Annotated in this window: 108 protein-coding genes and 2 riboswitches (1 of these 110 running past the window's edge); of the genes, 50 read left to right on the top strand and 58 right to left on the bottom strand. The window is 71.0% G+C overall.

The features are described 5' to 3' along the window. The 6 genes from RCR19_RS27110 to RCR19_RS27085 all read right to left on the bottom strand — a co-directional run. Positions 1–157: the start of a hypothetical protein gene (locus RCR19_RS27110; RefSeq protein WP_331267500.1), read on the bottom strand. The gene continues 782 nt to the left of window position 1, outside the view; 157 of the gene's 939 nt are visible here — the first part of the coding sequence; its start codon is at positions 155–157; its stop codon lies beyond the left edge, outside the window. A gap of 56 nt (positions 158–213) precedes the next feature. Then, the gene (gene metF / locus RCR19_RS27105; RefSeq protein WP_331267499.1) at positions 214–1,137 is read right to left on the bottom strand and encodes a methylenetetrahydrofolate reductase [NAD(P)H]; all 924 of its coding nucleotides are present in this window, start codon (positions 1,135–1,137) and stop codon (positions 214–216) included. 99 nt (positions 1,138–1,236) lie between these two features. Continuing rightward, entirely contained in the window at positions 1,237–1,887 is a 651-nt protein-coding gene (gene thiE / locus RCR19_RS27100; protein ID WP_059133245.1) for a thiamine phosphate synthase, read from the bottom strand. A 110-nt stretch (positions 1,888–1,997) separates the two neighbouring features. After that, complete coding sequence (locus RCR19_RS27095; RefSeq protein WP_331267498.1) at positions 1,998–2,363, bottom strand: Rv2175c family DNA-binding protein; 366 nt, start codon at positions 2,361–2,363, stop codon at positions 1,998–2,000. A gap of 127 nt (positions 2,364–2,490) precedes the next feature. After that, entirely contained in the window at positions 2,491–3,717 is a 1,227-nt protein-coding gene (locus tag RCR19_RS27090; RefSeq protein WP_331267497.1) for an FAD-dependent oxidoreductase, read from the bottom strand. 32 nt (positions 3,718–3,749) lie between these two features. Then, positions 3,750–4,100, bottom strand: a complete 351-nt coding sequence (locus tag RCR19_RS27085; RefSeq protein ID WP_331267496.1) for a hypothetical protein — start codon at positions 4,098–4,100, stop codon at positions 3,750–3,752. A gap of 51 nt (positions 4,101–4,151) precedes the next feature. Further along, a riboswitch (TPP riboswitch) is annotated at positions 4,152–4,263 on the top strand. On the opposite strand from RCR19_RS27085, the gene thiO reads away from it, so the two are divergent. From thiO to RCR19_RS27055, 6 genes are all read left to right on the top strand, one after another. Continuing rightward, entirely contained in the window at positions 4,262–5,425 is a 1,164-nt protein-coding gene (gene thiO / locus RCR19_RS27080; RefSeq protein ID WP_331267495.1) for a glycine oxidase ThiO, read from the top strand. (Overlaps the previous riboswitch by 2 nt.) Then, positions 5,422–5,622, top strand: coding sequence for a sulfur carrier protein ThiS (thiS, locus tag RCR19_RS27075; protein WP_059133250.1), 201 nt, complete (start codon positions 5,422–5,424; stop codon positions 5,620–5,622). Before thiO ends, thiS begins: the two co-directional genes overlap by 4 nt. 2 nt (positions 5,623–5,624) lie before the next feature. Then, complete coding sequence (locus RCR19_RS27070) at positions 5,625–6,419, top strand: thiazole synthase (protein ID WP_331267494.1); 795 nt, start codon at positions 5,625–5,627, stop codon at positions 6,417–6,419. Between the two features lie 116 nt (positions 6,420–6,535). Continuing rightward, positions 6,536–8,449, top strand: coding sequence for a Stk1 family PASTA domain-containing Ser/Thr kinase (pknB, locus tag RCR19_RS27065; protein ID WP_331267493.1), 1,914 nt, complete (start codon positions 6,536–6,538; stop codon positions 8,447–8,449). A gap of 67 nt (positions 8,450–8,516) precedes the next feature. After that, complete coding sequence (locus RCR19_RS27060) at positions 8,517–9,383, top strand: deoxyribonuclease IV (protein WP_331269567.1); 867 nt, start codon at positions 8,517–8,519, stop codon at positions 9,381–9,383. Between the two features lie 82 nt (positions 9,384–9,465). Then, complete coding sequence (locus RCR19_RS27055) at positions 9,466–9,978, top strand: DUF4396 domain-containing protein (RefSeq protein ID WP_331267492.1); 513 nt, start codon at positions 9,466–9,468, stop codon at positions 9,976–9,978. Positions 9,979–9,994: 16 nt separating this feature from the next. Here the strand turns inward: RCR19_RS27055 and RCR19_RS27050 are convergent, their stop codons facing one another. Further along, a complete protein-coding gene (locus RCR19_RS27050; RefSeq protein WP_331267491.1) occupies positions 9,995–10,627 on the bottom strand; it encodes a sulfite oxidase-like oxidoreductase in 633 nt (210 codons plus the stop codon). A 153-nt stretch (positions 10,628–10,780) separates the two neighbouring features. Between RCR19_RS27050 and bfr the strand changes: the two genes are divergently transcribed. Further along, positions 10,781–11,260 (top strand): bacterioferritin, encoded by a 480-nt coding sequence (gene bfr, locus RCR19_RS27045; protein WP_059133256.1) that lies wholly within the window; start codon positions 10,781–10,783, stop codon positions 11,258–11,260. A 15-nt stretch (positions 11,261–11,275) separates the two neighbouring features. Here the strand turns inward: bfr and RCR19_RS27040 are convergent, their stop codons facing one another. Both RCR19_RS27040 and RCR19_RS27035 read right to left on the bottom strand, forming a co-directional pair. After that, complete coding sequence (locus tag RCR19_RS27040) at positions 11,276–11,527, bottom strand: (2Fe-2S)-binding protein (RefSeq protein ID WP_331267490.1); 252 nt, start codon at positions 11,525–11,527, stop codon at positions 11,276–11,278. Between the two features lie 160 nt (positions 11,528–11,687). Then, on the bottom strand, positions 11,688–13,040 hold the full coding sequence (locus tag RCR19_RS27035) for a 3-deoxy-7-phosphoheptulonate synthase class II (RefSeq protein ID WP_331267489.1): 1,353 nt from the start codon (positions 13,038–13,040) through the stop codon (positions 11,688–11,690). 366 nt (positions 13,041–13,406) lie between these two features. On the opposite strand from RCR19_RS27035, the gene RCR19_RS27030 reads away from it, so the two are divergent. After that, positions 13,407–15,392, top strand: coding sequence for an anthranilate synthase family protein (locus RCR19_RS27030; RefSeq protein WP_331267488.1), 1,986 nt, complete (start codon positions 13,407–13,409; stop codon positions 15,390–15,392). Here RCR19_RS27030 and RCR19_RS27025 read toward each other — a convergent pair. From RCR19_RS27025 to RCR19_RS27005, 5 genes are all read right to left on the bottom strand, one after another. Then, positions 15,338–16,339: a 2-hydroxyacid dehydrogenase gene (locus tag RCR19_RS27025; protein WP_331267487.1), complete on the bottom strand. Its 1,002-nt coding sequence runs from the start codon at positions 16,337–16,339 to the stop codon at positions 15,338–15,340. The genes RCR19_RS27030 and RCR19_RS27025 overlap by 55 nt on opposite strands. 139 nt (positions 16,340–16,478) lie before the next feature. Continuing rightward, positions 16,479–17,507 (bottom strand): 6-phosphofructokinase, encoded by a 1,029-nt coding sequence (locus RCR19_RS27020; RefSeq protein ID WP_059133261.1) that lies wholly within the window; start codon positions 17,505–17,507, stop codon positions 16,479–16,481. 150 nt (positions 17,508–17,657) lie between these two features. After that, positions 17,658–18,350, bottom strand: a complete 693-nt coding sequence (locus RCR19_RS27015) for a response regulator transcription factor (RefSeq protein WP_331267486.1) — start codon at positions 18,348–18,350, stop codon at positions 17,658–17,660. A gap of 187 nt (positions 18,351–18,537) precedes the next feature. Next, on the bottom strand, positions 18,538–19,800 hold the full coding sequence (locus RCR19_RS27010; RefSeq protein WP_331267485.1) for a DUF5931 domain-containing protein: 1,263 nt from the start codon (positions 19,798–19,800) through the stop codon (positions 18,538–18,540). A gap of 82 nt (positions 19,801–19,882) precedes the next feature. Then, a complete protein-coding gene (locus RCR19_RS27005; RefSeq protein WP_059133304.1) occupies positions 19,883–20,641 on the bottom strand; it encodes a lysophospholipid acyltransferase family protein in 759 nt (252 codons plus the stop codon). Between the two features lie 161 nt (positions 20,642–20,802). Between RCR19_RS27005 and RCR19_RS27000 the strand changes: the two genes are divergently transcribed. Beyond that, the gene (locus RCR19_RS27000; protein ID WP_331267484.1) at positions 20,803–21,582 is read left to right on the top strand and encodes an alpha/beta fold hydrolase; all 780 of its coding nucleotides are present in this window, start codon (positions 20,803–20,805) and stop codon (positions 21,580–21,582) included. Beyond that, positions 21,575–22,174: a hypothetical protein gene (locus tag RCR19_RS26995; protein WP_331267483.1), complete on the top strand. Its 600-nt coding sequence runs from the start codon at positions 21,575–21,577 to the stop codon at positions 22,172–22,174. Before RCR19_RS27000 ends, RCR19_RS26995 begins: the two co-directional genes overlap by 8 nt. Before the next feature lie 6 nt (positions 22,175–22,180). On the opposite strand, the gene RCR19_RS26990 is transcribed toward RCR19_RS26995, so the two are convergent. The 6 genes from RCR19_RS26990 to RCR19_RS26965 all read right to left on the bottom strand — a co-directional run bounded on the left by RCR19_RS26990 (position 22,181) and on the right by RCR19_RS26965 (position 27,424). Next, positions 22,181–22,939, bottom strand: a complete 759-nt coding sequence (locus RCR19_RS26990) for an endonuclease/exonuclease/phosphatase family protein (RefSeq protein WP_331267482.1) — start codon at positions 22,937–22,939, stop codon at positions 22,181–22,183. Positions 22,940–23,065: 126 nt separating this feature from the next. After that, entirely contained in the window at positions 23,066–24,019 is a 954-nt protein-coding gene (locus RCR19_RS26985) for an ROK family glucokinase (RefSeq protein WP_331267481.1), read from the bottom strand. Positions 24,020–24,119: 100 nt separating this feature from the next. Then, positions 24,120–24,632, bottom strand: coding sequence for a DUF5304 domain-containing protein (locus tag RCR19_RS26980; protein ID WP_331267480.1), 513 nt, complete (start codon positions 24,630–24,632; stop codon positions 24,120–24,122). Between the two features lie 114 nt (positions 24,633–24,746). After that, positions 24,747–25,916, bottom strand: a complete 1,170-nt coding sequence (locus tag RCR19_RS26975) for an ArsA-related P-loop ATPase (protein WP_331267479.1) — start codon at positions 25,914–25,916, stop codon at positions 24,747–24,749. Between the two features lie 133 nt (positions 25,917–26,049). Then, positions 26,050–26,496, bottom strand: a complete 447-nt coding sequence (locus tag RCR19_RS26970) for an SRPBCC family protein (RefSeq protein ID WP_059133269.1) — start codon at positions 26,494–26,496, stop codon at positions 26,050–26,052. 130 nt (positions 26,497–26,626) lie between these two features. Then, complete coding sequence (locus RCR19_RS26965) at positions 26,627–27,424, bottom strand: metallophosphoesterase (RefSeq protein ID WP_331267478.1); 798 nt, start codon at positions 27,422–27,424, stop codon at positions 26,627–26,629. A 307-nt stretch (positions 27,425–27,731) separates the two neighbouring features. Here RCR19_RS26965 and RCR19_RS26960 point away from each other — a divergent pair, with 307 nt between their 5' ends. Continuing rightward, positions 27,732–29,528: an AMP-binding protein gene (locus tag RCR19_RS26960; RefSeq protein ID WP_331267477.1), complete on the top strand. Its 1,797-nt coding sequence runs from the start codon at positions 27,732–27,734 to the stop codon at positions 29,526–29,528. Between the two features lie 20 nt (positions 29,529–29,548). Here RCR19_RS26960 and RCR19_RS26955 read toward each other — a convergent pair whose 3' ends face one another. The 3 genes from RCR19_RS26955 to RCR19_RS26945 form a co-directional block, all read right to left on the bottom strand. Next, positions 29,549–31,135: a GMC oxidoreductase gene (locus RCR19_RS26955; protein ID WP_331269566.1), complete on the bottom strand. Its 1,587-nt coding sequence runs from the start codon at positions 31,133–31,135 to the stop codon at positions 29,549–29,551. A 134-nt stretch (positions 31,136–31,269) separates the two neighbouring features. Further along, on the bottom strand, positions 31,270–31,818 hold the full coding sequence (locus RCR19_RS26950; protein WP_331267476.1) for a DUF1062 domain-containing protein: 549 nt from the start codon (positions 31,816–31,818) through the stop codon (positions 31,270–31,272). A gap of 306 nt (positions 31,819–32,124) precedes the next feature. Then, the gene (locus RCR19_RS26945) at positions 32,125–33,267 is read right to left on the bottom strand and encodes a glycosyltransferase family 4 protein (protein ID WP_331267475.1); all 1,143 of its coding nucleotides are present in this window, start codon (positions 33,265–33,267) and stop codon (positions 32,125–32,127) included. 145 nt (positions 33,268–33,412) lie between these two features. Between RCR19_RS26945 and RCR19_RS26940 the strand changes: the two genes are divergently transcribed. After that, a complete protein-coding gene (locus RCR19_RS26940; protein ID WP_331267474.1) occupies positions 33,413–34,639 on the top strand; it encodes a glycosyltransferase family 87 protein in 1,227 nt (408 codons plus the stop codon). 91 nt (positions 34,640–34,730) lie between these two features. On the opposite strand, the gene RCR19_RS26935 is transcribed toward RCR19_RS26940, so the two are convergent. The 5 genes from RCR19_RS26935 to RCR19_RS26915 all read right to left on the bottom strand — a co-directional run bounded on the left by RCR19_RS26935 (position 34,731) and on the right by RCR19_RS26915 (position 40,210). Then, positions 34,731–35,951, bottom strand: a complete 1,221-nt coding sequence (locus RCR19_RS26935) for a hypothetical protein (RefSeq protein ID WP_331267473.1) — start codon at positions 35,949–35,951, stop codon at positions 34,731–34,733. A 44-nt stretch (positions 35,952–35,995) separates the two neighbouring features. Beyond that, the gene (locus RCR19_RS26930) at positions 35,996–37,009 is read right to left on the bottom strand and encodes an NlpC/P60 family protein (protein ID WP_331267472.1); all 1,014 of its coding nucleotides are present in this window, start codon (positions 37,007–37,009) and stop codon (positions 35,996–35,998) included. A 213-nt stretch (positions 37,010–37,222) separates the two neighbouring features. Continuing rightward, positions 37,223–38,257 (bottom strand): C40 family peptidase, encoded by a 1,035-nt coding sequence (locus RCR19_RS26925; protein ID WP_115975165.1) that lies wholly within the window; start codon positions 38,255–38,257, stop codon positions 37,223–37,225. 329 nt (positions 38,258–38,586) lie between these two features. Then, positions 38,587–39,936 carry an NYN domain-containing protein gene (locus RCR19_RS26920; RefSeq protein WP_331267471.1) on the bottom strand — a complete coding sequence of 450 codons (1,350 nt, stop codon included), beginning with the start codon at positions 39,934–39,936 and terminating at the stop codon, positions 38,587–38,589. Between the two features lie 34 nt (positions 39,937–39,970). Continuing rightward, positions 39,971–40,210, bottom strand: coding sequence for a hypothetical protein (locus tag RCR19_RS26915; protein ID WP_220294388.1), 240 nt, complete (start codon positions 40,208–40,210; stop codon positions 39,971–39,973). Between the two features lie 155 nt (positions 40,211–40,365). Between RCR19_RS26915 and RCR19_RS26910 the strand changes: the two genes are divergently transcribed. Further along, positions 40,366–41,097, top strand: coding sequence for a rhomboid family intramembrane serine protease (locus RCR19_RS26910; RefSeq protein WP_331267470.1), 732 nt, complete (start codon positions 40,366–40,368; stop codon positions 41,095–41,097). Beyond that, on the top strand, positions 41,094–41,375 hold the full coding sequence (locus RCR19_RS26905; protein ID WP_059133819.1) for an Lrp/AsnC ligand binding domain-containing protein: 282 nt from the start codon (positions 41,094–41,096) through the stop codon (positions 41,373–41,375). The genes RCR19_RS26910 and RCR19_RS26905 overlap by 4 nt, the downstream gene beginning before the upstream one ends. A 524-nt stretch (positions 41,376–41,899) precedes the next feature. Here RCR19_RS26905 and RCR19_RS26900 read toward each other — a convergent pair. From RCR19_RS26900 to RCR19_RS26875, 6 genes are all read right to left on the bottom strand, one after another. Continuing rightward, a complete protein-coding gene (locus tag RCR19_RS26900) occupies positions 41,900–43,270 on the bottom strand; it encodes an aminotransferase class V-fold PLP-dependent enzyme (protein ID WP_331267469.1) in 1,371 nt (456 codons plus the stop codon). 184 nt (positions 43,271–43,454) lie between these two features. After that, positions 43,455–43,571, bottom strand: a riboswitch (SAM riboswitch). A 190-nt stretch (positions 43,572–43,761) separates the two neighbouring features. After that, positions 43,762–44,826, bottom strand: coding sequence for an anthranilate phosphoribosyltransferase (gene trpD / locus RCR19_RS26895; protein ID WP_331267468.1), 1,065 nt, complete (start codon positions 44,824–44,826; stop codon positions 43,762–43,764). A 137-nt stretch (positions 44,827–44,963) separates the two neighbouring features. Beyond that, positions 44,964–46,622 carry a cytochrome bc complex cytochrome b subunit gene (locus tag RCR19_RS26890; RefSeq protein ID WP_331267467.1) on the bottom strand — a complete coding sequence of 553 codons (1,659 nt, stop codon included), beginning with the start codon at positions 46,620–46,622 and terminating at the stop codon, positions 44,964–44,966. Further along, positions 46,619–47,677, bottom strand: coding sequence for a Rieske 2Fe-2S domain-containing protein (locus tag RCR19_RS26885; RefSeq protein WP_059133823.1), 1,059 nt, complete (start codon positions 47,675–47,677; stop codon positions 46,619–46,621). The genes RCR19_RS26890 and RCR19_RS26885 overlap by 4 nt, the downstream gene beginning before the upstream one ends. Further along, positions 47,674–48,486: a c-type cytochrome gene (locus tag RCR19_RS26880; RefSeq protein ID WP_331267466.1), complete on the bottom strand. Its 813-nt coding sequence runs from the start codon at positions 48,484–48,486 to the stop codon at positions 47,674–47,676. The genes RCR19_RS26885 and RCR19_RS26880 overlap by 4 nt, the downstream gene beginning before the upstream one ends. A 113-nt stretch (positions 48,487–48,599) precedes the next feature. After that, on the bottom strand, positions 48,600–49,220 hold the full coding sequence (locus RCR19_RS26875; RefSeq protein WP_331267465.1) for a heme-copper oxidase subunit III: 621 nt from the start codon (positions 49,218–49,220) through the stop codon (positions 48,600–48,602). Between the two features lie 186 nt (positions 49,221–49,406). Here RCR19_RS26875 and RCR19_RS26870 point away from each other — a divergent pair, with 186 nt between their 5' ends. Further along, a complete protein-coding gene (locus RCR19_RS26870; RefSeq protein WP_059133826.1) occupies positions 49,407–49,808 on the top strand; it encodes a response regulator transcription factor in 402 nt (133 codons plus the stop codon). A 118-nt stretch (positions 49,809–49,926) separates the two neighbouring features. Here the strand turns inward: RCR19_RS26870 and RCR19_RS26865 are convergent, their stop codons facing one another. The 4 genes from RCR19_RS26865 to coxB form a co-directional block, all read right to left on the bottom strand. Beyond that, entirely contained in the window at positions 49,927–51,228 is a 1,302-nt protein-coding gene (locus RCR19_RS26865) for an Ig-like domain-containing protein (protein ID WP_331267464.1), read from the bottom strand. A gap of 128 nt (positions 51,229–51,356) precedes the next feature. Continuing rightward, complete coding sequence (locus tag RCR19_RS26860; RefSeq protein ID WP_331267463.1) at positions 51,357–51,755, bottom strand: cytochrome c oxidase subunit 4; 399 nt, start codon at positions 51,753–51,755, stop codon at positions 51,357–51,359. Further along, a complete protein-coding gene (ctaD, locus tag RCR19_RS26855) occupies positions 51,752–53,488 on the bottom strand; it encodes a cytochrome c oxidase subunit I (RefSeq protein ID WP_115975169.1) in 1,737 nt (578 codons plus the stop codon). The genes RCR19_RS26860 and ctaD overlap by 4 nt, the downstream gene beginning before the upstream one ends. Continuing rightward, entirely contained in the window at positions 53,485–54,444 is a 960-nt protein-coding gene (gene coxB, locus RCR19_RS26850) for a cytochrome c oxidase subunit II (protein WP_331267462.1), read from the bottom strand. The genes ctaD and coxB overlap by 4 nt, the downstream gene beginning before the upstream one ends. A gap of 290 nt (positions 54,445–54,734) precedes the next feature. Between coxB and RCR19_RS26845 the strand changes: the two genes are divergently transcribed. Beyond that, the gene (locus RCR19_RS26845; protein WP_331267461.1) at positions 54,735–56,111 is read left to right on the top strand and encodes an aminotransferase class V-fold PLP-dependent enzyme; all 1,377 of its coding nucleotides are present in this window, start codon (positions 54,735–54,737) and stop codon (positions 56,109–56,111) included. A gap of 21 nt (positions 56,112–56,132) precedes the next feature. Here RCR19_RS26845 and RCR19_RS26840 read toward each other — a convergent pair whose 3' ends face one another. Next, complete coding sequence (locus RCR19_RS26840; protein ID WP_331267460.1) at positions 56,133–57,107, bottom strand: carbohydrate kinase family protein; 975 nt, start codon at positions 57,105–57,107, stop codon at positions 56,133–56,135. 132 nt (positions 57,108–57,239) lie between these two features. Here RCR19_RS26840 and RCR19_RS26835 point away from each other — a divergent pair, with 132 nt between their 5' ends. After that, positions 57,240–57,449: a hypothetical protein gene (locus tag RCR19_RS26835; protein ID WP_331267459.1), complete on the top strand. Its 210-nt coding sequence runs from the start codon at positions 57,240–57,242 to the stop codon at positions 57,447–57,449. Between the two features lie 181 nt (positions 57,450–57,630). Next, positions 57,631–59,154: a hypothetical protein gene (locus RCR19_RS26830; RefSeq protein ID WP_331267458.1), complete on the top strand. Its 1,524-nt coding sequence runs from the start codon at positions 57,631–57,633 to the stop codon at positions 59,152–59,154. Between the two features lie 111 nt (positions 59,155–59,265). Here RCR19_RS26830 and erpA read toward each other — a convergent pair whose 3' ends face one another. Then, on the bottom strand, positions 59,266–59,622 hold the full coding sequence (gene erpA, locus RCR19_RS26825) for an iron-sulfur cluster insertion protein ErpA (protein WP_331267457.1): 357 nt from the start codon (positions 59,620–59,622) through the stop codon (positions 59,266–59,268). A 372-nt stretch (positions 59,623–59,994) separates the two neighbouring features. Between erpA and nadA the strand changes: the two genes are divergently transcribed. Next, entirely contained in the window at positions 59,995–61,179 is a 1,185-nt protein-coding gene (nadA, locus tag RCR19_RS26820) for a quinolinate synthase NadA (protein WP_331267456.1), read from the top strand. 345 nt (positions 61,180–61,524) lie between these two features. Here the strand turns inward: nadA and RCR19_RS26815 are convergent, their stop codons facing one another. The 5 genes from RCR19_RS26815 to RCR19_RS26795 form a co-directional block, all read right to left on the bottom strand. Beyond that, positions 61,525–64,653: an efflux RND transporter permease subunit gene (locus RCR19_RS26815; RefSeq protein WP_331267455.1), complete on the bottom strand. Its 3,129-nt coding sequence runs from the start codon at positions 64,651–64,653 to the stop codon at positions 61,525–61,527. Positions 64,654–64,845: 192 nt separating this feature from the next. Further along, the gene (locus RCR19_RS26810) at positions 64,846–65,526 is read right to left on the bottom strand and encodes a response regulator transcription factor (protein WP_331267454.1); all 681 of its coding nucleotides are present in this window, start codon (positions 65,524–65,526) and stop codon (positions 64,846–64,848) included. A gap of 22 nt (positions 65,527–65,548) precedes the next feature. After that, positions 65,549–66,778, bottom strand: coding sequence for a histidine kinase (locus RCR19_RS26805; protein WP_331267453.1), 1,230 nt, complete (start codon positions 66,776–66,778; stop codon positions 65,549–65,551). Positions 66,779–66,911: 133 nt separating this feature from the next. Then, positions 66,912–67,190 (bottom strand): hypothetical protein, encoded by a 279-nt coding sequence (locus RCR19_RS26800; RefSeq protein ID WP_331267452.1) that lies wholly within the window; start codon positions 67,188–67,190, stop codon positions 66,912–66,914. A gap of 36 nt (positions 67,191–67,226) precedes the next feature. Beyond that, complete coding sequence (locus RCR19_RS26795; protein WP_331269565.1) at positions 67,227–68,021, bottom strand: PspA/IM30 family protein; 795 nt, start codon at positions 68,019–68,021, stop codon at positions 67,227–67,229. A gap of 299 nt (positions 68,022–68,320) precedes the next feature. Between RCR19_RS26795 and RCR19_RS26790 the strand changes: the two genes are divergently transcribed. From RCR19_RS26790 to RCR19_RS26780, 3 genes are all read left to right on the top strand, one after another. Continuing rightward, complete coding sequence (locus RCR19_RS26790) at positions 68,321–68,947, top strand: DUF3043 domain-containing protein (protein WP_331267451.1); 627 nt, start codon at positions 68,321–68,323, stop codon at positions 68,945–68,947. 83 nt (positions 68,948–69,030) lie between these two features. Continuing rightward, on the top strand, positions 69,031–69,732 hold the full coding sequence (locus RCR19_RS26785) for a methyltransferase domain-containing protein (RefSeq protein ID WP_331267450.1): 702 nt from the start codon (positions 69,031–69,033) through the stop codon (positions 69,730–69,732). A gap of 95 nt (positions 69,733–69,827) precedes the next feature. Continuing rightward, positions 69,828–70,895, top strand: a complete 1,068-nt coding sequence (locus RCR19_RS26780; protein WP_331267449.1) for a trypsin-like peptidase domain-containing protein — start codon at positions 69,828–69,830, stop codon at positions 70,893–70,895. A gap of 43 nt (positions 70,896–70,938) precedes the next feature. Here RCR19_RS26780 and RCR19_RS26775 read toward each other — a convergent pair whose 3' ends face one another. Then, positions 70,939–71,151 (bottom strand): hypothetical protein, encoded by a 213-nt coding sequence (locus tag RCR19_RS26775; protein WP_059132503.1) that lies wholly within the window; start codon positions 71,149–71,151, stop codon positions 70,939–70,941. A 113-nt stretch (positions 71,152–71,264) separates the two neighbouring features. Between RCR19_RS26775 and RCR19_RS26770 the strand changes: the two genes are divergently transcribed. Beyond that, on the top strand, positions 71,265–72,464 hold the full coding sequence (locus RCR19_RS26770; RefSeq protein ID WP_331267448.1) for a bifunctional adenosylcobinamide kinase/adenosylcobinamide-phosphate guanylyltransferase: 1,200 nt from the start codon (positions 71,265–71,267) through the stop codon (positions 72,462–72,464). Here RCR19_RS26770 and RCR19_RS26765 read toward each other — a convergent pair. Beyond that, on the bottom strand, positions 72,453–73,535 hold the full coding sequence (locus tag RCR19_RS26765) for a class I SAM-dependent methyltransferase (protein ID WP_331267447.1): 1,083 nt from the start codon (positions 73,533–73,535) through the stop codon (positions 72,453–72,455). The two genes, RCR19_RS26770 and RCR19_RS26765, sit on opposite strands and share 12 nt — an antisense overlap. A gap of 166 nt (positions 73,536–73,701) precedes the next feature. On the opposite strand from RCR19_RS26765, the gene cobT reads away from it, so the two are divergent. The 3 genes from cobT to RCR19_RS26750 all read left to right on the top strand — a co-directional run bounded on the left by cobT (position 73,702) and on the right by RCR19_RS26750 (position 77,416). Then, positions 73,702–74,787 carry a nicotinate-nucleotide--dimethylbenzimidazole phosphoribosyltransferase gene (gene cobT, locus RCR19_RS26760; RefSeq protein ID WP_331267446.1) on the top strand — a complete coding sequence of 362 codons (1,086 nt, stop codon included), beginning with the start codon at positions 73,702–73,704 and terminating at the stop codon, positions 74,785–74,787. Positions 74,788–74,877: 90 nt separating this feature from the next. After that, the gene (locus tag RCR19_RS26755; RefSeq protein ID WP_331267445.1) at positions 74,878–76,686 is read left to right on the top strand and encodes a phosphatidylglycerol lysyltransferase domain-containing protein; all 1,809 of its coding nucleotides are present in this window, start codon (positions 74,878–74,880) and stop codon (positions 76,684–76,686) included. Between the two features lie 28 nt (positions 76,687–76,714). Next, positions 76,715–77,416: a hypothetical protein gene (locus RCR19_RS26750; RefSeq protein ID WP_331267444.1), complete on the top strand. Its 702-nt coding sequence runs from the start codon at positions 76,715–76,717 to the stop codon at positions 77,414–77,416. Here the strand turns inward: RCR19_RS26750 and RCR19_RS26745 are convergent. After that, positions 77,353–78,117 carry a hypothetical protein gene (locus RCR19_RS26745; protein ID WP_331267443.1) on the bottom strand — a complete coding sequence of 255 codons (765 nt, stop codon included), beginning with the start codon at positions 78,115–78,117 and terminating at the stop codon, positions 77,353–77,355. The genes RCR19_RS26750 and RCR19_RS26745 overlap by 64 nt on opposite strands. Positions 78,118–78,203: 86 nt before the next feature. Here RCR19_RS26745 and RCR19_RS26740 point away from each other — a divergent pair, with 86 nt between their 5' ends. Further along, positions 78,204–78,986, top strand: coding sequence for an adenosylcobinamide-GDP ribazoletransferase (locus RCR19_RS26740; RefSeq protein WP_331267442.1), 783 nt, complete (start codon positions 78,204–78,206; stop codon positions 78,984–78,986). Positions 78,987–79,104: 118 nt separating this feature from the next. Here the strand turns inward: RCR19_RS26740 and RCR19_RS26735 are convergent, their stop codons facing one another. Continuing rightward, complete coding sequence (locus RCR19_RS26735; RefSeq protein ID WP_331267441.1) at positions 79,105–79,890, bottom strand: endo alpha-1,4 polygalactosaminidase; 786 nt, start codon at positions 79,888–79,890, stop codon at positions 79,105–79,107. Positions 79,891–80,225: 335 nt separating this feature from the next. Between RCR19_RS26735 and RCR19_RS26730 the strand changes: the two genes are divergently transcribed. The 7 genes from RCR19_RS26730 (at position 80,226) to RCR19_RS26700 (ending at position 90,936) form a co-directional block, all read left to right on the top strand. Beyond that, entirely contained in the window at positions 80,226–81,755 is a 1,530-nt protein-coding gene (locus RCR19_RS26730; RefSeq protein ID WP_331267440.1) for a leucyl aminopeptidase, read from the top strand. Between the two features lie 302 nt (positions 81,756–82,057). Then, positions 82,058–83,446 carry a dihydrolipoyl dehydrogenase gene (gene lpdA, locus RCR19_RS26725; protein WP_331267439.1) on the top strand — a complete coding sequence of 463 codons (1,389 nt, stop codon included), beginning with the start codon at positions 82,058–82,060 and terminating at the stop codon, positions 83,444–83,446. A gap of 62 nt (positions 83,447–83,508) precedes the next feature. Then, on the top strand, positions 83,509–85,320 hold the full coding sequence (sucB, locus tag RCR19_RS26720) for a 2-oxoglutarate dehydrogenase, E2 component, dihydrolipoamide succinyltransferase (RefSeq protein WP_331267438.1): 1,812 nt from the start codon (positions 83,509–83,511) through the stop codon (positions 85,318–85,320). Positions 85,321–85,658: 338 nt separating this feature from the next. Beyond that, the gene (locus RCR19_RS26715) at positions 85,659–86,282 is read left to right on the top strand and encodes a GntR family transcriptional regulator (protein WP_331267437.1); all 624 of its coding nucleotides are present in this window, start codon (positions 85,659–85,661) and stop codon (positions 86,280–86,282) included. Between the two features lie 278 nt (positions 86,283–86,560). Beyond that, the gene (aceE, locus tag RCR19_RS26710) at positions 86,561–89,263 is read left to right on the top strand and encodes a pyruvate dehydrogenase (acetyl-transferring), homodimeric type (RefSeq protein WP_331267436.1); all 2,703 of its coding nucleotides are present in this window, start codon (positions 86,561–86,563) and stop codon (positions 89,261–89,263) included. Positions 89,264–89,386: 123 nt separating this feature from the next. Next, a complete protein-coding gene (locus tag RCR19_RS26705) occupies positions 89,387–90,361 on the top strand; it encodes a WYL domain-containing protein (RefSeq protein WP_331267435.1) in 975 nt (324 codons plus the stop codon). 56 nt (positions 90,362–90,417) lie between these two features. Next, positions 90,418–90,936 (top strand): DUF4240 domain-containing protein, encoded by a 519-nt coding sequence (locus RCR19_RS26700; protein WP_059126040.1) that lies wholly within the window; start codon positions 90,418–90,420, stop codon positions 90,934–90,936. 67 nt (positions 90,937–91,003) lie between these two features. On the opposite strand, the gene RCR19_RS26695 is transcribed toward RCR19_RS26700, so the two are convergent. Together RCR19_RS26695 and RCR19_RS26690 are read right to left on the bottom strand one after the other, a co-directional pair. Next, positions 91,004–91,216: a hypothetical protein gene (locus RCR19_RS26695; RefSeq protein ID WP_331267434.1), complete on the bottom strand. Its 213-nt coding sequence runs from the start codon at positions 91,214–91,216 to the stop codon at positions 91,004–91,006. Between the two features lie 124 nt (positions 91,217–91,340). Beyond that, positions 91,341–92,147, bottom strand: coding sequence for a peptidoglycan recognition protein (locus RCR19_RS26690; protein WP_331267433.1), 807 nt, complete (start codon positions 92,145–92,147; stop codon positions 91,341–91,343). A 187-nt stretch (positions 92,148–92,334) separates the two neighbouring features. On the opposite strand from RCR19_RS26690, the gene RCR19_RS26685 reads away from it, so the two are divergent. Continuing rightward, positions 92,335–93,519: a MarP family serine protease gene (locus RCR19_RS26685; protein ID WP_331267432.1), complete on the top strand. Its 1,185-nt coding sequence runs from the start codon at positions 92,335–92,337 to the stop codon at positions 93,517–93,519. Here the strand turns inward: RCR19_RS26685 and RCR19_RS26680 are convergent. After that, the gene (locus RCR19_RS26680; protein WP_331267431.1) at positions 93,514–94,032 is read right to left on the bottom strand and encodes a GNAT family N-acetyltransferase; all 519 of its coding nucleotides are present in this window, start codon (positions 94,030–94,032) and stop codon (positions 93,514–93,516) included. The two genes, RCR19_RS26685 and RCR19_RS26680, sit on opposite strands and share 6 nt — an antisense overlap. A gap of 95 nt (positions 94,033–94,127) precedes the next feature. Here RCR19_RS26680 and RCR19_RS26675 point away from each other — a divergent pair, with 95 nt between their 5' ends. Further along, entirely contained in the window at positions 94,128–95,030 is a 903-nt protein-coding gene (locus RCR19_RS26675; protein WP_331267430.1) for a TIGR01777 family oxidoreductase, read from the top strand. 188 nt (positions 95,031–95,218) lie between these two features. Then, a complete protein-coding gene (locus tag RCR19_RS26670) occupies positions 95,219–96,637 on the top strand; it encodes an NAD(P)/FAD-dependent oxidoreductase (protein WP_331267429.1) in 1,419 nt (472 codons plus the stop codon). Between the two features lie 3 nt (positions 96,638–96,640). Here RCR19_RS26670 and RCR19_RS26665 read toward each other — a convergent pair whose 3' ends face one another. Beyond that, positions 96,641–98,077 (bottom strand): regulator, encoded by a 1,437-nt coding sequence (locus RCR19_RS26665; protein WP_331267428.1) that lies wholly within the window; start codon positions 98,075–98,077, stop codon positions 96,641–96,643. Positions 98,078–98,328: 251 nt separating this feature from the next. On the opposite strand from RCR19_RS26665, the gene lipB reads away from it, so the two are divergent. From lipB to RCR19_RS26645, 4 genes are all read left to right on the top strand, one after another. After that, on the top strand, positions 98,329–99,126 hold the full coding sequence (gene lipB, locus RCR19_RS26660; RefSeq protein ID WP_331267427.1) for a lipoyl(octanoyl) transferase LipB: 798 nt from the start codon (positions 98,329–98,331) through the stop codon (positions 99,124–99,126). Positions 99,127–99,231: 105 nt separating this feature from the next. Next, positions 99,232–100,197 (top strand): lipoyl synthase, encoded by a 966-nt coding sequence (gene lipA, locus RCR19_RS26655; protein ID WP_331267426.1) that lies wholly within the window; start codon positions 99,232–99,234, stop codon positions 100,195–100,197. A 279-nt stretch (positions 100,198–100,476) separates the two neighbouring features. Beyond that, entirely contained in the window at positions 100,477–100,674 is a 198-nt protein-coding gene (locus RCR19_RS26650; RefSeq protein ID WP_331267425.1) for a hypothetical protein, read from the top strand. Positions 100,675–100,761: 87 nt separating this feature from the next. Then, on the top strand, positions 100,762–101,460 hold the full coding sequence (locus RCR19_RS26645; protein WP_220294360.1) for a DUF4191 domain-containing protein: 699 nt from the start codon (positions 100,762–100,764) through the stop codon (positions 101,458–101,460). Between the two features lie 151 nt (positions 101,461–101,611). Here RCR19_RS26645 and RCR19_RS26640 read toward each other — a convergent pair whose 3' ends face one another. Then, complete coding sequence (locus tag RCR19_RS26640; RefSeq protein ID WP_331267424.1) at positions 101,612–102,079, bottom strand: RDD family protein; 468 nt, start codon at positions 102,077–102,079, stop codon at positions 101,612–101,614. Positions 102,080–102,277: 198 nt separating this feature from the next. Here RCR19_RS26640 and glnA point away from each other — a divergent pair, with 198 nt between their 5' ends. From glnA to RCR19_RS26625, 3 genes are all read left to right on the top strand, one after another. Then, complete coding sequence (gene glnA / locus RCR19_RS26635) at positions 102,278–103,687, top strand: type I glutamate--ammonia ligase (RefSeq protein WP_331267423.1); 1,410 nt, start codon at positions 102,278–102,280, stop codon at positions 103,685–103,687. Between the two features lie 254 nt (positions 103,688–103,941). Beyond that, on the top strand, positions 103,942–104,862 hold the full coding sequence (htpX, locus tag RCR19_RS26630) for a zinc metalloprotease HtpX (RefSeq protein WP_331267422.1): 921 nt from the start codon (positions 103,942–103,944) through the stop codon (positions 104,860–104,862). A 6-nt stretch (positions 104,863–104,868) separates the two neighbouring features. Further along, a complete protein-coding gene (locus RCR19_RS26625; protein ID WP_331267421.1) occupies positions 104,869–105,453 on the top strand; it encodes a hypothetical protein in 585 nt (194 codons plus the stop codon). Between the two features lie 22 nt (positions 105,454–105,475). Here RCR19_RS26625 and RCR19_RS26620 read toward each other — a convergent pair whose 3' ends face one another. Beyond that, positions 105,476–105,751 carry a hypothetical protein gene (locus tag RCR19_RS26620; RefSeq protein WP_331267420.1) on the bottom strand — a complete coding sequence of 92 codons (276 nt, stop codon included), beginning with the start codon at positions 105,749–105,751 and terminating at the stop codon, positions 105,476–105,478. Between the two features lie 260 nt (positions 105,752–106,011). On the opposite strand from RCR19_RS26620, the gene RCR19_RS26615 reads away from it, so the two are divergent. Beyond that, positions 106,012–106,815: an alpha/beta fold hydrolase gene (locus RCR19_RS26615; protein ID WP_331267419.1), complete on the top strand. Its 804-nt coding sequence runs from the start codon at positions 106,012–106,014 to the stop codon at positions 106,813–106,815. A 117-nt stretch (positions 106,816–106,932) separates the two neighbouring features. Here RCR19_RS26615 and RCR19_RS26610 read toward each other — a convergent pair whose 3' ends face one another. Next, the gene (locus RCR19_RS26610) at positions 106,933–107,436 is read right to left on the bottom strand and encodes a hypothetical protein (RefSeq protein WP_331267418.1); all 504 of its coding nucleotides are present in this window, start codon (positions 107,434–107,436) and stop codon (positions 106,933–106,935) included. A 153-nt stretch (positions 107,437–107,589) separates the two neighbouring features. Here RCR19_RS26610 and RCR19_RS26605 point away from each other — a divergent pair, with 153 nt between their 5' ends. Further along, positions 107,590–108,783, top strand: coding sequence for a winged helix DNA-binding domain-containing protein (locus tag RCR19_RS26605; RefSeq protein WP_331267417.1), 1,194 nt, complete (start codon positions 107,590–107,592; stop codon positions 108,781–108,783). A 67-nt stretch (positions 108,784–108,850) separates the two neighbouring features. On the opposite strand, the gene RCR19_RS26600 is transcribed toward RCR19_RS26605, so the two are convergent. Next, entirely contained in the window at positions 108,851–109,159 is a 309-nt protein-coding gene (locus tag RCR19_RS26600) for a hypothetical protein (protein WP_331267416.1), read from the bottom strand. A 164-nt stretch (positions 109,160–109,323) separates the two neighbouring features. Between RCR19_RS26600 and RCR19_RS26595 the strand changes: the two genes are divergently transcribed. Both RCR19_RS26595 and RCR19_RS26590 read left to right on the top strand, forming a co-directional pair. After that, a complete protein-coding gene (locus RCR19_RS26595; protein ID WP_331267415.1) occupies positions 109,324–109,683 on the top strand; it encodes an arsenate reductase family protein in 360 nt (119 codons plus the stop codon). Between the two features lie 135 nt (positions 109,684–109,818). Continuing rightward, positions 109,819–110,505, top strand: coding sequence for a hypothetical protein (locus RCR19_RS26590; RefSeq protein ID WP_331267414.1), 687 nt, complete (start codon positions 109,819–109,821; stop codon positions 110,503–110,505). Between the two features lie 2 nt (positions 110,506–110,507). On the opposite strand, the gene RCR19_RS26585 is transcribed toward RCR19_RS26590, so the two are convergent. Beyond that, on the bottom strand, positions 110,508–111,371 hold the full coding sequence (locus RCR19_RS26585) for an alpha/beta fold hydrolase (RefSeq protein ID WP_331267413.1): 864 nt from the start codon (positions 111,369–111,371) through the stop codon (positions 110,508–110,510). Positions 111,372–111,438: 67 nt separating this feature from the next. Here RCR19_RS26585 and RCR19_RS26580 point away from each other — a divergent pair, with 67 nt between their 5' ends. Together RCR19_RS26580 and glnII are read left to right on the top strand one after the other, a co-directional pair. Then, a complete protein-coding gene (locus RCR19_RS26580; protein ID WP_220294351.1) occupies positions 111,439–111,924 on the top strand; it encodes a MarR family transcriptional regulator in 486 nt (161 codons plus the stop codon). Between the two features lie 141 nt (positions 111,925–112,065). Then, complete coding sequence (gene glnII / locus RCR19_RS26575) at positions 112,066–113,094, top strand: glutamine synthetase (RefSeq protein ID WP_331267412.1); 1,029 nt, start codon at positions 112,066–112,068, stop codon at positions 113,092–113,094. The last annotated feature ends 275 nt before the right edge of the window (positions 113,095–113,369 follow it).

Raw genomic sequence — 113,369 nt, 5'->3', positions numbered from 1 at the left:
CGACCACGGAGGGGATCAGCACGCCGAAGACGACACCGAGGAAGCCCACGAAGGCGAGCAGACGCCAGCGCAGCCGCGCCTTGTACTGCAGCAGCACCTCACCCAGCAGCCACAACGCGACGATGCCGAACGCGATGTAGAGGACCGTCCAGCCCATGTACGCCCCTCTCCCAGTGGCCGCTACGCAGTGTGTCGTATGCCGGTGCGACGGGTCTAGGTCTGCTGCGGATGGTGCAGACCCAGATTTTCGTAGATTTCCAGCGTCGCCGTGGAGTTGTTGAGTGTAATGAAGTGCAGTCCGGGGACTCCCTCGGCCAGCAGCCTCGCGCAGAACCCCGTGGCGACCTCGATGCCGATCGAGCGTACAGCCGCGGGATCGTCCTTCGCTGTGAGGATCCGCTCTTTCAGCCCCGCGGGGATGGCGGCGTTGCTCAACTGCGGCAGCCGCTCCAGCATCCGCACACTGGTGACGGGCATGACCTCGGGAATGACCGGGGTCGCACAGCCCGCCTGCGCGACCCGGTCGCGCAGGCGCAGGTACGACTCCGGCTCGAAGAACATCTGTGTGATCGCGTAGTCGGCGCCGGCCCGGCACTTGGCGACGAAGTGGGCGACGTCCGTGTCCCAGTCCAGCGAGCGTGGGTGCATCTCGGGGAACGCCGCGACGCCGACGCAGAAGTCGCCCGACTCCTTGATGAGGTGGACGAGTTCGGCCGCGTAGGTCAGACCGCTCGGGTGCGCCACCCAGTCGCCCATCGGGTCGCCGGGCGGGTCGCCGCGGACGGCGAGCATGTTGCGGATCCCGGCGTCCGCGTACTGGCCGATGATGTTGCGCAGTTCCGCGACGGAGTGGTTGACCGCGGTGAGGTGGGCGACCGGGGTGAGCGTCGTGTCGGCGACGATCTGCTGGGTCTCCTTGACGGTGCCCGCACGCGTGGAACCGCCGGCACCGTACGTGACGGAGACGAAGTCCGGGGCGACCGCCTCGACCCTTCGCAGCGCGCTCCACAGGTTCCGTTCGCCCTTGGGGGTCTTCGGCGCCGAGAACTCGAAGGAGCACGTCGTCTTGCCGGTGGCGAGGATCTCGCGCACCGTCCGCGCGCGATCAGTCCTCGTGGACGGGGTTCCAAGGGCCATAGTCGCAGGTTAGCCAGGGAGCGGCGGTCCCCCAACGGAATGCTGGAAATTTGCCCGAATTGTCGACTTGTTGTCCATCCCTCGGACAGACCGGCCGAGTCAGACGGTACGCAGCCGCTTCGCGAACTGCGACGCCGCCGCGCCCGGGTCGTCCGCATCCGTGATGGCGCGCACCACGACCACCCGGCGGGCACCCGCGTCCAGGACCTCGTCCAGGTTGTCCAGGTCGATACCGCCGATGGCGAACCAGGGCCGCTCGGTGCCGAGGGCGGCCGTGTGCCGGACCAGGCCGAGTCCGGGGGCGGGACGGCCGGGCTTGGTGGGGGTCGGCCAGCAGGGTCCGGTGCAGAAGTAGTCCACACCGTCCTGGACCGCGGCGGCCTCGGCCTCCGCCTCGCTGTGCGTGGAGCGGCCCAGGAGGACGTCGTCGCCGAGGAGGGCGCGGGCCGCGGGTACGGGGAGGTCGCCCTGACCGAGGTGCAGGACGTCGGACGCGGCGGCGTGCGCGACGTCGGCGCGGTCGTTCACCGCGAGCAGTTTGCCGTGGCGGGAGCAGGCGTCGGCGAAGACCTGGAGGTGCTCCAGCTCCTCCGCGGCCTCCATGCCCTTGTCGCGCAGCTGCACGATGTCGACGCCGCCGGAGAGGACCGCGTCGAGAAACTCGACGAGGTCGCCCTGCCGCTTGCGGGCGTCCGTGCACAGGTAGACGCGGGCGTCGGCGAGCCGGGCGGTGCGGCCTGTGTCGGGCACGGTGGGTCCCCCCGTGGTCGGTGGCGTACGGGCCGCGGTGGGCACGCTCGCCCAGGGGCCGTGGCCCGGGGACCGCGGCCCGTACGCCGGACGGTTGTTCTCGGATCGGGTCAGACGGCGAGCGCCTGCGCGCGGCGCTTCACCTCCGTGCCGCGATTCTCGCTCAGAGCCTGCGCAGGGGTGCCGGGCAGGGTCGGGTCCGGGGTGAAGAGCCACTCGATCATCTCTTCGACCGTGAAGCCGTCGTCCCGCAGCAGCGTCAAGGTGCCAAACAGGCCCTTGACGACCTTGTCCCCGTCGATGAAGGCGGCGGGGACGTGCAGTGCACGGTTCTCACCACGGCGTACGGCGATGAGCTGGCCCTCCTTGACCAGCTGCCGTACCCGGGTCACCTCGACGCCGAGTGATTCGGCGATGTCGGGGAGGGTGAGCCAGGCAGGGACGAGAGCATCGATCTTTGCGTCAATCTCGGTCACGGGATCAAGCGTGCCATCCCGGACCGACAGTCGGAAAGCGGGGCGCCTCCACCGGGGGCGCGATTGCCCCCTGCGGTGGATACGGAAGCCCTCTCACCTGGGGCTTCGCACGGACCGCCGGACACGGTCACGCTGTGGCCTCCTTCAGCGGGCGCGACGGGTCGGACAGGAGTTCGGGATCCATCGGGGTGCCCGCCTCGATCAGACGGCGTCCCTGGGCCAGGTCACGGGGGCGGCCCACGGCCAGAAGACCGACCAGGCGCCCCCCGCGCAGCCAGCAGACGGCCCAGGCCGCGCCCTCGGGGTCGCCGCGCCACACCGTGGTGTCGGCGGCCGCGTGGTGACCCACATACTGGACGAAACGACCGAACTGCTCGGACCAGAAGTACGGCACCGGGTCGTACGCCATCGGCGTCTCACCGATGATGTTCGCGGCCACCGTGCGCGGGCCCTGGAGGGCGTTGTCCCAGTGATGGACCAGCAGACGCTCCTCGTAGCGGCCCGACGGGAAGGAGGCGCAGTCGCCGACCGCGTACACGTCGGGCAGCGAGGTGCGCAGATGGTCGTCGGCCAGCACCTCGCCGTGTACCCCGAGGGCGATGCCCGACTCGGCGAGCCATCGCGTCGCCGGACGGGCCCCGATGCCCACGACCACCGCACCCGCGGGCACCCGCGAACCGTCGTCGAGCACCACGGCCCCGGGCTCGATGCGCTCCACGCGCGCGTGGATGCGAAGATCGGCGCCGCTGTCCGCGTACCAGGCCGTCATCGGCGCGGCCACGTCCTCGGGCAGCGCCCCGGCGAGCGGCCGGTCGGCGGCCTCCACCACGGTGACCGCGCAGCCCGCCTCGCGCGCGGCGGTGGCGAACTCCGCGCCGATCCAGCCGGCACCCACGACCACGACGTCGTGCTGCTCGGCGAGGACCGGCCGCAGCCGCTCGGCGTCGTCCAGCGTGCGCAGCAGATGCACGCCGGGCACACCCTCGGTGCCGGGCAGCCGGATCGGCTCCGCTCCGGTCGCGAGGACCAGGACGTCGTACGGCACGGGACCCTCGGTGGTGTCCAGCTCGTGGTCGTCGGGGCGCACGCCGAGCACTTCGCAGCCCAGCCGCAACCCGATGTCCAGGGCCTCGAAGTCGACGTCGAAGGCGGAGCCGTCGGCCTTTCCGAGCAGCACGGCCTTGGACAACGGCGGTCTGTCGTACGGCGGGTGGGGTTCCGCGCCGATCAGCGTCACCCGGCCCCCGAAGCCCTGTTCCCGCAGGGCGACCGCGGTCTGCACCCCGGCCATGCCCGCGCCCACGACGACGACCCGCCGTGCCGAATCGCTCCGCGCCTGCGTCTGCTCGCTCACCTGATCACCATAGACAACTGACAAACCGTCAGTCAGCGTGCGTGCCGGGTGACCTCTTCCACAATGCTCGTCCCGTCGCCCGTTCGCGACTCCCATTGCCACGACTCCTCCAGCCTCAACCGCCCGTCGGGAAGCTCCACGATCCGGGACTCGCAGTGCCCGGACGACGTGATCCCGTCGTGCGTGAGCTGGACGTACCGGAAGTCGAGGCGGTCACCGCTTCGTGTACCCACCAAACGGCCGCGTACGACGTCGCCACCCGCGTATTCGGCCCAGATCCCGCCGTCCTGCTCGTGGTAGGTGAACCGGGTGCCGGTCCCGACCTGTCCGGGTGCCTGGTCCGCCACAGGGGCGAAGGTCAGTCCTTCGAGCGATGGGACCATGTACGGAGGCTCCCTTACTGAGGCAAACGGCACCGGATAGGGTGGCCAAGGTAAAGCACTCGCGGGAGCCCGGACGCACCGGGCTGAGAGGGAGGCTGGCGGCCTCCGACCGTACGAACCTGATCCGGGTCATGCCGGCGAAGGGAGGGGGCTCGACGCCCATGTCTCCTACACCCACATCCGACGTCCTCGTGGTCGGGGGCGGAATCATCGGGCTGGTGACCGCCTGGCGGGCGGCCCTGCACGGGCTCTCCACCGCCGTGGTGGATCCCGAGCCGGGCGGTGGTGCCGCCCAGGTGGCCGCCGGGATGCTCGCGGCCGTCACCGAACTGCACTACGGGGAGCAGACGCTGCTCGGCCTGAACCTCGAGTCCGCCCGTCGCTACCCCGACTTCGCCGACGAGCTCGCCGAGGCGTCCGGCCGGGACCTCGGCTACCGCCGGTGCGGCACGCTGGCGGTGGCGCTGGACGCCGACGACCGTGCCCACCTGCGGGAACTGCACGCGCTTCAGCAGCGGTCCGGCCTCGCGGCGGAGTGGCTGAACGGACGCGAGTGCCGTCGCCTGGAGCCGATGCTCGCGCCCGGTGTGCGCGGCGGTCTGAGGGTCGACGGAGACCACCAGATCGACCCGCGCCGGCTGGCCGCGGCCCTGGTCCTCGCCTGCGAGCGGGCCGGGGTCGTCTTCCACCGGACGTGGGCCGAACGGCTGACGGTGGCGCGCGACCGTGCCGCAGGCGTCCGGACCGCCGACGGCGACGACCTCGCCGCCGGGCAGGTGGTCCTGGCCGCCGGCAGCCTGAGCGGACGGCTCGCGGGCGTCCCGGACGAGGTCCTGCCTCCCGTGCGGCCGGTGAAGGGCCAGGTGCTGCGGCTGACCGTGCCCGAGCGGTACGCGCCGTTCCTGAGCCGTACCGTGCGTGCCGTCGTCCGCGGCAGCCATGTCTACCTGGTCCCGCGCGAGAACGGGGAGCTGGTCGTCGGCGCCACCAGCGAGGAGCTCGGCTGGAACACGGCGGTCACCGCGGGCGGTGTCTACGAGTTGCTGCGGGACGCGCACGAGCTGGTCCCCGGCATCACCGAACTGCCGCTCACCGAGACCCGTGCCGGTCTGCGCCCGGGCTCCCCGGACAACGCGCCGCTGCTCGGGCCCACGAAGCTGGACGGCCTGCTGCTGGCCACCGGGCACTACCGCAACGGCGTCCTGCTCACCCCCGTCACCGGCGACGTCATGGCCCACGTCCTGACCACGGGCGAGCTTCCCGACGAAGCCCGCCCCTTCACCCCCACGCGGTTCGCCGCGGCACTCACGGAGCAGCCCGCATGAACATCTCGGTCAACGGCGAGCCCCACCGCATCGCCCCCGACACCGCGCTCGACGCCGTGGTCCGGATCCTGACCACGGCCCCCTCGGGCGTGGCCGCCGCCCTCAACGAAACCGTCGTCCCGCGCACGCAGTGGCCCTCGACGCACCTCTGCGAGGGGGACCGTGTCGAGATCCTCACCGCCGTCCAAGGAGGCTGACCATGGCCGACGACCCCTTCGTCCTCGGTGGTACGACCTACTCGTCCCGGCTGATCATGGGCACCGGCGGTGCGCCGAGCCTGGATGTGCTCGAACGGGCACTGGTGGCGTCCGGCACGGAGCTGACGACGGTCGCCATGCGGCGCGTCGACGCCTCGGTGCACGGATCGGTCCTCTCCGTGCTCGAGAAGCTGGACATCCGGGTGCTGCCCAACACCGCGGGGTGCTTCACCGCGGGCGAGGCCGTGCTCACCGCCCGTCTCGCCCGTGAGGCGCTCGGCACGGACCTCGTCAAGCTGGAGGTCATCGCCGACGAGCGGACCCTGCTGCCCGACCCCATCGAGCTGCTGGACGCGGCGGAGACACTGGTCGACGACGGTTTCACGGTGCTGCCGTACACGAACGACGACCCCGTCCTCGCCCGGAAGCTGGAGGACGTCGGCTGCGCGGCGATCATGCCGCTGGGCTCGCCGATCGGCTCCGGGCTCGGCATCCGCAACCCGCACAACTTCCAGCTGATCGTGGAGCAGGCGCGTGTGCCGGTCGTCCTGGACGCGGGAGCGGGTACGGCGTCGGACGTGGCGTTCGCGATGGAGCTGGGGTGCGCGGGTGTGATGCTCGCCACGGCGGTCACCCGGGCCCAGGAACCGGTGCTGATGGCGGAAGCGATGCGGCACGCGGTGGACGCGGGGCGGCTCGCGCTCAGGGCGGGCCGCATCCCCCGTCGGCACTTCGCTCAGGCGTCGTCCCCCACGGAGGGCGTCGCCCGTCTGGACCCGGAGCGGCCTGCCTTCTGAGGACCGGCGCACACGGCCCCGTACAGGTGCGGCGAGCGTCACAGGTCGGCTGCAGTCGCACCCCGGCTCGGCCGTATCCGTCGGGCGGGTCGTTATGCCCTCGTAGACTCACCTGCGTGGATACGACCCTTCACGACCCTCTCGTCGGGCATGTGCTCGACGGCCGCTACCGCATCGACGCCCGTATCGCGGTCGGCGGGATGGCCACGGTCTACCGGGCCGTGGACACCCGCCTCGACCGCGTCCTGGCACTGAAGGTGATGCATCCGGCGCTGGCCGCCGACGGCTCGTTCGTCGAGCGCTTCATACGCGAGGCCAAGTCAGTCGCGCGCCTCGCGCACCCGAACGTGGTGCAGGTCTTCGACCAGGGCGCCGACGGCTCCTACGTCTATCTGGCCATGGAGTACGTCGCCGGCTGCACCCTGCGCGACGTGCTGCGCGAGCGCGGGGCGCTGCAACCGCGCGCCGCCCTGGACATCCTCGAGCCGGTGCTCGCCGCCCTGGGCGCCGCCCACCGCGCCGGATTCGTGCATCGCGACATGAAGCCGGAGAACGTCCTCATAGGGGACGACGGCCGGGTCAAGGTGGCCGACTTCGGGCTCGTACGGGCCGTGAACACCGTCACCAGCACGACGGGCGCCGTCCTCGGCACGGTCTCCTATCTGGCCCCGGAGCAGATCGAGCACGGCACGGCCGACCCCCGGGTCGACGTGTACGCATGCGGGGTCGTCCTCTACGAAATGCTCACCGGCGGCAAGCCCCACTACGGGGACTCCCCCGCCCAGGTGCTCTACCAGCACCTCAACGAGGACGTGCCGCCGCCGTCGGCCGCCGTTCCCGGTCTGTCCGTCGAACTCGACGATCTGGTCGCCTCGGCGACCGCGCGCGACCCCCGGCTGCGACCGGGCGACGCGGTGGCCCTGCTCGGACAGGCCCGCGAGGCGCGCGGCGCGCTCACCGCCGAGCAGCTGGAGGCGGTGCCCCCGCAGGCGATCACTCAGGAGCACGACAACGCCCAGGACCGCACGAGCGTCGTACCGCGCACTCCCGTCGCGCCGGACGCCGAGGCCCGGACGGCGGTGATCAACCGCACGAGCCGGCTCGAGATGCCTCCGCCCGGGCCACCCGCCGCCCGCCGCGGGCGCCCCAGGCGCGGGGTGTTCGCGGTTGTTCTCGCCGTGCTGGTGCTGTTCGGCGTGGGCACCGGCGTCTGGTACATCAACTCCGGTCAGTTCACCAAGGTCCCCCCGCTGCTGGCGAAGACCGAGGCAGAGGCCCGTGACCGGCTCGGGCAGGCGGGGCTCGAGGTCAAGCAGGTCAAGCACGCCTACAGCGACACGGTCACGCGTGGCACGGTGATCAGCAGCGACCCGGCGACGGGCGCCCGGATCCGCTCCCACGACTCCGTCACGCTGACCGTCTCGGACGGCCCGGAGACGGTCGGGGTACCGGATCTGAGGGGCGTCCGGCTGGAGAAGGCGCAGGAGCAGCTCACGCAGCACGGGCTCGTCGCGGGCATGGTCACGCGCGCCTTCAGCGAGGACGTGCCCAAGGGCTTCGTGATCGGCACGGATCCGGAGGCGGGCACCGAACGCCACGGCGGCTCGGCGATCGCGCTCACCGTGAGCAAGGGCAGCCCCGTGGAGGTTCCCGATGTCACGGGCAGCTCCATCGACGACGCCACCGCGCAACTGCGCGACGCGGGCCTGGAAGTGAAGATCGCGGACACCCGGATCATGTCGGCGTTCGAGGCCGGACAGGTCGCCGAGCAGTCGCCGGGCGCGGACAAGGAGGTCGGCGAGGGCGACACCGTCACGCTGACGATCTCCAAGGGCCGCGAGCAGGTGGAGGTCCCGGACGTGGTGGGCGACGGCGTCGACGACGCGAGGAGGGCCCTGGAGGAAGCGGGCTTCCAGGTCGAGGAGGACCGGGGGCTGCTGGGTCTGTTCGGCGAGACGGTCAAGAGCCAGTCCGTCGAAGGCGGCGACAAGGCGCCCAAGGGGTCGACGATCACGATCAAGATCCGCTGACGGCGCGCCACGGGACGCATGACACCCTTGAAGGGTGAGAACTCAGCCCTCCCATGGCCCGCTCGGCATGTCCGGTGCCGCCCGCAATCCCATCGGCGGCCATGTCCCCGTGGCCGGCGGTCTGAACTCGGTGGGACTGGCCTACGCGCGTGACCTCGGGGCGGAGACCGTGCAGGTCTTCGTCGCCAATCCGCGGGGCTGGGCGACGCCCGCCGGCAATCCGCGGCAGGACGAGGAGTTCCGTGCGGCGTGCGCCGCCGGGTCGATCCCGGCGTACGTCCACGCGCCGTACCTGATCAACTTCGGCTCGCACACCGAGGCGACGGCCGAGAGGTCCGTGGAGTCACTGCGGCACTCGCTGCGCCGGGGCCGGGAGATAGGGGCACTGGGCGTCGTCGTGCACACGGGCAGCGCGACGGGCGGCCGGGACCGGGCCGTCGCCCTCGCCCAGGTGCGCGAGCGCCTGCTCCCACTGCTGGACGAGCTCACACACGACGACGACCCCTTCCTTCTGCTGGAGTCGACCGCGGGCCAGGGTGCCTCCTTGTGCTCGCGGACCTGGGACTTCGGGCCGTACTTCGAGGCCCTCGACGCGCACCCCAAGCTGGGTGTGTGCCTCGACACCTGCCATGTCTTCGCGGCCGGGCACGACCTGACCGGGCCGCACGGGATGCACCGAACGCTGGACCTGCTGGTGGAGACGGTGGGCGAGGGACGGCTCCGGCTGATCCACGCGAACGACTCGATGGACCTGGTCGGCGCCCACAAGGACCGCCACGCGAACATCGGCGCCGGGCACATCGGCGAGGAACCGTTCCGCGCCCTGATGACCCATCCGGCGACCGAGGGCGTGCCTCTGATCATCGAGACGCCGGGCGGCAAGGAAGGGCACGCGGCGGACGTGGAGCACCTGAAGAAGCTGCGGGACGGCTGAGAGCGAACGGCTGCGGAATACCCCCATGGGGTATACGGTTCTGTGTGGCGACGGGAAACGCAGCCGGACATCGGGGGCCGCCATGCAGCACGAGGCACACACCGACCACGTAGCGCACTCCACTCGGGCCCATCACCGGCACGGCCACGGCACGGGGAGAGCGACCTGGCAGGCGGCCGCGCGGGCCACTCTGCACTGCCTCACCGGATGCGCCATCGGTGAGGTGCTCGGCATGGTGATCGGCACGGCTGCGGGCTGGGGCAACGGCCCGACCATGGCCCTCGCGATCGTGCTCGCCTTCGTCTTCGGCTACTCGCTCACCCTGCGCGGCGTCCTCGGGGCCGGCGTCGACCTCCGGACCGCCGTCCGCGTCGCCCTTGCCGCGGACACGCTCTCCATCGCCGTGATGGAGGTGATCGACAACGGTGTGATCGTCCTGTGGCCGTCCGCGATGGAGGCCCATCTCGGCGATCTGCTCTTCTGGGGCTCGCTGGCGGTCTCGCTCGCCCTCGCCTTCGTGCTCACCACGCCGGTCAACAAGTGGATGATCGGCCGCGGAAAGGGCCATGCGGTGGTGCACCGCTACCACGGCTGATCCGACAGCCGGCAGGTCAGAGTTCCGGGCCGTCCCCGGGCTCCTCCTGGTAGGAGTAGCGCTGTTCCTTCCAGGGGTCGCCGAGGTTGTGGTAGCCGCGCTCCTCCCAGAAGCCGCGCCGGTCGGCGGTCATGTACTCGACGCCGCGGACCCATTTGGGGCCCTTCCAGGCGTACAGATGCGGAACGATCAGACGCAGCGGGAAGCCGTGTTCCGCGGTGAGCAGCTCGCCGTCCTTGTGGGTGGCGAAGATCGCGCGGTCCGAGGCGAAGTCGGCGAGGCGCAGATTGGAGCTGAATCCGTATTCCGCCCAGACCATGACATGGGTGACCGCGGGCGCGGGCGGCGCGATCTCCAGAACCGTGCGCGCCGGCACACCGCCCCATTCCGCCCCGAGCATGCTGAACTTCGTGACGCAGTGCAGATCGGCCACGACGGTCGCATACGGGAGCGACGTGAACTCCTCGTGGTTCCAGCAGTGCTTCTCGCCGTCGGCGGTGGCTCCGAAGACCCTGAACTCCCAGCGCTCGGGGCGGAACTTGGGGACGGGGCCGTAGTGGGTGACCGGCCATCCCCGCTGCAGTCGCTGTCCCGGCGGAAGCTCGGATCCTGCCGCTTCTCGAGTTTCACGCTCCACCGGATGACCCATGACTCCATCCTGACAGACCGCGGAGGGTGCACATGACCAACCGGTACGCGAATCGGACAACTCCCACTAAGCGTGAACTTACTGGACGCGTTCGGACGCCAGTGCAATCATGCGGCGCAACCCGCCAGTTTCCGCTTGGAAGGAGCCCGCGCGATGCAGGGCGATCCGGAGGTCATCGAATTCCTCAACGAACAGCTCACCGGTGAGCTGACCGCGATCAACCAGTACTTCCTGCACGCGAAGCTGCAGGAGAACTACGGCTGGTACAAGCTCGCCAAGCACACGCGGGACGAGTCGTTCGACGAGATGCGGCACGCCGAGGTGCTCACGGACCGCATCATCTTCCTGGAGGGCCTGCCGAACTACCAGCGGCTCTTCCATGTCCGGGTCGGACAGAGCGTGAAGGAGATGTTCGAGGCGGACCGGCAGGTCGAGGTCGAGGCGATCGACCGGCTCAGGCGCGGGATCAAGATCATGCGGGAGAAGGGCGACATCACGTCCGCGAAGATCTTCGAGTCGATCCTCAAGGACGAGGAGGATCACATCGACTACCTGGACACCCAGCTGGACCTGGTGGAGAAGCTCGGTGAGGCGCTCTACATCGCACAGGTCATCGAACAGCCGGACAGCTAGCCGACGGCCGGAGGGTCAGGCGGCCTCTTCCAGACCGTCGGGACCGTCCTTGCCGTCCACGGCGGAGAGGACCGGCCCGCCCCGGTCGGCGAGCTCACGGCGCGGGCAGGCCCCGCGGCCGAGCAGCGACTGGATCCGCCGTACGCACGAACCGCAGTCCGTGCCCGCCTTGCACGCCGACGCGATCTGCCGGGGGGTGCAGGCGCCGTTCTCCGCGTGCTGCTTCACCTGCTGCTCGGTGATGCCGAAACAACTGCAGACGTACACGCGGTCCACCTCCCGACGGGATACCCGAGGTCGTGCCGTCCCGATCGATCGGTGAGGCAAACCTAACCTTACCCGTCGCGGAGTGACCGCAAAAGGCAGGTGGGGCGCCGATCGCATGTGATCCGCGCCCCACCTTCAGGGTTCATGGCAGTCCGAGCGGCTACTGGTCGCGGTACATCTCGGCGACGAGGAACGCCAGATCCAGCGACTGGCTGCGGTTCAGCCGCGGGTCGCACGCCGTCTCGTAGCGCTGGTGCAGATCGTCGACGAAGATCTCGTCGCCGCCGCCCACGCACTCGGTGACGTCGTCGCCGGTCAGCTCCACATGGATGCCGCCCGGGTGGGTGCCCAGCGACTTGTGGACCTCGAAGAAGCCCTTGACCTCGTCGAGCACGTCGTCGAAGCGGCGGGTCTTGTGCCCCGAGGCCGCCTCGAAGGTGTTGCCGTGCATCGGGTCGGTCACCCAGGCCACCACCGCGCCCGATGCCGTGACCTTCTCGACCAGCTCGGGAAGCCGGTCACGGATCTTGTCGGCGCCCATCCTGACGATGAAGGTCAGCCGGCCCGGCTCGCGCTCCGGGTCGAGACGCTCGATGTACTGCAGCGCCTCCTCGGCCGTCGTCGTCGGGCCGAGCTTGATGCCGATGGGGTTGCGGATCCGGGAGGCGAACTCGATGTGCGCACCGTCCATCTGCCGGGTGCGCTCGCCGATCCACACCATGTGGCCGGAGACGTCGTACAGCTGTCCGGTGCGCGAGTCGACCCTGGTCAGCGCCGACTCGTAGTCGAGCAGCAGCGCCTCGTGCGAGGAGTAGAACTCGACGGTCTTGAACTCCTCCGGGTCCGCCCCGCAGGCGTGCATGAAGTTCAGCGCGCTGTCGATCTCCCGCGCCAGCTGCTCGTAGCGCTGCCCGGAAGGCGACGACTTCACGAAGTCCTGGTTCCAGGCGTGCACCTGGCGCAGGTCGGCGTAGCCGCCGGTGGTGAAGGCGCGGACGAGGTTGAGCGTCGAGGCGGAGGCGTTGTACATCCGCTTCAGGCGCTCGGGGTCCGGGACGCGGGCCTGCTCGGTGAAGTCGAAGCCGTTCACGGAGTCGCCGCGGTAGGTCGGCAGCGTCACGCCGTCACGGGTCTCGGTGGGCTTCGAGCGCGGCTTGGAGTACTGGCCGGCGATCCGGCCGACCTTCACCACCGGCACCGAGGCGGCGTACGTGAGCACGGCGCCCATCTGGAGCAGGGTCTTGAGCTTGCTGCGGATGTGGTCGGCGGACACGGCGTCGAAGGCCTCGGCGCAGTCGCCGCCCTGGAGCAGGAACGCCTCGCCCCTGGCGACGGCTCCCATCCGGGCGCGCAGCTGGTCGCACTCGCCCGCGAAGACGAGCGGCGGATACGACTCGAGGTCCGCGATCACTGCGCGCAGAGCCTCGGGGTCGGAGTACTCGGGCTGCTGCGCCGCGGGCAGGTCTCGCCAGGTGTTGCCAGCGGTTGCGCTGGTCTTAGCGTTCACGGTCACCCCTCAACATTACGGGGTGACGTGATGGCTCCCGGCCCACGCCCAGAAAGTGAGACGACGGATACGCTCCGTGGACACCGGCGGCGGACCCCGGCGCCTTGCCCGAGCGGCCTCCCCACCCGCGCGCCCCTGGGTGCCACACCGCCGCGCGGCGACCGGGCCCGGCCCGCATCCCCCTCGGCGCGCCGTGCGATGGGGTAGGGTCGCCGCATGTTCGCGCACTCGAACCAGAACTGGTGGTGGACCGCTCGTCCGGCGGCCCACTGACTGCGCGTATCCCACGACTTCGCGAAGGCCGCCCGGGGGCGGCCTTCGGCGTTCGTGCGACCGGGGCCGTTCCTCCTCACGACAGACGGAAGAGGAACCATGGACCTCACACGACTCCTGCACGACGAGCGCCCGTTCGCCCTGCTGCGCCGCCGTACGCCCGGGCGCGACCACAACACCGTGGAGCTGCTGATCGGCCGCGTCGACGCCTACGAACGACTCGCCGATCTTCCCGACGAGGCGCTGGCCCTCGTCCCGTACCGCCAGATCCGCGAGCGCGGCTTCGACGTCCGTGACGACGGCACCCCGCTGCTGGCCCTGCGGCCCGAGGAGTCCTACGAGCTGCCACTCGACGAGGTCCTGGACCAGCTGCCCCGGCACGACGTCCGGGTGGAGGACGGCGGCTTCGACGTGCCCGACGAGGAGTACGCGCGGATCGTCGGGCGGGTGCTGGGCGAGGAGATCGCACGCGGCGAGGGGGCGAACTTCGTGATCCGGCGGACGTACGAGGGGACAGTGGCGGGATTCGGCCGCTCCGACGCCCTCGCGCTGTTCCGGCGGCTGCTGATCGGCGAGCGTGGCGCGTACTGGACCTTCGTGGTGCACACCGGGAACGGGGGGCCTTCGGCGGAAGGGCGGGGGCTGGGGACGAACGGGCGGACGCTGGTGGGCGCGAGCCCCGAGGTGCACGTGCGGATGTCGGGCGGACGGGGCGGGCAGCAGGCGCCGGCGGCCGAGGGCGCCGGCGGGGAACGGACCGGCGGAACCGTCGTGATGAACCCCATCAGCGGAACGTACCGCTATCCCGTGGACGGCCCGACGGCCGAGGATCTGCTCACCTTCCTCGCGGACGGCAAGGAGATCGAGGAGCTGTCGATGGTCGTCGACGAGGAGCTCAAGATGATGTGCACGGTCGGCGACATGGGCGGGGTCGTCGTCGGACCGCGCCTGAAGGAGATGGCCCACCTCGCTCACACGGAGTACGAGCTGCGCGGCAGGTCCACCCTCGACGTGCGCGAGGTGCTGAAGGAGACCATGTTCGCGGCGACCGTCACCGGCTCACCCGTGCAGAACGCCTGCCGCGTGATCGAGCGCCACGAGAAGGGCGGCCGTGGCTACTACGCGGGCGCGCTCGCGCTGCTCGGACGGGACGCGGGGGGCGCCCAGACCCTCGACTCCCCCATCCTCATCCGGACCGCCGACATCGACGCCGACGGACGGCTGCGGGTTCCGGTGGGCGCCACCCTCGTACGCGGCTCGGACCCCGCGAGCGAGGTGGCGGAGACCCATGCCAAGGCCGCCGGGGTGCTGGCGGCGCTGGGCGCGCGCCCGGCACGGCCGCGCGCGGAGCGCGAACGCCCCGGGCTCGGCGACGACCCGCGGGTGCGGGCGGCGCTCGACGGCAGGCGTGGCCGGCTCGCCCCTTTCTGGCTGCGGATGCAGGAGCGGACCGCGGACCTCACCGGACACGCGTTCGTGGTCGACGCCGAGGACACCTTCACCGCGATGCTCGCCCACGTCCTCCGGTCGTCCGGGCTCGAGGTGACCGTGCACCGGTACGACGAGCCGGGGCTGCGGGAGACGGTGCTCGCGCACGAGGGGCCGCTGGTCCTCGGGCCCGGGCCGGGTGATCCTTCGGACGCGGCCGATCCCAGGATGCGGTTCCTGCGGGAGCTGACGGCACGGGTCGTCCGGGACCACCGGCACGGGGTGCTCGGTGTCTGCCTGGGCCATGAGCTGATCGCGGCCGAGCTGGGCCTGGAGATCGTACGCAAGGAGATCCCCCACCAGGGCGCGCAGACCGAGATCGATCTCTTCGGCCGGCCGGAGACCGTCGGCTTCTACAACAGCTTCGTGGCGCACTGCGACGACGAGGCGGCCGCCGAGCTGGCCGCGCACGGTGTCGAGGTGAGCCGCGGCACGGGCGGCGAGGTGCACGCACTGCGCGGACCGGGGTTCGCCGGTGTCCAGTTCCACCCGGAGTCGGTGCTGTCGGTGAACGGCGCCGCCGTCGTACGGGAGCTGCTGGGTCAGTCGGTGGACCTGGGCACCAGGACGTTCTCGGAGCGGCGGCCCGCGGTGTAGTCGAGGACGTTGCGCACCGTGGCGTCGACGATCTGGGTGACGGCGTCCGCGGTGTAGTACGCCTGGTGTGAGGTGACCAGCACGTTCGGGAAGGTGACGAGGCGGGCCAGGGTGTCGTCCTCGACCGGCTCCAGGGACTTGTCGAGGAAGAACAGGCCCGCCTCCGCCTCGTACACATCGAGGCCGACCCCGGTGAAGCGGCCCGCACGCAACTCGGAGACCAGAGCCTGGGTGTCGATGAGACCGCCCCTGCTGGAGTTCACGAGGACAGCGTCGTCCTTCATGGCCCGCAGGGCGGTCGCGTCGATGAGATGGGTGGTCTCCGGCATCAGCGGGACATGCAGGCTGACCAGGTCGGACCGGGTGAGCAGCTCCTCCTTGGAGACGTACTGGAGGCCGAGCGCGACACACGCCGGGTTCTCGACGACGTCCCAGCCGAGGAGCCGCATGCCGAAGCCGTGGGCGATGCGGGTGAACGCCTCGCCGATCTTGCCGGTGCCCAGTACTCCGGCGGTGCGCCCGTGCATGTCGCGGCCCATCAGGCCGTCGAGACGGAAGTCGAAGTCGCGGGTGCGGTTGCCGGCCCGGACGATGCGCCGGTTGACGGCCATGGCGAGAGTCCAGGCGAACTCGGCGACGGAGTAGGGCGAGTAGTACGAGACCCGGGCGACCGTCAGGCCGATGCCTTCGGCGACCGGGAGGTCGATGTTGTTGAAGCCGGTGGAGCGCTGGGCGATCATCCGCGTGCCGCCGGCCGCGAGGGTCTGCAGGACGCGACTGCCGAGTTCGCAGTTGACGCTGGTGCAGACGATCTCCCGGCCGACGGCGATGGGCGCCGTGTCCTCGTTGAGGAAGACATCAAGACAGCGGATGTCGTGATGCCCCGCGAAGGCCTTCTCGAGCAGGGGCTTCTCGTCGGCCTGCACACCGAACGCGAGGATCTCCACGGGGCCCTCCGGCGATATGACCAGGATTGCCTGACAGCGGCGAATATACGGGGGTGCGGACGCGGGTGCGCTCGCGGGGCACCCCCGAAGGACGATCGCCGGGGAACGGCGACCGTCGGCCCCTGGTACCGCCGAAGCGTCAGCCGAAGAAGACGCCGACCTCGTCGTACAGCTTCGGGTCGACCGTCTTCAGCCTGGCCGTGGCCTCCGAGATCGGGACCCGGACGATGTCGGTGCCCTGCAGGGCGACCATCTTGCCGAAGTCGCCGTCGCGGACCGCCTCGATGGCGTGCAGGCCGAAGCGGGTGGCGAGCCAGCGGTCGAAGGCGCTGGGCGTACCGCCGCGCTGCACGTGCCCGAGCACGGTCGTACGGGCCTCCTTGCCGGTGCGCCTCTCGATCTCCTTGGACAGCCATTCGCCGACACCCGAGAGACGGACGTGCCCGAACGAGTCCAATGAGTCGTCCTTCAGCACGACGTCCCCGTCCTTGGGCATCGCGCCTTCGGCGACGACCACGATCGGCGCGTACGAGGCCTTGAACCGGGACGTCACCCAGGCGCACACCTGGTCGACGTCGAAGCGCTGCTCGGGGATGAGGATGACGTTGGCCCCGCCGGCCAGCCCCGAGTGGATCGCGATCCAGCCCGTGTGGCGGCCCATCACCTCGACCACGAGCACCCGCATGTGCGACTCCGCCGTCGTGTGCAGGCGGTCGATCGCCTCGGTCGCGATGTTGACTGCGGTGTCGAAACCGAAGGTGTAGTCCGTGGCGGACAGGTCGTTGTCGATGGTCTTCGGCACAGCGACGACCTTGATGCCGTACTCGTCCGCCAGCCGGCCCGCGACGCCCAGGGTGTCCTCGCCGCCGATCGCGACGAGCGCGTCGACCTCCTCCTTGGCGAGGTTCTCCTTGATCCGGCGGATGCCGTTCTCCTCCTTGAGCGGATTGGTCCGCGAGGAGCCGAGGATGGTGCCGCCGCGGGGCAGGATGCCGCGAACCGCCGGGATGTCGAGCCGGACGGTGTCTCCTTCCAAGGGACCCCGCCAGCCGTCCCGGAAACCGACGAAGTCGTAGCCGTACTCCTGCACGCCCTTGCGTACGACGCCCCGGATGACGGCGTTGAGCCCGGGGCAGTCGCCGCCTCCGGTCAGTACTCCGACCCGCATTGGAAATGTCCCTTCGCCGCGGTTGCCTGATGCGAGTCACGCTAATGGTGATCCACGTCACTTCGGCATGGCGCGGAGAGTCAATTCCGGTGAAATGTCGGCCAGTTGATCACCGCCAATTCACCCGAAAGTGGGAGCGCGCGGCACGGTTCACTCACCGTCGAGCCCTCGCTCGATCGCGTAGCGCACCAGTTCCACCCTGTTGTGCAGCTGGAGCTTGCCCAGGGTGTTCTGGACGTGGTTCTGCACGGTGCGGTGCGAGATGACCAGGCGTTCGGCGATCTGCTTGTAGCTCAGGCCCTTGGCGACCAGCCGCAGCACCTCGGTCTCGCGGTCGGTCAGCCGCGGTGCCTTCGGTTCGTCGGCGTCCGCGGCGGGCGCCGGTTCGGAGGCGAGCCGGCGGTACTCCCCGAGGACCAGTCCCGCGAGACCGGGGGTGAACACGGGGTCGCCGACCGCCGTGCGGCGCACCGCGTCGATCAGCTCCTCCGTGGACGCCGACTTCAGCAGATAGCCCGTGGCACCCGACTTCACCGCCTCCAGCACGTCCGCGTGCTCACCGCTCGCCGACAGCACGAGGACCCGCAGCGCCGGATCGGCACCGACGAGTTCCTTGCAGACCTGGACGCCCGGCTTCACGGGCAGATTGAGGTCCAGGACGAGGACGTCGGGCACTGCGGCACGGGCGCGGCGTACCGCCTGCTCCCCGTCGCCCGCGGTGGCGACGACGTCGAAGCCGGCCTCGGCCAGATCACGCGCGACGGCGTCCCGCCACATGGGGTGGTCGTCGACGACCATGATCCTGGTCGAGTCCCGCCGGGCCTCGGTCACGTCCCCCGTCATCGCCTCTCCACCCCCGTCACCCCTGCGAGCGGCGGTCCCGGTGGGGTCCCTGTCCGCCCGGCTCCTCGCGCCCTGCCCGGCAGCCCCGCCGCGGCCGCCCGGCACCCGCCGGCCGGTTCCGTCGTCGCCGGTCGCGCCGCCCTTCGCCCGGCCGCCGGCCGATCCCCGGCCGGCCGCTGTTCTCCCGTCATCGCGTCTCCGCCTTCCCCCGTGAGCCCTCCGGGCCCTTCGTGTCGTTCGGGCCGTCCGGGTCCTTCGCACCCTTCGGCACCTTCAGTTCCACTTCCGTGCCCTGGCCCGGAACCGAGATCAGCTCGGCCGTGCCGCCGATGTCGCGCAGCCGGCCGCAGATCGACTGGGCCACCCCCAGCCGCCCCTCGCCCTCCGCCTGGGCGAGCCGCCCCTCCGGGATGCCGGGCCCGTCGTCGCGTACGGTCACGACGATTCCCTGCGGCTCGTCCTCGACCAGGATCCAGGCGCGGGCGCCGTCCCCGGCGTGCTTGCGGACGTTGTCCAGAGCGGCCCCGACGGCCGCGGACAGCTCCCGCGCGGCGGCCGGGGCGAGCGGCACGGGCGAGCCCGGTGCGGACAGCGTCACCCGGGCGGCCGCGTACGGGGCCAGCAGGGCACGCAGATCGAGCGGGCCCTCCTCGGCGTCCGGTTCCTCGACCGCCCGGACGACCGCGCCGAGCGCGGTGTCCTCCGAGGCCCGTGAGAGGGGCACCAGGCCTCCGGAGACCAGACTGCGCAGGGCGACCTCCTGCTCGCCGGCCAGCCGGCCGAGCTCCGCGGCGTCGCCGCCGAGAGCGGTGCCGCGCCGCTGCACCATGGCGAGCACCTGGAGCACGCTGTCGTGGATGCCCCGGGCCAGCCGCTCCCGCTCGCGGGTCGCCGCCTCGATCTCCAGGGCACGGGCGAGGGTGCGCTCCGAGGCACGGGCGACCTCGACGACGTACCCGATGGCGATGGAGGCGACCCAGACGAGGACCACGTTGTGGATGGTGTCGCGGGCGGGTGCACCGCGCTCGACCAGGTTCGCCGCGGCGACCAGGGTGGAGGCGAGGGCCGCCCACCGCCAGCCGCCCTTGACCGCGAAGGCGAGCACCGACCCGGCGGTCCAGATCGACGGCAGGGTGGGGCCTCCCGCGAGGATCCGCTCATGGGTGTCGGCGAGGGGGGTGAGGAGGATGCCGCTGAGCGCGATCGTGAGGTCGGCGGCCAGGAACCGCTTGGTGCAGCTCGCGGCGTTCGCCACCCTCGGGAGCGTGGCCAGCGTCCAGCCGCACAGCACGGCGTAGTACACGATGGCCACCCAGGGCCGGGCGAAATGGCCGTAGGCGGTCGCGAAGAGCCCGATCGCGTACAGCATCGTCAGAACCCGGTACGCCGTCAGCGCACGCCACAGCGGCTGCTCGACCGACATCCGGATGACCCGCTCGCGCTTGGCCATGTCCCCCCTTTGTCGTTCACCTGGGCGGCGCCCCCGCCGGAGCGCCCCCTCGGTTCACTCCCCCCGACCGGGACGGACGCGTCTAGGAGTCCGGCCGTTCCCTCACGGCGCCCTTCCGTTCCTCCTTGTGCGCCTGCTCCGCTTCCTTGTGGGCCTGCTTCTCCGCCTTCGCCGCCTCCGCGATCTGCCGCTTGGCGGCCGTCGCGTAGATGTCGACGTACTCCTGGCCGGAGAGCTTCATGATTTCGTACATGACCTCGTCGGTCACCGCGCGCAGCACAAAGCGGTCCTGCTCCATGCCCCGGTAGCGCCGGAAGTCCAGGGGCTTGCCGATACGGATGCCCGGGCGCATCAGCTTGGGCATGACCTTGCCCGGCGGCTGGATCTTCTCCGTGTCGATCATGGCGACCGGGATCACGGGCGCGCCGGTGGCCAGCGCCACACGCGCGAGACCACCGGGCTTGCCGCGGTAGAGACGCCCGTCGGGCGAGCGTGTGCCCTCCGGGTAGATGCCGAACAGCTCGCCCCGCTCCAGCACCTCGATGCCGCTCTTGATCGCGGCCTCGCCCGCGCCGCGCGCACCGGAGCGGTCGACGGGGAGCTGTCCCACGCCCTTGAAGAAGGCGGCGGTCAGCCGGCCCTTCAGACCGGGTGTCGTGAAGTACTCGGCCTTCGCGATGAAGGTGACCTTACGGTCGAGCACCGCGGGCAGGAAGAAGGAGTCCGAGAAGGACAGGTGATTGCTCGCCAGGATCGCCGGGCCCTCGGCGGGAACGTTCTCCAGGCCTTCCACCCAGGGTCTGAAGGCAAGCTTCAGCGGCCCTCCGATGGATACCTTCATCGCGCCGTACAACAACCGACTGCCTCCTGTGTGTGTCGAACAGACCTTAACCCGGTCGTTTCGCAAAGAGGCCGACGGCCCTGGTCGGTGTCAGTGCGGTCGCGTACGGTGAAGTACCTGCAATCGACGTGCCCAGCCCCTTTCATGAACAGGAGACCGACGTGCCGGTCCTCCCTGGAGCCGAGCCGTACCGCCACGACGGCGGGGAGGTCGGCGTCCTCCTCTGCCATGGCTTCACCGGTTCCCCTCAGTCGCTGCGCCCCTGGGCGGAGTATCTCGCCGAGCGCGGCCTCACCGTCTCGCTGCCGTTGCTGCCCGGGCACGGCACACGCTGGGAGGACCTGCAGCTCACCGGCTGGCACGACTGGTACGCGGAGGTGGACCGCGAGCTGCGGGCCCTCGGCGACCGCTGCGCGCAGGTCTTCGTGGCCGGCCTGTCCATGGGCGGCGCCCTGGCTCTGCGGCTCGCCGCCAAGCACGGCGAGGCGGTGAGCGGCGTGGTGGTCGTCAACCCGGCGAACAAGGTGCACGGCCTGTCGGCGTACGCCCTTCCGGTGGCCCGCCACCTCGTCCGGGCGACGAAGGGCATCACCAGCGACATCGCCAAGGAGGGCAGCACGGAGCTCGGCTACGACAGGGTGCCGCTGCACGCGGCGCACTCCCTGCGCTCCTTCTTCCGCGTGGTCGACGGGGAGCTGCCGCAGGTCACGCAGCCACTGCTGCTTCTGCACAGTCCGCAGGACCATGTGGTGCCGCCGGCCGACTCGACCCGGATCCTCGGCCGCGTCTCGTCCACGGACGTGACGGAGATCGTGCTGGAACAGAGCTACCACGTTGCGACGTTGGACCACGATGCGGACCGGATCCACGAGGAGAGCCACTCGTTCATCGGCCGGCTCGCGCCCAGTGTCGGTAAGGAAGGGACGTCCGCAGGTGGCTGAGCACGACTCCGACCGCGAGGATCGCGAGCCGGACGAGAAGGGCGTGCCCTTCGACGAGGACGCCGCCTGGGCGGCGATCGTCGCGGGGTACGGCGACGAGCCCACGGACCCGCCCGGTTCGAAGCCGTTCAAGCCGATCGAGGATCTGGCGCTGCCCGCCATGGAGCCGAACGGCAAGGACGGTGAACAGACCGAGGAGAAGGGCGAAGGAGACGGGGAGCGCGGCGAGGAAAAGGACGAGCCGGCCAGGCCGCTGGGCAGCTCGATCTCCTTCGCACCCGGCGTGGGCCCGCGCGACTACGCACCGCGGGAGCCCTCCGAGGACGACTTCGACGATGACGACGAGGGCCACTTCGTCCCGCCCGAGCCGCCCCCGCTGCCCACAGGCGACACGACGTCGAAGTTCGCCTGGCTCGGAGTGGTCGGCGGTCCGATCCTGCTCCTGCTGGCCGTACTGCTCGGCTGGGAGATGACCTGGTGGCTCACCTCGCTCGGCGTCGGCGGCTTCCTCGGCGGCTTCGCGACACTGGTGGCGCGCATGAGGACGGACGACGAGGACGGCGACGACCCCGGCCGCGGTGCGGTGGTCTGACCGGCTCTACGACGCGGGAACCCTGAGGGCGGCAAGGACCGGGAAGTGGTCCGAGGCCGCCCTCAGGTCCGTCTCCGTCACCCCCGGGTGGCCGAGCGGAACGCCGCAGCCGAGGATCTCGGCCCCGCTCGTGGCGAAGAGGGCGTCGATGCGCTGGTAGGGGTCGGTGGGCGTCCAGGTGTACGCCGCGCCCCACGGGGCGGTGGCCCATCCGTCCTGAAGGCCGCTCGCCAGCCGTGCGAAGGTCGGGCCGTCCGGGCGTTCGTTGAGGTCGCCGCCCACGATCACGTGCTCGACACCCATCCGGGCGACCCGGTCGAGCACCATTCCGCCCTGGGCGTAGCGCTCGTTGCGCTCCAGGCTCAGATGAAAGCTCACGAGGCCGAGCCGGGCGCCCCCGAACCGTACGACCCCCGTGGCGAGGCCCCGGCGGTGCAACCCGGGGGTGAGCGGCAGGAGCACGTCCTCGGTGCGCTCCACCGTGGCGCGCAGCGAGCACAGGATCGCGGGTCCCGCCGCGGTACCGCCGCCCGTGAGGATCACCAGGTCGGAAGCCGCCGCGAGCCGCGCGAGCTTCTTGCGCCAGCGGAAGAAGCGCGGTGCCTCCTGGATCAGCACCACATCGGGCTCGCAGGCTCGAATCACCCGGGCGAGCGCGTCGGTGTCGTCCCGCATTGACCGGATGTTGTAGCCGAGGACCCTGACGACGGCCGAACCGTCGGGTTCGGTGCGGGAGTTGGGCAGAAGCGGAGTCGAGGGCGCCATGCCGATCAAGATAGCCCGTGCCCGGTGGGGGATTCGCGGGCGGGCCGGGCCCGGTCGTCGAGAACGACGGCGCCCGCCTCCCCGGTGCCGGGGGAGGCGGGCGCCGTCGAGTGAAGGGGGCGACCCCTACATGATCGGGTCGGGCTCCCGGGCCAGGTCGGCGGCACCGACCAGGCCCGCCTCGTTGCCCAGCTGGGCGGCGATCACCTCGGCGACCGGCCGCCAGTTGCCCCCGACCAGCCAGCGCTTGTACGACTTGCGGATCGGGTCGAGGACGAGCTCGCCCTCGTCCGAGAGACCGCCGCCCACGATGAACGCGGAGGGGTCGAAGAGCGAGGCCAGGTCGGCGAGGCCGGCACCGGCCCAGCGGGCGAGCTCACGGTAGGAGTCCACCGCGACCGGGTCGCCCTGGCGGGCGGCCATGGAGATGTGCTTGCCCTCGATGCCGTCCGGGGTGCCGTCGCCGAGCGAGAGCAGCAGTTCCGCGCTCTCGGGGGTGGCGTTGGCACGCTGCTTCGCGTACCGCACGAGGGCGCGGCCCGAGGCGTACTGCTCCCAGCAGCCCTGCGAGCCGCAGCCGCACAGCAGGCCGTCCGGGACCATCCGGATGTGGCCGAACTCCGCCGCCACACCGAAGTGACCGCGGCGAAGCTTGTTGCCGATGATGATGCCGCCGCCGAGGCCGGTGCCGAGCGTGATGCAGATGACGTTGCGGTGGCCCTTGCCGGCGCCGAACTTGTACTCCCCCCACGCGGCGGCGTTCGCGTCGTTCTCCACGACCACCGGGAGGCCCACACGGGCCTCGACCTCCGCCTTGAGCGGCTCCTGCCGCCAGTCGATGTTCGGCGCGAAGTACACCGTCGAACGCTGGCGGTTGACGTATCCGGCGGCACCGATGCCGACGCCGACGATCTCGTGCCCCGCGCGGGCACCCTCGACGGCCGCGGCGATGGCGTCCACGATGGCTTCGGGCGTACCCGGAGTCGGCACCTTGTGCGTGGAGAGGATGTTGCCTTCCTCGTCGACCACACCGGCCGCGATCTTCGTTCCACCGATGTCGACGCCGATGGTGAGTCCCATGAATCCCTCAGTTTCGGTCGAGCCCCGCTACGGCCAACCGTACCCGAGGGTGCTGACGGGCGTCGGGGCCCTCCCTGCGCCCCGACCACCCGGTACTGCCCTAGTCGAGGTCGATGCGCTCCCCTGGACCCTGGTCGCCGTCGGGACCGGAGTCGCGGGGGGTGCGGTCGGTCCAACGCCTTTCCTGGGCCTCGACCGCCGAGCGATAGGCGGCGAGCAGCTCGGAGCCGGCCGCGGCCAGGTGGTCGAAGATCTCGGGATTGCGCTCGATGACCGGTTCCACGGCGGCCTTGGCCTGCTGCACGGCCTGCTGGACCATCTGCTGGGCCGCGCCCGAGGCCGCGGCGCCGAACAGCGGTGTCTGCAGCCCGGACAGCTTGTCGGCGACGGCGTCGACGAGCTTGCGCAGCTCGTCGGCGGCCGAGCCGGGGGGCCGGCCGTGCTGGGCCCGGCGGCGCGCCTTCTCCGCGGCGAGGTCCTCGGCGCACGCCGTCGCCCAGGCGTCGGCGTCGGTCGCCCGCTCCCGCGGGTTCTCGGATTCGCTCGCCCAGGAGGGACCCCCACCGACGGCGGCGTCCTGAGCGGCGTCGGACGTGGGGCGCTCTTCGCTCATGGCGGACTCCTGACTGGGGTACGTACTCCCGACGTTACCCGAACGGGGGTACGTGATTCAGCGCGTGCCCGCCCGGCCGTCCCCGGCGCCCGGACGGGCGCCGGTCCGGACCGGTCACACGGAGCGCGGCCACAGCTCCGGGTCCGGAGCGAAGCGGATGCGCAGTTCTTCGTCGCGCAGGGCGGCGCCGGCCACGGTGCAGCGGCGCAGGGCGGACGGCAGCGGAACGATCCGCCGGAAGGAGCCCGCGGTCACGACGAGTTCGTCGCCGCGCCGTACGAGCTCGAGTTCCTCGCGTATCGCGCCGGGCAGCGGGATGTGCCATACGAGCACTCCGTCCTCGGCGAGGCGGTCCGCCACGGGCCACTCGACCGGGTCGGGCGCGGGATTGACCCCGGGAGGCAGGAGCGAGCCCAGGTCGTCGGCGCCGCGCGGGTCGCGGCCGAGATGCGGGAGCGGGTGCACGTCGTAGGTCCCCTGCCACTCCTCCAGGGCCTTGCGCTGCTGGGCGGCGAGGCCGGCCGGCCAGCTGTCCTGGCCGTGGTCGGGCAGGACACGGTTGGCGACCAGGAGCTCCGGCCGCAGGGCGCGCACCGCCAGGCCCGTGACGGCGGTGCGGACCGCGTCGGCCCCGGCCGGTCCCGGCTCGGCCACCAGCCACACGCTCGTGGCGCGGTCGGCGACCACGGACTCGACCGCGGCCAGCTCGCCGTCCCAGCGGGCGGCGGTCTCGTACATCCAGTCGGCGGGCATCGGGACGCCCGCGAGCCGGCCGAGAACGGGGCGCAGGGCGCGGGCGGCCTGCCGCTCCGGCGGGAGCAGACGGCGCAGATAGCGCCGGAGTTCCTCGGGCAGGGCGAGCAGGCCGAGCGCCTGCGGGACGGGGGGCAGATCGACGACGAGGAGGTCGTACGCCTCCGAGAGGGCGGCGTCGCGAAGGGCGCGCAGGAAGGCGAGTTCCTCGGCACCGGGGAGCGGGGTGACCTCCTCGGCGTCCAGCCGGGCGGCGCCGAGAAGGTCGAGCGCACCGGCAGCGCGGTCCTGGAATGCGACGAGGTCCTCCCGGAACCCGGCGGCGGCGTCCGGGCGCCAGGCGGTGAGGCCGGGGGCGGCTTCGACGGGTTCGGTGCCGGTGGGGACACCGAGGACCGCACCGAGGGCGTCGGTGCGGTCGGCGCCGAGCACGAGGGTGCGGTTGCCCCGGCGGGCGGCCTCCAGCGCGGCGGCCGCGGCGACGGTGGTGCGGCCGGAACCGCCCGGGCCGGTGATCAGGATGGTGCGCATGAGGGTGCACGCTACCGGGGCCCGGCCGAAGGGCCGGGCAGGACATGGGTGAGCCCGCACACGCGGCACCGCCCCGCTGCTCACGGGTGCGCCGCTCCGGACCGGGCGGCCTCGCCGGCGGCCGCCGGGACTGTCAGGCCTGCTCTCCCGACTCCACCCTCTTCTTCAGCCCTGCCAGCGCGCGGTCGATGATGACCTTCTCCGCCTTGCGCTTGATCATGCCGAGCATGGGGATCTTGACGTCCACGGTCAGCTGGTAGGTGACCTCCGTGCCGCCCGGGCCGGCCGGCTTCAGGAGGTAGGAACCGTCCAGGGAGCGGAGCATCTGGGACTTGACCAGCGTCCAGGAGACCTTGCTGTCACCCGTCCAGGTGTACGCCAGCGTCTGGTCGTCCTTGATCGCGCCCGCGTCCATCACGAGGCGCACCTGCTCGGCGCGGCCCTGCTGGTCCTTCGCGAGCACCTCGGCCTCCTTCACCTCGCCCGTCCAGTCCGGGTAGCGCGCGAAGTCGGCGATCACCCGCATGACGTCGGCCGGGGCCGCCTCGATCGTGATGCTCGAGCTGGTGTGTTCCGCCATCGACGTGGCTCCTCCAGATGCGGTCCGGTGAGGGAGGGTGGTGCGCACGTGCGCACGTGCGTGCAGCGTGAAGGCTACCGCGCACCGGCCGCGCGGCCACCACCCCTCCTGCCGACCGGCCGCCGGCCGCTCACCACTCCAGCGCCCAGGGTTTCCCGCTGCCCGCGAAGTGCCCGACGTTCACGCACTCCGTGGCCCCGATCCGCATCCTGCGCACCAGCGGTTGGTGGACATGGCCGAAGAGCGAGTAGCGCGGACGCGTGCGGCGGATCGCCTCGAGGAGCGCCCGGCTGCCGCGTTCGAAGCGGCGGGCCACGGTGTCGTAGACGAGCTCCGGCACCTCCGGCGGGATATGGGTGCACAGCACGTCCACCTCGCCCACGGCCTCGATCTTCGCGGCGTACTCCTCGTCGCTGATCTCGTAAGGGGTACGCATCGGGGTGCGCAGGCCCCCGCCGACGAAGCCGAAGGTCCAGCCGCCGATCTCCACCCGCTGGCCGTCCAGCACGGTCGTACCGGGTGCGGCGTACTCCGGCCACAGGGGCGGCATGTCGACATTGCCGTAGGTCGCGTACGTCGGCGTGGGGAACGCGGCAAACAACTGTGCGTACTGTCGGCGGATCGCCTTCTCGACGACCGCCGGGCGATCCGTGCCGACGCCGGCCCACAACTCGGCGCCGAACGCCCGCGCCTCCTCGAAGCGGCGGGCGGTACGCAGTTCCACCAGCCGGTCGGTGTTCTCCTTGCCGAACAGGTCCGGGAAGATCCCGCGCGAGTGGTCGGCGTAGTCCAGGAAGAGGACCAGGTCGCCCAGACAGATGAGCGCGTCCGCCCCGTCGCCCGCCCTGGCGAGGTCGCGCACATTGCCGTGCACGTCGCTGACCACGTGAATGCGCGTCCTCGGGTTACCGCCCGGTGTGGGAGCCATGACGATCAAGCGTAAGCGTGTGCGGCAACTGTGAACAGTGGCCGCCGGACCTGCGGATACTGGCCAGTCGGGAAAAGCGTGGACTACTGTGCGCAATGGAACGTCAACACATGTGACGCACGGAACATCTCGTCATGACCCCCTGTCGGAGAGGCCATACCGGCGGGTAACGTCCGGGCCGTCCAGTCGTGCTCAGGGTTTCAACCAACGACTCCGTAGCAAGAACCCTGCGCACTGCCCGAGCCTTGGACCGCACCGTCGAACTACACAGAGTCGTGGCGTCGGTGCCCTATGAGGAGCAGCAGTCTTGCGCGAGTTCAGCCTTCCGGCTTTGTACGAGGTCCCTGCCGACGGCAACCTGACCGACATCGTCCGCAGAAACGCCGCGCAGCACCCCGATGTCGCCGTCATCGCCCGCAAGGTGGGCGGCGCCTGGCAGGACGTCACGGCGACCGCCTTCCTCACCGAGGTGCGGACCGCCGCCAAGGGGCTCATCGCCTCCGGCGTGCAGCCGGGCGACCGGGTGGGACTGATGTCCAGGACCCGGTACGAGTGGACACTGCTCGACTTCGCGATCTGGAGCGCGGGCGCGATCACCGTGCCGGTGTACGAGACCAGCTCGCCCGAGCAGGTGGAGTGGATCCTCGGCGACTCCGGTGCGACCGCGTGCGTCGTCGAACTCGGCACGCACGCCGCGGCCGTCGAGTCGGTGCGGGACCGGTTGCCCGCGCTCAAGCACGTCTGGCAGATCGAGGCCGGCGGTGTGGAGGAGCTCGGCCGCACCGGCAGGGACGTCAGCGACGCCATGGTCGAGGAGCGCAGCTCGCTCGCCAAGGCCGACGACCCGGCGACCATCGTCTACACCAGCGGGACCACCGGCCGCCCCAAGGGCTGTGTGCTCACCCACCGCAACTTCTTCGCCGAGTGCGGGAACATCGTCGAGCGGCTGCGCCCCCTGTTCCGCACGGGCGAGTGCTCCGTCCTGCTCTTCCTGCCGCTCGCGCACGTCTTCGGGCGTCTGGTGCAGATCGCGCCGATGATGGCTCCCATCAAGCTGGGCTGCGTGCCCGACATCAAGAATCTCACCGACGAACTGGCGGCCTTCCGCCCGACGTTGATTCTCGGTGTGCCGCGGGTCTTCGAGAAGGTCTACAACTCGGCGCGCGCCAAGGCGCAGGCCGACGGCAAGGGGAAGATCTTCGACAAGGCGGCGGACACGGCCATCGCCTACAGTCGCGCGCTGGACACCCCGTCCGGCCCGTCCCTCGGGCTCAGGATCAAGCACAAGACATTCGACAAGCTGGTCTACAGCAAGCTGCGGGCGGTGCTCGGCGGCCGGGGCGAGTACGCCATCTCCGGCGGCGCCCCGCTCGGCGAGCGGCTCGGCCACTTCTTCCGCGGCATGGGCTTCACGGTGCTGGAGGGCTACGGGCTGACCGAGTCCTGCGCGGCCACGGCGTTCAACCCCTGGGACCGGCAGAAGATCGGCACGGTCGGCCAGCCGATGCCGGGCTCCGTGATCCGTATCGCGGACGACGGCGAGGTGCTGCTGCACGGCGAGCACATCTTCAGGGGCTACTGGAACAACGAGGCGGCGACCGCGGAAGCGCTGGCCGACGGCTGGTTCCACACCGGTGACATCGGCACCCTCGACGAGGACGGCTACCTCAGGATCACCGGCCGCAAGAAGGAGATCATCGTCACCGCCGGCGGCAAGAACGTGGCCCCTGCCGTGATCGAGGACCGCATCCGGGCGCACGCGCTGGTCGCGGAGTGCATGGTGGTCGGCGACGGGCGGCCCTTCGTGGGTGCCCTGATCACCATCGACGAGGAGTTCCTCGGCCGCTGGGCCACCGAGCACGGCAAGCCGGCCGGTGTCACCGCGGCGTCGCTGAGCCGGGACCCGGATCTGCTCGCTGCGATCCAGGACGCGGTCGACGACGGCAACGCCGCGGTGTCGAAGGCGGAATCGGTGCGGAAGTTCCGCATTCTCCCCTCCCAGTTCACCGAGGAGTCGGGCCACCTCACGCCGTCCCTGAAGCTCAAGCGCAGTGTGGTGGCGAAGGATTACGCGGACGAGATCGAGGCCATCTACCGCAAGTAGCGGGCCCGGAGGGCCTCATGTCATGACGCGGTGTCCTCGGCGAGGACCCGCGTCATGGTGCGTTCCGCGAGCGCGGTGATGGTGAGGAACGGATTGACGCCGATCGAGCCGGGCACGAGCGAGCCGTCGGTGACGTACAGCCTGGAGTACCCCTTCACACGGCCGTATGCGTCCGTCGACCGGCCGAGGACGCAGCCGCCGAGCGGGTGGTACGTGAAGTCGTCGGCGAAGGCCTTGCCGGCGGAGCCGAAGAGGTCGTACCGGTAGATCGTGGCGTTGGCGGCGTTGATCCGGTCGAACAGGTTCTTGGCCATCCGCACCGAGACGGCGCTCTGGGCGGCGCTCCAGCCGAGCCTCGCGGAGTCGGTCGCCCGGTCGTACGTGAAGGACGCCCGCTCCGGGTTCCCGGTGATCGCCAGGTAGAGGCTGATCCAGTGCTCCAGGCCCATGGGCAGCGGAGCGATCTCGGCGAAGACGGGGTTGGCGGTGTTGGCCCGGTCGTCGATGCCCAGTACGGGGATGGTGGACTCGTCGGCGCCGACCGTGTCCCAGAGGTGGTTGGCCCGGCCCGGCATCACATTGCCGTTGGTCCCCCAACCGGTCCCGACACTCTCGTCGAGTGCCGGCAGGGCTCCCGTCTCCCGTGCGCGCAGCAGCAGTTCGGTGGTGCCGAGGCTGCCGGCGCCGAGGAAGAGATAGGTGCAGGAGTACTGACGGGAGCCGACCACCGCGCCCGCGGGGTCGATCCGGTCGGCGGTCAGCAGATACGAGCCGTCTGCCGATCTCCTTATCTCCCTGACCCGTTCCAGGGTGTTGATGGTGACGTTGCCGGTGCCGAGGGCGGAGGCCAGGTAGGTCTTGTCGAGGGTGCGCTTGCCGTGGTTGTTGCCGTAGATGACCTCGCCGGCCAGTGCGGACCGGGTGACCGTACCGGCCGCCTCGCGTCGCATGTAGCCGAAGTCGTAGACGTTCGGCACGAAGGTGGTCCTCAGACCGGCGTTGGCGGCGGCCTTCCGCGAGGTGCGGGCGAACCTGTACCAGTCGGTCGACTCGAACCAGGCGGGGTCGACGGTGTTGACGCCGAGCATGGATCGGGCACGCGGGAAGTACGTGGCGTACATCTCGGCGGTGTCGACGGTGGGGAACTGCACGCCGAAGTACGCCGGCTGCGGGGCGACGGCCATGCCCCCGTTGACCAGTGAGCCGCCGCCGACGCCCCGTCCCACGTACACCGACATCGCGTCGAAGTGCACGCGGTCCAGGACACCGGGGTAGCGGCCGATGGCCCTGTTGACGACGTCCAGCCACAGGAAGGTGGCCAGGGGAGCCTCGGTGCGGGTGCGGAACCACATGGATCTCCGGTCCGGCGCACGGGTGGAGCAGAACACCTGCCCGTCGGGGCCGGGCGTGTTCCACAGGCGGCCCATCTCCAGGACCAGTGTGCGGATCCCCGCCTGCCCGAGGCGCAGGGCGGCCACGGCCCCGCCGTAACCGGATCCGACCACGATCGCGGGGGTGGTGTCGACGGCGTCGGGCTCGGCGGCCCCGGCGGACTGCAGGCCGATCCTGGTGAACCCGAGCGCGGCGGCCGTCCGGAGTGCGGCCATGCCCAGTACATGACGTCTCGCCATATGACGGTGTGTCAGTTTTTCTGTCATGGCCGCAGCATGCGCGGATTATCCGGTTCCGGCCAGTGCCTGTCCGGCGACATCCGCCGGACAGGCACCGTCCCGAGGAGGGTTCAGCGCTTGAGCGTGAAGGTGAAGTCGCCGGTGAGCCTGGCGCCCAGCCGGATCGCCGAGACGAGTTTGCCCTCCGTGACCAGCCTTTCGACCTCGGCCCGTGAAAGACCGCAGCCTTCGGCGATCAGTCGCACCGGCCGCACGGGAATCCGTGCCGCGAAGCGGACCGAGATGTCGGTCACCGCACGGTCCAGGTGATCCGATCCGCCGGTGTCGAGGCGCCAGGCGTTGTCCCAGTCGAGGGCGATGCGGTTACGGCGCCGCACGACCGGGTCCTGGAGCAGCTCGGCCGTCAGGCCGGGGTCGTTGTCGTGCAGCCGGTCCAGCAGCTCAGGAGGCACCGACCGCACATGCGTGCGTTCCAGCACCGTGAGCTTCGCCGTCTCCCCGCACCCGGTACAGAGCACGAGGAGCCAGACGTCGATGAGCTTGTGGTGTGCGTTGACGCGAAATTTACCGCTTGCCCGGAAGCGCTCGGACGCGCACGCATGGCAACGGCGGAGAACGAGCGGCAGGCAGGTGGGCATGACCACCCAGTGTGTGAGCACCGAAGTACACCGGTTTCAGTGAGAAGTCCGCAGCAGAAAGGAGCGCGGCGCACATGCGCGACGCGCGACAGATCAGCGTTCGGGGGGTCTCACACGGTGTACAACGGCACGTCCTTGGCCAGACGACTTGGTTCGGCAGCACGCTAACGGCGCGCGGCTGCGCGCTTCCACCGGTTTTTGAACACGTCATCGCCGGGTTCCGCCGGCGTCGGCACGGCCCGGGAGCCGTCGGCCCCGTCGCCGCCGAGGTGTGTCACCAATGAACGCGGCGCCCACCCCGGACGACGGCCCCCGGTGGACCGGCTCTCAGAGCAGCGCCCGGAGCTTCTCCGCCAGCAGGTCCCAGCGCCACTTCTCCTCGACCCACTGCCGGCCCCGCTCCCCCATGCGCCGGCGCAGCTCGGAGTCGCCGAGCAGTGTGACGATCCGGTCCGCGGCCTCCTCGGCCGACCCGCCCCGCACCACCCAGCCGGTCTCGCCTTCGAGCACCGCGTCCGGGGCCCCGCCCGAGTCGCCGGCGACCACCGGCAGGCCCGTCGCGGAGGCCTCCAGGTACACGATGCCGAGGCCCTCCACGTCCAGGCCGCCCCGCCGGGTCCGGCACGGCATCGCGAACACGTCGCCCGCCCCGTAGTGGGCCGGGAGCTCCGGCCATGGAACGGCCCCCGTGAAGTGGACGGCGTCGGCGACCCCGGTGTCGTGGGCCAGCCGGCGCAGTTCCTTCTCGTAGGGCCCGCCCCCGACGACGAGCAGGACCGCGTCCGGCTCCTTGGCCAGGATGCGCGGCATCGCCGAGATCAGTGTGTCCTGGCCCTTGCGCGGGACCAGCCGGGAGACGCACACCACCACGGGGCGATCCGTGAGCCCGAGGCGGGCGCGGACCCGGTCGCCGCCCGAGTCCGGGCGGAAGGTCTTCTCGTCGACGCCCGGAGGCAGCTGCACCATGCTCGCGGCCGCCTGCGGCGTCAGTGCGGAGGCGATTCGGGAACGCGTGTACTCACCGAGGTAGGTGAGGGTGTCCGTGGACTCGCCGATCCGGCGCAGCAGGCTTCGGGCAGCGGGCAGCTGGGCCCATCCCGCCTCGTGGCCGTGCGTGGTCGCCACCAGCCGTTGCGCCCCGGCGCGCCGCAGTGCCGGCGCCATCAGACCCAGCGGGGCGGCCGCCCCGAACCACACCGACGTGCATCCGTGCTCCCGCAGCAGTCCGGCCGCGCGCCGGGTCACCGCCGGGGTGGGCAGCAGCATCGTGGTCCGGTCGCGTACGACGGCGAACTGCTGCTCGGCGTCGAAGGCGGCGGTCACCTCGGTGCCCTCGCGGCCACGCTTCCAGGTGGAGGCGTAGACGACCAGCCGCTCCGGATCCAGACGCAGCGCCATATTGTGCAGGAACGCCTGGATACCACCCGGACGGGGCGGAAAGTCGTTGGTCACGATGAGGGTCTTGTGCATCGTCGTCGACACTACCGAACGGGATGTGTCACCGTACTCACAGCTCCGCACGGCCGCGCTTCATCGCCGTCGCACTGTGCGGCGGGAGATCATGGTCCCGCACCACAGGCGACACGGAACGGGCAGGACAGGGGCTCAGGTGGACATGGCGGGCACACGGCGGTTCCCGGTCTGGCTGCTCACCGCTTGGGCCCTCAGCAGACTGGCCCTGCTGCTCTTCGTCTTCAAGGTGTTCGTCTTCCCCGGCCCGGACGTCACCAGCGACGTCTCGGTGATCTACCACGGCTGGTACGACACCCTGCGCACCGGCGCGTTCCCGCACGACGACGTGACCTGGCAATACCCGCCCGCCGCCGCGCTGGCCGTGCTCTCCCCCGCTCTGCTGCCCTTCCTGGACTACGAACAGGCCTTCTACGTCCTCGCCTTCCTCGCCGACCTGACGGTCCTGTGCCTACTGCTGTACGCGGGCCGACGGCCGCACAGGACGGTGCGCGGGGCCTGGGTCTGGGTGGTCGGCGTCGCCCTGCTCGGCCCGACCGTGTACGCCCGCTACGACCTGATGGTGACGGCGGTGGCGGTGGCCGCGCTGCTCGCGGGCGCCCGCAGGCCGCGGGTGATGGGGGCACTGGTGGCCGTGGGCGCCCTGCTGAAGGTGTGGCCGGCGCTGCTGCTGGCCGGTGCCGTCAGGCGCCGGGCCTGGGTGTCGGCCGCGGCGACGGCCGGCGCCCTCGCCCTGCCGGCCGCCCTGACGATGCCCGGCGCCTTCGGCTTCCTGACCTCCCAGCGTGACCGCGGCACGGAGGTGGAGTCCCTGGGCTCGCTGGTCTTCCATGTGGCGCGGCACTTCGGCTGGAAGGGCCAGGTGCTGCTCAACTACGGCTCGGTGGAATACCTCGGGCCCTACGTCGACTGGGTCAGCTCGGCCGCCCTCTTCCTTACCGTGGTCGCCTTCGGATGGCTGCTGCTGTGGCGTGTCAGCGTCCGCCGGATGCCGCCGCACGCGCTCGCGGACGCCGCCTTCGTGGCCGTGCTGCTGTTCACCGTCACCAGCCGGGTGATCAGCCCGCAGTACATGGTGTGGCTGGTCGGGCTCGCGGCCGTCTGCCTGTGCTCCCGCGCGAGCCGGATGGCGCTGCCCGGCGCCCTGGTGGTGGTCGCCTGCCTGGCCACCGTCCTGGAGTTCCCGGTCTGCTTCGCGAACGTCGTCGCCGGCGACGGACTGGGGATCACCCTGCTGTTCGTGCGGAACGGCCTGCTGGTGCTCGCCACGCTGACCGCCGCACGGACGCTGTGGCGCGGCACGGTCTCGCACCCGGCCCCGACCGTGCCGCCTCAGGCAACCCGCACCGAGGAGACACTGACGCCCTCCTGACCGTGCGGGACATGCCGCGGCGGGCCGGGCGGGGAAGCGCACGACCGCGCGGGGCGAACGTGCGGCCCGCCGGCTCCGACCGGACGGCCCCTCAGCCCAGTTGGGCTCTCAGATACGCCTGCCACTGACGTGTGAACGCCTCCGGCGTCGTCCCGAGCACCTTCCGCATCGCGCCCTCGACCGCCCCCGGCCGCTCGCGATGGTCGCCGACCATTCGGTAGAACTCGTTCAGACGGACCTCGCCCCAGCGGTCGGCGATCATCCGGCAGGCCATCCAGCCGCCCTCGTACGCCTGGGCCAGCTTCCCCGGGTCCCCCGAGAAGGCGAAGTCCGCGTCCTTCGGCAACGCGGCCGGGACACGGCCCAGCGTGATCGCGCGGTCGAGTTCGGAGGCCACCTGACCGGGTGGGCGGCCGGTGTCGCGATAGCCGACCCAGTCGGCGTAGCCCTCGGAGAGCCACAGGGGGGTGGCCGCCGTGGTGTGGGCCCGGGTGGCGACATGGGTGGTCTCATGGCTGAGAACGACCTGTTTGCCCAGGTCACCCAGGACGCCGTACGCCTCGGGGTTGACGATGATCCGGTCCGCGGGCGCCTTCCCGGCGCCCCCCGCCTCGCCGGTGGTGACCGCGGCGATCCCGCGGTAGCCGGACGCCGGGGCACCGAGCAGCCCGGCCATCCCCTCCAGCGTTCTCGGCACGAGGACCACCACGTGCCGAGGCCAGTCGGTGCCCCATGCGTCGGTGACGGCGGGCACCGCACGGTCGGCGAGATCCGCGTAGGCCCGCAGGACACTGAGCGGCTGCCCGACGCCGAGCACCAGACTGTGCGACCCGCGGACCGCCTCGACGGCGCCCTGCTCCCATAGCTGCTGGTTGGCCTTCCGGGCGGGCTCCTCGGAGCCGACGACCCAGCGGCCGTCGCTGCGGGTCAGCCGCAGCACACGGCTCGCGGTGACCGGCGCACGGTCGTAGCCCTTGATCCGGTAGCGCAGTTCGGCGTCGGCGGTGGCCCGGTCGCCGGTGCGGTGCAGCGCGGTCAGCCGGTAGGACCAGGCGGCCAGCGGTATGTCACGGAGGTTGTCGAACTCGGCCGGGCCGGCGGCGGGTCGGCCGTCGGCGGCACCGGACGCCGCCTCAGTCGCCAGGAACGCCGAGCGGTCCCCTTCCAGGATCGCCGCCGCCCGCCGGTCGAGCACCTGCTGCACTGCGGCGCTCTGGGCGTCCGTCCCGGAGCCGCCCGAGCAGCCGACGAGTCCGGCGAGGAGCACCACACACCCCGCCACGACCCCCGGCACACGTCTGCGACCAGCCACCTCACGATCGTACGCGCCGGTCGGACGGTGTATCGCCGCCTCGTTCAGGGTCGGATGACCGAGGAGATCGGCATCATCGCGACCGGGTCGTAGCGCACCGCGGCCCCGGGATGAGGCGCGTGGATGACCCTGCCGTTGCCGACGTACATCGCCACATGGCTGGCGTCCGCGCGGTAGACGACCAGGTCTCCGGGCCGGGCCTGGGAGAGCGGGACCCGGCGGCCGGCGTGGCGCTGCGCCTGCGAGGTGCGGGGCAGCCCGATTCCGGCATGGGCGTACGACCACTGCATGAGGCCCGAACAGTCGAAGCTGCGCGGCCCGCTGGCACCCCATACATACGGCCTGCCGAGCGCGGAGCGGACCGCGGCGACGGCGGCTGCGGCCCGGGGACCCGGTGGCACGGCGTCGGCGAGGTCGGGCATGCCGCCGCCGGAGCGGGACACCCGCTCGTAGGCCGCCCGCTCCGCCGGCGGCAGGGAGTTGAGCATGCGCTGCGCCGCGGCGAGCTTGCGCTCCACGTCCTTCTTGTGCCGGGCTACGGCCTTGCGGGTCTTCTCCAGCGCGACGAGCTCGTCCGCCACCACCGTGCGCTCCTCGGCCAGTTCCCGCAGGGCGCCGCGCAGTTCCCTCAGCTGCCCGGACTGGCGGGCGCCGATCCGGTCCAGTGCCGCCGCCTTCTCGAGGTAGTCGGCGGGGTTGTCGGAGAACAGCAGCTCCAGGGAGGAGGCGAGGCCGCCGGAGCGGTACTGGGCCCCTGCGAGGGTGCCGAGCGCGTCCCTCATGGCGTTGACGCGATCCTGCTGGCGGGCGATCCGGTCCTGGGCCCGGCCGACCTGCCGGCGCAGCGAACCGGCGTGCTCCCCGGCCGCGTTGTACGCCTCCGTGGCCTGTTCGGCCTCCAGGTAGAGCCGGTCCACGGTGGCCCGGTGATCGCGAGGCGCGGCGTGCGCCGGTACGGCACCGAGGGCCGCGGCAGCCGCGGCGGCGGACACGACGGCGGCTGTGGCGCCACGTCCCCGGCCGAGGCCGGATGGTGCAAGGCGGCGATGGGACCCCACGTCCGGTCGCACTCCCTTCCGCTGACGACCCCCGCCCCTCGGCGGGGGAAACGCGGCAGACAGTAGCCGGGCGATCACGCCTGGAACAAAGGGCGCGATGTGCACACACCATGCGAAACCCCGCCCTGACGCAGGTCATAGGCGGGGCACAGGGTCAGCGGGAGCCGCTGGAATTCCCTCGTTCGGGCGGGTGTGGACCGCCCGCGAAGGCGGTCAGATCCGGACGCCGAACTGGAACGGCATGTTGCCGATCGACTCGTAGCGAACCGAGGCACCGGTGTGCGGGGCGTGCAGCACCTGGCCGTTGCCCGCGTAGAGGCCGATGTGGTGCAGGTCGCCGTAGAAGAGGACCAGGTCGCCGACCCGGAGGTCGCTCTGGCTGTAGATACGGGTGCCGGCGTTGGCCTGCGCCTGGGAGGTCCGCGGTATGGAGACGCCGGCCTGGGCGTAGGCCCAGGAGGTCAGGCCGGAGCAGTCGAAGGAGGACGGACCGGAGGCGCCGTAGACATAGGGCGAGCCGATCACGCTCTGCGCGGCGGCGAAGGCCGCTCCGGCCCGGCCGGAGGCCGAGGCGGTGGAGCCGCTGAGGGCGTTGCGCATGCTGTCGCGGCTGGCCCGGGCCTGGTCGGCCTGGAGGGCCGCGCGCTCCTGCGCGGTGAGGCTGTTGAGCAGCTTCTGGGCGTCGGCGAGCTTGCCCTGGACTTCCTTCTTCTTCTTGCCGAGTTCGGTGCGGGTGGAGGCCAGGTCCTTGAGCTTGTCGGTGGCTTCCTGCCGCTCCTGGGCGAGCTCGCGCTGCTTCTCCTGGATCTTCTTCAGCGCCTCGACCTGCTGGCCGCTGAGCTGGTCCAGCGTCGACGCCTTGTCCAGGTAGTCGTCCGGGTCCGCGGACAGGAAGAGCTGGATGGACGGGTCGATGCTGCCGCTGCGGTACTGAGCGCTGGCCATCGTGCCGATGCCGTCGCGCAGCTGGTTGAGCTCGTCCTGACCCCGGGCGACCTTGTCCTGCAGGGTGGAGATGTCCTTCTCCAGCTTGTCCTGCTTCTCCTTGGCCCCGTCGTAGGCCTCGGTGGCCTTCTCCGCCTCTTCGTAGAGCTTGTCGACCTTGGACTTGACCTCGTCCTTGCTCGGCTTGGCGCTGGGGGCGGCGTTGGCGGCCTGGGCGCTGAGGACAACGGCTGCGGCCGCCGCGGTGGTGAGCACGGTCACACGTGCGCGGCTCGGCTGCTTGGGTCGACGGTGGGACGCCACGGAGGCGAGCTCCTTCTTCCTTCAGCCGCCTACCGACACGCCGGTGGGCGGGCCCCTCCGCCGCCAACCACCCCTTGTGAGTGATCGCCCGGACGGAGGTTCGAAGCCCGACCCTAGTGACCTCTCTGTGATCAGTTCAAATCCCGAGCGGGAAAATCTCGGTCACGCAATGCATTCTTTGCACGGAACTCACGTGCAGTGATTTGGCCTTGACACTACGTTGCGTGGGGATCCCCTCAATTCGGGCAAGCCGCACGGATGTTGCGCTTGGTGCGTTGGTTACCCATGGGATGTTCGGCGCAAGCGGCCAGGCTGCGCCCAATTGCCCGTTACGCCCTGGAAAGTCGCTTGAGCAACATGATCGACGCGACCGGGCGCGCTCCCGCCCTCGCGACCCCGTCGGCCACCTCTCGGTCGGTCGAGGCGACGATGACCGGTCGGCCCGGGGGTTCCGCGCGCACCAGCTGGCGGATCAACTCGTCGGCGGTCACGTCGGGTTTGGAGAACAGCACCCGCACCCCGCGCGGCGGCGCGAGCAGCACGGGGGCGGCCAGTTCCGCCCCGTCGAAGACGCACGTCACCTCGGCGCCGGTCTGCGCGGCCAGCTGGGAGAGCTGCCCGAGGAGCCTGAGCCGCTGCTTCTCCAGCGGCATCTGCGGATAGCCGGTCTTGGTGACGTTGTAGCCGTCGACGACCAGATGCGCCTGAGGCAGCGCGAGCAACTGGTCGAGGATCGCGGGATCGTTCTCGGACAGCGCACGGGCGGCGATGTCCTTCGGGGTCATTCGTCCCGGTTCGACCGCGTCCACCGTCTCGGCGGGCCGTACGGACACCGGCGGCAGCGCCAGTTCCCGCCGCAGCCCTTGGGCGGCGTCCAACACCGTGTCGAGCAGCAGCCGGACCCGCATGTCCTCGACACTGCGGCCCTCGCGCGCCGCTCTGCGGGCTGCCTCCAGGGCGGCCTCCGCCTCACCGAGCCGCGCCCTGAGCCGCCGGGCCTCGCTGTCGGCGGCGGACAACTGCGCCTGCCCCTCAGCGCGTACGGAGTCCATCTCGACCCGGATCTTGCGCAGGGCCGCCTCGCCGCGCTTGACGTCACTGAGGGCCGAGCGCAACTTGCGGTGAAGCGATTCGGCTTCCTTGCGCGAGGAGTCGACCTCCGCGCGCAGCCGCTCCGTCTCGGTGCGGGTCTGGGCCCGGGCGGCCGTCAACTCCGCCCGCAGCCGCTCCAGCTCGGCCCGGCTCTCCTCGTCCGCGCGCTCGGCGTCCGCCCGCTGGGCCTCCTCGCCGGCGGCGGTGACGAGCTTCACCCAGCCTGCCGGGCGCAGTACATAGGCCGCGGCCGCCACGTCGAGCGGGTCGGCGGCGGGCGGCGGCGAACCGGAGTCGAGGGCGCCGGCGAGTTCCGGTTGTGTCTCCCTGAGCTTCTCCCCGATGCGCTGGCGGAACACCGCATCGGTCTCCAGGGCCGACGCCATGGCGTTGCCGGCGAACTTCGCCCGGCGGTTCGGGGTGAACCGGGCATACTGTCGCAGCTGCACGGGCAGTTCGCCGAGGGTCAGACCGCCGAAGCTCTCCGACACGATCTGCACAACACGGCGGCGCACGCCGTCGGGCAGCGGCCGGTCGAGCACCTCAGCGGCGCCGTCGGCCGGCTCCCCGCCTATGGTCTCCACCATCCGTCACCCCACTGTCCGTGCGGGACCGCCTCCCTCAGGAGCCGGCGCCCGGCCTGTCCACGAGCTCCACCTGGTCCAGGGCGTTGCACCAGCGGCAACGCACCGATTCGATGGTCTCACTGACCACCTCGCGCTCCTCGACCTTCGGCTCCCCGGCGAGATCGAGGTGCACATACTCGACGACCTTCGACGAGCGGGTGACGTCGAACCGCGTGAGGTTTCCGCACAGGGTGCAGCGCCAGCGGGTCGTCTCGGTCGGGAGGGGAACCGTCATCGTGGCCGCTCTTCCTTCTTCCAGTCTCCGTGATGCGCCAGTTTCCCTGGAGCGTGTGGCTCGTAACCCTACGGCCTGGCGGGTACTCGCCGCCCGTCCGTCCCTGCGGCGAGGCACTCTGCATGGATCGGTCCGGTTGCGCCATGCTCTGTCCCATGATCAGCACCTGGAGGAGGGCGGCCGCCGGAGCGCTGCGGGCGCAGTCGGCGCCGGTGACGTACGGGCTGATCGTCCTGTGCTGTCTGATCTTCTTGATCGGGCCGGCCGCGGGACTGAATCCGGCCTACGGCACCGGGGACGGACTGCTGGCCGCCCAGCGATCCTATTTCGCCCGTTGGGGGGTGGTGCCCGTGGAACTGTTCAGCGGGGCACCACGCGCGGCGCTCACCCCCGCGACGGCGCTGTTCGTACACGGCAGCTGGGTGCATCTGCTGGGCAACATGCTGTTCCTCTATGTTTTCGGGGCGATGGCCGAGGAGCGGATGGGCCACCTGGAATTCGCCCTGTTCTACCTGGGCTGCGGATACCTGGCGCTGCTCGGGTACGCGGCGGCCAACGCCGAGTCGGCACAGACGCTGGTCGGGGCCTCCGGGGCCATCTCCGCGGTCCTCGGTGCCTTTCTGTTCCTGTTCCCCAAGGCCAGGGTGACCAGTCTCTTCCCGTTCCTGCTCTTCCTGCCGCTGCGTTTCCCGGCCTGGGTCGTGCTGCCCTTCTGGGCGAGCCTTCAGTGGATGGCGGCGGGCCGTGCCGAGCAGGGGCCGGGGGTCGCCTATCTGGCCCACCTGGTCGGCTTCACGCTGGGCTTCGGCTACGCATGGGTGCGCTACGGCCGTACGAGTAGGGTGAAACCCCCAGCCCAGGCCCCCGAGGGAGAACACCAGCCGTGATCACCGCGATCGTCCTCATCAAGACCAGCGTGGACCGGATCCCCGAGATCGCCGAGTCGATCGCCGCGCTGGACTGTGTCAGCGAGGTCTTCTCCGTCACCGGCACCTACGACCTGATCGCCATGGTCCGGGTGAAGGCCCACGACGACCTGGCGGACGTCATCCCCGGCCGGATCAGCAAGATCCAGGGCGTACTGGCCACCGACACGCATGTCGCCTTCCGCACGTACTCCCAGCACGACCTGGAGGCCGCGTTCGCGATCGGGCTCGACAACTAGACCGGTACGTCCGAAGCGGTGACGCCCTTGACGGCGGCCAAGTGGACACGGCCCCCGCCGACCCGCCCGTGACCCCGCCGTCCCCGCCCGGGGAACCGGATGCGAGGCGCCGGCCCGCTCCCGCCAGGCGGGGGAAATCGCCGGCAGGGGTCTTCCACGAGGCGGCGCCACACCTCCGCGGCGTCCACCGGGCCTCCCCCGCACTGCCGGACGACGTCCGAAGCCCGCCCGGTCACGGCAGGGGAGGTCTCCCTCCGGCCGGCGGCACCTCCGCGCACGGCGAGCAGCACCCCCGGCGGTCACCGCGCGCCACGGCCGGCGCCGGCAGAAGGCGCGGGTATCGGTGCCCGTCGACGGACACGGGGTCCGCCGGGTCCCGGCCGCACCACCGCGTCGCGCGGGGCGGGACCCGTCACGAACTCCTCGGCCGCTCACGGCCGTTCGCCCTCGGTGTGTGCGCCGCCCCGGCGCCGCCCACGGCCTGCGCGGCTCGCCCCTCCCCTGAGCGGGCGGGGCTCGGTGCATCACACCGTCGGCACGCAACGACCGCCCTCTGTACGGTAGTTCCACTTCGCACCCTCGCTGACGAGCTCCTTCACCGCGCGGACGAACCGCTCGACGTGCTCGTCGGGCGTGCCCGCGCCGAAGCTGACGCGGATCGCGTTGAGGGACTTCTCGCCGGGCGCGGCCTCGGGAGCGCCGCACTCGCCCTGGGTCTGCGGGTCGCTGCCCAGCAGGGTGCGCACCAGCGGGTGGGCGCAGAACAGGCCGTCGCGGACGCCGATGCCGTACTCCGCGGAGAGCGCGGCGGCGAAGTGGGAGCTGTTCCAGCCCTCGACGACGAAGGAGATGACACCGACGCGCGGCGAGTCGTCACCGAAGAGGGACAGCACCTTCACCTCGGGTACCTCGGCGAGCCCTTCCCCGACGGTGCGGATCAGGTGCCGCTCGCGGGCCACCAGCGTGTCGAAGCCGGCCTCGGTGAGGGCCTTGCAGGCGGAGGCGATGGCGTAGGCGCCGATGACGTTGGGCGAGCCCGCCTCGTGCCGCGCGGCGCTCTCGTGCCACTCGACGTCCACTCCCCCGTCGGTGCGCCGGGTGACCTTGCGGCTGGCACCGCCGCCCGCGAGATACGGCTCGGCATCGCGCAGCCAGTCGGCGCGGCCGGCCAGGACTCCCGCGCCGAAGGGCGCGTACAGCTTGTGCCCGGAGAAGGCGACCCAGTCGACGTCGAGGTCGCGGACCGACACCGGGTGGTGCGGGGCCAGCTGGGCGGCGTCCAGCACGATACGGGCACCGTGCGCATGCGCGGTCGCCGCGAGCTCGCGCACCGGCCACAGCTCACCGGTGACGTTGGACGCGCCGGTGACGCAGACCAGTGCCGGGCCCGAGGCCCGGGAGGGGTCGCGGTGCGCCAGGGCGCGCTCCAGGGTCTCGACGGCCTGCCGCGGAGTGCTCGGGGCGTCGAGGTAGGTCACCTGCGCGTCCCGCCACGGCAGCAGCGAGGCGTGGTGCTCGGTCTCGAAGACGAAGACCTCGCAGCCGGCCGGGACCACGGAGGCCAGGAGGTTCAGCGAATCGGTGGTGGACCGGGTGAAGACGACCTGGTCGTCCTCCCGGCAGTCGAGGAACTCCGCGACCGTCCCGCGGGCGTTCTCGAACAGGTCGGTGGAGAGCTGCGAGAGGTATCCGGCACCGCGGTGGACACTGCCGTAGTACGGGGCGTAGGCCGCCACGTCGTCCCAGACCCGCTGGAGCGCCGGGGCGCTGGCCGCGTAGTCGAGCGCGGCGTAGGTGACTTCGCCGCCGGTGACGAGCGGGACGGTCACATCCCGTCCGAGAACGGGCAGCGGGGAACAAACGGACCGGTCGGATGCGATGGTGGAGACGGACATGGGTGAACTCCCGTGAGGACAGGTGGATTCGCCGTGCCGGACGGTGCGCATGACGGCGCGTGAAGGGGTCGACGGCACACGAAGGGGTGAAAGGGGATGCGGAGGCGGGGCTCTGCGGCCCTAGCGCATTCGCTTGCTCACGGAAGGCTCCCTCGAACGACCAGGACCCCTGGTGACGCGAGGGGGTCCGCGCTTGCCGCAGACCTCGCTGCCTGCGGCCTGGTCCTCACCCGGGGCACCCCGCCACGGACGGAGGGTTGCCGGACAGCCGGCCGGGGCCGAATGGCTGTCGCTCATGACCTGCGCAGGACATTAGAGGGGTGATCGATCGGCTGCAACTTCTGTCCGGATACCGGGACGCACCGAGGGTCACGGGAGGCGCTCAGGAGGGGACGGTCCCCTACGGCGACCGGTGTGCACCACGGCAGGGCCCGGAGACGGCTCGGGCGGACCGCGGCAGAAGAGACCGCGGCCCGCCCGGAGCGGTGGTGCTAGGCGTGGCTCGCGGCCACCCAGCGGTCCAGGACGCTCTTGGCCGCTCCCGAGTCGATCGACTCCGCCGCCCTGTCCATGCCGGCCCGGATCCGGTCCACCAGGGGGCCCTCGGCCTGCTCCAGCGCCACGAGGGCCGCGGCGGAGTTCAGCAGCACGGCGTCACGCACCGGGCCCGTCTCACCGTCGAGCAGCCGCCGTGCGACCTCGGCGTTGTAGGAGGCGTCGGCGCCCCGCAGCGCCTCCACCGGCACCAGCTCGATACCGACGTCCCGCGGGTCGAAGGCCTCCTCGGTGACCTTGCCGTCGCGGACCACCCACACCCGGGACGTCGACGTCGTCGTCAGCTCGTCCAGCCCGTCGTCGCCCCGGAACACCAGGGAGGAGTTGCCGCGCTCCGCGAGGACCCCGGCGACGATGGGCGCCATCCGCGGGTCCGCGACCCCGACCGCCTGCGCCTTCACCTTCGCCGGGTTCGTCAGCGGGCCCAGGACGTTGAACGTCGTACGGATGCCCAGCTGTCCGCGTGCCGCGGCCACGTGCCGCAGCGCCGGGTGGAACTTGACCGCGAAGCAGAACGTGATCCCGGCCACCTCGGCCACCTCGGCCACCCGGTGCACCGGCAGCTCCAGATTGACGCCGAGCTTCTCCAGCACGTCCGAGGCACCGGACGCGGAGGACGCGGCCCGGTTGCCGTGCTTGACGACCTTGGCGCCGGCGCCGGCCACCACGATCGACGACATCGTGGAGATGTTCACGGTCTTCGCGCCGTCACCGCCCGTACCGACGATGTCGACCGTCGACCCCGGTACCTCGATGACGTTCGCGTGCTCGTACATCGCCCGGACGAGCCCGGTGATCTCCGCGACCGTCTCGCCCTTGGCCCGCAGTGCCACGGCGAAGCCGGCGATCTGGGCGTCGGTCGCCTCGCCCCGCATGATGCGGTCCATCGCCCAGGCCGTGTCGTCGGCGCTCTGGTCACGGCCCTCGAGCAGGCCGTTCAGTACCTGGGGCCAGGAACGGACCGCCGCGGTGTCGCCTCCGGCGGGGTTCACAGCGCTCATAAGCCGCTCCTGGGTGGTGGCCCCGACATGGGGCTCGGGTGTCGAACAGCTCCACCCTATCCAGCCCGGGACACGGCGAAGGGCCCCGTCCATGACTGGACGGGGCCCTTCGACCGTGGCGTGGCGCGCCGCAGCGATCAGTGGTGGCCGTGGCCGCTCGTGATCTCCTTGTACTCCTCGACCGTGGGCTTGGGGATCTGGTTGGCGTCCCCGTAGTAGGCGCCGCTCAGCTTGGAGCGCAGCTTCTCCGAACCCTTGATCTTCCGCTCGACACCGTTCTCGTCGACCGTCGGGCCGATCTCGGCCGGCTGGTACTGCTCGTGCGAGGTGAGCGTGTGCAGCTGCTCCTGGCTGAGCGGCTCGTGCACCTCGATGAACTCACCGTGCGGCAGCCGCTTGATGATGCCCGACTCGCGGCCGTGCAGCACCTTGTCGCGGTCGCGGCGCTGGAGGCCCAGGCAGATCCGCTTGGCCGCGATGAACACGAGCACCGGCACCACGAAGAAGGCGATGCGGACGAACCAGGTGATCGCGTTGATCGACAGATGGAAGTGCGTCGCCCAGAGGTCGTTTCCACCACCGACGAGCAGCACGAAGTACCAGGAGATCCACGCGGCGCCGAAGGCGGTACGCGTCGGGGCGTTGCGCGGGCGGTCCAGGATGTGGTGCTCACGCCGGTCGCCGGTGACCCAGGCCTCGATGAACGGGTACACCGCGATCGCGACGAGGACCAGCGGGAAGATCACCAGCGGGATGAACACGCCCAGGACGAGCGTGTGACCCCAGAAGTTGACCTCCCAGCCCGGCATCACACGGATCAGGCCCTCGGAGAAGCCCATGTACCAGTCGGGCTGGGCGCCGGTGGACACCTGGTCCGGACGGTAGGGGCCGATGGCCCAGATCGGGTTGATCTGTGCGATCGCCGCGACGGCCGCGATGACACCGAAGACCAGGAAGAAGAAGCCTCCGGCCTTGGCCATGTAGACCGGCATCAGCGGCATGCCGACGACGTTGTTGTTCGTCTTTCCGGGGCCCGCGAACTGCGTGTGCTTGTGGTAGACGACCAGGATCAGGTGGCCGACCACCAGACCGAGCATGATGCCCGGCAGCAGCAGGATGTGGATCGAGTAGAACCGGGCCACGAAGTCGCCGCCCGGGAACTGACCGCCGAAGAGGAAGAACGACAGGTACGTGCCGACGATCGGCACGGACAGGATCGCGCCCTCCATGAAGCGGACACCGGTGCCGGAGAGCAGGTCGTCCGGGAGCGAGTAGCCGGTGAAGCCGGTGAACATGCCGAGGACGAACAGCAGGAAGCCGAAGACCCAGTTGATCTCACGCGGCTTGCGGAACGCGCCCGTGAAGAACACGCGCATCATGTGCACGAACATGCCGGCGAGGAAGACCAGCGCCGCCCAGTGGTGGATCTGCCGGATGAGCAGACCGCCGCGGACGTCGAAGCTGATGTGCAGCGTCGAGTTGAACGCCTCGCTCATCATCTGGCCCTGGAGCGGCACGTAACTGCCGTGGTACACCACCTCGTTCATCGACGGGTGGAAGAACAGCGTCAGATACACACCCGTGAGGATGATGATCAGGAAGCTGTAGAGGCAGACCTCGCCCAACATGAACGACCAGTGGTCGGGGAAGATCTTGCGCATGTTGGACTTGGCCAGGGTGTAGACACCCAGGCGGCCGTCCGCCCAGTCCGCGAGGCGCTCGCCGGCCGGTGCCCGTCCGCGCGAGCCGCCCGCCGCGTCCCCGGCGGGGTTCGGGTTGGTCGATGCAGTACTCATCCGCGCTCCCAGAAAGCAGGACCGACGGGCTCTTCGAAGTCGCCGAGCGCCTCGAGGTAACCGTCCGCGTTCACGCCGATGCGCAGCTGCGGCAGGGCGTGACCGGCCGGGCCGAAGATGACCCGGGCACCGTCGGAGAGGTCGAAGGTGGACTGGTGGCACGGGCAGAGGACGTGGTGCGTCTGCTGCTCGTACAGGGAGATCGGGCAACCGACGTGGGTGCAGATCTTGGAGAACGCCACGATGCCCTGGTGGGACCACTCGAGTTCCCGCTTGTCCTTGATGTTGTCCGGCTGCAGCCGGACGATCATCAGGGCGGCCTTGGCGATCTCGGTCTGGAAGTCCTCGTTGTTCTCCTCCAGGCCCTCGGGCTTGGCGAAGGTGAGCGAACCCACCGCGACGTCCGAGGGACGCAGCGGCTCGTTCGTGTTCATGTTGACGAGGAGCTTGCCCTTGGACCAGAGCGTGTGCCGCAGCTTGGTGCCGGGCAGCGGGCCCAGGTCGCGCAGCAGCATGACGCCGGAGAGCGGGAACAGGGCCAGCGCGCCGAACATCGTGTTGCGGATCAGCTTGCGGCGACCCAGCTGGGACTCCTTGGCGCCCTGCTTGAAGTCGGCGAGGACCTTCGTCTTCACCTCGGGCGACGCCTCGACCGGGTGACGCTCGTCGGCGATCTCCATGTCGGACATCAGGGTGCGGGCCCAGTGGACCGCACCCGCGCCGATCGCGAACAGCGCCACACCGAGCGTCAGACCCAGCGCGAAGTTCATCGCGCTGAGGTGCCCGATCGGGAAGACGAAGATCGACTTGTCCGTCGGGATCGTGACGTAGGAGGCGATGAACCCGAGGGTCGCCAGCATCGACACGGTGAACAGCATGGCGACCGTGCGCTCGGAGCGCCTGGCGGCCTGTTCGTCGATGTCCTGGACGCGGTGCTCGTGGGGCGGCAGCCCCGGGTCGGCGAACGGGTTCTCCTCGTCCGCGACCGTCACGGCACCGTGTGCGGTGTCCTGCTCAGCGGGCAGGTTCTCTTCTGGAATGTCGTGGCTACTCATGACTTCTTGGCCTTTGCGGTCCGAGCGGCGACCCAGACGGCGAGCACGATCAGTGCGCCCAGGCCGAAGATCCAGGCGAACAGGCCCTCGGAGACCGGTCCGAGACCGCCGAGCTCGAGGCCGCCGGGGTTGTCGGTCTGGTCACCGTTGACCGCGTTGAGGTACGCGATGATGTCCTTCTTGTTCTGCTGCGACAGCGTGGTGTCGGGGAACGACGGCATGTTCTGCGGGCCGGTCTGCATGGCCTCGTAGATGTGCTTCGGGGCGACGCCGTCGAGGCTCGGCGCGAACTTGCCGTGCGTCAGCGCACCACCCTTACCCGTGAAGTTGTGGCACTGCGCGCAGTTGGTGCGGAAGAGCTCGCCGCCCTTGGCGATATCGGCACCCTCGGGGCTGTAGTCGTTCGTCGTCGGGACGGCCGGGCCGGCACCGAGAGAAGAGATGTACGCCGCGAGCTGGTCGATCTGGGCCTGCGAGTAGATGTTCTTCTTCTTCGTCACCTGGGGGCCCTGCGAGGTGGCGGCGGGCATGCGACCGGTACCGACCTGGAAGTCGACGGCCGCCGCACCCACACCCACCAGGCTGGGTCCGTCGGAGGAGCCCTGACCGCCGGTGCCGTGGCAGCTGGCACAGCCCACCTGGTAGAGCTTCTTGCCCTCCTCGATGGCGAGGGACTGGGCGGTGTCATCGGCCTGCGCCTTGTCGGCGGGCGCGAACGCGGCGTACAGCCCCCCGGAGAGCGTCAGCGCGATGAGTAGGACGACGAGCGCCGCCATCGGATGGCGTCGTCGTGCGGAGAGCTTTTTCACGGATTACCCCGGTGTCAGGATCTTCTGCGTCGATGCTTCTGGAAATGGATCGGATCGTCGCGGGCGATCGGTTCTCCCCGATCGGGGAGACGTCCGCCGCGGCTGACGGCCGACTACTTGATCATGTAGATCGTGGCGAAGAGGCCGATCCAGACGACATCGACGAAGTGCCAGTAGTAGGACACGACGATGGCGGCGGTCGCCTGCTCATGGGTGAACCTCCGCGCCGCGTAGGTGCGGCCGAGGACCAGCAGGAAGGCGATGAGACCACCCGTCACGTGCATGCCGTGGAACCCGGTGGTCAGGTAGAACACCGAGCCGTACGGGTCCGAGGAGAGCGAGAGGCCGTCCTTCTTGACCAGCTCGGTGTACTCGAAGATCTGCCCGCCGACGAAGATCGCACCCATGATGAAGGTGACGATGAACCAGCCCCGGAGCTTCTTCACGTCACCGCGCTCGGCAGCGAACACGCCGAGCTGGCAGGTGAGGGAGGAGAGCACCAGGATCGTGGTGTTGGTCGCCGAGAACGGGAAGTTGAGATGGCTCGCCATCTCCTTCCAGTGGGTCGGCCCGGTCACCGATCGCAGGGTGAAGTACATCGCGAAGAGGGCCGCGAAGAACATCAGCTCGGAACTCAGCCAAATGATGGTTCCGACGCTGGTGAGGTTCGGCCGGTTGACCGACGGGTGCGCGTGCCCGGTTTCTACTGTCGTTGCTGTCGCCACGACCGACATTATGTCGGTCCCTTATCCCGCCCTCACTCCGGGGGGTGCCGTTCGGAGTGTCCGCACCGTGTGTACTGCCCGGATGGCCCATCGAAGGCCTGTCCGAACCGGTGTTGACCACGGGTCCGAGGGAGTAGCATCCGCCCCAACGGTCCGTCCCGAGGGCGGCGGACACCAGTGCGTACCGGAGGAAGCATGCAGCCGACCGCCACGGTCCTGGTCTACAGCGACGACTCCACCACCCGCGAACAGGTGCGGCTCGCGGCCGGGCGCAGGCCCGCCCCGGACGTCCCCGCGGTCGAGTTCGTGGAGTGCGCGACACCGGGCGCCGTCCTCAAGGAGCTGGACCGGGGCGGTATCGACGTGTGCGTCCTGGACGGCGAGGCCGTGCCGATGGGCGGGATGGGCGTCTGCCGGCAGATCAAGGACGAGATCTTCAACTGCCCGCCGGTGCTGGTGCTGATCGCACGGCCGCAGGATGCCTGGCTGGCGACGTGGAGCCGTGCGGATGCGGCGGTGGCGCTCCCGGTCGAGCCGGTGGAGTTCGCGTCGGCCCTGGCCGATCTGCTGCGTCGTAAGGCCCTTCTGAGCGCCTGAGAGCCGGGGCCGCCCGGTGTGAGGGCGACAGCCGTTCCCTCCTGGTCCGTCGTACCCGCACGGCGGAGCCGCACGATGTCCCGGTCCCGCGCCCCTGACGGGGCGCGGAGGGCCCGTCTCAGATCGATTCAGGGCGCAGTCGTGCCCGGTCCTGGGCGTTCGTGCCGCTGTCGGCGGCCAGGGCGCTGCCCTTGCGCCACTTCGCCCAGTCGACGTTCCAGTCGCCGAACCCGTTGCCGAACGGCTCCATCTGCTTGCCGTAGGAGTTGACGACCTTGACGATGTCACCTTGCTGCACGGTGTTGTAGAACCACTGGGCCTGCCCGTTGCTCATGCCGGTGCAGCCGTGGCTCACGTTGGCGTACCCCTGTGAGCCCACGGACCAGGGCGCCGCGTGCACATACTCGCCGCTGAAGGTCACCTGGGCCGCCCAGTAGACCATCAGGTCGTACGAATCGCTCGAGTTCTGCGAGATGCCGATCGAGGTACCGCGCATGCGTACGACGTACTGCTTGCCCAGTACGACCTTGACACCGTTGCGGGTCTCGTAGCCGGGCTTGCCCGTGGTGATGGGTATCCGCCGCAGGACCTGGTCGTTCTTGTAGACCGTCATCTGGTGCGCGGCGGCGTCCGTGACCGCGATGACGCGGTCGCCCGTGGTCATCTTCACGGACTTCGCCTCGCCGCCCCACAGACGGTCGCCGATCTTCATGCCCGCGAGGTTGCTGTGGGCCGTGATGGTGGCGTGGGCGGGCCAGTAGTCCTGGGGGCGGAAGTGCAGCTTCTTGTCGTCCACCCAGTACCAGGAGCCCTGGATCGCGGGCACGGAGTCCACCTTGAGGGCTCTCTCGACGACGGCCCGGGATGCCTTGTCCTTGACGGGCTCGCTGAGTTCGGCGGTGACGGGTTCACCGACGCCGTAGGTACCGGTCTTGGGACCGAAGGTGACGTTGAGCGTCTTGCTCTTGGGAGTACCGGTGTCGAACTCGATGACCTTTCGGCCCTGTGCACCGTCGTCGTCCTCGGTGCTCACCCGGACCGTGTAGTGGGTGCCGGCGGCCAGGGGGGAGGTGCTGTGCCAGCGGCTGCCGTCGGCGGCGAGTTCACCGGCGACCTGACGCCCGTGGGAGTCGGTGGCCGTCACGTCCGTGATGCGTCCGTCATCACCCGAAGCGGTGATCTCCAGGGGCTTGTCGGGGTCGACCTTCTTGTCTGAGTCGGCGGGGGCGTTGTAGGAGACCTCGTCCGCCGCGTCGTACGGGCCGGCGGAGAGCGGGTTGCCGTCGTACCCGCAGCCGGCGAGCCCCGCGCCGAGGGCTATCGCGAGCAGCGAGCAACTGACGGCGGTGCGGTGTCGCGGGCGTGCCGGTAGGCGCCTGTCGGGTCCGGCGTCGCCCCGGAAGAACACTGTGTGGCTCATGACCTCACGCTAGGGACGTCTGTCGGCCGCGGCGCGCGGAGAGAGCCGTGCGGGGGACGCAACTCACGGCAAAAGAGGGAGCCCGGCACTCCTGACGGAGTGTCGGGCTCCCGTGCACTGGGTGCGTGTTACTGGGTGCGGTTCTCACCGCGATAGTACTCGAAGACCCAGCCCCACAGGCCCACCAGGATCAGCGGAGCCGAGAAGTACAGCAGCCACCAGCCGATCGCGACGCCCAGGAAGGCGAGCGCGCCACCGACACCGAGGGCGAGCGGCTGCCAGCTGTGCGGGCTGAAGAAGCCGACCTCGCCGGCGTCGTCCGCGACGTCGGCCTCCTTGTTGTCCTGGGCACCCGTGTCGACCCGCCGGGCCGTGAAGGCCAGGTAGTAGCCGATCATGATGCTCAGGCCGAAGGCCAGGAAGAGCGCGGTGGTACCGGCCGGCTCCTTGGACCACAGGCCGTAGATGACGGCCACGGCCAGGATGAAGACGGCCAGCCAGATGAACATCTTGCCCTGGATCTTCACTTGCCGGCCTCCTTGCCACCGGAGACGGCCTTGCTACCGGCACCCGCGTGCTCGAGTTGCTCGAGCGCGGTGATCTCCGGGTGGTGCAGGTCGAAGGCGGGGGATTCGGAACGGATGCGCGGCAGGGTGAGGAAGTTGTGCCGCGGGGGCGGGCAGGAGGTCGCCCACTCGAGGGAACGACCGTAGCCCCACGGGTCGTCGACGCCGACCGGCTTGCCGTACTTGGCCGTCTTCCACACGTTGTAGAGGAACGGCAGGATCGACAGACCGAGCAGGAACGAGGAGATCGTCGACACCGTGTTGAGGGCGGTGAAGCCGTCGGCCGCGAGGTAGTCGGCGTAACGGCGCGGCATGCCCTCGGCGCCCAGCCAGTGCTGCACCAGGAAGGTGCCGTGGAAGCCGATGAACAGCGTCCAGAAGGTGATCTTGCCGAGGCGTTCGTCGAGCATCTTGCCCGTCATCTTCGGCCACCAGAAGTGGAAACCGGAGAACATCGCGAAGACGACCGTGCCGAACACCACGTAGTGGAAGTGCGCGACGACGAAGTACGAGTCGGAGATGTGGAAGTCCATCGGCGGCGAGGCCAGGATGACACCGGTCAGACCACCGAAGGTGAAGGTGATCAGGAAGCCGGTCGCCCAGAGCATCGGTGTCTCGAAGGACAACGATCCCTTCCACATCGTTCCGATCCAGTTGAAGAACTTCACGCCTGTCGGTACGGCGATGAGGAACGTCATGAAGGAGAAGAACGGAAGCAGTACGCCACCGGTGACGTACATGTGGTGCGCCCACACGGTCACGGAGAGGCCGGCGATGGCGATGGTGGCGCCGATCAGGCCCATGTAACCGAACATCGGCTTGCGACTGAAGACCGGGATGACTTCGGAGATGATGCCGAAGAACGGTAGCGCGATGATGTACACCTCTGGATGGCCGAAGAACCAGAAGAGGTGTTGCCATAGCAAGGCGCCGCCGTTGGCCGCGTCGAAGACGTGCGCACCGAACTTGCGGTCCGCCTCCAGGGCGAACAGCGCGGCCGCGAGGACCGGGAAGGCCAGCAGGACGAGCACACCGGTCAGCAGCACGTTCCACACGAAGATCGGCATGCGGAACATGGTCATGCCCGGCGCGCGCATGCAGATGATCGTGGTGATGAAGTTGACCGAGCCGAGGATCGTGCCGAAGCCGGAGAAGGCCAGACCCATGATCCACATGTCGGCGCCGATACCCGGCGAGCGGACCGCGTCCGAGAGCGGGCTGTAGGCGAACCAGCCGAAGTCGGCCGCACCCTGCGGGGTGAGGAAGCCGCCGACAGCGATGGTCGAGCCGAACAGGTAGAGCCAGTAGGCGAACATGTTCAGCCGCGGGAACGCCACATCGGGCGCGCCGATCTGCAGCGGCATGATCCAGTTCGCGAAACCGGCGAACAGCGGCGTCGCGAACATCAGCAGCATGATCGTGCCGTGCATCGTGAACGCCTGGTTGAACTGCTCGTTCGACATGATCTGCAGGCCCGGACGGGCCAGCTCGGCACGCATGAGCAGCGCCATGACGCCGCCGATGAGGAAGAACGCGAACGACGTGACCAGATACAGCGTGCCGATCGTCTTGTGGTCGGTGGTGGTCAGCCACTTGACGACGACGTTGCCGGGTCGCCTGCGCCGGACCGGCAGCTCGTTCTCGTACGAGTCTTCAGCTGCCGCGGCACCCTGGGGTTCGTTGAGGATGCTCACAGGTTGTTCGTCTCCCGGTTCTTCTCGTGGCTCGTCTGCGCGATGCCGGCGGGAATGTAACCGGTCTGCCCCTTCTTGGCGAGGTCCTTGAGGTGCTGCTCATAGCGCTCGGGCGAGACGACCTTGACGTTGAACAGCATCCGGGAGTGGTCGACGCCGCACAGCTCGGCGCACTTGCCCCTGAAGGTGCCCTCCTGGTTCGGAGTCACCTGGAAGGCGTTGGTGTGGCCCGGAATGACGTCCTGCTTCATCAGGAACGGCAGCACCCAGAAGGAGTGGATGACGTCGCGCGAGGTGAGGACGAAGCGGACCGTCTTGCCCTTGGGAAGCCAGAGGGTCGGACCCGGGTTGCCCGTCTGCGGGTTCCGCGTGGCGGGCGTGCCGAAGTCGTAGACACCGCCGGCGTTCGCCGGGAAGTCGTCCTTGTACCGGGTGGGAATCGCGTTCAGGTTCGGATCTGTCTTCGCATCCCCCGTCACCCCGGCGACCGGAGTGACGTAGTTGAAGCCCCAGCTCCACTGGTAGCCGACGACGTTGACCGTGACGTCGGGCTTCTTGGAGAGGTCGAGCAGCTTCGACTCGTCGCGGGCCGTGAAGTAGAACAGCACCGAGACGATGATGAGCGGCACAACCGTGTACAGGGCCTCGATCGGCATGTTGTACCGGGTCTGCGGAGGAACCTCGACCTTGGTGCGGCTGCGCCGGTGGAACATGGCGCTCCACAGGATCAGGCCCCACACGAGCACGCCGACGGCGAGCGCGGCAGCCCAGGAGCCCTGCCACAGGGAGAGGATCCGCGGAGCCTCTTCCGTGGTCGGGGTGGGCATACCAAGGCGGGGGAAGTCCTTGTATGTGCAACCGGTAGCGGTCGCCAGGACCAGGCCCGCGGTCAGTGCCTGCAGCAGCTTCCGCCGCATCGGGCGCCGCGGCGAGCGGTCGGAGCCGTTGGGACTCACGTAGCGCCTTCCCGAGAGTCTCGCCCGCGCGGTCGGCTGCGGCCTTCTCGCTGGTCGGTCGCCGCCCTGCGTCGGGCAGGGGTTTGGATGTTTATGCGGACCAAACCCTACTGGACGCTATTTGGGGGCGCGCGGGGAGGGTGCCCAACGCGCCGCCGGTCACCCCGAAGGGGTGGAATGACCGCTTCTGGCCAGCATCTGACGGTGGTTCGAGGGTGGCACGGGGGTGGTTCGCGGGCCGCCCCGGGCCTGCGCCGGGCCACGAGGTTCGCACGAGTTAGCGTTGCGGTGTGTCCTACTTCGACGCCGCCTCCGCCGCTCCCCTCCACCCCGTCGCCCGCCAGGCGCTGCAGGCCTCGCTCGACGAGGGGTGGGCCGATCCTGCTCGTCTGTACCGCGAGGGACGGCGGGCCCGGATGCTGCTGGACGCGGCACGGGAGGCGGCCGCCGAAGCGGTCGGCTGCCGTCCGGACGAGCTGGTCTTCACCGCGTCCGGCACACGGGCGGTGCACTCGGGGATCGAGGGGGTGCTGTCGGGCCGTCGCCGCGTCGGACGCCACCTGATCGTGTCAGCAGTCGAACATTCCTCGGTCCTCCATACGGCGGAGGTGTTCGAAGCCGGCGGCGGCACCGTGACCCATGTCCCGGTCTCCCGCACGGGTTCGGTCGCGCCCGACGCGTACGCGGCGGCGCTGCGTGCGGACACCGCACTGGCCTGCCTCCAGTCGGCCAACCACGAGGTGGGGACCGTCCAGCCGGTCGCCGAGGTGGCCGCCCTGTGCCGCGCTGCCGGGGTACCGCTGCTGGTGGACGCGGCGCAGTCGCTCGTCTGGGGTCCGGTGGAGGGCGACTGGTCGGTGCTGACGGCGAGTGCCCACAAATGGGGCGGCCCCTCCGGGGTGGGGCTTCTCGCGGTGCGCAAGGGGGTGCGGTTCGCGCCCCAAGGCCCGGTGGACGAGAGGGAGTCGGGGCGGGCGGCCGGGTTCGAGAACATCCCTGCGGTCGTCGCGGCCGCCGCGTCGCTGCGGGCCGTGCGGGCGGAGGCGGCCGGTGAGGCGGTACGGCTGCGGGAGCTGACGGAGCGGATCCGGGCGCGGGTGCCCGTGCTGGTTCCCGATGTGGACGTGGTGGGCGACCCGGTGCGCCGTCTGCCCGGCATCGTCACCTTCTCCTGTCTCCATGTCGACGGGGAGACATTGCTGCACGAGCTCGACCGGGCGGGTTTCTCGGTGTCGTCGGGCTCGTCGTGCACGAGCAGCACGCTGACGCCGAGCCATGTGCTGAAGGCGATGGGGGTGCTCAGCGAGGGCAACGTCCGCGTCTCGCTGCCGCTCGGCACCCCGGCCGCGGAGGTCGACCGGTTCCTCGCGGTGCTGCCGGACGCGGTCGCCGGTGTGCGCGAGAAGCTCGGCGCGCCGTCCGCCTGGACGGCCGGGCCGCAGGACGCCTTGGTCGTCGACGCCCTGGGCAAGCGCTGCCCGATCCCCGTGATCGAGCTGGCGAAGGTCTTCGGGGACGTGTCCGTCGGCGGCACGGTGCGGGTCCTGTCCGACGACGAGGCGGCGCGCCTGGACATCCCGGCCTGGTGCGAGATGCGGGGACAGGAGTACGTCGGTGAGGAGCCGGCGGAGCGGGGCTCCGCCTACGTGGTCCGCCGGCTCTCCTAGGGACGGCGCGCCACCCGGCGGTCAGACCAGGTGCTTCTGGACCTCGAGCGCGGCGTCGTCGCCGTACGCCTTGGTGAAGCGCTCCATGAAGTGGGCGCGGCGCAGCTGGTACTCCTGGGTGCCCAGCGTCTCGATGACCAGGGTGGCCACCATGCAGCCGAGCTGGGCCGCGCGCTCCAGCGGGACGCCCCAGGCCAGGCCGGACAGGAAGCCCGCGCGGAAGGCGTCGCCGACGCCCGTCGGGTCGACCTTCGCCGTCTCCTCGGGCACACCGACCTCGATCGGGTCCACGCCGGACCGCTCGATGCGCACACCCCGCGAGCCCAGCGTGGTCACCCGGTGGCCGACCCTGCCGAGGATCTCCGCGTCGGTCCAGCCCGTCTTGGTCTCGATGAGCCCCTTCTCGTACTCGTTGGAGAAGAGGTAGGTCGCCCCGTCGACCAGTATCCGGATCTCGTCGCCGTTCATCCGCGCGATCTGCTGCGAGAAGTCGGCGGCGAACGGGATGGAGCGCGTGCGGCACTCCTCCGTGTGGCGCAGCATCGCCTCCGGGTCGTCGGCGCCGATGAGCACCAGATCCAGACCGCCCACCCGGTCGGCGACCGTCTTCAGCTCGATGAGCCGGGCCTCGCTCATGGCACCGGTGTAGAAGGAGCCGATCTGGTTGTGGTCGGTGTCCGTGGTGCATACGAAGCGGGCAGTGTGCTGGGTCTCGGAGATCCGCACGGAGGCCGTGTCCACCCCGTGCCGGTCGAGCCAGGCCCGGTACTCGTCGAAGTCCGAGCCCGCCGCGCCGACGAGGACCGGCCGGGTGCCGAGCTGCCCCATGCCGAAGGCGATGTTCGCGCCCACACCGCCGCGGCGGACGTCGAGACGGTCCACCAGGAAGGAGAGGGAGACCGTGTGCAGCTGGTCCGCGACGAGCTGGTCGGCGAAGCGGCCGGGGAAGGTCATCAGGTGGTCGGTGGCGATGGAGCCGGTGACTGCGATACGCACGGCGAGGACACGCTCCTGTGGCGGAGGGGATTGACAGTTCACGCTACCCGGTCGACCCGGCCGTCTGAAGCAGGCAAAACTACCCGATAGTAGATCTTTCTTCGCGGGCCTGACCGAGCCTACCGTTCCCTCATGACGAAGATCGAGGTCCACGGCAGCGTTCCGCTCGACCTGGAGGGCGACCTGGCGTCGCTGCCGGGAGACAGCGCCCGGATGGCTCCGCACTGGGCCGCCCCCGCGAAATCCGCTCCGCTGCCGGTCTCCCCTTCCCTGATCCACGGCGTCAGCGTGCCGTCCGCCTCGGCCCGGCTGCTGGACGCCATGTCGGACTACGGGGACTGACCGGCCGCTGGGACCGACCGGGCGCCCGGGCTCGCTTGCGCGCCCGGAAGGGAACCGCGCGCTCCCCCGCCGCGTCCCATCGCCGTCCCCCGTACAGGGGATGCGGTGTACGACCTTGCTGTGGCGTCGTGCCGTACGGCGGGGTCCGCTGGGACAGCAGTGGAGCCGAAGGAGCGATGCGGTGAACACCGAGCAACCCGACGACGCGCGTGACGCCACCGAGGTCACCGAGGGTGCGGAGGCGGCCGTGCCGCGCCGGCGGCGTTCCCGCGCCGCCGTCGCCTCGGTGGTGACCGCGGTGCTGCTCGTCGGGGGCGGTACCGCGTACCTCGCGGCGACCGCGTCCGGCGGATCGGGCGACTCCGCGGCGCCGGGCGGGGACGGCACTCCTCCGGCGCTGGCCCTCGACGGCTACAGCGACGGACGTACCTCCGGCATCGCGGTCGGCGAGCCCGACCCGTACGGCACGACCTACACCGTGGCGACCCGGCTCCCGGACGGCCCGAAGTCGGCACATGTGTACTGGGCGAAGGACCCGGTGGCCGAGGAGGACGTGGCCCGGCTCGCCGAGGCCCTGCGGGTGAGCGGCACACCGCGACTGGTGGGCGACACCTGGCAGGTGGGATCCGTCAAGGACGGTGCCGAGCCGAATCTGCGCGTGGGCAGGAACGCGCCGGGGACGTGGACGTTCAGCACCTCCCTGCCGGGCACCGACAACTGCCCGAGGGGCAAGGCGTGCAAGCCGTCCGGGCCCGGGACGGTGGATCCGGCGGATACGGAGCCGGTGGGCGAGGAGGCGGCCAAGAAGGCGGCCGCTCCCGTGCTCAAGGCGGTCGGCCAGGACGACGCGAAACTGGACGCGTCCCAGCTCATGGGGCGGATACGGGTGGTGAACGCCGAGCCGCGGGTGGGCGGTCTGCCGACGCACGGCTGGACGACCGGCCTGCGGATCGACTCCGACGGAGAGGTGATCGGCGGCAGCGGGAATCTCGGCACACCGGCCGAGGGTGCCTCCTATCCCGTGATCGGCGCGCAGAAGACCCTGGACCTGATGAACGGCGCGACCCCGTCGTACGGGCGCAAGGGCATCGGCGGCTGCGCCAGCCCGGTGCCGCTCAAGGACCGGGACGAGGCGCCCTGCCGGGCGTCGACCGTGCCGCCGGGGCGGACCTCGGCCGCCGTGACGGGGGCGGTGTTCGGGCTGGCCGTGCATTCCGTGGACGCGAAGCCGGTGCTGGTGCCGTCGTGGCTCTTCCAGGTGCGTCCGGCGGGCGCCGGGGACACCTTCACGGTGGCGCATCCGGCGGTCGACCCGCGGTATCTGGCGACGCCGCAACCACCCGGACAGCCGAGTCCGCGGACCGGCGGTCCGAGCGACCGGCCCTCGTCGGCGCCGGCCGCGCGCGATGTGAAGGTCATGGGGTACACGGCGGACGACCGGGCCATGACCATCTCCTACATGGGCGGCGTCTGCGCCGACTACACGGCGTCCGTGAGCGAGACCCCCGACAGGGTCACGGTGACCGTGACCGAGACACCCTGGAAGGGCAAGGTCTGCATCATGATCGCCAAGACCTACCACGAGACGCTGCGTCTGAAGGCGCCGCTCGGCGACCGCGCCGTGGTGGGCCCGGACGGCGCCGCGATCCCGAAGGAGACGGCGGGCGCGCTGCCGAAGACCCCCTCGGGCGGGGCGGCTCGTTAGACACGGCAGGCGCGGCGGCCCGTCGGAAAAGCCGGAGGCGGCGTCCCCCGTCGGGGGGACGCCGCCTCCGTACGTCCGTGCCGGTCACCGGTCGCGGTGGCCGGTGCCGGCTCAGCTGAAGGAGTCGCCGCAGGCGCAGGAACCCGTGGCGTTCGGGTTGTCGATGGTGAAGCCCTGCTTCTCGATGGTGTCGACGAAGTCGATCGTCGCACCGCCCAGGTACGGGGCGCTCATGCGGTCGGTGACGACCTTCACGCCGCCGAAGTCCTTCGTGACGTCGCCGTCGAGGGCGCGCTCGTCGAAGAAGAGCTGGTAGCGCAGGCCGGAGCAGCCACCGGGCTGAACGGCGACACGCAGCGCAAGGTCTTCACGACCTTCCTGGTCGAGCAGGGCCTTGACCTTGGCCGCAGCGGCGTCGGTCAGGATGATGCCGTCGGTGACGGTGGTGGTCTCGTCCTGTACGGACATCTACATCTCTCCCGGGTTGTACGGAGACTGCTTGCCGACGATTGCAACCGGCGTGGCCGCGGATTCATTCCGGGCCGAGCGCGTTTCTTTTCGCTACCCCATTCATGCTCGCACACGCGCCGGAACACGCACACCGGCCCGTGGCCGCCGCGGGGGACACCGCCGTGTCGCCTGCGGTATTCCTCCTGGACCACCGGACGACCCCCCCTCGGCCGGCCGGCCGGGGCGGCCCGGGATTCACGTCACATGGACGCAATGCCCATCGTCAAACTGACGTGAAGCGGTTATGATAGATAGCGTCAATTCGACGAAAAGGCATGTCCCGCCGACCCCTTCGGGTCGGCGAGCCGCAGAACAGAAAGGGTGCGTGTCGTGACCACCGCCCAGACCCAGGAGCTCGACGTACAGCCGACGCCCCTCGCCCTGCTGTTGCTCGGCCGTGAGGCCGATCCCAGGAGCGAGCGCGGCGTCGAGTGTCCCGGCGACCTGCCCTCCCCCTCCGACCCGGACCTGGTGGAGCGTGCCCGCGCGGCCAAGGAGAAGCTCGGGGACAAGGTCTTCGTGCTCGGTCATCACTACCAGCGCGACGAGGTCATCCAGTTCGCCGACGTCACGGGCGACTCCTTCAAGCTGGCCCGCGACGCCGCCGCGCGGCCGGACGCCGAGTACATCGTCTTCTGCGGTGTCCACTTCATGGCGGAGTCGGCGGACATCCTGACCGCCGACGACCAGAAGGTGGTCCTGCCGGACCTGGCGGCCGGATGCTCCATGGCGGACATGGCCACGGCCGAACAGGTCGCCGAGTGCTGGGACGTGCTGACCGAGGCGGGCATCGCCGAGCAGGTCGTGCCGGTCTCGTACATGAACTCCTCCGCCGACATCAAGGCGTTCACGGGCAAGCACGGCGGCACCATCTGCACGTCGTCGAACGCCGAGCGGGCCCTGGAGTGGGCGTTCCAGCAGGGTGAGAAGGTCCTGTTCCTTCCGGACCAGCACCTCGGCCGCAACACCGCGGTGCGGGACATGGGGATGTCGCTGGAGGACTGCGTCGTCTACAACCCTCACAGGCCGAACGGCGGGCTCACCGCCGAGGAGCTGCGCGCCGCGAAGATGATCCTGTGGCGCGGTCACTGCTCGGTCCACGGCCGCTTCAGCCTCGACTCGGTCAACGACGTACGGGAGCGGATCCCCGGCGTGAACGTGCTGGTCCACCCCGAGTGCAAGCACGAAGTCGTCTCCGCCGCTGACTACGTCGGTTCGACGGAGTACATCATCAAGGCGCTCGAAGCGGCACCGGCCGGCTCCAAGTGGGCCGTCGGTACGGAGCTGAACCTCGTACGCCGGCTGGCGAACCGTTTCGCGCCGGAGGGCAAGGAGATCGTCTTCCTCGACAAGACGGTGTGCTTCTGCTCGACGATGAACCGCATCGACCTGCCGCACCTGGTGTGGGCGCTGGAGTCGCTGGCCGAGGGGAACCTGGTCAACCGCATCGAGGTCGACAAGGAGACGGAGGCCTTCGCGAGGCTGGCGCTGGAGCGGATGCTGGCACTGCCGTAGCGCTGCCGCTGGGCTGTTGGGGGGTTGCGCGCTTCCCCGCGCCCCCCATCGGGCCGAGCGGCGTACGTCGTCGACTGCCCGTCCGTCGTGGGGGTTTGCGCAGTTCCCCGCGCCCCTATACGACCTAGCCGCGTACATCGTCGACTGCCCGTCCGTGGTGGGGTTTGCGCGGTTCCCCGCGCCCCTATCGAGCCGAGCGGCGTACGTCGTCGACTGCCCGTCCGCCGTGGGGGTTTGCCGTACGTCTGTCGGGGCGTCGACCGCGAGCGGCTTCGCGTGGGGACAGCAATGCAGAGGCCCGGTCCGCACCTTTGTGCGGGCCGGGCCTCTGTCACACCCGGAGGACTACACCCCCGCCGGCTCCGGCTCGCCGGACTCGGACTGGGCCGGCTCGACGCCGCCCGTCTTCTTCGCCCGCTTCGCCGTCTTCTTCTTCGCGCGGCGCTCCTTGCGGAGCTCCAGCATCGCGTACAGGGTCGGCACCAGCAGGAGCGTCAGCAGCGTCGACGAGACCAGACCGCCGATCACCACCACCGCCAACGGCTGGGCGATGAAACCGCCCTCGCCCGTGACGCCCAGAGCCATCGGCAGGAGCGCGAAGATGGTGGCCAGGGCCGTCATGAGGATCGGGCGCAGACGGTGGCGGCCACCCTCGATCACGGCTTCCACAACGCCGTAACCCTGCTTGCGGTACTGGTTGATCAGGTCGATCAGCACGATCGCGTTGGTCACCACGATGCCGATCAGCATCAGCATGCCGATCATCGCCGGGACGCCCATCGGGGTGCCCGTCGCGATGAGCAGGCCGATGGCGCCCGTCGCCGCGAACGGGATGGAGACCAGCAGGATGAGCGGCTGCGCCAGGCTGCGGAACGTCGCGACCAGCAGCATGAACACGATCGCCACCGCGGCGAGCATGGCCAGGCCGAGGTTCTTGAACGCGTCGTCCTGGTCCTGCGAGACACCGCCGATCTGCGCCGTCGCACCCGCAGGCAGCTTCAGTGCGTTGATCTTCGACTGGAGGTCGGCACTCACCGCGCCGGTGTTGTCACCCGTGGGGCGCGCCGTGATCGTGGCCGCCCGCTGACCGTCGATACGGGTCATCGAGACGGGGCCGTCCACGAGCTGCACCGTCGCGATGTCGCCCAGCTTCACCGCTCCGAGCCGCAGGTCCTTCAGCTGCCCCAGCGTCTGCGCCGGCTTCGCAGCCCGGACGACGACGTCCCGCTCGGTGTCGTCGAGGACCGCCGTGCCCGCCTTGGTGCCCTGTACGGCCTCGGCGACGGCCGCGCCCAGCGTCTGGTCGGTGAAGCCGGCCGCGGCCGCACGGGAGTTGGCCTTGACCGAGATACGCGGCACGCTCTGCGCCAGGTCGCTGTTCACATCGGTGACGTCCTTGAGCTTCGCCACCTCGGCCCGGACCTGCTCGGAGGCCTTGCTCAGCGCGTCCCCGTCGGCCGCCTTCACGACCACCTTCAGGTCCTGGCTGCCGAAGCCGTCACCGGCCGCCACCGTGGTCGCGCCGATCCCGGAGAGCCCGGCGAGGCCGTCCTCGATGCGCTTCTGCACGTCCTCGTACTTGGCGGACCCGTCCAGCATCACCGTGTACGACGCCTGGTTGGTGTCGGTGCCGCCGCCGAACGCCGCAAGGAACCCGGACGAGCCGATCGTGACCTGGTAGTCCTTGACGCCCTTCGTCCCGGCGAGCATGTTCTCGACCTTCTTGGCCTGCTCGTCCGTCGCCGACAGGCTCGTGCCCGGCTTCAGCTTCTGCTTGATGTTGAGGACTTCCTGGTCGCCCTGGTCGAAGAAGTTCGTCTTCAGCAGCGGCGCCATGCCGAAGGTGCCGATCAGGACGACCACCGCGATCGCCACGCTGGTGAGCCGGCGTCGGGTCGCGAAGCGCAGCACGGGCACGTAGAAGCGCTGCAGACGGCTCCGCGCCTCCTTGGCCTCGGCCGCGCGGCGCGCCTCCTCCGCGTCCTGCGACATGCCCTTCGGGGTGCGCAGGAACCAGTACGACAGGACCGGGACGACGGTCAGCGACACCACGAGCGAGGCGAGCAGGGCCGCCGTGACCGTGAGGGAGAACGAGCCGAACAGCTCGCCCACCACACCGCCGACCAGGCCGATCGGCAGGAAGACCGCCACCGTCGTCAGCGTCGAGGAGGTCACCGCGCCGGCCACCTCGCGCACCGCGGTGAGGATCGCCGTCTCCCGCTCCTCGCCGTAGCCGAGATGCCGTTTGATGTTCTCCAGGACCACGATCGAGTCGTCGACGACACGGCCGATGGCGATGGTCAGCGCGCCGAGCGTGAGCACGTTCAGCGACACGTCGCGCGTCCACAGGACGATCAGGGCGAGGACCACCGACAGCGGGATCGAGACGGCCGTGACGAGGGTGGAGCGCACCGACGCCAGGAAGACCAGGATCACCAGGACCGCGAAGAGCAGACCCAGCGCACCCTCGCTGGTCAGACCGCGGATGGACTTGGAGACCGCCGGGCCCTGGTCGCTGACCACGGTGATGGTCGCGCCCGAACCGAGGTCCTTGCGCAGGTCCGGCAGCTTGTCCTTGACCGCGTTGGAGATGGCGACCGCGCTGCCGTCGTGGTCCATCGTCACGTTCACGGCGAGGCTGGGCTTGCCGTCCGTGCGGGTGATGGAGTCGGCCTTGGCCTCCTCCTGCCGGACCGTGGCGACGTCGCCGAGGCGCACCGGCTTCTTGCCCGGCCGGCCCGCGACCATCAGGTCCTGGATCTGCTGCAGCGAGGTGAAGCCGCCGCCGACCTGGACCGTGCGGTTGCTGCCGTTCTCGTCGAAGGAGCCCGCGGGGACCGTCGCGCCGCCGGCCTGCAGGGCCTGGCCGAGCGCGACCGTGGTCAGCCCGGATCGGGCGAGCGCGGCGTTGTCGGGCGTGACGGCGACCTGGACGTCGCGCACGCCGGCGACGGTGACCTGACCGACCCCGCCGATGTCCTTCAGCGAGGGCACCACGGTCTTGTCGAGCTGGTCGGACAGGGCCTGCTGGTCCTTGTCGGAGGTGACGGCGAGGACCACGGCCGGGATGTCGTCGGTCGAACCGGCGATGACCTGCGGGTCGACCGAGTCCGGGAGCTGGGCGCGGGCCCGGTTCACGGCCTGCTGCACGTCCGCGACGAGCTGCTTGCTGTCGTTGTCGTAGTCGAAGGACGCCATGATGACGGCGTTGCCCTCGCTCGCCGTGGAGGTGACGCCCTGGATGCCGGAGACGGCCTTCAGGGTGTTCTCGAGGGGCTCGACGACCTGCTTCTCGACCACGTCCGGGGACGCGCCCTGGTACGGAGCCAGGACGGACACGACGGGCAGGTTGATGGTGGGCAGGAGCTGCTGTTTGAGCTGTGGGATCGCGATCGCCCCGAAGACGAGCGCGACGATCGACATCAGCGCTATCAGGGCCCGTTGCGCGAGGCTGAATCGTGACAGCCAGGACATGGGTCGGCGTCTCTCTCTGTGGCTGAGCGGAAGGACGGGGACGCAGATGAGTCCCCCACCCCTACACCCTGGTGCATCGGAGGGTGCCGATCCGTCGCCCCACGGTCGATTTCCCCGGGCGGCGCCTACTGCGGACGCAGTACGGCCCGATGCGACTCGCTCCACCCGTGGACGTACCGGGCCGGAGCGCGCTCACTCCGACCTGGGACGCACCAGCCCCGACTCGTAGGCGATGACGACCAGTTGCGCCCTGTCCCGCGCTCCCAGCTTGGCCATGGCCCGGTTGACGTGCGTCTTCACCGTCAGCGGGCTGACCTCGAGGCGTTCGGCGATCTCGTCGTTGGAGTGGCCGCCCGCGACCTGCACGAGCACCTCCCGTTCGCGTCCGGTCAGCGTGCCGAGGCGGTCGGAGCGGGCCGGATCGCGCCCGTGGTCGTCCGGGCCCTGCGCGAGGAACCGGGCGATGAGCCCCTTGGTGGCGGCGGGCGACAGCAGGGCCTCGCCGCCGTTCGCGACCCGGATGGCGTTCAGCAGTTCCTCGGGCTCGGATCCCTTGCCGAGGAAGCCCGAGGCCCCGGCGCGCAGCGACTGCACGACGTAGTCGTCGACCTCGAAGGTCGTCAGGATGACCACCCGGACGTGGGCGAGGGCGGGGTCGGCGCTGATCAGACGGGTGGCGGCGAGACCGTCGGTCCCGGGCATCCGGATGTCCATGAGGACGACGTCGGCGCGCCGTTCCCCGGCCAGCCGGACCGCCTCCGCGCCGTCGGACGCCTCGCCCACCACCTCCATGTCCGGCTCGGAGTCGACGAGGACGCGAAAGGCGCTGCGCAGCAGTGCCTGGTCGTCGGCCAGCAGGACGCGGATGGTCATACGGGCCCTCCCGGGGCGGCGGTCATACGGTCTCCCCTGCCGTCGTCGTCGCACGGTTCCTGACCGGAAGGATCGCATGGACGCGGAAGCCGCCTCCGTAGCGGGGACCGACGGCGAGGGTCCCGCCCAGGGCGGTGACGCGCTCACGCATCCCGAGCAGACCGTGCCCGCCGTGCCCGTCGTCCTCGGGCCCCGGGTCCTCGCCCGTGCCGTCGTCGAGGATCGTGATCTCCACCGCCGGCCCCACCCGCACGACGCTGACCTCGGCCTTCGCACGCTGTCCCGCGTGCTTCTGCACATTGGTCAGGGCCTCCTGTATGACCCGGTAGGCGGCCAGGTCGACGGCGGCGGGCAGGGCGGTGCCGTGGTCGGTGCGGGCGACCTCGACGGGGAGGCCGGCGTTGCGGAAGGTGTCGGCGAGCTCGTCGAGGCGGGCGAGCCCGGGGGCGGGCTCGGTCGGTGCCTCGGGGTCACCGGACTGCCGAAGCAGACCTACGGTGGCGCGCAGTTCGTTGAGTGCCGAACGGCTGGCCTCGCGGACGTGGGCGAGGGCCTCCTTCGCCTGGTCGGGCCGTCTGTCCATGACGTGTGCCGCGACCCCGGCCTGCACGTTCACCAGGGCGATGTGGTGGGCGACGACGTCGTGCAGGTCCCGGGCGATGCGCAGCCGCTCCTCGGCGACACGTCGGCGGGCCTCCTCCTCGCGGGTGCGTTCCGCCCGCTCCGCGCGCTCCCTGATGGCGTGCACGAAGGCGCGCCGGCTGCGCACGGCGTCGCCGGCGGCCGCGGCCATGCCCGTCCAGGCGAAGATGCCGAGGTTCTCCTGGGCATACCAGGGGACGGTGCCCGCGAGCATGGCGGCGCCGGTCAGAGCGGTCATGGTCAGCAGCCCGACGCGCCAGGTGGTGGGGCGGTCGGTGGTGGCGGCGACGGTGTAGAGGGCGACGACCGCGGACATGGCGACGGGGACACGCGGGTCGGCGGTGACCAGTTCCACGAGGGAGAGCGCGGCCGTGACGGCGAGTACGGTCACGGGCCTTCTGCGGCGGAACACCAGGACCGCCGCGCTGAGCACCAGCAGGGTGAGGCTGGGGGCGGCCGGGGTGCGTGCACCCCAGGTGGGTCCGTCCTGCCCGTGGGGGTCGACGAAGGAGCCGACCACCATGCAGAGGAGGACGCCGAAGGCGAGGGCGGCGTCCAGGGCGAGCGGGTGGGCGCGCAGGCCGTCCCTGGTGCGTTCTAGGGTGCTCACCTCAGCAAAGGTACGGCGCGCCCGCTGCGGGCGGAACGGATGCCGTACGGCGTCCACCGGCGCGGGCGCTCCCGGCCCGTGCCCGGACCGGGCCGCACACGGCGGCCCCGGCCCGGAACGACCGTATCGGTGCTCAGCCCGGGATCAGCCCGTCGTCGTTCAGCATCTCGCGGACCTCGTCCAGGCTCGCGTCCGGTGACGGCAGGATCAGTTCCGACGGTTCGAGTGAGTCGTCCGGGAGCGGGGTGCCCAGACGGCGCACAGCTTCCAGGAGGGCGCCAAGAGTACGGCGGAAGCCTTCCTCGTCGCCGCCCTCCACTTCCCGGAGCAGCTCGTCGTCCAGCTTGTTGAGCTCGGTGAAGTGGGCGTCGTCCAGCTTCACCTGCCCCTCCCCCATGATCCGTACGATCATCTCGCCCTCCTCAGGGGGACGCGGTGGATGACAGGGTCACTGCTTGTCGAAGCGGGGGGCGTCCTGCGGCTGGGACTGCTTCTGCCCCTGGTCCGTGCCGCCCTCGATGGCCTGCGGCTGCGAGGACCCGCCGGCCAGCTCCGCCTTCATGCGCTGCAGTTCCAGCTCCACGTCCGTGCCGCCGGAGAGCCGGTCCAGCTCCGCCTGGATGTCGTCCTTGGCCATGCCGGAGGGGTCGTCGAGGGCGCCGGAGGCCAGAAGCTCGTCGATGGCGCCTGCGCGGGCCTGGAGCTGCGCGGTCTTGTCCTCGGCGCGCTGGATGGCCAAGCCGACGTCGCCCATCTCCTCGGAGATGCCGGAGAAGGCCTCGCCGATACGGGTCTGCGCCTGGGCCGCCGTGTACGTCGCCTTGATGGTCTCCTTCTTCGTGCGGAAGGCGTCCACCTTCGCCTGGAGGCGCTGGGCCGCCAGCGTGAGCTTCTCCTCCTCGCCCTGCAGGGTCTGGTGCTGGGTCTCCAGATCCGTCACCTGCTGCTGGAGCGCGGCACGCCGCGACAGCGCCTCGCGGGCCAGGTCCTCCCGGCCGAGGGCGAGCGCCTTGCGGCCCTGGTCCTCGAGCTTGGTGGACTGGCTCTGGAGCTGGTTGAGCTGCAGCTCCAGGCGCTTGCGGCTGGTCGCCACGTCCGCGACGCCGCGGCGCACCTTCTGCAGCAGCTCCAGCTGCTTCTGGTACGAGTAATCGAGGGTCTCGCGCGGGTCCTCGGCCCGGTCAAGGGCCTTGTTCGCCTTCGCGCGGAAGATCATCCCCATACGCTTCATCACACCGCTCATGGGCTTCGCGCGCCCCCTTCTGACGGACTCCAGCTCACAGGTCTGCGACAGGACCCACAGTACGGTCCCTGCATCCATTACCGCACTGTTCGCGGACGGATGCGGTCATCCCCAAGGACGACTGCCCGCGGTTCCGCTCCGGCGTAGGGAGTAGGAGTGCCCCGGGGTTACGTGCGGGGTGATTCCCGGATTCCCTCAGCCGACCGACGGAAGAACGCCGGCGGTCTTCCTTTTAGGACCCCTCTGTCCCAGTACAGACGACGGGTGTTGCCGGATCGTTCCCCATCCGGCTGGGGTCCATGCGCGGGTACCCCGTACCCTTGGGTTTTGTGTTCCGTAGCCGTGCCAAGGACGAGAAGGCCCCCGCCGACAAGGCGCAGATGACCCTCTCCAAGCAGACCCGCGACCCGCAGGCCCCGAAGGGCAGGCCCACGCCCAAGCGCAGTGAGGCCCAGTCCCAGCGGCGCAGCGTCGCCAACACGTCGACGACGCGCAAGGACGCCGCCCGGCGCCAGCGCGACGATCGCCGCGCCGCCATGGAGCGGCAGCGCCAGGCACTGGCCGGCGGTGACGAGCGGTACCTGCCTGCGCGGGACAAGGGCCCGGTGCGCAAGTTCGCCCGCGACTACGTGGACTCCCGCTTCAACGTCGCGGAGTTCTTCCTGCCGCTCGCCGTGATCATCCTCGTGCTGAGCGTGGTGCGGGTGGCCCAGCTGCAGAACATCGCGCTGCTGCTGTGGCTCGTCGTGATCATCCTGATCGTGCTGGACTCGATCTTCTCCGCCTTCCGGCTGCGGAAGCGGCTCGCCGAACGCTTCCCGGACCAGAACAAGCGGGGCGCCGTCCCCTACGCGCTCATGCGCTCCCTGCAGATGCGTCGGCTGCGCCTGCCGAAGCCTCAGGTCAAGCGCGGAGAGCGGCCCTGAGCACGGATTCTTTCTCCGGGGGGGCCGCGGACGCCTGGCTGAGCAAGCTGGGCGGTCTGCGTGACGTGGTACGGCAGGAGCTGGTGGCGCGGCAGCTCGACGAGCAGATAGCCGCGCGGTTCGCGGTCGGTCGGCGGCTTCGGGTGCTCGACGTGGGCATGGGCCAGGGCACCCAGGCACTGCGTCTGGCCCGCGCCGGACACCGGATAACCGGGCTCGAGCAGGACCCGAAGATGGTGTCGGTCGCGCGCGAGGCCGTCTCCGCGGAGCCCGAGGGCATTCGGGAACGCGTGCAGATCGTCGAGGGCGACGGCCGGGACACCGGAGTGCACTTCCTGCCGGGCAGCTTCGACGTGGTGCTGTGCCACGGGGTGCTGATGTACGTCGAGGAGCCCGATCCGCTGCTGGCGGGGCTGGCCCGGATGCTCGCCCCCGGCGGTCTGCTCTCGCTGCTCGTCCGCAACGCGGACGCGCTGGCCATGCGGCCGGGCCTGGCCGGAGACTGGGCGACCGCGCTCAGCGCCTTCGACACGGCGACCTACACGAACCGGCTCGGTCTCGAGGTGCGCGCGGACCGGCTGGAGCGGCTCACCGCCACGCTCGCGGGCATCGGGGCACCGCTGCACACGTGGTACGGGGTGCGGGTCTTCACCGACATCGCCCAGGACGGGACCGCGCCGCCCGTCGACGCCGAGACCCTGCTGGCGGCCGAGGAGCGGGCCGGCCGGACGGATCCGTACCGGGGGGTCGCAGCGCTGCTGCACCTGTGCGGAGTACGGGGCTGACGGCAGGCGGCGCCGGTGGGCGCCGCCCCGGGCGAAAACCTCCGTTCGGACGCATCGGGAAAGCGGTCGGGGCGTCCTGAACCGACACTCGGGACATGGCCCCTTCCCGTATACGCGCCCTGCGCGCGCTGTGCGCACCGCTTCTTCTCTGCTCGCTGATACCGCTCGCCGGCTGCACCGGGTCCGGCACCTCCGCCGGGGCGCGGACATCGGCAACCCCACGGGCCACCGTCACCTCTGCGGGTGACACGCTGGAGGGCGAGTACCAGCGGGTCATCAAGAACGTGCTGCCGTCCGTCGTGCAGATCCAGTCCGGGGACTCTCTGGGTTCCGGTGTGGTCTACGACGCGAGAGGCCATATCGTCACCAACGCGCACGTGGTCGGGGACGCGAAGAAGTTCCAGGTGACCACGGCGAACAGCGAGGCCGTGCTCTCCGCGAGCCTCGTGTCCTCGTATCCCGAGCAGGATCTCGCCGTCATCAAGCTGGACAAGGTGCCGCCCGGACTGAAGCCGGCCGTGTTCGGGGATTCGGCACAGGTGGCGGTGGGGCAGATCGTCCTCGCCATGGGCTCGCCGCTCGGGTTGTCCTCGAGCGTGACGCAGGGGATCGTTTCGGCGACCGGACGGACCGTCAGCGAGGGGTCCACGAACGGCACGGGCGCCACCATCGCGAACATGGTGCAGACCTCGGCGGCCATCAACCCGGGCAACAGCGGCGGCGCACTCGTCAACCTCGACAGCCAGGTCATCGGCATCCCCACGCTCGCCGCCGTCGATCCCGATCTGGGGGGCGGCGCGGCGCCCGGCATCGGCTTCGCGATCCCCGCGTCCACGGTGCGGACGATCGCCGACCAGATCATCAAGAGCGGCAAGGTGACCGCCTCGGGGCGGGCCGCGCTCGGCATCACCGGACGCACGGTGGTGAACAGCAGCTACCAGCCGGTCGGCGTGGCCGTGGTCGAGGTGCGCGGCGGCGGCGCGGCCGACAGGGCGGGGCTGCGTGCCGGGGACATCATCACCAAACTGGGTGATACCGGCATCACCACGATGACTTCCCTCGCCGAGGCGCTGGCCGACGCCAAGCCTGGACAGAAGACGACGATCACCTACCGGCGCGGCGGAAGCACAAAAACCGTCGGGATCGTCCTCGGCGAGCAGTGAGCCGGCGGGCGAGGGCCTCGGCCCCCGCCCACGCGAGGCGGTCCTACGCGTCCTCGGCGTGCAGGCTCATCGGCCCGTAGATCTCCGTCGTGTCCTCGAACAGCCGCACCTGGTCGGCGCCTCCGTCGCGCAGCTCCTTCCAGTGCTCCCCGATCCAGGACTCGGCGTCCCCCTGCGTGGTGAACTCCTCGGGTGCGACCGCGGGCTGAACCTCCGCCCCGTCGGCCTTCTCGAACCGCCACGTCCATGCCGCCATGTACGCCTCCAGGATGTGAGCACATGCAGAGCAGAAGCCGGATCTTGGTCCGGCTGCTGCCATGAGCCTAGCCGGACGCGCAACACCCGCGCCGACCCGGGAAAATCAGGTACGTGGAAGCGACTGTGCTCGGTACCGGTGCCCCGGCGGGACTGCCCCGCCCCGACTGCCCCTGTGCGGCCTGCGCGCGAGCGCTGGGCCCGGAGGCACGCGCGGCGACCGCTGTGCTCGTGGATGAAACGCTGCTGCTGGATCTGACGCCGGGTGCGGTCTTCGCGGCCGCCCGTGCCGGGCGGTCCCTGGCCGCGGTGCGCCAGGTGCTGCTGACGCACCCGCACGACGGCCCCCCGGTCGAGGTACCCGCGGGGCTGCCGCAGCCCGGACGGGTGCCGGACGGACGGGAGCTGGCGCTGATGACCGGGCACCGGGTGCGGGCCGTCGCGATGGACTCGCCGGGCACGGGTTATGCGGTGACGGGTCCGGACGGGCTGCGGCTGCTGTATCTGCCGCCGGGTGCGGCGCCCGCGGGGCTGGAAACGCCGGTGGAGCCGTACGACCTGGTGCTCGCCGATGTCGTGGGACGGCCGGACGCGGCGGCGAAGCTGCGCGCGGTGGGGGGGATCGGGCCGGCCACCGACATCGTGGCCGTCCATCTCGACCACGACGTGCCACCGGGCGCGGAGCTGCGGCGGCGGCTCGCGGCGGCGGGGGCGCGGGCCGTGCCGGACGGGGCGACGCTGACCGTAGGGGTCAGCGAGGACGCGCCGGAGGTGCCGCGGCGCACCCTCGTGCTGGGTGGGGCCCGCTCGGGCAAGTCGGTGGAGGCGGAGCGGCGGCTCGAGGCGTTCCCCGACGTGCTGTACGTGGCGACGGGCGGGTCGCGGAACGGGGACACCGAGTGGGCGGCCCGGGTGGCCGCGCACCGGGAGCGGCGGCCCGGCTCCTGGCGCACCACCGAGACGTGCGATCTGGTGCCGCTGCTCGGGGAGGAGGGGTCCCCCCTGCTGATCGACTGTCTGTCGCTCTGGCTGACCGACGCGATGGACGGGGTCGGCGCGTGGGACGACGCGGAGTGGGGGGGTGGCGGGGAGCGGGCGCTGCGGGCCCGGGTGGAGGAGTTGGCGGCGGCGGTGCGCGGGACACGGCGCACGGTGGTCGCCGTCTCGAACGAGGTCGGCTCGGGAATCGTCCCGGCGACGGCCTCCGGACGCCGCTACCGCGACGAACTCGGGCGTCTGAACGCCGCGTTCGCGGCGGAGTGCGAGCATGTGCTGCTGGTGGTGGCCGGGCAGGCGCTCACGCTACGCGGGTGACCTGGTCGTGCGCGCGATGATCCGGTAGGCGTTCGAGAAGCGGGTACGCCGCAGCAGTGGTGCCAGCGTGTGGTCCAGGGCGGTCGCCGTCGCCACCAGTGGTGTGGCGGCCCCCACCAGAACCGAGCGGAGCCCGCGCCCGAACACGGTCGGCAGGACGGCCCGCCACGGAGCGTCGGCCGCCGGCATGACCCGGGTCAGGGCGAGGGTCACGGCGCCCGCGATGTCGTACGGAGTGTGCGGCTCACGGCGGTCCGTGGCGACGACGACGCAGCCCAGGGACTCCAGTTCGGCCAGCAGGTTGCGCAGTGGCATCAGGTGGAGGTCGCGCGGCCAGCCGTACGGGACCCACCACTTGCCGAGCAGCGCGCCGAACGTGCAGTCGGGGTCCGGGACTTCGATGAGCAGATGGCCGCCGGGGCGCAGCACGGTCATGGCGGCGCGCAGCTCCGCGCGTGGGTCGGGGGTGTGCTCCAGATGGTGGAACATGCTGACGACGTCGTAGCGGGAGCGCAGCCGCGCGAGGACCCCGGGGTCGGTGAGGAGTCCCTGGTGGGCCTCTTCCACGCGGCCCGCGGCCCGTGCCCGCTCCACACGCCCGGTGGCGTCGAGCCCGTCGAAGGACGTGTACGGGTGGATCTCCCTGGCCGCTTCCGGGAAGTGGCCGTGCCCCGTGCCGACGTCGAGCCAGCTCTCGGGTTCGGGGAAGGGCAGCATCGCGCGGGCCGCGGCCCGATGGCGCCGGGCGCTGTCCCGTGCGGCCAGGAGGCGTTCGGCGAAACCGTCGATCCCCAGCCGGCTCTCCTGCGGGTCGTGAGCGTGGAAGGCGAGTCCGTCGGCGGTGAGCCGGGGGTTCTGGAAGGCATGGGCACAGTCCCGGCACTCGTCGACGGCGAAGGTGCCCGGCTTGTGCTGCACGAGGTCGGACATGCGCAGCCGGGTGCGCAGCTGCGCGGAGCCGCACCAGGGGCAGTCGTCGCGGCGCGGCTCCTGCAACCGGTCGGTACCCGGGGCGAGTTCACCGGGGCTCCCGGCGCGGCGCTCGTCGTCCGGCTGCGGGGTGGCGGGCATGGGCGGCTCCTGTGGCGGCAGGGACGACGTACGCCTGGGACGAGGGGTGCGACGACACACGACAACAAGTGTCTAAACGGTACGTAGGGGACCTTGCTCACGGACGCAATGACGTGCCGTCGATGTGGCGCGTCGGCCTTCGATCGCTGCCGGTACTGTTCGGCCAATGAGCTCGCTTAATCTCGACGACTTCACCGATCTGATCGAGCGTCCCGACGGCGGGGTGCGTCGCGACGCGGAGGCGCGCAGGGAGCGTCAGATCGTGCCGCCCGGTGCGCTGGGGCGCCTCGACGAACTGGGTGAGTGGCTGGCGGCGGCGCAGGCCGCCGTGCCGGTGCGGCCGGTCGAGCGCCCGCGCATGGTGCTGTTCGCGGGCGATCACGGGATCGCCGCGCTCGGTGTGTCCGCACGGCCCGCGGGCAGCGCGGACCGGTTGGTGCGGGCGGTACTCGAGGGCGCGAGCCCCGCGTCGATCCTGGCACGGCAGCTGAACGTGCCGGTGCGCGTGGTCGACATGGCGCTCGACTGCGACCCGGGCGAACTGCCGGCGGACGTCGTACGGCATCGGGTGCGGCGCGGCAGCGGGCGCATCGACGTCGAGGACGCCCTGACGCCCGAGGAGGCGGAGGCCGCGTTCCGGGCGGGCGTCGCGGTCGCGGACGAGGAGGCGGACGCCGGCACGGACCTCGTGGTCCTCGGCGATGTGAGCGTCGGCGGTACGACGGCCGCGGCCGTGCTGGTGGCCGCGCTGTGCGGGACGGACGCGTCCGTGGTCACCGGGCGCGGCGGTCTGCCGATCGACGACCTGGCGTGGATGCGCAAGTGCGCGGCCGTGCGTGACGCGCTGCGGCGGGCCCGGCCGGTGCTGGGTGATCAGCTGCAGCTGCTGGCGGCGGTGGGCGGCGCCGATCTGGCCGCGATGACGGGCTTCCTGCTGCAGTGTGCCGCGCGCAAGACCCCGGTGATCCTGGACGGGGTCGTCTCGGCGGCGTGCGCGCTGGTCGCCCAGCGGGTCGCGTTCCGGGCGCCGGACTGGTGGCTGGCCGGGCAGAAGAGCGGGGAGCCGGCACAGGCGAAGGCGCTGGACCGGATGGCGCTGGAACCGCTGCTCGACCACGGTGTGACGGTCGGCGAGGGTGCCGGGGCACTGCTGGCGCTGCCGCTCGTCCAGGCCGCGGCGGCGCTGTCGGCCGAGCTTCCGGACAAGTCCGTGGAGGCGGACGGGAGCGGGGACACGGAGCAGCCGGAGTAGACACGGGACAGGCCGGGCCCCGCGCCCTGCCGGATTCCGCCTGCGACCGCTCCGCCACACACCCCACGGCGCCCCATATCATCACCCTTTATGGGAGATGTCCGTTTTCATGTGGAACGGGAACACACCGCCCGGCCGGGAGTCGGGACGCGGCGGTCCGGCCGGGCTTCCCGGCGGGCCGCCGCGTTCGCCGTCTGGTACCTGCGGGCCGTCGCGTTCATCAACTTCCTCTCCGCCGTGTGGGTCTCCCTCGGGCAGGACGTACGACGGCACAACCAGGAGAACCTCTTCACTCCGTACCTGCTGACCGCGGGTTTCGCCTCCGGCGCGTTCACGATGTTCCTCGCCGTCACCATGCGGCGCCGCAAGCGGGCCGCATGGATCCTCAACCTCGTGCTCAGCGGACCGTTCCTGGTGCTGTTCGCCTTCGCCATGGTCTTCCCGGAGATCAGGCAGTACGCGCAGAACTGGGTCTCCCTGGTGCTCACCGCCGCCTTCGTGGGCTCGCTGCTGACGGGGCGCCGGGAGTTCTACGCCAAGGGCGACCGCGCCAACCCGCGGCTCGCGGCCGTCGTGGCCGTCGGCGGCCTGCTCGCCTCCTCCCTGCTCGCCGCCCTCCTCGTGACCGTCACCAACACCGCGCAGGACGCCGGGCGTTCGACCTTCGCGGAACGCTGGCGCTACGGCACCCTCCGGCTCGTCTCGGTCGCCGGGGACAGGGCGCACCACCCGGGGATCGCCACGCCCAACTGGGTCGACATCGCCATCAACGTCTTCAGCACGCTGCTGGTCCTCGCCGTCCTGTACGCCGCCTTCCGCTCCCGGCGCGCCGTCGACCCGATCAGCGAGGACGACGAGAAGAGGCTGCGGGCGCTGCTCGAACGGCACGGCGACCGGGACTCGCTCGGGTACTTCGCACTGCGCCGGGACAAGAGCGTGATCTGGTCGCCCACCGGCAAGGCGGCGGTCGCCTACCGCGTGGTCGGCGGGGTGTCGCTCGCCTCTGGCGACCCGCTCGGCGACCCGGAGGCCTGGCCCGGCGCCATCGAACCCTGGCTCGCCGAGGCGCGCGCGCACGGCTGGATCCCCGCCGTCATGGGCGCGAGCGAGGAGGCCGGGACCGTGTACACACGGCACGGGCTGGACGCACTGGAACTCGGTGACGAAGCCGTCGTGGACGTGGCCGAGTTCACCCTCGAAGGACGTGCCATGCGCACCGTCCGCCAGGCCTGCAACCGGGTGAAGCGCGCCGGGTACACGGTGCGCGTCCGGCGCCACGCGGACATTCCCGCCGACGAGATGGAGTTCCTCGTCCGGAAGGCCGACGACTGGCGTGACGGTGCCACCGAGCGCGGGTTCAGCATGGCGCTGGGACGGCTCGGCGACCCCCGGGACGGGCAGTGCGTGATGCTCGAGTGCAGGGACGGCCGCGCCGGCGAAGGGGACGGGGAGCTGCGGGCGCTGCTGTCCTTCGTGCCGTGGGGGCCGCACGGCCTCTCGCTCGACCTCATGCGGCGCGACCGGGACTCCGAGAACGGGCTCATGGAGTTCATGGTCCTCGAACTGCTGCGGCGCGCATCGGAGATCGGGGTCACCCAGGTGTCGCTCAACTTCGCCATGTTCCGCTCCGTCTTCGAACGTGGTGCCCGCCTCGGCGCCGGACCGGTCCTGCGGCTGTGGCGCTCCCTGCTCAGCTTCTTCTCTCGCTGGTGGCAGATCGAGTCTCTGTACCGGGCCAACGCCAAGTACCGGCCCATCTGGGAGCCGCGGTTCCTGCTCTTCGAGAAGAGCGCGGACCTGCTGCGCATCGGCGTCGCCTCGGCACGCGCCGAGGGATTCCTGGAGGCTCCGGGACTGCCGAAGTGGCTCCACCGCAAGCACCTGCAGTCGTACAGATGAGGAGCGCCGGACCGATGAGGACCACGGGATGAGCACCCTCGCCCGTCTGGCGCATGCCGAATGGGGGCTGCCGTACGCCATCACGCGCCGGGCACTCGCCGGGCGCGCCTGGCGTGCGGTCCCGATGACACTGGCAGCGGTGTGTCTGACGTCCCTCCTGCAGTTCGTGCAGAACCAGCCGTGGGGCTTCGGATTCGTCGCGACCGTCGGCGCGGTGCGGGCGGAGGAGCCGCTGTGGCTGTCACTGCTGCGCACCCCCTCCTCCCTCTTCGTCCCGGCCCTGGACCTTCCGGTGTGGGGGGCGCTCCTGCAGATCCTCTGTGTGTTCGGTGTCGCCGAGATCTGCCTGGGCTGGTGGCGCACGCTCGTCATCGCGTACACCGCCACCCTGGCCGGGACCCTGTACGCCCGGGTGGGCATCGCCCTCGGCCCGCATCACCCGCTCGGGCTGCCGGCGTCGGACGCGCGGGTCGTCGACACCGGGCCGTCGGCCGCGGTGATCGGGCTCGCCCTGTTCCTGTGCTGGAGGTACCGCGCACACCTCACGGGAGGCCTGGTGATCGGGGCGATGACCGCGGAACTCGCGCTGAAGCAGAACCTCGCGGGCAAGGAGCACATCGCCGCGATCGCCGGGGTGCTGATGGTCTGCGGGATTTCGGCACTGCGTCAGGAACGGCGGTCGGCCGCCCGGCTCGGCTGCGGGTCGGGCCTGCCCCCGATCCAGTCCTGAAATCTGCGGCCGAGCCCGGCCCAGCGCCGATCGTGCCGGCAGGCCCGCAGACCGGCCCGGGCGCGGGTGCGCGGGCGGCGGCGGTAGAAGCGGCGCGCCCAGGGCGAGGCGGGGCGGGCCAGGCGGACCGCGCCGACCAGGGCGACCACGGGCACGACCACACCGAAGAGCGCGGTGCGGGCCTTGCCCTTGCTCAGGGCCAGCAGCGAGAACACGAAGTTCAGCACGACGCTCGCGATCACGGCGCCGCGGTCCTGCAGTTCGTCCGCGGAGAGGTCGTCGACGCCGAACGGCGAGAACCCGGCGAGGACCAGGCCCACCATGGCCGCCGTGACCACGACGACCTCGACGCTCTTGCGGCCCTGCTCGCTCCAGTACACGTCCGCCAGGTGGAGGATGAGGGCGAACTCGTCCAGGACGAGGCCGGCCCCCACGCCGAAGACGACCGCGAAGACGCCGGAGCCGAGGCCCTGACGGCTGGCGAGCGCGCCGAAGCCGCCGACGACGCTCAGCACGACTCCGGGCACGACGTGGTGGATGTGCATCCCGCCGGATTCGACGTTGCGGAAGGGACCCTTGCCGGCCCGGATGAGGCGGGTGACGGAACGGGTGACCACAAAGGTCAGCACGAAGGCGCCGAGCGCGAGCAGCAGGGGGAGTTTGCCCGGCTCCACGATGTTGCGCTCCAGCCAGTGACCCATGTGTGCAGTCTGCCGGGGGTGGGGTGCCCGTGCCCGCTCGCGGGGCACCAGCGGGTGACGCGGGAGGGCCCGGCTAGTCTGCCGCCGTGATCAGGATCCCGCCGCTGCACGGTCTGCGCTTCGCCTTCGGCACCCTCACGGTGCTCCCGGTCCCGGTGACGCGCTGGGACCGGGTCGCCGCGCGGGCCGGGATGCTGTGCGCGCCGCTGGCCGGAGTCGTGGTCGGAGGGATCGCCGGACTGCTCGGCGCCGCGGCTCTTGTGGCGGGGGCCGGTCCCCTGCTCGCCGCAGTCTGCGCCGCCGCCGTCCCGGCCGTGCTCACCCGGGGACTGCACCTCGACGGGCTCGCCGACACGGCCGACGGGCTCGGCAGCGGCAAGCCCGCGGCGGAGGCGCTGCGGATCATGAAGCAGTCGGACATCGGGCCGTTCGGTGTGATCACGCTGGTCCTCGTGCTGCTCGCTCAGGTGGCCGCGCTCGCCGAGGCGTACGGCGGCTCCTGGGAGCGGGGCGCGCTGGCCGCCGCCGTCTCCGCGACTGCTGCCCGACTGGCCCTCACGCTGGCCGCGCGCCGCGGGATACCGGCCGCCCGGCCGGAGGGACTGGGGGCCGCGGTGGCCGGCGTGGTCCCGGTCCGTGGGGCGCTGGCGGTGGCCGTGGCCGTCGCCGCGGCCGCGGCCGCGGGGGGCGCGCTGTCCGCGACGTACGGCGCCGTCCGTGCTGCGGCCGCGGTGGTGGTCGCCGCGGCCGCCGCGGAGTTGCTGCTGCGGCACTGCGTCCGCCGCTTCGGCGGGGTCACGGGCGATGTGTTCGGCGGCCTCGCGGAGACCGCGGGGACGGCCGCGCTGGTGGTGCTGTCGCTCGGTTGACGCCTGTCGTCCGGATCGGACCGGCTGGAAGAGACTGCGCCTTCGGTCGACGCTGCCATGATCCGAACAGCGGGCCCGGAGGCTGCGCCCGGACGCCGGCAGTGACCGACGCACGGGCTCAGCAGGGCCGGCGCCAGGCGTCCAGATCGTACTTCTTGAGCATCGAACTCAGCTTCAGACGGCGGGCCTCGGCGCAGAAGCGGCTGGTCGGCAGTTCGTACTCCACGTGGAAGACGGCCTTCCCCGCGGCGATGAACGGCTTCAGCCGTTCGCACTCGTCGTACTGGGCGCACTGCTCGTCGACCGCGAAATCGAAGTCCCCCACCAGCACTGGGATCTGGCCGAGGTCGTTCTTGAGGCCGACGGCCATCCCCCGCTCATGGGCCAGCCTCGCCACGAGACGGTTGTAGCGGAGCTGGTCCGCGGCCTTCAGCGGGAAGCCGGTGTTGTTGCGGTAGCCGTCCATGTTGTCGGGCTCCACGGCGTCGAAGCCCTTCCGGCGGCACATGTCGAGGCGGTCCGCCATGAGGGGTTCGAGGACATCGGTGCGGCGGATGTCCAGCCAGCGCTCCCCCTGCCAGCCGTTGCCACGGCCCAGCACGGACTTCGGGAACCCCTTCGCGTCCGGTCGGAACTCCTCCCATGCGCCGGTGGACAGATAGCAGATCACCTTGCGGCCCTTGCGGTGCAGCGCGGTGACGGCCGCCTTCTCGTGGTCGAAGCCGTCGATGTCGTAGACCGGGACGTCGACGGAGGTGTCCAGGCGCCCGCTGAGCTGCCACTGCCAGGCGACGCCGGGGCGCGGCTGCCAGCGGGCGCGGCCGGACTCCTTGTGCTCCTCGGTGGCGGTGGAGCATCCGGCGAGCAGCAGGAGCAGGGCGGCGAGGAGGACCGGGCGCTTCACGGGGGCGGGCTCCAGGCGGTGCGGCGACGTGTCCCGAGGATGATCCCGGAACCGGGGACCGCGCGGTCGACCGGGTGTCCGCGCTGCGCGCCCGCCGGAGCGGCGCCGGCGGGACCCGTACGTCGGGCGTGACCGGGTCAACGTGCAGCCCTTCGCCACGGTGGGACGAACAACCGCGGGCGCGAGCGAACCCGGCCACCGAGCGTAGGCTCGTGCCGGGTGTTTCCCAGCCCAGGTGAAGACCGCACGTACTGAGCAATCTAGGGTCGTCCCGGGCCGGTCGACCCCAATCCGTTCGGCCACCGAAACTCAATCGGAAGCGAGATTTCACCACCGTGACTGCTCTCACACTCAGCACCGCCGCGGTAGCCGGCCAGCGGGCCGACGCGATCGTGGTCGGTGTCGCGAAGGGCGCCGAGGGCCCGGTCGTCGCACCGGGCGCCGAAACCGTGGACCAGGCGTACGACGGCAGACTCGCCGCCACCCTGCAGACCCTGGGCGCCTCGGGCGTCGAGGGCGAGGTGACGAAGCTGCCCGCGCCCTCCGGCTTCAAGGCGCCCGTCGTGGTGGCGGTGGGCCTCGGTGCCGAGCCCGAGAAGGACGGGGCGTACTCCGCCGAGTCGCTGCGCCGCGCCGCGGGCTCCGCGGCCCGTGCCCTCGCCGGTTCCAAGAAGGCCGTCTTCGCGCTGCCCGTCGCGGACGCCGCGGACCTCGGCGCCGTCGCCGAGGGCGCCCTGCTCGGCGCGTACTCGTTCGACACCTACAAGGAGAACGGCAAGAACGCCAAGGGCGGGAAGAACGGCAAGACTCCGCTCGGCGAGGTCGCCCTGCTCGGCGGCAAGCCGCGCGACAAGGCGCACAAGGCGGCCGTCGACCGTGCCGTCGCCGTCGCCGAGGAGCTCAACCGGGCCCGCGACCTGATCAACACCCCGCCGAACGACCTGAACCCGGCCGCCTTCGCCGACATCGCCCAGAGCGCCGCCAAGGAGCACGGCCTCAAGGTGCAGGTGCTCGACGAGAAGGCACTGACCAAGGGCGGCTACGGCGGCATCCTCGGTGTCGGCGCGGGCTCGGCCTCCGCTCCCCGGCTGGTGAAGCTGTCGTACACGAACTCCAAGGCGGACAAGCACCTGGCCTTCGTCGGCAAGGGCATCACCTACGACTCGGGCGGCATCTCCCTCAAGCCGGCCGGCCACAACGAGACCATGAAGTGCGACATGAGCGGCGCGGCGGCGGTCTTCGCCGCGGTCGTGGCGGCCGCCCGGCTCGGTCTCGAGGTCAACGTCACCGGCTGGCTCGCCCTCGCCGAGAACATGCCGTCCGGTTCCGCCACCCGCCCCGGCGACGTGCTGCGCATGTACAGCGGCAAGACCGTCGAGGTCCTCAACACGGACGCGGAGGGCCGGCTGGTCCTCGCCGACGCGCTGTGGGCGGCCTCGCAGGAGAACCCGGACGCGATCGTGGACGTCGCGACCCTGACGGGCGCGATGATGCTCGCGCTCGGCAGCCGCACCTTCGGGATCATGTCGAACGACGACGGCTTCCGCACCGCGGTGCACGAGACGGCCCAGGAGGTCGGCGAGGAGGCCTGGCCCATGCCGCTCCCCGAGCACCTGCGCAAGGGCATGGACTCCCCCACGGCCGACATCGCCAACATGGGTGAGCGGATGGGCGGCGGCCTGGTGGCCGGCCTGTTCCTGAAGGAGTTCGTCGGCGAGGGCATCACCTGGGCCCACCTCGACATCGCCGGCCCCGCCTTCAACGAGCAGGGTCCCTTCGGCTACACCCCGAAGGGCGGCACGGGCTCGGCCGTGCGCACCCTGGTCCGGCTCGCGGAGCAGACGGCCGCGGGCGACCTCGGCTGACGTCGCGCGTACCCATGAGGGCGGCCCCGGAGCTCGAGTCGAGCCCGGGGCCGCCCTCATGGGCGCCGCCTCGTTACGCCCTCGACGAAATCCGCCCGGCGCTGCGCCGCCACGACCTCCGGACGTGACGGATCAGACGTCGCGCACCCGGGCCCGGCGCCACCACGGCCGCCGACAAGTGCGAAGATGGGCCACGGCAGGACAGGGCCCCCACCGAAGGGCCGAAGCTTCAGCGGCCGGACACCAGCCGCCTGCCGGTCACCGACGACCGGCGCACGGCGCACATGCATGGAGGACGTGACGTGGCGAACGACGCCAGCACCGTTTTCGACCTAGTGATCCTCGGCGGTGGTAGCGGTGGTTACGCCGCGGCCCTGCGCGGGGCGCAGCTGGGCCTGGACGTCGCCCTGATCGAGAAGGACAAGGTCGGCGGCACCTGCCTGCACCGGGGTTGCATCCCCACCAAGGCCCTGCTTCACGCGGGCGAGATCGCCGACCAGGCCCGCGAGAGCGAGCAGTTCGGCGTCAAGGCCACCTTCGAGGGCATCGACGTGCCGGCCGTCCACAAGTACAAGGACGAGGTCGTCTCGGGCCTTTACAAGGGTCTGCAGGGCCTCATCGCCTCGCGCAAGGTGACCTACATCGAGGGTGAGGGCCGTCTGTCCTCCGCGACCTCCGTCGACGTGAACGGTCAGCGGATCCAGGGCCGCCACGTCCTCCTGGCGACCGGTTCCGTGCCGAAGTCACTGCCGGGTCTGGAGATCGACGGCAACCGCATCATCTCCTCCGACCACGCCCTCTTCCTGGACCGCGTGCCGCAGTCCGCGATCATCCTGGGCGGCGGCGTCATCGGCGTCGAGTTCGCGTCCGCGTGGAAGTCCTTCGGTTCCGACGTCACGGTCATCGAGGGCCTCAAGCACCTCGTCCCGGTCGAGGACGAGAACTCCTCCAAGCTTCTCGAGCGCGCCTTCCGCAAGCGCGGCATCAAGTTCAACCTGGGCACCTTCTTCCAGAAGGCCGAGTACACCCAGAACGGTGTCAAGATCACCCTCGCCGACGGCAAGGAGTTCGAGGCGGAGGTCCTCCTCGTCGCCGTCGGCCGCGGCCCGGTCTCCCAGGGTCTCGGCTACGAGGAGGTCGGGGTCGCCATGGAGCGCGGTCACGTCCTCGTCGACGAGTACATGCGGACGAACGTCCCCACCATCTCCGCCGTCGGTGACCTGGTCCCGACCCTCCAGCTCGCGCACGTCGGCTTCGCCGAGGGCATCCTGGTGGCAGAGCGTCTGGCCGGTCTGAAGGTCGTTCCGATCGACTACGACGGTGTGCCGCGGGTCACCTACTGCCACCCGGAGGTCGCCTCCGTCGGCATCACCGAGGCCAAGGCCAAGGAGATCTACGGCGCGGACAAGGTCGTCGCTCTCAAGTACAACCTGGCGGGCAACGGCAAGAGCAAGATCCTCAAGACCGCGGGCGAGATCAAGCTCGTCCAGGTCAAGGACGGTGCCGTGGTCGGCGTCCACATGGTCGGCGACCGCATGGGCGAGCAGGTCGGCGAGGCGCAGCTGATCTACAACTGGGAGGCGCTGCCGGCCGAGGTGGCCCAGCTCATCCACGCCCACCCGACGCAGAACGAGGCGCTCGGCGAGGCCCACCTCGCTCTCGCCGGCAAGCCCCTCCACTCCCACGACTGACGCCTTCAGTCTTCGGGCGCGACGACACAGACTTCCGCAATTCGTAAGGAGCAACCGAAACCATGCCGGTTTCCGTAACCCTTCCGGCGCTCGGTGAGAGCGTCACCGAGGGCACCGTCACCCGCTGGCTGAAGGCCGAGGGCGAGCGGGTCGAGGCCGACGAGCCGCTGCTCGAGGTCTCGACCGACAAGGTCGACACCGAGATCCCCGCACCGGCTTCCGGTGTCCTGACCTCCATCAAGGTGGCCGAGGACGAGACCGTCGAGGTCGGCGCCGAACTGGCCGTCATCGACGACGGCACGGGTGCCCCCGCCGCCGCCCCGGCCCCGGCCGCCGCCGAGGCGCCCGCGCCGGCCGCCGAGCCCGCACCCGCACCCGCCGCCCCGGCTCCGGCCGCCCCGGCCCCCGCCGCCGGCCCGGCCGCTCCCGCCGGTGCCGCCCAGGGCACCGACGTGGTCCTGCCCGCGCTCGGCGAGTCGGTCACCGAGGGCACCGTCACCCGCTGGCTGAAGTCGGTCGGCGACTCCGTCGAGGCCGACGAGCCGCTGCTCGAGGTCTCCACGGACAAGGTCGACACCGAGATCCCGGCGCCCTCCTCCGGCGTGCTGCTCGAGATCGTGGTCGGCGAGGACGAGACCGCCGAGGTCGGCGCCAAGCTGGCCGTCATCGGCGCCCCGGGTGCCGCTCCGGCCGCGGCCCCCGCCCCGGCCGCTCCGGCTCCCGCCGCCGCCGCCCCGGCCCCGGCACAGCCCGCGGCTCCGGCCCCCGCCCCGGCGGCGCCCGCAGCTCCGGCTCCCGCAGCTCCGGCTCCCGCCGCTCCGGCCGCGCCCGCCGCTGCCGCCCCGGCCCCCGCCCGGCCCGCGGCCCCGGCTCCGGCCCCCGCCCCGGTCACCCCGGCCCCGGCCGCCGCCCAGCCGACCGACGAGGGTGCGTACGTGACCCCGCTGGTGCGCAAGCTCGCCGCCGAGAACGGTGTCGACCTGTCCACCGTCAAGGGCACCGGCGTCGGCGGCCGTATCCGCAAGCAGGACGTCCTCGCCGCCGCCGAGGCCGCGAAGGCCGCCGCCGCGGCACCGGCCGCTGCTCCGGCCGCCGCTGCTCCGGCCGCCGCCGTTCCGGCCGCGAAGAAGGCTCCGGTCCTCGAGGTCTCGCCGCTGCGCGGCCAGACCGTGAAGATGCCGCGGATCCGCAAGGTCATCGGCGACAACATGGTCAAGGCCCTGCACGAGCAGGCCCAGCTGTCCTCGGTCGTCGAGGTCGACGTGACCCGCCTGATGCGCCTGCGCGCCCAGGGCAAGGACGCGTTCGCGGCCCGCGAGGGCGTCAAGCTCTCCCCGATGCCGTTCTACGTCAAGGCGGCCGCCCAGGCGCTGAAGGCCCACCCGGTCATCAACGCCAAGATCAACGAGGCCGAGGGGACCATCACCTACTTCGACACCGAGAACATCGGTATCGCGGTGGACTCCGAGAAGGGCCTGATGACCCCGGTCATCAAGCACGCCGGCGACCTCAACATCGCCGGCATCGCCAAGGCAACCGCCGACCTGGCGGGCAAGGTCCGGGCCAGCAAGATCACCCCGGACGAGCTGTCCGGCGCGACCTTCACCATCAGCAACACCGGTTCGCGCGGTGCGCTGTTCGACACGATCATCGTGCCGCCGGGCCAGGTCGCGATCCTCGGCATCGGCGCCACCGTGAAGCGCCCCGCCGTGCTCGAGACGGAGGAGGGCACGGTCATCGCCGTCCGCGACATGACCTACCTGACCCTGTCCTACGACCACCGTCTGGTGGACGGCGCCGACGCGGCCCGTTACCTGACCGCGGTCAAGGCCATCCTGGAGGCGGGCGAGTTCGAGGTGGAGCTCGGCCTCTGAGCCATCGCCAGGTGACCGAACCCTGCGGCGCCCCCGTCCGGAACCCTCCGGGCGGGGGCGCCGTGCTTCGTGCCCCGCGCCGCCGCGCGGCCGCCTCGGTCCCGCCCGGCGACGGGGCCCGCACGCAACCGGCCGCCGACGAGATCGGGGAGCGGGCCCCTTCCGCCGGTGGCATGGCGGTCACGACGTCGCGAAGGCCCTGGACGGCCCGGGAGCGGCCTACCGCCGACGGGGCGTGTAAGTCTTGTCTCACCTGCGCGAAAGCGCCGCCATGCACCCTTCCGGGACGGGGAGACGGCCTTATTGTCTAAACGTCAGCCCCCGCATAAGGAGCCCTCATGACCGCGCCCGTCGTCCACTCGCTGCGCGAACAGATCCGCGAGCACATCGTGGAGGGGATCGTCAGCGGGCGCTGGAAGCCGGGCGAGCGGATCGTGGAGCGTCGGATCGCCACGGAACTGGAGGTCAGTCAGACACCGGTCCGTGAGGCGCTGCGGGAGCTGGAGTCGCTGCGGCTGATCGAGTCGGCACCCAACAAGGGCGTGCGGGTGCGGAATCTGACCGCAGCGGACCTGGAGGAGTCCTACCCCGTGCGAGCCGGCCTGGAGGCCATCGCGGCCGAACTGGCGGCGGACCGGCTGGCGCAGGACTGCTCGGCCCTCGAACCGCATGTCACCGCGCTGTACGAGGCGGACCGGAGGTCGGACGGGACCGGGCAGGTGCGGCACACGGTGGCGTTCCACCGGGAGCTGGTGCGGGCGGCCCACAACTCGGTGCTGCTGCACACCTGGGAGGGGCTCGGCATCGAGGTGTTCACGGCGCTGTCGATCCGGTGGCTGGGCACGGTGCAGCAGTCGTACGCGGAGGAGCACGAGGAGTTGGTGGCCGCGTTCCGCCGCCGCGATCCACGAATCGCCGACATAGTGAAGGCCCACGTGCTCGGCTGCGCACCCCGCGCATGAGTCCCTCGAACAGCCGAGCAGCCCGCCGCTCAAACGCCGCTCCACCTGCGAAAACCCCACGCCGATGCGGCACCCGGTGTCTCCCGCCGAGGCACCCCGTGCCGACTTTCTCGTGATCGAGGGTTTTTGGCCCTGCCCCCTTTGATCGATCATCGATCAGGGAGTTACAGTCACCGATGGGCTTCCACCGAAGCCCCAGCCCTGTCCTGCCAAAGACCAAGGGCACCCCCGAACCCTTACCGATGAGGGCACCCCCTTCGACTGAGGAAGGCGGCGACATGACCGACCCCAACGCCATCCAGCCGAGCGAGCTCGACCAGCTCCCGGACCGCGACCCCGAGGAGACCGCCGAATGGCAGGCCTCCCTGGACGCCGTTACCAAGGCGGCCGGGCCGCACCGTGCCGCGTATCTGATGCGCCGCACGCTGGAGCGTGCCGAGGGCGCCGGCATCGCGCTGCCCAAGCTGCTCGAGACCGACTACGTCAACACCATCCCCACCGCCGCCGAGCCCGCCGTGCCGGGTGACGAGGCGATGGAGGCCCGGATCACCGCATGGAACCGGTGGAACGCGGCCGCGATGGTGACCCGGGGCAGCAAGCACGGCGTCGGCGGCCACATCGCCACCTTCGCCTCCGCGGCCTGGCTCTACGAGACCGGCTTCAACCACTTCTTCAAGGGCAAGGAGGGCGACGGCTCGGGCGACCAGCTCTACGTCCAGGGCCACGCCTCCCCCGGCATCTACGCCCGCGCCTTCCTCGACGGCCGCCTCACCGAGGCCCACCTGGACAACTTCCGCCAGGAGGCCGGCGGCAACGGTCTGCCCTCGTACCCGCACCCGCGGCGGCTGCCCTGGCTGTGGGAGTTCCCGACCGTCTCCATGGGTCTCGGCCCGCTCTCCGCGATCTACCAGGCGCGCTTCAACCGCTACCTCACCAACCGCGGCATCAAGGACGTCTCGTCCTCGCACGTGTGGGCGTTCCTCGGCGACGGCGAGATGGACGAGCCCGAGTCGACGGCGGCCCTCGCGCTGGCCGCCCGCGAGGAGCTGGACAACCTCACCTTCGTCATCAACTGCAACCTCCAGCGCCTCGACGGCCCGGTCCGCGCCAACTTCAAGATCGTGCAGGAACTGGAGGCCCAGTTCCGCGGTGCCGGCTGGAACGTCGTCAAGTCGCTGTGGGGCTCGGCCTGGGACGAGCTGTTCGCGCTCGACACCACCGGTGCCCTGGTACGCCGGCTGCGCGAGGTACCGGACGCGCAGGTGCAGACGTACCAGACCCGCGACGCCGCCTACATCCGTGCGGACTTCTTCGGCAAGGACCCGGCGCTCGTCGAGATGGCGAAGCTGCTGAGCGACGACAAGATCCTCGAGTGCTTCCACCTCTCCCGCGGTGGCCACGAGGCCCGCAAGGTCTACGCGGCGTACAGGGCGGCCCTGGGGCACAAGGGCGCACCGACGGTCATCCTGGCGCAGACCGTCAAGGGCTTCACGCTCGGCCAGGGCTTCGCGTCGAAGAACGCCAACCACCAGATGAAGAAGCTGACGGTGGACGAGTTCAAGACCATGCGTGACCTGCTCGAACTGCCCATCCCCGACAGCCGGTTCGACGACGGTGTGGTCCCCTACGCCCACCCGGGCGCCGACTCCCCCGAGGTGCGCTACCTCCAGGAGCGCCGCGCCGCCCTCGGCGGCCTGGCCCCGGCCCGCCGGGTCCAGCCTCTGGCCCCGCTGCCGGCGCCGGCCGAAAAGGCGTTCGCCTCCTTCGACAAGGGCTCCGGCTCGCAGAACGTCGCGACCACCATGGCCTTCGTCCGCCTGGTCAAGGACCTGGTCCGCGACAAGGAGACCGGCAGGCGCTGGGTGCCGATCGTCCCCGATGAGGCCCGCACCTTCGGTATGGAGTCGCTCTTCCCCTCGCTCGGCATCTACTCGCCCAAGGGCCAGACGTACGAGCCGGTCGACCGCGACCAGCTGATGTACTACAAGGAGGCCAAGAACGGCCAGATCCTCAACGAGGGGATCACCGAGGCCGGTTCGATGGCCGACTTCATCGCCGCGTCCACCGCGTACGCGACGCACGGCGAGGCGATGATCCCGTTCTACATCTTCTACTCGATGTTCGGCTGGCAGCGCACGGCCGACCAGATGTGGCAGCTCGGCGATCAGCTCGGCCGCGGCTTCCTCGTCGGCGCCACCGCCGGCCGCACGACGCTGACCGGTGAGGGCCTGCAGCACGCCGACGGCCACTCCCCCGTCATCGCCGCCACCAACCCCGCGGCGCTGACCTACGACCCGGCGTTCGCGTACGAGATCGCGGTCATCGTCAAGGAGGGTCTGCGCCGCATGTACGGCGAGGCGGCTCCGGGCGAGGACCAGAACGTCTTCTACTACCTCACCGTCTACAACGAGCCGCTGCCCCAGCCCGCGAAGCCCGGGGTGGCCGGTATCGACGAGGGCATCGTCAAGGGCCTGTACCGCTACAACACGGCGGAGTCGGCGGGGCTCTCCCCGGCGGCGAACGCCCCGCGCATCCAGCTCCTCGGCTCCGGCACGGCGATCCACTGGGCGCTCGACGCGCAGAAGCTGCTCGCCGAGGAGTGGGGTGTCGCCGCGGACGTGTGGTCGGCGACGTCGTGGGGCGAGCTGCGCCGCGACGCCCTGGAGGCCGACGCCGCGCTGCTGCGGGGCGAGGAGCGCGTCCCGTACGTGCGTCAGGCCCTGCAGGGTGCCGAGGGCCCGGTCCTCGCGGTCTCCGACTACATGCGCCAGGTTCCCGACCAGATCGCGCAGTGGGTGGAGCAGGACTACTCCTCGCTGGGCGCCGACGGATTCGGCCTCTCGGACACCCGTGAGGCGGCCCGCCGCCACTTCGGCGTCGACGCCCCGTCGATCGTGGTCGCGGCCCTGGCCCAGCTCGCCAGGCGCGGCGAGGTCAAGGCCACGGCCGTGAAGGAGGCCCGGGACAAGTACGGCCTGTAGAGGCCGGTGTCCGGCGAAGGGGTACGGCGGCCGCCGTACCCCTTCGCCGTCTCCGAGGGCAGGGCGTGGTGCTCCTCCCGGCGAACGGACCGTCGATCCGGTGGTGCACGGCATGATGACGGCATGCGTGCCGCCCGTCTCATCAAAATGGTGCTGCTGCTGCAGTCCCGGCCGTCCATGACCGCGGCCGAGCTGGCCCGTGAGCTCGAGGTGTCCGAGCGCACCGTCACCCGGGACGCCCAGGCGCTGTCGGAGGCGGGTGTGCCGGTGTACGCCGAACGGGGGCGGGCCGGCGGATACCGGCTGGTCGGCGGCTACCGCACCCGGCTGACCGGGCTCGCGCGCGGCGAGGCCGAGGCCCTGTTCCTCAGCGGGGTTCCCGGCGCGCTGCGGGAGATGGGCCTGGAGGACGCGGCCTCGGCGGCGCGGCTGAAGGTGTCCGCGGCCCTCCTGCCCTCCCTGCGCGACGCCTCCCGCACGGCTTCGCAGCGGTTCCATCTGGACGCGCCCGCCTGGTTCTCCGAACCCGCGACGCCGCGGCTGCTGCCCGCGGTCGCGGACGCGGTCTGGGACGACCGGCGGATCACCGCGCGTTACCGGCGCGGCGAGGACGCGGTGGAGCGGGAACTCGAGCCGTACGGGCTCGTCCTCAAGGCGGGGGTCTGGTACCTGTGCGCCCGAGTGGCGGAGCACGGCTCCTTCCGGGTGTACCGCATCGACCGCTTCACGGCAGTGATCTCCGGTGAGGACCGGTTCGGGCGGGACGAGGAGTTCGATCTGCCGGCCTTCTGGGCCGAGCGGGCCGAGGAGTTCGCGCGGTCCATCCTGCGGGACGAGGTCGTGGTGCGGCTGTCCGAGGACGGTGTACGGAGATTGGCGTACGCCGTCGATCCCGTCTCGGCCCGACTGGCGCTCACCGACGCGGACGCCCCGGACGAGCGGGGCTGGGTGACGGTGACCCTGCCGGTGGAGTCCGAGGAGGTCGCGCACGCCCAACTCACGGGTCTGGGGCCGGAGGTCGAGGTGCTCTCTCCCGAGGGGCTGCGGGCCCGTTTCGCGGGCGACGCCACACGTTTGGCGGAGCTCTACCGCTCATAACGATCCGCCGCACTCCACGTGCGCCCCACCGGCGCAGGGACGATGCTGGTCGGGTGATGGACGAGACGGAGTTCTGGGACCTGGTGGATGCGAGCCGGGAAGCCGCCGAGGGCGACGCCGACGAGCAGGCCGACCAGCTCGTCGAACGGCTCGTCCGGCTCGACCCCGACTCCGTCCTGGACTTCGCCCGGCATTTCGAGTCCCGCTACAACCGCGCCTACCGCTGGGATCTGTGGGGCGCCGCCTGGGTCCTGCTCGACGGGGCGAGTGACGATGCGTTCGATTTCTTCCGGTGCTGGCTGATCGGCCAGGGGCGGGACGTCTTCGAGGGCGCCCTGCACGACCCCGACTCGCTGGCCGACCTCCTGGGGGAGTTCGACGAGGAGGTGGACGGGGACGGCGAGGAGCTCGGCTACGCGGCGGACGAGGCGTACGAGCAGCTCACCGGAACCGTGGCACCCGACCTGGGCATCCCGCCCGCGGCCTCCGAACCGGCGGGGACCTCCTTCGACCTGGAGAGCGAATCCGCGCTGGCGGAGCGCTATCCCAGGCTGTGGGATCGGTTCAAGGGCTGATGCCGATGGCGTCGTCACTCACGCCGCGCTCCGGCGGACCGCCCGCGAGGACCGCTGGCCCCGTGCCTCACCGGCCGCCCGCGCCGAGGCTCCGCGGTGCCCGTCCCCGCCTGGCCGCCCGGTGCAACGGCGCCCTGTCGGCCCGGCCGAGGGCGGACGCCGTGGACGCCGCCGGTCCGAGGACGACCGTCGTGACCGCACGGACCACCGTCCAGGGGACGCGCACGGCCCCGGCCCAGGTGCCCGCCCGCCCCACCCGTGCACGATCGCCGCTTCTCATGGTCCCCACCCCCGGTCGGCTCGTGCCGGCAACCGTGGGAGGCGGGGATCGGAGGGCTCTGCGTGCGGCCCGTGACGCCGCTGTGAGTCGTGTCTTCCGTGCGGGTGCCGGGGATCCGGACCCCTCACCTTCGGCCCTGGAGACGGGCCGCCTCCTCCCTGATCGAGGGGAGCAGGGCCTTGAGTGCCGCACCCGGGCAGCTCGTCGAATAACCGTCGTTGTGACCCGCGAGCGCGGGCATCATGACGGGGGTCCCCGCCTTGTACCGGCTCTGGCCGTTGCTGGAGACGAGCCGGACCTTGGAGCGCGGGTCGATGTCGGCGATGCCGAGCTTCCAGGCGGCGAGGGCGGCGATCGAGTCGACCATGGCCTTGGGGACGGGCACGCCCGCGGTGAAGGTGCCGATGGCGGCGATGCCGACCGTGCGGTGGTTGAAGCCCTGGGTGTGGGCTCCCATGACGGGCTGGTCGGCACCGCCCGCGCGGCCCTCGTAGATGGTGCCGCAGCGGTCGACGAGGAAGTTGTAGCCGATGTCGTCCCAGTGGCGGCCGCCTCGCTGGCCGGTGTAGAGATAGCGGATGATGCGCGCCGAGGTGGCGCAGTCGTAGCGGTTGGGCGAGTCGGTGTGGTGCACGAAGACGGCGACGACCTTGTCGTCGTAGCGCGGTGGCGGCTGGTCCCGGGTGGCGGCGTCCGCCCAGGCCGCCCTCGGCACGATGCGCGGCTTGGGCGCCTGGTGCAGAACGGCCGACCGGGCCACGACCGGGCGTGGGGTACGAACCAGGACCGGGCGCTCGACCCCGGAGGCGCACACCACCAGTGCGCCGGCGGCGGCGACACCCGGCAGGCAGCCGAGCAGCAGCAGGACGGCGCTCTTGAGCCTCGGCGCCCCGCTGCTCCAGGCCCCCCACGTTCTACGGAAGTCACGCATGGGGCCACTTTCCTTCCGTCCTGCAACATCCGCGATGTGTGGTGTGCCACCTGGCGGAACCATTGTCACGGTCTGCGGCGTTCTTACAGGTCGACGCGTGCGTGCCCCGTTTCCGGGCACACGCGCGAGTGGCTGATCACCGGGCTCGCGCCGCGCGTACCAGGGGGTCCGAGAGAAAGGCGGCTCAGTGGACCTGCTCGACATACTGCTCATCCTCGTGATCCTGGCCTACGCGGCCTCCGGCTATCGGCGGGGGCTGGTGGCCGGTTGTGTCTCCCTGGCCGGCTTCGTGGGCGGTGCCGCGGTGGGCGTGTGGATCCTGCCCTGGGTCATGAACCTGGTGACCCGGGGGACCACCGCGGCGACGGTGACCGCCGTGGTCACCGTGCTGGTCCCGGCGGTGATAGGGCACGAGCTGGCGGGCCGCCTCGCGCTCAAGCTGAGGCGCGAGCTGGACCACGGGCCGCTGCGGGTGGCCGACGGAGTGGGCGGCGCGGCGGCGAACGCGGTGTCCGTGCTGATCGTGGCCTGGGTGGCCGCGAGCGTCCTGGGCGCCTCCTCGTCCCCGCTGGTGACCCAGGCGATCCGGGACTCGCGGCTGCTCGGCGCCGTGCAGAACACGATGCCGGACACCACTCCGGCATGGTTCTCACGGGCCACCTCGGCACTCACCGAGGCGGGCTTCCCGCAGGTCTTCAACCCCTTCGAGAACGAGCCCTCGGCCGGAGTGGCGAGGCCCAGCGGGGACAGCGTCACGGCGAGCGCGACCAACGCCGCCAAGCTGAGCACGGTCAAGGTCGAGGGCGCCTCGGGCATCCAGGGCCGGGAGGGCAGCGGTTTCGTGTACTCGGCCCGGCATGTGATGACCAACGCCCATGTGGTGGCGGGCATCGATCACCCGAGCGTCCGGATCGGCGGCGTCGGACCGGCGTACGCGGCGCGTGTGGTGCTCTTCGACCCGGACCGCGACGTGGCCGTGCTGTACGTGCCGGATCTGCGCGCCCCCGTCCTGCGCTTCGACGCCGGCGCCAGGCGCGGGGACGCCGCCGTGGTGGCGGGCTATCCGGAGGACGGCGGCCTGACGCTGCGTGCGGCCACCGTGGCGAACCGGATCCGGGCGACGGGCCCGAACATCTACAGCACCGACACCGTCACCCGGGAGATCTACTCCATCCGCTCGACCGTCCTGCCCGGCAACTCGGGCGGCCCGCTGCTCACCACCGACGGCCGGGTCTACGGTGTCGTCTTCGCCCGCTCCACCTCGGACCAGGAGACCGGCTACGTGCTGACGGCCGACGAGGTCGCGGGCGACGCGCAGCGTGCGGCGCACGCCACGGCGGCGGTGGACACGGGCGAGCTCACCGCCTCATGAGCGGACCGCGCCGGGCGCGGGTCCTTGCAGGAAGCGCCCCATGAACACGTCGTCGACGTACTTGCCGTCGAGCAGGAACTCCTCGGGCAGGATCCCCTCCACGACGAACCCCTCGGACTCGTAGAGCGCCCTCGCCGGGGTGTTGTGCCCGAGGACCCGCAGGGTGATGCGGCGGGCTCCCCGCCGCCGTGCCTCCTCCTGCACGGCCCGCAGCAGCGCCCGCCCGACCCCGCTGCCGCGTGCCTCGTCCGCGACGACGAGGCCCTGGATCTGCCGGACGTGGGAGTTGCACGCGAGCGGCGTCGGGAATCCGAGCCGGATGTAGCCCACGACGACGCCGCCGAGTTCGGCGACCAGATGGTCCCGCGGCCCGAACCGCTCGGTGAAGAAGGGCTCGTACGGCGGCCGTGGACGCGGCTGGACGGAGTGAAGCGGAGACCAGGTGACCCGGTCGAGCCGACCGAGCGCCTCCTCGTCGTCGTCGGTGGCGTGGCGTATGTACGGAACGGGCATGAGGGTCACTGTACGGCGGGCGTACGAGGTTCCGACCGGTCGCGACTCGGGGCCGCCGGACGGGCCGAACGGGATGCACCGGGCAGGATGGGGTCATGGAACGTTCCCGAATCGCCGTGGCCGGTGCGTCCGGTCTCATCGGAAGCGCCCTGGTGCGGTCCCTGACCGCGGACGGGCACGAGGTGGTCCGCTTGGTGCGCCGCGCGGCCCGTGGCGAGGGCGAGGTCTGCTGGGACCCCGGGGAGCAGTACATCGACACGGCCGGTCTTCTCGGGTGCAACGCGGTGGTCAACCTCGCAGGCGCGGGCATCGGCGACCACCGCTGGACGGACGCGTACAAGAAGACGCTGCGCGACAGCCGGGTGCTCGGCACGGCGGCGCTCGCGGAGGCCGTCGCCGCCCTCCCCGAACCGCCGCGCGTCTTCGTCAGCGGCAGCGCGATCGGCTACTACGGCGAGACAGGGGACCGGGCGGTTGACGAGAAGGCGCCGCCCGGGGACGGCTTCCTGCCCTCGCTGTGCGTGCAGTGGGAGGAGGCCGCGGACGCCGCGCAGGAGGCCGGCGTACGAACGGTGTTCGTACGGACGGGCCTGGTGGTGGCCCGGGAGGGCGGGGCCTGGGGCAGGCTGTTCCCGCTCTTCAAGGCGGGGCTCGGCGGGCGGCTGGGCGACGGGCGCCAGTACTGGTCCTTCATCTCGCTGCACGACGAGGTGGCCGCCATCCGCCACCTCATGGACCGCGAAGACCTCTCCGGCCCCTTCAATCTGACGGCGCCCCGGCCCCTGACGAACCGTGAGATCACCGCGGCGATGGGGCGTGTGCTGCACCGGCCGACGCTGTTCCCGGCGCCCGCGCAGGCCCTGCGCCTCGCGCTCGGCGAGATGGCCGGGGACGTGCTCGGCAGTGCGCGGGTGCTGCCGGGACGGCTGCTGGACTCCGGGTTCGCGTTCGCCCATCCGGAGATCGACGAGGCGTTGCGAGCAGCGCTCCGGTCGTAGCCGCGGGGCCGAACGGGCTGAGGGAAGGCCCACATTCGACCGTATGCGACCACCGTGCGACCGTGCTCTGTCCATGCGCGACTTCGCCCGACCGTTCACGGTCCTACGCTCATCCCGAACTCGGGTATTCCGGACGCCTGTTGGGGGCATGACGTCTCCACCGGCCGCACAACCTCGAGGAGGGGCACGTGCCAGAGCCCGTGTACCAGGCGGACGTCGTCATCGTGGGGGCCGGGGTCGCCGGCCTCGCGGCGGCCCACCGGCTGACCAGTGCAGGAGTGTCGACGGCGGTCCTGGAGGCCGCTCACTGCGTCGGCGGCCGCATGTCGACCGAGAAGGTCGACGGCTTCCGGCTCGACAGGATCGGACAGCTGCTGTCCACGTCCTATCCGGAACTGGGCCTGACCCCCGGGCTCGACACGCTGGTCCTGCGTCCCTTCGCACCGGGCGTCCTGGTGCACAGCGAGGGGCGCCACCATCGTGCGAGCCCTCCCCCGACGGGAGGGGGCGCGGGGGGCGCACGGGGCGCACTCAATGCCGTTCGCGCCCTCGCCAGTGCTCCCCTCACGTCTTCCACGCCGCGCGCCGGGCTCGGAGCGGCCGGAGCGCGCGCCGCGCTGTCGAGGGCGACGGGATCCCGTACGGCCGTCTCGCGGCCCGCCGCGCCGCTGGGCAGTGCCGTGGACCAGGCGCGGCTCGCAGCGGCGCTCGCACGCATCGCCGCCACCCCCGTCGAACGACTGCTGGCCCGGCCCGAGTCGCCCGCCCGGCACGCGCTCACGGACCGCGGTCTCCCGGCCCGTACGGTCGACGGCTTTCTGCGCCCTCTGCTCGCCGCCCTGTTGTGCGACCCGGAGCTGACCACCTCGAGCCGCTGCGCCGACCTGGCGCTGCACGCCTTCGCGCGCGGCCGACTGTGCCTGCCGGAGGGCGGCGCGGAGGTCCTGCCGGAACTGCTGGCGCGGGCGCTGCCACCGGACACGGTACACACCGGCGTCCGCGTCACCTCCGTCTCCACGACCTCGGTGACCACCGCCGACCACGGTGAACTCCGCTGCCGCTCCGTCCTGCTGGCCACCGACGCGCATGCCGCCGCCGAGTTGCTGCCCGGTCTGCGCGTGCCCGGCTTCCACCCGGTCACCGTCGTCCACCACACGACCGACGAGCCGCCGTCGACCGGGGCCTCGCTGCTGCTGGACGCGGACCGCGACGGGCCGGTGTCGCACACGGCCGTCGTCAGCCTGGTGGACCCGTCCCGGGCGCCCGCGGGCCGTGCCCTGATCTCCTCGACGGTGCTGGGCACGCCCCCGGACGACGTCGACGGTGCCGTACGGGCTCATCTGGCCCGCCTCCACGGCACCTCGACCACGCGCTGGGAGACGCTCGCCGTGCACCACACGGCGCGGGCCGTCCCCGCGATGCGGCCGCCGCACGACCTGCGCCGGACGGTGCGGCTGCTGGCCGGGCTGTACGTGTGCGGCGACCACCGGGACACAAGCACGGTGCAGGGCGCACTGCACTCCGGCACCCGGGCCGCCAAGGCGGTCCTGGCGGACCTGGGTGCGGGGCCCCTGCACGCCGCGGAACCACTGCCCAGGGCGGCCTGAGCCTCAACTGAGCGCGGCGACCTTGTCGCGGTACCCCCGCACGGGCGCGGCGTCCTTGTACGGTTCCAGGCGGCGCTCGAAGTCCCGCACGTACTCGACCGCCCGCACCGACCGCATCTCCGACGCCTGCCCGGCCGCCTCGGCCCCCAACTGGCAGGCCTGGTCGAGCTCGCCGAGGCCGAGCCGCGCCGAGGCGAGCACGACCCGGCAGAACAGCCGGCTGCGGGCGAACCCGGCCGCCCGCAGCTGCAACGACCGCTCGGAGTGCTGGACGGCCGCACGGTACTGCTGGAGGTCCCGGTGGCAGTGCCCGAACTCGTCGGCGAGCTGTGCCTCGTCGAAGAACCGTGCCCAGTACGGCAGTTCGTCGCCGGGGCGGGCGGTCTCCAGGGCCCGCTCGGCCCGGACGAGGGAGGCCGTGCACGCACGCACCTCGCCGAGCACCCCGTGACCCCGCGCCTCGACGGCGTGCATCAGCGCCTGGATGGCGGGCGGCGCCGAGCCGCCCACGCCCTGCTGCGCCACACGTGCGAGTTGCACGGCCTCGCGCCCGTGGCCGAGGTAGACGGCCTGCCGGCTCATCGTGACCAGCACGTACGCCCCGTACATCCGGTCCCCGGCCGCCTGGGCGAGCCGCAGCGCCTGGACGAAGTAGCGCTGGGCGAGACCGTGCGCACCGATGTCGTACGACGTCCAGCCCGCGAGCCGGGTCAGATCGGCGGCCGCCGCGAACAGACGGCGACCCGTCTGCTCGCCGTAGGTGCCGCGCAGCATGGGTTCCGCTTCGTGCTCCAGATAGCGCACCAGCGCCTGGCGGGCGTGGCCGCCGCCGTAGGCGTGGTCGAGGGCGCGGAACAGCTCGCCGACCGAACGGAGCGCTGCGATGTCGCCCCCGCTGACCTTCTGGCCGGGGCCGCGCTCCGACTGGCCGCGCTGCCGGGGCACCGCGGGACGGCCCTGGGCCGGGATACGGGGGACCGCCTCGCCACGGCTCACCTTGTCGTCGGCCCGGCCGATCAGCCAGTCCCGGCTCGGCACGACCAGCCCGGCCGGGGTGAACGCGATCTTCCGCAGCTCCGCGTGGCTGCCGGAGTCCTTGCGCCACAGGCCGCTGACGATGTCGACGGCCTCCTCCGGGCCTGCGGCGAACTCCAGCCCCGCGTACACCGGGGCACACGCGTCGAGCCCGAGGTCCTGCGCCGTGAGCCGGCGTCCGAGCCGCCGGGTGAACACCTCGGCGATGAGTGCGGGCGTGGTGCCGCGGGGCTGCTGCCCGCGCAGCCAGCGCGTCACGGAGGTCTTGTCGTATCTGAGATCGAGCCCGTGTTCGAGGCCCAGCTGGTCGACGCGACGGGCGAGACCTGCGTTGGAGAACCCCGCTTCTGCGATGAGCGCGGCGAGCTGTCGGTTGGGGGTGCGCTGCGCGGGTCGTTCCGTCATCTGCGGTGCGGTCTCCGTATCGCCTGTGAGCAGCCCTGATGGCCATGTGAACGGCGTGAATGTAGCGGAGAGTGAGCAGTCGGTCGCAGGCATCGGCGTCCATTCATCCGATCGTGTGAGGATTGCTCGATCGGATGACGGGAGCGGGCGGGAGACGGTGGCACCCCGCCCCGACTCGGCCCGCACCTGCTGGACGTACAGTGGCTTGGGCGCCGTTCGCGCCTTACGAGGCTTCTAGGGAGGCGCTTGCCGTGAGTGAGTTGCGGTTCGTCCGCATGGGGTTCGGGGCCGAGGCCGTCGAGTACCAGGTCGCCTGGGACGAGCAGCGCCGGGTGCACGCCGCGCGCTTCGCCGACGAGGTCCCGGACACCTGCCTGCTGCTGGAGCACCCCCCGGTCTACACCGCAGGGCGGCGCACCGCGGACGACGAGCGGCCTCTGGACGGCACCCCCGTGATCGACGTGGACCGCGGCGGCAAGATCACCTGGCACGGCCCCGGCCAGCTGGTGGGCTACCCGATCCAGAAGCTACCGCGCCCTGTCGACGTCGTGGCCCACGTACGCCGCCTCGAAGAAGCCCTGATCCGCGCCTGCGCGGAGTTCGGCCTCGAGACCACCCGGGTCGAGGGACGCAGTGGCGTGTGGGTCCTCGGGGACCCGGTGGAGCAGCGGCCCTCCCTCGGCGGGCTCTCCCTGGACTTCGACCCGAGGCTCGCCGACGAGGAGTTCGACCCCCGGCTGAACGGCCCGGAGTACGCCCCCTCCAACGCCGGCCAGCGCCGGGAGGACCGCAAGATCGCGGCGATCGGCATCCGCGTCGCCAAGGGCGTCACGATGCACGGCTTCGCGCTGAACGTGAACCCGGACAACGTCTGGTTCGACCGGATCATCCCCTGCGGCATCCGCGACGCGGGCGTCACCTCCCTGGCGAACGAGCTGGGCCGGGACGTCACGGTCACGGAGGTGCTGCCCGTGGTCGAGCGGCATCTGAAGGACGTGCTGGAGAACGCGGAGCTCATGCCGCGGATCATCGAGAAGGCCTCTGCCTGACCCGGGAATGCCCCCCACGGTCGCGGGGTTGGCCTGACCGATAGGGCCCACAAACACGGGCGTACTCTGGTGTACGCCGAAGAATCGAAGCTACAGGGAGCCGACGTGTCCGCAGTCGCACCCGACGGACGCAAGATGCTGCGCCTTGAGGTCCGCAACAGTCAGACCCCCATTGAGCGCAAGCCCGAGTGGATCAAGACCCGGGCGAAAATGGGTCCCGAGTACTCGAAGATGCAGAACCTCGTGAAGAGCGAAGGCCTGCACACGGTCTGCCAGGAAGCCGGCTGCCCGAACATCTACGAGTGCTGGGAGGACCGCGAGGCGACCTTCCTCATCGGCGGCGACCAGTGCACCCGGCGTTGCGACTTCTGCCAGATCGACACGGGCAGGCCCGAGGCGCTCGACCGCGACGAGCCCCGCCGCGTGGGCGAGTCCGTGGTCACCATGGACCTGAACTACGCCACCATCACCGGTGTCGCCCGGGACGACCTGGCGGACGGCGGCGCCTGGCTCTACGCCGAGACCGTGCGCCAGATCCACCGGCAGACCGCCGCCCGCGAGGGCGGGCACACCAAGGTCGAGCTCCTCGCCCCCGACTTCAACGCCGTCCCCGAGCAGCTCGAGGAGGTCTTCTCCTCCCGCCCCGAGGTCTTCGCCCACAACGTCGAGACCGTCCCGCGGATCTTCAAGCGCATCCGCCCCGGCTTCCGCTACGAGCGGTCCCTGAAGGTCATCACCGCCGCCCGCGACTACGGTCTGGTGACGAAGTCGAACCTGATCCTCGGCATGGGCGAGACCCGCGAGGAGGTCAGCGACGCACTGCGCCAACTGCACGACGCCGGCTGCGAGCTGGTCACCATCACCCAGTACCTGCGCCCGAGCGTCCGCCACCACCCCGTGGAGCGCTGGGTCAAGCCGAACGAGTTCGTGGAGCTGAAGGAGGAGGCCGAGCAGATCGGCTTCTCCGGCGTCATGTCCGGTCCCCTGGTGCGCTCCTCCTACCGCGCCGGACGGCTGTACCGCATGGCCGTCGAGAAGCGCGGATCGTACATCGCCTCGCAGGCGGTCTGACTCAGCCGGGGGAACCGGGGGCCGGCACTCCGTGCCACCGCCCTGATGTGAATCCCCACACAAGCGGCTACCGCCGGGTAGTGGCCGATCGACGCGGTCCGGGACGTCCCCGCAGCTAGCGGGCGCGTCAGGGCCGCGTCAGGCTTTTCGCCCCTCGTATCAAGGCTTCATAGGTGTTTGACCGGTCGGTCACGCCCTGGTAACACCAATCAGTGACCCTGGTCTTACACCACGTACCGCCCGGGCCCCGAACCGCCGAATCCGAGGGGGACCTCCGCCATGCAGGCCGCGCCTGTTCGCGCCACCGCCATTCCGTCGTTCACCGATGCACTGCGTGCCGTCGAGTCGCTGCTCATGAGCAGCGGCCAGCGGACCGCCCGCCGCAACGCCTGGACCTCCGTCCTCGAGGACCGCCGCCGCGCCAAGGACCGGGTCGAGGCGCAGCGCGTCCTGGACGCCGTGGCGTCGCGCCGGTAGTCACACCCGCACTCCCCGGAGCGACCCCACCGCTCCGTCCCCGCACTGCCGTCGTCGCCGCCCGCCGGGCCACGTAGACTTCGTGCCATGGCGAGGAAGGAAACTGCAGCGGACGCTGCGAACGCGGGGCGACTGAAGCAGATCGTCCTGACCTACAAGATGACCCGCAAGGCCGACTCGAAGATCGGTCTTGTACTCGCGGCTGTCGGAATCGTCACCTTCGGTGTCTTCCTCGCGATCGGTTTCTTGCTCGGTCACCCTGTCTACCTGGGCATTCTCGGCCTCCTGCTCGCCTTCCTCGCGACGGCGATCGTCTTCGGGCGCAGGGCCGAGCGCGCCGCCTTCGGTCAGATGGAGGGCCAGCCAGGCGCCGCCGCGGCGGTTCTGGACAACATCGGCCGCGGCTGGACCACCACCCCGGCGGTCGCGATGAACCGCAGCCAGGACGTCGTGCACCGCGCGGTCGGCAAGGCCGGGATCGTGCTGGTCGCCGAGGGCAACCCGAACCGGGTCAGGACCCTGCTGGCCGCCGAGAAGAAGCGGATGGCGCGCATCGTGGCCGATGTGCCGGTACACGACGTGATCGTGGGCACGGGTGAGGGCCAGGTCGAGCTGAAGAAGCTCCGTACGACGATGCTGAAGTACCCGCGGGTGCTGACCGGTCCCCAGGTGACCGCGACGAACGACCGGCTGCGGGCGCTGGGCGACCTGATGAGCAACATGCCGCTGCCGAAGGGGCCGATGCCGAAGGGGATGCGGATGCCCAAGGGCGGCCGCATGCGCTAGCCGTCGCCGCACCGAACCGAAGTCTCCGGGCCCGGGGAACCGTCTAGGTTCCCCGGGCCCATGGTCTGTCCCGGTACTGCGCAAGCGCCTCCGCTCGCGCGGGGGCTCCGCACTCCGGCGGGGCCGGTCCCCCGTCGAGTGGAACCGACCCTCAGATCCTGACCTCGACCGTTCCGGCCAACCGGTCGTGCAGACCCCGGCCGTCGCGGTCCCAGACCAGCGCCGGGAGGGCGAGGAAGAGCAGAACCGTGCGCCACAGCGCGCGCAGCGGATGGACGCGGCCGGTGCCGAGGGCCACCACGCGCAGTCCGAACAGCCGCTTGCCCGGGGTGAAGCCGACCGTGCTCACGGTGACGGCGATCAGTGCGAAGAGGATGAGCGGCGCCCAGACCTGGGCCGCACGGTTGTAGCTGTCCGTGATCAGGCCGTATGCGATCAAGAGGCACAGGCCCCAGTCGACGGCGAGGGCGCCGAGGCGCCGGCCCGGGCGGGCGATCGAGCCCGGTCCCTCCTGCGGCAGCCCGAGCTGCTCTCCCCGGTATCCGAGGTCCGCCCCGGCTTCCTCCATGGCCGCGCGGGGACCGGAGAGCCAGGATCCGATTGCTTGCCTGTTGTCCACCCGTCCACGGTACTGCGCCCGTTTTGGCGGGCATGCAGGCGGGGCCATCGAGCCTCGGGCTGGTTAACCTGGGAGAAACAAACGGGTCACGCCCGAGAAATGCCCCGTCCTTATGGTCGGCTGCAGCGTGTGCCACCGCACTGGCCGCACGAACGAACTACCACCCCGACGAGGACGGTCGGGAGTAGGAGGAGCTGGATGTTCCAGAACGCCGACGAAACCAAGAAGTTCATCGCGGACGAGGACGTCAAGTTCGTCGACGTCCGCTTCTGCGACCTGCCGGGCGTGATGCAGCACTTCACGGTGCCCGTCGATGCGTTCGACCCGGACGACGAACTCGCCTTCGACGGGTCGTCGATCCGCGGTTTCCAGGCCATCCACGAGTCCGACATGGCGCTGCGCGCCGACCTGTCGACCGCCCGGATCGACCCGTTCCGGCGCGACAAGACGCTGAACATCAACTTCTTCATCCACGACCCGATCACGGGTGAGCAGTACTCCCGCGACCCGCGCAACGTGGCGAAGAAGGCCGAGGCCTACCTGGCCTCCACCGGCATCGCCGACACCGCGTACTTCGGTCCCGAGGCGGAGTTCTACGTCTTCGACAGCGTCCGCTTCGCCACCAGCGCGAACGAGGCCTTCTACCACATCGACTCCGAGGCCGGCGCCTGGAACACCGGCGCCCTCGAGGACAACCGCGGTTACAAGGTCCGCTACAAGGGCGGTTACTTCCCGGTCCCGCCGGTCGACCACTTCGCCGACCTGCGCGCCGAGATCAGCCTGGAGCTGGAGAAGGCCGGCCTCAAGGTCGAGCGCCAGCACCACGAGGTGGGCACCGCCGGCCAGGCCGAGATCAACTACAAGTTCAACACGCTGCTCGCCGCCGCGGACGACCTCCAGCTCTTCAAGTACATCGTCAAGAACGTCGCCTGGCGCAACGGCAAGACCGCGACCTTCATGCCGAAGCCGATCTTCGGCGACAACGGCTCGGGCATGCACGTCCACCAGTCGCTGTGGACCAACGGCGACCCGCTGTTCTACGACGAGGCCGGTTACGCGGGCCTGTCGGACACCGCCCGCTACTACATCGGCGGCATCCTGCGGCACGCCCCGTCGCTGCTGGCCTTCACCAACCCGACGGTGAACTCCTACCACCGCCTGGTTCCGGGCTTCGAGGCGCCGGTCAACCTGGTGTACTCGCAGCGCAACCGGTCGGCGGCGATGCGTATCCCGATCACGGGCTCGAACCCGAAGGCCAAGCGCGTCGAGTTCCGTGCCCCGGACTCCTCCGGCAACCCGTACCTGGCCTTCTCCGCCCTGCTGCTCGCGGGCCTGGACGGCATCAAGAACAAGATCGAGCCGGCCGAGCCGATCGACAAGGACCTGTACGAGCTCGCTCCCGAGGAGCACGCGGGTGTCCCGCAGGTCCCGACCTCGCTGCCGGCCGTGCTCGACGCCCTCGAGGCCGACCACGAGTTCCTCCTCCAGGGCGACGTCTTCACGACCGACCTGATCGAGACGTGGATCGACTTCAAGCGCACGAACGAGATCGCCCCGCTGCAGCTGCGTCCGCACCCGCACGAGTTCGAGCTCTACTTCGACGTGTGATATCACCCCGGGTCAGTGCGGGTAACGCGCTCCTGGACCGTCTTCTAGCCGTCGGCCGGCTCTCCCCCTCCGGGAGAGCCGGCCGACGGCTTTGTCCATGGTGGGGCTTGCCGGCGCCGTCTGCCGTGCGGCACCCGTTCGCCGACACTCTTTGCCTGCCATGGGGTCGTTCGGGACCGGTTCATGGGTGGGGATGGGCGCACAATGGTGGTGGGACGGGTGCCTTACTGCTGGGTACTGCGAGGTGATGCAGGATGCAGAGCCGGTTCCGGAGCGATCGGCGACTGACCGTGCGGATGACGGTCACGATGTTTCTGCTCGGATTGCTGTACGTGGCCTTCATCGCCGCGTTGATCGCGTTGCTGAAATCCTGGGTGCTGGTCGTCGTGATCGCGGCCCTGGTGATCGGCGCGCAGTACTGGTTCTCGGACCGGATCGCGCTGTACGCCATGCACGGGCGGATCGTGGAGCGTGAGGAGTATCCGCAGCTGCACGGGGTGGTCGACCGGCTGTGTGCGGTGGCCGACATGCCCAAACCGCTCGTCGCGGTCTCCAACATGGACATGCCGAACGCGTTCGCGACCGGCCGCAACCCCGACCATGCCGTGCTGTGCGTGACCAGCGGGCTGCTGCGGCGGCTGGAACCCGACGAGCTGGAGGGTGTGCTCGCGCACGAGCTGTCGCACGTGGCGCACAAGGACGTCGCGGTGATCACACTGGCGTCGTTCCTCGGGGTGATCGCCGGACTGGTCGTCCGGTTCGCGTTCTACTCGGAGCTTTTCGGGCGTGGGCGCAAGGACCAGAACACCATCGTGGTCTTCGGTGCCGTGATGGGAATCTCTGCGCTCGTCTATGCGATCAGCTTCCTGCTGATCCGCGCCCTGTCCCGGTACCGTGAGCTGGCCGCCGACCGCGCCGCCGCCCACCTGACCGGGCGCCCCTCGGCGCTGGCGTCCGCACTGACCAAGGTCAGCGGGGACATCGCCCGCATCCCGACGAGGGACCTGCGGACCGCGCAGGCCTTCAACGCCTTCTACTTCACCCCCGCGTTCGGCGCCGAGCCGGGCATCTCCCGTTACTTCTCCACCCACCCGACCCTGGAGCAGCGGCTCGAGCAGCTCGGCCGCATCTCCGCGGAGCTGGGCGAGGCGGCGACACCGGGAAAGGCGGTCTGAACCACGATGGGCTTCCTGGACATCCTGCTCGGTCGTACGAAACCGGTGGCGCCCGATCTCGACCAGCTCTTCGCGCTGCCGTCGGCGGCGATCACGCTCGAGGCCGCAGCCGGGTTCACCCCGACCGGGACCGGAGCGGTCTGCTTCGCGACGGTCGAGGGCGGCGCGTTCTCGCAGACCAACCGCGAGGTCCAGGCGTTGCTGGACGCGGACGTCGATCGCAGCGGCCCGCCCGTCGAACTGCAGCGGGACGACTACGGCTACTCCTGGCTGGTGTCGCGCCGCACTCCCGACCAGCTGCCCGCCCTGGTCAACGATCTGCACGCGGTGAACAGCGCGATGGAGATCAACGGCTTCGGGCCGCAACTGCTGTGCTCGACGGCCGGCTTCCAGGACGCGCGCGGGCGGCGGCTCGGCCTGGTCTATCTCTACAAGCGCGGCACCTTCTATCCGTTCGCGCCGCTCAGCGGACCGGGCGAGCGGCGCGACAACCCGCTGGAACTGCAGGTCAAAGCCGCACTGGCCGACGACCTGCGGATCGAGCCGGACCTCGGCCGCTGGTTCCCCGTCTGGGGCGCGCCCGGCCTGTGAGCGGGCGGCCCCGGCGGCGTCACTAGCTCTTGTCCCGGTCCTGACGACGGGACTCGAAGGGGCGCTCTCGGCGGTAGCGGCGCTCCCACTTGGCCTGCTGGTCACGGCGCTCGCGGTACTGCTGGTAGTTGCCGGCCGCGCCCGGGGGGCCTCCCGAGCCCGTCGAGGAGGCCGAGGACGAGTTCCGTCCGTGACTCACGTAGACGAAGAGCAGGAAGCCGGCGGCCAGCCACCAGACGTGGTTGTTGAACCCTAGGAGAAAGAGGACGACGGTTCCGGCGATGAGGAAGGTGCCCATGACGGGCCTCCGTGGGCGTGGGTGAGTGGTCGTGCCAAGGGGATACGACGGGGCGCTGGGGGTGGGCGGCCGCCGTCGGTGCGTAGAGATTAGCCCCGAGTCCACCGGGTGATGCCGGTCCGGTGGAAAGCGGTGGTGGGCCGCTCCGTTACGCATGTCCAGCGTAGGGAGACGGTCACTCGGTGTGCATCTCCTTTTCCCACACGCTCGGTTCGGCGGATCGGGGAGGGTGGAAGCCGTGACCGTGCGTGAATGGACCCATGATCGGGTTCTCCTCTTTCGCACACGGACACGACGGTGAACTACTCAGCGGGATCCACGGCGGCGACGGCGATCCGGACGCGGCCACCGCCGTCCTGCTGCACGGGGCGGGCAACGGCAGCACGCGGCGACTGCTTCCGCTGCTCGAGGAGTTCGTCGCACGCGGCTGCCGCGGCCTCGCGTTCGACTTCTCCGGGCACGGCGAAAGCACCGGCCGACTCGCCGAGTTGAGCCTGAAGCGGCGTTTCGAGCAGGCCGTCGCCGTGATCGACGCGCGGACACCTGCGAACGGGCCGCTGGTTCTGGTCGGTTTCAGCATGAGCGGGCAGACGGTCGCGGACCTTGCGCGGCACTACCGGAGGCGGGTGGTGGCGCTGGGCCTGTGCGCGCCCGCCGTCTACGCGGCGGACGCCTGGCCGCTCCCGTTCGGCGACGGGGCGGGCCGCTTCACGGAGATCCCGCGCACACCGGGGAGTTGGCGTACGGCACCCGCGCTCGAGGTGCTGCGCACCTACCGGGGCCGGGCGGTGCTCGCGGTGCCCGGCACCGATTCCGTGATCCCGGCCGAGGTGACGGCGTCGGTGGCGGCGGCGCTCGCCGCGAACGCCTCCTTCACCCGGCTCGACCTGCCCCGCGCGGAACACTGGTTGGGCCTGTGGTTCCGCGACCATGCGGAGGACCGCCGGCGGTTCGTGGACGTCGTACTGGCGGACGGGGCCCAGGGTCCGCCGTTCGGATCAGGTCGGCCGGGAGAGGCCGCGCCATTCGACCGACGCCGACATGATCCAAACGACAGGCCCTGAGCCACGGGACGGGGGCGCGCGGGGCCCGGGCCGGGTCGCGGTGGGCGCCGGGGGCCCGACCGCGGGGCGCGCGGCCCCGGCGGTCGCTGTCCTGGCGCACGGGGGCCGGGCACCGGATCAGTACCGGACGGCGCGTGCGACGGAGGTGACGGCATCACCCGAGAGCCCGCGGTTGCTCAGCGCGGTGGCGTTCTTCGAGCCGCCACCGGGGACGTCGGACACCGTGACGACGACCGTGTCGAGCAGATTGCCCTTGGTGTCCTTGAAGTTGACCTGCACGGCGTAGGTGTGTGACTCGGACGTCGGGTTGGTGACGGTGACCGGCGCCGCCTTGCGCCCTCCCGACTCGTCCGCGACCGCGCCCAGCTTCACATCGGCCTTGGCGTGGGCGCCGCCCTTGATCTGGTCCAGCTTGCGGCCGGCCTCCGCGCTCGCGGACGCCAGGGCGGCCCCGGCCTCGGAGGCGGCGGATGCGGCGGCGGAGGCCGCCTCGGTCGCGGCGGAGGCGGCCTGCGACGCGGTGCCCGAGGCGCCGCCGTCGGAACAGCCCGAGAGCACGGCGGCCGCCGCGACGACGACCGCGGCACCTCGCGCCATGTCCCGCATTCCGTGTCGTGCCATCGCCTCTCCCGCCTTCCCTTGATGGGTTCAGTCAAGGCCGATCGGGCGCACATCCGCACGCGGGGTACCGCGCTTCGGGTGACGGGGCCCCGCGAGGGACCGGCTTCGACGAGGATGGGCACGTTCTCGTAGGGGGGTCGGCGGGGAGGCGGCGTGGGCGGGCGGCGGAGGAACATCGGCACTGAGGAACGGCGGTCGCGGCTCGCGCTGCGGCAGCGGCTGGCCCCTCAGGCGCGGGCCGTGACACCCGAGGAGGTCGCCGGGTCGCTGGTCGCCCTGCACGGCACGGACCCGGCCACGGTGTACCTGGCGGTCGGGGCGCGGCTCGCGGACGCGGTACGGACCGTGGCGGAGGGCGAGCGGGCACTGTACGAGGAGCGCACGCTGGTGCGGATGCACGGCATGCGGCACACCGTGTTCGTGTTCCCCACCGGGCTGGCCGCCGTGGTGCACGCGTCGACGGGACTCACCATCGCGGTGAAGGCACGGGCCGCGCTGGTGAGGGACATGGTGACCGGGAGCGAGGGCCGGCTGACGGCGGAGTGGCTCAGCGAGGTGGAGGCGTCGGCACTGGCCGCGCTGGCCCGGCGTGGACAGGCGACCGTCGCCGAACTCACCCGGGACGAAACGCGGTTGAAGGAGCGCTTCACCTACGGCGCGGGCAGGAGCTACGAGGCCGAGCAGACGGTGTCCTCCCGTCTGATGCGGGTTCTCGGCGTCGAGGGGCGGGTGGTGCGCGGCCGTCCGCTGGGGGCGTGGACGTCGTCGCAGTTCCGCTGGGCGGTCGCCCCGCCCCACCCCGTACTGCCGACCGATGCGGCGCAGCGGGAGCTGCTCCGCCACTGGCTGGCGGCCTGCGGCCCGGCCACGGAGGCGGACCTCAAGTGGTGGACGGGGTGGAAGCTCACGGACGTCCGGCGGGCGCTGGCCGCGATCGGAGCGGTTCCGGTGACCGTCGACGGAGGGGCCACGGCGTATGTGACCGCCGAGGACACGGAACCGGTGCAGTCACCGGCCGGACCGTGGGCGGCCCTGCTCCCGGGTCTGGACCCCACGGCGATGGGCTGGCAGGAGCGTGACTGGTACCTCTCCCCCGGCCTGCGCCCGGCCCTGTTCGACGGCAGCGGCAACGTGGGCCCGACGGTGTGGTGGAACGGTCGCGTGGTGGGCGGCTGGGCCCGCAGACCCGACGGCGAGGTGGTGTGGCGGCTGCTGGAGACGGCGGGCCTCGGCCGCGAGGAGCGGTCGGTGATCGGGGCGGAGGCCGACCGGCTCGGATCGTGGCTGGCCGGCACCCCGGTGACACCGCGCTTCCGGACGCCTCTGGAGAAGGAACTTTCCGCGTGACGCCACCCGTTCCCGACCGCACCGGTGCCGGGCGCCCTCCCGTCCGGAGGGCGCCCGGCACCACGGATCAGCGGCTGTACCTCATCAGCGCCCGCACCATGTGGCACGTCGTGTCCGACGGCGGGTGGACTCCGATCCGTTCCGCCGTGCTCCGTATGGTCTCGTTGCGCGCCTGATTCGCCATGTACACCCCGGAGTCGAGAAGGGCGATGGCGAGACGCATCGCCTTCAGGCGCCGGTTGTGCGTGACGTACCACTCGCGCGGCCGCCCCGGAGGGAGCGGGCGTTTTGCCACCGGCGCGTACGGCAGGTCCAGCGCGACCTGCCGGTGGGCGGTGGACCTGTTCGACTTCGGCTTCGTTGCGGCAGCGGGCACGGGCATCCTCCTGTCGCGGCGGGGAGTCGTCCGGACGTCCCGGCAACTCCCTCGAACACTGCTTCTATTCTACTGCCGCCCACTGACAAAAGCCGCTGGCCACAAGGGCTTTGGACGAGGTTGTGACACCCGTGAGAAGTGGTGCTTCGACTACCGTGTGGGACATGGAGATCTGGATCAATCCGGCCTGCTCGAAATGCCGCAGCGCGCTCACCCTGCTCGACGCGGAAGGCGCCGACTACACGGTCCGGCGCTATCTGGAGGACGTCCCCACCGAGGACGAGATCCGCGATGTACTGACCCGCCTAGGCCTCGAGCCCTGGGACATCACCCGCACCCAGGAGACAGACGCCAAGGAACTCGGCATGAAGGCGTGGGCGAGGGACGAGGCGAACCGCGACCGGTGGGTGCGTGCGCTCGCCGAGCACCCGAAGCTCATCCAGCGGCCGATCATCACCGCCGAGGACGGCACGGCCGTCGTCGCCCGTACGGACGAAGCGGTACGCGACGCCCTGTCCCGCTGACCGCAACCGCCGTGTGATCCACGTTACTTCGGTGACTTCTGCAACTGCTGAGCAACCCCGTTCGGGTCCTCGTACATAGCGGCGTACCTATCGCGACCGGCCGCCGGGGAAGGCGGCCGGGGACAGGAGGCGCGCATGTCGCGTAGGAGAACCCTCAGTCGCAAGAAGAAGATCGCGCTGGCGGTCACCGCGGTCGCCGTGGCCGGCAGCGGGGCCTTCGCCCTCGCGGCCACCTCGAACGCGGCGAACGTGCAGAACGCGTCCAACTCGACGGTCTGCAAGGGGCTGGCCACCGCGCTCGGCAACAACGAGTCGTTCATCGCCGGGCAGAAGGCCGCACCGGACGCCCAGTCGGCGGCGCGGATCGCCAACCGTGAGGCGGTGATCGCCCAGATCAAGGTCCAGCAGGAGGCGTCGGGCTGCCAGGTGGGCGAGTCCGTCCAGGCGGGCGGGGCGGCGCAGCCCGGCGGTGCCGCGCAGGCCGGGGGGTCGGCTCAGGACCCTCAGGCCTCGCAGCCCGCGGGCAACGCACCCGCGACGACGGCCCCCGCGGGCAACACCGGGAACGCCTCGGGCCAACAGGTCTGCAAGGGCTCGACGGTGACGCTGTCCGGTGAGGCCGGCGCCCCCGCCGCGTCGAGCAACCAGTTCCCGGCGGGCACGAGGCTGAAGGTCACCAACCTGGACAACAACAAGTCCACCACGGTGACGGTCACTTCGGTCTCCGGCAGCTGCGCGCTGCTCAACAACGCGGCCTTCGAGCAGGTCCGCGAGCCCGGCAAGTTCCTGATCCGCCGGGCGGTGATCGAGAAGGTGGGGTGACGTCAGCCGCTCAGGAACTCCAGGAGGCGGCGGTCCGTGACCGCCGGGTCGGTGTACGGCAAAGCGTGATGAGACACCCCCGGCAGTACATGGGTCTCCACGTCAGGCAGCAACTCGGCGGCACGGGCGGCCACCCGGTGGGGATCATGGGTCCTGCTGTTCGCGGCCACGAGCAGCAGGACCCTGGTACGCAGCGAGCGCAGCGCGGCGGCGCTCGGGCGTGGCCCCGTGACCGGACGGGCCGTCGGGAATCCGGCCGTCGCCTCCTGGAGCCGCAGCCACGAGGCGGGCGGCGCCCCGCCCGTCTCCCACTCCAGGAAGGCCCGGACCCTGTGCGCGGCGGGCCGCAGGGTCATGGGCAGGGCGTGCAGGAGGTAGCCGGCCCGGTACCCGGCGAAGCACTGGGTCGGGTCGAGCAGGGCGAGGCGGGTGACACGGCCCGGGGCGTGCAAGGCGTAGTGGAGGGCGATCCAGCCGCCGTACGAATGCCCGGTCAGGGCGGCCCGGTCGATCCCCAGCCCGTCGAGTACCGCGTCGAGCCAGGCCGTCAGGTCCTCGACCGTGCGGACGGGGCGGCTCGGGTCGGGAACACTGCACCCGGCGTCACCGATCAGGTCGACGGCGTGGACGCGGAAGACACGGGACAGGGCGGCCGCGTTGGCGAACCAGGAGGCCGAGGTCGCACGGCCACCCGGCAGCAGCACGAGCGGTGGACCGTCGTGCGGGCCGCAGCTGTTCACCCGGGTGCTGCCGAAGTCGGTGGCCACGGTGTCGTGCCGGGTGCCGGCGGGCCACCGGGCGAGCAGGTCGTCGTACGCCGCGAGGAACTCGGCCGGATCATGCGTCTTGTGTGCGGAGGAGTCCATGAGCCCTTATTCTCTCGCTGAGCGAGATACTTGGCCAGCAAGATACAAGCCGACGATCGGGGCACGCATGGCGGACCGGGCACACCAGGGACCCGAGCTGGAGATCGTCCATCTCCTGCGCGCCACGACCGTCGAACTCGGCCTGCACAGTGTCCGGTTCGCCCATCGCAACGGCATGCACCCGACCGACGTGCGTGCCCTGATCGCCCTCATGGACGCCTCGCGTGCCGGGGAGGAGATGACGGCCGGCCGTCTCGGCGCACTCCTCGGGCTCAACTCCGCGGGCACCACGGCCCTGGTCGACCGGCTGGAACGGCTCGGGCACGTCCGGCGCGTACGGGACGGGCGCGACCGGCGGCGGGTGCTCGTCGAGGTCGACGAGCGGGCGGTGGAGCTCGGGTGGGCGTCCTTCGGTCCGCTGATCGGACGGGCCGTCGAGCTGCTCCAGGGGTACGACGAACGGGAACTGGCGGCGGTGCGTGGCTTCCTGGACGGCGTCCGCCGTGCCGCCGCGGACCACGGCGCGGAGACAGGGCACACAGGCCCCGGGTAACACGGGGTTCACACATGGGCAACGGCCGGGAAATCGCCTGTTGACAGGCTGCTGGCGACACCGGGCGCTCAGTGCCGCTGCGCCGCGCACCCGCAACAGGTTCGACCGCGCGGTCGAGACCCACCCCGAAGGATGTGGCCCGTGACCTTCAAGGCTGAGTACATCTGGATCGACGGCACCGAGCCGACGGCCAAACTCCGTTCCAAGACGAAGATCCTGGGAGACGACGCCAAGGGTGCCGAGCTGCCGATCTGGGGCTTCGACGGCTCCTCCACCAACCAGGCCGAGGGCCACTCCTCGGACTGCGTGCTCAAGCCGGTCTTCTCCTGTCCCGACCCGGTACGCGGCGGCGACGACGTCCTGGTGCTGTGCGAGGTCCTCGACACGGACATGGCCCCGCACCCCTCCAACACTCGCGCCGCGCTGGTCGAGGTCGCCGCGAAGTTCGCCGCGCAGGAGCCGATCTTCGGTATCGAGCAGGAGTACACCTTCTTCGACGGCACGCGTCCGCTCGGCTTCCCCGAGGGTGGCTTCCCGGCCCCGCAGGGCGGCTACTACTGCGGTGTCGGCGCCGACGAGATCTTCGGCCGTGAGATCGTCGAGGCGCACCTGGAGAACTGCCTGAAGGCGGGTCTGGGCATCTCCGGCATCAACGCCGAGGTCATGCCCGGTCAGTGGGAGTTCCAGGTCGGCCCGCTCGCCCCGCTCGAGGTCGCGGACCAGCTGTGGGTCGCCCGCTGGCTGCTGTACCGCACCGCCGAGGACTTCGGCGTCTCCGCCACCCTCGACCCGAAGCCGGTCAAGGGCGACTGGAACGGCGCAGGCGCGCACACCAACTTCTCGACCAGGGCGATGCGCGAGGGCTACGACGCCATCATCACCGCGTGCGAGGCGCTCGGCGAGGGCTCCAAGCCGATGGACCACGTCAAGAGCTACGGCGCCGGCATCGACGACCGGCTGACGGGTCTGCACGAGACCGCCCCGTGGAACGAATACTCCTACGGGGTGTCCAACCGCGGCGCCTCGGTCCGCATCCCCTGGCAGGTGGAGAAGGACGGCAAGGGGTACATCGAGGACCGCCGTCCGAACGCCAACGTCGACCCGTATCTCGTGACCCGCCTGATCGTCGACACCTGCTGCTCGGCGCTGGAGAAGGCCGGCCAGGCCTGATCGACGCACCAACGGCTCCGAGGGGGCGCCCACCGCACGGTGGGCGCCCCCTCGCGTCTCCCGCCCTCCGTGCGGTGGGCGACGTCACGTTCGCGTCAGGAGCGTCCGACGGGTGAGAGCGGTCTCCTGCGCAGCGCTGTCGTCTGCTTCAATGGACCCATGGCCAGCTTCCAGAAGCTCAGTGCGACGGGTCGCCATGACCTCGAGCCCTTCTGGCCCTCCCGTCAGCACCATGACTTCGACCGGGTGTGTTGTCGCGCGCGAAACGCGCGGGC

It is taken from the genome of Streptomyces sp. WAC07094, assembly GCF_036320405.1.
In the GTDB taxonomy this organism is placed as follows: Bacteria; Actinomycetota; Actinomycetes; order Streptomycetales; family Streptomycetaceae; genus Streptomyces; species Streptomyces lannensis.
This window is presented reverse-complemented; position numbering and strand designations above follow the sequence as displayed.

Excerpts from the sequence above, each read along its gene's own strand:
- metF (WP_331267499.1), bottom strand. The coding sequence starts at position 1,137 with ATGGCCCTTGGAACCCCGTCCACGAGGACTGATCGCGCGCGGACGGTG.
- RCR19_RS27085 (WP_331267496.1), bottom strand. The coding sequence starts at position 4,100 with ATGGTCCCATCGCTCGAAGGACTGACCTTCGCCCCTGTGGCGGACCAG.
- thiO (WP_331267495.1), top strand. The coding sequence starts at position 4,262 with ATGTCTCCTACACCCACATCCGACGTCCTCGTGGTCGGGGGCGGAATC.
- thiS (WP_059133250.1), top strand. The coding sequence starts at position 5,422 with ATGAACATCTCGGTCAACGGCGAGCCCCACCGCATCGCCCCCGACACC.
- RCR19_RS27070 (WP_331267494.1), top strand. The coding sequence starts at position 5,625 with ATGGCCGACGACCCCTTCGTCCTCGGTGGTACGACCTACTCGTCCCGG.
- RCR19_RS27060 (WP_331269567.1), top strand. The coding sequence starts at position 8,517 with ATGTCCGGTGCCGCCCGCAATCCCATCGGCGGCCATGTCCCCGTGGCC.
- RCR19_RS27055 (WP_331267492.1), top strand. The coding sequence starts at position 9,466 with ATGCAGCACGAGGCACACACCGACCACGTAGCGCACTCCACTCGGGCC.
- RCR19_RS27050 (WP_331267491.1), bottom strand. The coding sequence starts at position 10,627 with ATGGGTCATCCGGTGGAGCGTGAAACTCGAGAAGCGGCAGGATCCGAG.
- bfr (WP_059133256.1), top strand. The coding sequence starts at position 10,781 with ATGCAGGGCGATCCGGAGGTCATCGAATTCCTCAACGAACAGCTCACC.
- RCR19_RS27030 (WP_331267488.1), top strand. The coding sequence starts at position 13,407 with ATGGACCTCACACGACTCCTGCACGACGAGCGCCCGTTCGCCCTGCTG.
- RCR19_RS27020 (WP_059133261.1), bottom strand. The coding sequence starts at position 17,507 with ATGCGGGTCGGAGTACTGACCGGAGGCGGCGACTGCCCCGGGCTCAAC.
- RCR19_RS27015 (WP_331267486.1), bottom strand. The coding sequence starts at position 18,350 with ATGACGGGGGACGTGACCGAGGCCCGGCGGGACTCGACCAGGATCATG.
- RCR19_RS27010 (WP_331267485.1), bottom strand. The coding sequence starts at position 19,800 with ATGGCCAAGCGCGAGCGGGTCATCCGGATGTCGGTCGAGCAGCCGCTG.
- RCR19_RS27005 (WP_059133304.1), bottom strand. The coding sequence starts at position 20,641 with ATGAAGGTATCCATCGGAGGGCCGCTGAAGCTTGCCTTCAGACCCTGG.
- RCR19_RS26990 (WP_331267482.1), bottom strand. The coding sequence starts at position 22,939 with ATGGCGCCCTCGACTCCGCTTCTGCCCAACTCCCGCACCGAACCCGAC.
- RCR19_RS26985 (WP_331267481.1), bottom strand. The coding sequence starts at position 24,019 with ATGGGACTCACCATCGGCGTCGACATCGGTGGAACGAAGATCGCGGCC.
- RCR19_RS26980 (WP_331267480.1), bottom strand. The coding sequence starts at position 24,632 with ATGAGCGAAGAGCGCCCCACGTCCGACGCCGCTCAGGACGCCGCCGTC.
- RCR19_RS26975 (WP_331267479.1), bottom strand. The coding sequence starts at position 25,916 with ATGCGCACCATCCTGATCACCGGCCCGGGCGGTTCCGGCCGCACCACC.
- RCR19_RS26970 (WP_059133269.1), bottom strand. The coding sequence starts at position 26,496 with ATGGCGGAACACACCAGCTCGAGCATCACGATCGAGGCGGCCCCGGCC.
- RCR19_RS26965 (WP_331267478.1), bottom strand. The coding sequence starts at position 27,424 with ATGGCTCCCACACCGGGCGGTAACCCGAGGACGCGCATTCACGTGGTC.
- RCR19_RS26955 (WP_331269566.1), bottom strand. The coding sequence starts at position 31,135 with ATGGCCGCACTCCGGACGGCCGCCGCGCTCGGGTTCACCAGGATCGGC.
- RCR19_RS26945 (WP_331267475.1), bottom strand. The coding sequence starts at position 33,267 with ATGCACAAGACCCTCATCGTGACCAACGACTTTCCGCCCCGTCCGGGT.
- RCR19_RS26940 (WP_331267474.1), top strand. The coding sequence starts at position 33,413 with ATGGCGGGCACACGGCGGTTCCCGGTCTGGCTGCTCACCGCTTGGGCC.
- RCR19_RS26920 (WP_331267471.1), bottom strand. The coding sequence starts at position 39,936 with ATGGTGGAGACCATAGGCGGGGAGCCGGCCGACGGCGCCGCTGAGGTG.
- RCR19_RS26915 (WP_220294388.1), bottom strand. The coding sequence starts at position 40,210 with ATGACGGTTCCCCTCCCGACCGAGACGACCCGCTGGCGCTGCACCCTG.
- RCR19_RS26910 (WP_331267470.1), top strand. The coding sequence starts at position 40,366 with ATGATCAGCACCTGGAGGAGGGCGGCCGCCGGAGCGCTGCGGGCGCAG.
- RCR19_RS26900 (WP_331267469.1), bottom strand. The coding sequence starts at position 43,270 with ATGTCCGTCTCCACCATCGCATCCGACCGGTCCGTTTGTTCCCCGCTG.
- trpD (WP_331267468.1), bottom strand. The coding sequence starts at position 44,826 with ATGAGCGCTGTGAACCCCGCCGGAGGCGACACCGCGGCGGTCCGTTCC.
- RCR19_RS26890 (WP_331267467.1), bottom strand. The coding sequence starts at position 46,622 with ATGAGTACTGCATCGACCAACCCGAACCCCGCCGGGGACGCGGCGGGC.
- RCR19_RS26885 (WP_059133823.1), bottom strand. The coding sequence starts at position 47,677 with ATGAGTAGCCACGACATTCCAGAAGAGAACCTGCCCGCTGAGCAGGAC.
- RCR19_RS26875 (WP_331267465.1), bottom strand. The coding sequence starts at position 49,220 with ATGTCGGTCGTGGCGACAGCAACGACAGTAGAAACCGGGCACGCGCAC.
- RCR19_RS26870 (WP_059133826.1), top strand. The coding sequence starts at position 49,407 with ATGCAGCCGACCGCCACGGTCCTGGTCTACAGCGACGACTCCACCACC.
- RCR19_RS26865 (WP_331267464.1), bottom strand. The coding sequence starts at position 51,228 with ATGAGCCACACAGTGTTCTTCCGGGGCGACGCCGGACCCGACAGGCGC.
- RCR19_RS26835 (WP_331267459.1), top strand. The coding sequence starts at position 57,240 with ATGACGAAGATCGAGGTCCACGGCAGCGTTCCGCTCGACCTGGAGGGC.
- erpA (WP_331267457.1), bottom strand. The coding sequence starts at position 59,622 with ATGTCCGTACAGGACGAGACCACCACCGTCACCGACGGCATCATCCTG.
- RCR19_RS26815 (WP_331267455.1), bottom strand. The coding sequence starts at position 64,653 with ATGTCCTGGCTGTCACGATTCAGCCTCGCGCAACGGGCCCTGATAGCG.
- RCR19_RS26810 (WP_331267454.1), bottom strand. The coding sequence starts at position 65,526 with ATGACCATCCGCGTCCTGCTGGCCGACGACCAGGCACTGCTGCGCAGC.
- RCR19_RS26800 (WP_331267452.1), bottom strand. The coding sequence starts at position 67,190 with ATGATCGTACGGATCATGGGGGAGGGGCAGGTGAAGCTGGACGACGCC.
- RCR19_RS26795 (WP_331269565.1), bottom strand. The coding sequence starts at position 68,021 with ATGAGCGGTGTGATGAAGCGTATGGGGATGATCTTCCGCGCGAAGGCG.
- RCR19_RS26790 (WP_331267451.1), top strand. The coding sequence starts at position 68,321 with ATGCGCGGGTACCCCGTACCCTTGGGTTTTGTGTTCCGTAGCCGTGCC.
- RCR19_RS26780 (WP_331267449.1), top strand. The coding sequence starts at position 69,828 with ATGGCCCCTTCCCGTATACGCGCCCTGCGCGCGCTGTGCGCACCGCTT.
- RCR19_RS26775 (WP_059132503.1), bottom strand. The coding sequence starts at position 71,151 with ATGGCGGCATGGACGTGGCGGTTCGAGAAGGCCGACGGGGCGGAGGTT.
- RCR19_RS26765 (WP_331267447.1), bottom strand. The coding sequence starts at position 73,535 with ATGCCCGCCACCCCGCAGCCGGACGACGAGCGCCGCGCCGGGAGCCCC.
- cobT (WP_331267446.1), top strand. The coding sequence starts at position 73,702 with ATGAGCTCGCTTAATCTCGACGACTTCACCGATCTGATCGAGCGTCCC.
- RCR19_RS26755 (WP_331267445.1), top strand. The coding sequence starts at position 74,878 with ATGGGAGATGTCCGTTTTCATGTGGAACGGGAACACACCGCCCGGCCG.
- RCR19_RS26750 (WP_331267444.1), top strand. The coding sequence starts at position 76,715 with ATGAGCACCCTCGCCCGTCTGGCGCATGCCGAATGGGGGCTGCCGTAC.
- RCR19_RS26745 (WP_331267443.1), bottom strand. The coding sequence starts at position 78,117 with ATGGGTCACTGGCTGGAGCGCAACATCGTGGAGCCGGGCAAACTCCCC.
- sucB (WP_331267438.1), top strand. The coding sequence starts at position 83,509 with ATGCCGGTTTCCGTAACCCTTCCGGCGCTCGGTGAGAGCGTCACCGAG.
- RCR19_RS26715 (WP_331267437.1), top strand. The coding sequence starts at position 85,659 with ATGACCGCGCCCGTCGTCCACTCGCTGCGCGAACAGATCCGCGAGCAC.
- aceE (WP_331267436.1), top strand. The coding sequence starts at position 86,561 with ATGACCGACCCCAACGCCATCCAGCCGAGCGAGCTCGACCAGCTCCCG.
- RCR19_RS26705 (WP_331267435.1), top strand. The coding sequence starts at position 89,387 with ATGCGTGCCGCCCGTCTCATCAAAATGGTGCTGCTGCTGCAGTCCCGG.
- RCR19_RS26700 (WP_059126040.1), top strand. The coding sequence starts at position 90,418 with ATGGACGAGACGGAGTTCTGGGACCTGGTGGATGCGAGCCGGGAAGCC.
- RCR19_RS26695 (WP_331267434.1), bottom strand. The coding sequence starts at position 91,216 with ATGAGAAGCGGCGATCGTGCACGGGTGGGGCGGGCGGGCACCTGGGCC.
- RCR19_RS26690 (WP_331267433.1), bottom strand. The coding sequence starts at position 92,147 with ATGCGTGACTTCCGTAGAACGTGGGGGGCCTGGAGCAGCGGGGCGCCG.
- RCR19_RS26680 (WP_331267431.1), bottom strand. The coding sequence starts at position 94,032 with ATGCCCGTTCCGTACATACGCCACGCCACCGACGACGACGAGGAGGCG.
- RCR19_RS26675 (WP_331267430.1), top strand. The coding sequence starts at position 94,128 with ATGGAACGTTCCCGAATCGCCGTGGCCGGTGCGTCCGGTCTCATCGGA.
- RCR19_RS26665 (WP_331267428.1), bottom strand. The coding sequence starts at position 98,077 with ATGACGGAACGACCCGCGCAGCGCACCCCCAACCGACAGCTCGCCGCG.
- RCR19_RS26650 (WP_331267425.1), top strand. The coding sequence starts at position 100,477 with ATGCAGGCCGCGCCTGTTCGCGCCACCGCCATTCCGTCGTTCACCGAT.
- RCR19_RS26645 (WP_220294360.1), top strand. The coding sequence starts at position 100,762 with ATGGCGAGGAAGGAAACTGCAGCGGACGCTGCGAACGCGGGGCGACTG.
- glnA (WP_331267423.1), top strand. The coding sequence starts at position 102,278 with ATGTTCCAGAACGCCGACGAAACCAAGAAGTTCATCGCGGACGAGGAC.
- htpX (WP_331267422.1), top strand. The coding sequence starts at position 103,942 with ATGCAGAGCCGGTTCCGGAGCGATCGGCGACTGACCGTGCGGATGACG.
- RCR19_RS26625 (WP_331267421.1), top strand. The coding sequence starts at position 104,869 with ATGGGCTTCCTGGACATCCTGCTCGGTCGTACGAAACCGGTGGCGCCC.
- RCR19_RS26620 (WP_331267420.1), bottom strand. The coding sequence starts at position 105,751 with ATGGGCACCTTCCTCATCGCCGGAACCGTCGTCCTCTTTCTCCTAGGG.
- RCR19_RS26615 (WP_331267419.1), top strand. The coding sequence starts at position 106,012 with ATGATCGGGTTCTCCTCTTTCGCACACGGACACGACGGTGAACTACTC.
- RCR19_RS26610 (WP_331267418.1), bottom strand. The coding sequence starts at position 107,436 with ATGGCACGACACGGAATGCGGGACATGGCGCGAGGTGCCGCGGTCGTC.
- RCR19_RS26595 (WP_331267415.1), top strand. The coding sequence starts at position 109,324 with ATGGAGATCTGGATCAATCCGGCCTGCTCGAAATGCCGCAGCGCGCTC.
- RCR19_RS26590 (WP_331267414.1), top strand. The coding sequence starts at position 109,819 with ATGTCGCGTAGGAGAACCCTCAGTCGCAAGAAGAAGATCGCGCTGGCG.
- RCR19_RS26585 (WP_331267413.1), bottom strand. The coding sequence starts at position 111,371 with ATGGACTCCTCCGCACACAAGACGCATGATCCGGCCGAGTTCCTCGCG.
- RCR19_RS26580 (WP_220294351.1), top strand. The coding sequence starts at position 111,439 with ATGGCGGACCGGGCACACCAGGGACCCGAGCTGGAGATCGTCCATCTC.